108 protein-coding genes, 6 tRNA genes and 3 pseudogenes (2 of these 117 cut by a window edge) are annotated in these 114,043 nt (G+C 61.7%); 23 read left to right on the top strand and 94 right to left on the bottom strand.

Features of this window, described 5'->3' with window-relative positions; all coding sequences use genetic code 11:
* From QMK50_RS22480 to QMK50_RS22465, 4 genes are all read right to left on the bottom strand, one after another.
* Positions 1-83, bottom strand: partial view of a TonB-dependent siderophore receptor gene (locus QMK50_RS22480; protein WP_320333973.1) — the 5' portion only. It extends 2,368 nt beyond the left edge of the window; 83 of the gene's 2,451 nt are visible here — the first part of the coding sequence; it begins with the start codon at positions 81-83; its stop codon lies beyond the left edge, outside the window.
* Positions 84-180: 97 nt separating this feature from the next.
* Entirely contained in the window at positions 181-1,155 is a 975-nt protein-coding gene (locus QMK50_RS22475; protein ID WP_320333972.1) for a FecR family protein, read from the bottom strand.
* 40 nt (positions 1,156-1,195) lie between these two features.
* Positions 1,196-1,696, bottom strand: a complete 501-nt coding sequence (locus QMK50_RS22470; protein WP_095167737.1) for a sigma-70 family RNA polymerase sigma factor — start codon at positions 1,694-1,696, stop codon at positions 1,196-1,198.
* Between the two features lie 115 nt (positions 1,697-1,811).
* Positions 1,812-2,192 (bottom strand): type 1 fimbrial protein, encoded by a 381-nt coding sequence (locus QMK50_RS22465; protein WP_320333971.1) that lies wholly within the window; start codon positions 2,190-2,192, stop codon positions 1,812-1,814.
* Positions 2,193-2,381: 189 nt separating this feature from the next.
* Here QMK50_RS22465 and QMK50_RS22460 point away from each other — a divergent pair, with 189 nt between their 5' ends.
* The 5 genes from QMK50_RS22460 to QMK50_RS22440 all read left to right on the top strand — a co-directional run bounded on the left by QMK50_RS22460 (position 2,382) and on the right by QMK50_RS22440 (position 7,301).
* Entirely contained in the window at positions 2,382-2,897 is a 516-nt protein-coding gene (locus QMK50_RS22460; RefSeq protein ID WP_320333970.1) for a sigma-70 family RNA polymerase sigma factor, read from the top strand.
* On the top strand, positions 2,897-3,880 hold the full coding sequence (locus QMK50_RS22455) for a FecR domain-containing protein (protein ID WP_320333969.1): 984 nt from the start codon (positions 2,897-2,899) through the stop codon (positions 3,878-3,880). Before QMK50_RS22460 ends, QMK50_RS22455 begins: the two co-directional genes overlap by 1 nt.
* Positions 3,881-3,962: 82 nt before the next feature.
* Positions 3,963-6,401 (top strand): TonB-dependent siderophore receptor, encoded by a 2,439-nt coding sequence (locus QMK50_RS22450; RefSeq protein ID WP_413787306.1) that lies wholly within the window; start codon positions 3,963-3,965, stop codon positions 6,399-6,401.
* 87 nt (positions 6,402-6,488) lie between these two features.
* Complete coding sequence (locus QMK50_RS22445; protein ID WP_159998756.1) at positions 6,489-6,878, top strand: VOC family protein; 390 nt, start codon at positions 6,489-6,491, stop codon at positions 6,876-6,878.
* A gap of 27 nt (positions 6,879-6,905) precedes the next feature.
* Positions 6,906-7,301 (top strand): GFA family protein, encoded by a 396-nt coding sequence (locus QMK50_RS22440; RefSeq protein WP_320333968.1) that lies wholly within the window; start codon positions 6,906-6,908, stop codon positions 7,299-7,301.
* A gap of 8 nt (positions 7,302-7,309) precedes the next feature.
* Here the strand turns inward: QMK50_RS22440 and QMK50_RS22435 are convergent, their stop codons facing one another.
* The 4 genes from QMK50_RS22435 to QMK50_RS22420 all read right to left on the bottom strand — a co-directional run bounded on the left by QMK50_RS22435 (position 7,310) and on the right by QMK50_RS22420 (position 11,250).
* Positions 7,310-8,752, bottom strand: a complete 1,443-nt coding sequence (locus QMK50_RS22435) for a mechanosensitive ion channel domain-containing protein (protein WP_320333967.1) — start codon at positions 8,750-8,752, stop codon at positions 7,310-7,312.
* 170 nt (positions 8,753-8,922) lie between these two features.
* Entirely contained in the window at positions 8,923-9,549 is a 627-nt protein-coding gene (gene ycaC, locus QMK50_RS22430; RefSeq protein ID WP_095167725.1) for an isochorismate family cysteine hydrolase YcaC, read from the bottom strand.
* Between the two features lie 57 nt (positions 9,550-9,606).
* Positions 9,607-10,290, bottom strand: coding sequence for an isochorismatase family protein (locus tag QMK50_RS22425; RefSeq protein ID WP_095078858.1), 684 nt, complete (start codon positions 10,288-10,290; stop codon positions 9,607-9,609).
* A gap of 93 nt (positions 10,291-10,383) precedes the next feature.
* The gene (locus QMK50_RS22420) at positions 10,384-11,250 is read right to left on the bottom strand and encodes a pirin family protein (protein ID WP_320333966.1); all 867 of its coding nucleotides are present in this window, start codon (positions 11,248-11,250) and stop codon (positions 10,384-10,386) included.
* Between the two features lie 107 nt (positions 11,251-11,357).
* Here QMK50_RS22420 and QMK50_RS22415 point away from each other — a divergent pair.
* A pseudogene (locus tag QMK50_RS22415) lies at positions 11,358-12,262 on the top strand (LysR substrate-binding domain-containing protein).
* A gap of 52 nt (positions 12,263-12,314) precedes the next feature.
* Here the strand turns inward: QMK50_RS22415 and QMK50_RS22410 are convergent.
* The 10 genes from QMK50_RS22410 to QMK50_RS22365 form a co-directional block, all read right to left on the bottom strand.
* Entirely contained in the window at positions 12,315-15,551 is a 3,237-nt protein-coding gene (locus tag QMK50_RS22410; RefSeq protein ID WP_320333965.1) for a transporter substrate-binding domain-containing protein, read from the bottom strand.
* A gap of 12 nt (positions 15,552-15,563) precedes the next feature.
* Positions 15,564-16,211: a response regulator transcription factor gene (locus QMK50_RS22405; protein ID WP_320333964.1), complete on the bottom strand. Its 648-nt coding sequence runs from the start codon at positions 16,209-16,211 to the stop codon at positions 15,564-15,566.
* Between the two features lie 135 nt (positions 16,212-16,346).
* Positions 16,347-16,781 (bottom strand): response regulator, encoded by a 435-nt coding sequence (locus QMK50_RS22400; RefSeq protein WP_320333963.1) that lies wholly within the window; start codon positions 16,779-16,781, stop codon positions 16,347-16,349.
* Between the two features lie 125 nt (positions 16,782-16,906).
* Positions 16,907-18,109, bottom strand: a complete 1,203-nt coding sequence (locus tag QMK50_RS22395; RefSeq protein ID WP_320333962.1) for an EAL domain-containing response regulator — start codon at positions 18,107-18,109, stop codon at positions 16,907-16,909.
* 140 nt (positions 18,110-18,249) lie between these two features.
* A complete protein-coding gene (locus QMK50_RS22390; RefSeq protein ID WP_320333961.1) occupies positions 18,250-21,876 on the bottom strand; it encodes a transporter substrate-binding domain-containing protein in 3,627 nt (1,208 codons plus the stop codon).
* Positions 21,877-21,885: 9 nt separating this feature from the next.
* Positions 21,886-22,512 (bottom strand): response regulator transcription factor, encoded by a 627-nt coding sequence (locus QMK50_RS22385; protein WP_095167712.1) that lies wholly within the window; start codon positions 22,510-22,512, stop codon positions 21,886-21,888.
* An 82-nt stretch (positions 22,513-22,594) separates the two neighbouring features.
* Positions 22,595-23,311: an MgtC/SapB family protein gene (locus tag QMK50_RS22380; protein WP_095167711.1), complete on the bottom strand. Its 717-nt coding sequence runs from the start codon at positions 23,309-23,311 to the stop codon at positions 22,595-22,597.
* 489 nt (positions 23,312-23,800) lie between these two features.
* Positions 23,801-24,529, bottom strand: coding sequence for an amidotransferase (locus QMK50_RS22375; RefSeq protein WP_095167709.1), 729 nt, complete (start codon positions 24,527-24,529; stop codon positions 23,801-23,803).
* A 96-nt stretch (positions 24,530-24,625) separates the two neighbouring features.
* Positions 24,626-26,770, bottom strand: a complete 2,145-nt coding sequence (locus QMK50_RS22370; RefSeq protein WP_320333960.1) for a 3-hydroxyacyl-CoA dehydrogenase NAD-binding domain-containing protein — start codon at positions 26,768-26,770, stop codon at positions 24,626-24,628.
* A 27-nt stretch (positions 26,771-26,797) separates the two neighbouring features.
* A complete protein-coding gene (locus tag QMK50_RS22365; RefSeq protein ID WP_095167706.1) occupies positions 26,798-28,003 on the bottom strand; it encodes an acetyl-CoA C-acetyltransferase in 1,206 nt (401 codons plus the stop codon).
* Positions 28,004-28,586: 583 nt separating this feature from the next.
* On the opposite strand from QMK50_RS22365, the gene QMK50_RS22360 reads away from it, so the two are divergent.
* The gene (locus QMK50_RS22360) at positions 28,587-29,393 is read left to right on the top strand and encodes a c-type cytochrome (protein ID WP_095167704.1); all 807 of its coding nucleotides are present in this window, start codon (positions 28,587-28,589) and stop codon (positions 29,391-29,393) included.
* 113 nt (positions 29,394-29,506) lie between these two features.
* Here the strand turns inward: QMK50_RS22360 and QMK50_RS22355 are convergent, their stop codons facing one another.
* The 14 genes from QMK50_RS22355 to QMK50_RS22290 form a co-directional block, all read right to left on the bottom strand.
* Positions 29,507-30,316: a transglutaminase family protein gene (locus tag QMK50_RS22355; protein ID WP_320333959.1), complete on the bottom strand. Its 810-nt coding sequence runs from the start codon at positions 30,314-30,316 to the stop codon at positions 29,507-29,509.
* Positions 30,313-31,263 carry an alpha-E domain-containing protein gene (locus tag QMK50_RS22350; protein ID WP_095167700.1) on the bottom strand — a complete coding sequence of 317 codons (951 nt, stop codon included), beginning with the start codon at positions 31,261-31,263 and terminating at the stop codon, positions 30,313-30,315. The genes QMK50_RS22355 and QMK50_RS22350 overlap by 4 nt, the downstream gene beginning before the upstream one ends.
* 12 nt (positions 31,264-31,275) lie before the next feature.
* Entirely contained in the window at positions 31,276-32,685 is a 1,410-nt protein-coding gene (locus tag QMK50_RS22345; protein WP_095167698.1) for a circularly permuted type 2 ATP-grasp protein, read from the bottom strand.
* 389 nt (positions 32,686-33,074) lie between these two features.
* On the bottom strand, positions 33,075-33,416 hold the full coding sequence (locus QMK50_RS22340; RefSeq protein WP_095167696.1) for a ribonuclease E inhibitor RraB: 342 nt from the start codon (positions 33,414-33,416) through the stop codon (positions 33,075-33,077).
* A 203-nt stretch (positions 33,417-33,619) separates the two neighbouring features.
* Positions 33,620-33,856, bottom strand: coding sequence for a hypothetical protein (locus tag QMK50_RS22335; protein WP_095167695.1), 237 nt, complete (start codon positions 33,854-33,856; stop codon positions 33,620-33,622).
* 149 nt (positions 33,857-34,005) lie between these two features.
* Positions 34,006-34,611: an START domain-containing protein gene (locus tag QMK50_RS22330; RefSeq protein WP_159994529.1), complete on the bottom strand. Its 606-nt coding sequence runs from the start codon at positions 34,609-34,611 to the stop codon at positions 34,006-34,008.
* Between the two features lie 41 nt (positions 34,612-34,652).
* Entirely contained in the window at positions 34,653-34,907 is a 255-nt protein-coding gene (locus QMK50_RS22325; RefSeq protein ID WP_159994527.1) for a YkgJ family cysteine cluster protein, read from the bottom strand.
* A 158-nt stretch (positions 34,908-35,065) separates the two neighbouring features.
* Entirely contained in the window at positions 35,066-35,569 is a 504-nt protein-coding gene (locus QMK50_RS22320; RefSeq protein ID WP_320334539.1) for a translation initiation factor 2, read from the bottom strand.
* Positions 35,570-35,659: 90 nt separating this feature from the next.
* Positions 35,660-37,099, bottom strand: a complete 1,440-nt coding sequence (locus QMK50_RS22315) for a PLP-dependent aminotransferase family protein (protein WP_095167681.1) — start codon at positions 37,097-37,099, stop codon at positions 35,660-35,662.
* Between the two features lie 201 nt (positions 37,100-37,300).
* Entirely contained in the window at positions 37,301-38,104 is an 804-nt protein-coding gene (locus QMK50_RS22310) for an OmpA family protein (RefSeq protein WP_095167679.1), read from the bottom strand.
* Positions 38,101-38,457 carry a DUF4398 domain-containing protein gene (locus QMK50_RS22305; protein WP_095167678.1) on the bottom strand — a complete coding sequence of 119 codons (357 nt, stop codon included), beginning with the start codon at positions 38,455-38,457 and terminating at the stop codon, positions 38,101-38,103. The genes QMK50_RS22310 and QMK50_RS22305 overlap by 4 nt, the downstream gene beginning before the upstream one ends.
* A 9-nt stretch (positions 38,458-38,466) precedes the next feature.
* Positions 38,467-39,291 (bottom strand): substrate-binding periplasmic protein, encoded by an 825-nt coding sequence (locus QMK50_RS22300; protein ID WP_320333958.1) that lies wholly within the window; start codon positions 39,289-39,291, stop codon positions 38,467-38,469.
* Between the two features lie 81 nt (positions 39,292-39,372).
* The gene (locus QMK50_RS22295; protein WP_159994522.1) at positions 39,373-40,302 is read right to left on the bottom strand and encodes an electron transfer flavoprotein subunit alpha/FixB family protein; all 930 of its coding nucleotides are present in this window, start codon (positions 40,300-40,302) and stop codon (positions 39,373-39,375) included.
* A gap of 16 nt (positions 40,303-40,318) precedes the next feature.
* On the bottom strand, positions 40,319-41,068 hold the full coding sequence (locus tag QMK50_RS22290) for an electron transfer flavoprotein subunit beta/FixA family protein (RefSeq protein WP_159994520.1): 750 nt from the start codon (positions 41,066-41,068) through the stop codon (positions 40,319-40,321).
* Between the two features lie 547 nt (positions 41,069-41,615).
* Between QMK50_RS22290 and QMK50_RS22285 the strand changes: the two genes are divergently transcribed.
* Positions 41,616-43,280 carry an electron transfer flavoprotein-ubiquinone oxidoreductase gene (locus QMK50_RS22285; protein ID WP_320333957.1) on the top strand — a complete coding sequence of 555 codons (1,665 nt, stop codon included), beginning with the start codon at positions 41,616-41,618 and terminating at the stop codon, positions 43,278-43,280.
* Between the two features lie 269 nt (positions 43,281-43,549).
* Here the strand turns inward: QMK50_RS22285 and QMK50_RS22280 are convergent, their stop codons facing one another.
* Entirely contained in the window at positions 43,550-44,440 is an 891-nt protein-coding gene (locus QMK50_RS22280; RefSeq protein WP_095167670.1) for an AraC family transcriptional regulator, read from the bottom strand.
* A 179-nt stretch (positions 44,441-44,619) separates the two neighbouring features.
* Between QMK50_RS22280 and QMK50_RS22275 the strand changes: the two genes are divergently transcribed.
* On the top strand, positions 44,620-45,672 hold the full coding sequence (locus QMK50_RS22275) for an NAD(P)-dependent alcohol dehydrogenase (RefSeq protein ID WP_320333956.1): 1,053 nt from the start codon (positions 44,620-44,622) through the stop codon (positions 45,670-45,672).
* Positions 45,673-45,680: 8 nt separating this feature from the next.
* On the opposite strand, the gene QMK50_RS22270 is transcribed toward QMK50_RS22275, so the two are convergent.
* Positions 45,681-46,163: a GNAT family N-acetyltransferase gene (locus tag QMK50_RS22270; RefSeq protein ID WP_320333955.1), complete on the bottom strand. Its 483-nt coding sequence runs from the start codon at positions 46,161-46,163 to the stop codon at positions 45,681-45,683.
* Positions 46,164-46,393: 230 nt separating this feature from the next.
* On the opposite strand from QMK50_RS22270, the gene QMK50_RS22265 reads away from it, so the two are divergent.
* Positions 46,394-47,614 (top strand): MFS transporter, encoded by a 1,221-nt coding sequence (locus tag QMK50_RS22265; protein WP_320333954.1) that lies wholly within the window; start codon positions 46,394-46,396, stop codon positions 47,612-47,614.
* Between the two features lie 20 nt (positions 47,615-47,634).
* On the opposite strand, the gene QMK50_RS22260 is transcribed toward QMK50_RS22265, so the two are convergent.
* The 4 genes from QMK50_RS22260 to QMK50_RS22245 form a co-directional block, all read right to left on the bottom strand.
* A complete protein-coding gene (locus QMK50_RS22260; RefSeq protein ID WP_320333953.1) occupies positions 47,635-48,195 on the bottom strand; it encodes a DUF1285 domain-containing protein in 561 nt (186 codons plus the stop codon).
* 17 nt (positions 48,196-48,212) lie between these two features.
* Entirely contained in the window at positions 48,213-48,818 is a 606-nt protein-coding gene (locus QMK50_RS22255; protein WP_095167662.1) for a DUF4823 domain-containing protein, read from the bottom strand.
* Positions 48,819-48,885: 67 nt separating this feature from the next.
* Positions 48,886-49,854, bottom strand: coding sequence for a GTP 3',8-cyclase MoaA (locus QMK50_RS22250; protein WP_159994512.1), 969 nt, complete (start codon positions 49,852-49,854; stop codon positions 48,886-48,888).
* A gap of 139 nt (positions 49,855-49,993) precedes the next feature.
* Positions 49,994-50,632: a TetR/AcrR family transcriptional regulator gene (locus QMK50_RS22245; protein ID WP_095167659.1), complete on the bottom strand. Its 639-nt coding sequence runs from the start codon at positions 50,630-50,632 to the stop codon at positions 49,994-49,996.
* 80 nt (positions 50,633-50,712) lie between these two features.
* Between QMK50_RS22245 and QMK50_RS22240 the strand changes: the two genes are divergently transcribed.
* On the top strand, positions 50,713-51,846 hold the full coding sequence (locus QMK50_RS22240; protein ID WP_320333952.1) for an aminotransferase class V-fold PLP-dependent enzyme: 1,134 nt from the start codon (positions 50,713-50,715) through the stop codon (positions 51,844-51,846).
* 237 nt (positions 51,847-52,083) lie between these two features.
* Here QMK50_RS22240 and QMK50_RS22235 read toward each other — a convergent pair whose 3' ends face one another.
* From QMK50_RS22235 to QMK50_RS22180, 12 genes are all read right to left on the bottom strand, one after another.
* On the bottom strand, positions 52,084-52,872 hold the full coding sequence (locus QMK50_RS22235) for a TatD family hydrolase (RefSeq protein WP_095167655.1): 789 nt from the start codon (positions 52,870-52,872) through the stop codon (positions 52,084-52,086).
* 60 nt (positions 52,873-52,932) lie between these two features.
* Positions 52,933-53,919: a DNA polymerase III subunit delta' gene (locus QMK50_RS22230; RefSeq protein ID WP_095167653.1), complete on the bottom strand. Its 987-nt coding sequence runs from the start codon at positions 53,917-53,919 to the stop codon at positions 52,933-52,935.
* Complete coding sequence (gene tmk / locus QMK50_RS22225; RefSeq protein WP_320333951.1) at positions 53,912-54,544, bottom strand: dTMP kinase; 633 nt, start codon at positions 54,542-54,544, stop codon at positions 53,912-53,914. Before tmk ends, QMK50_RS22230 begins: the two co-directional genes overlap by 8 nt.
* 19 nt (positions 54,545-54,563) lie before the next feature.
* Positions 54,564-55,748 (bottom strand): endolytic transglycosylase MltG, encoded by a 1,185-nt coding sequence (gene mltG / locus QMK50_RS22220; RefSeq protein WP_320333950.1) that lies wholly within the window; start codon positions 55,746-55,748, stop codon positions 54,564-54,566.
* 3 nt (positions 55,749-55,751) lie between these two features.
* Positions 55,752-56,567, bottom strand: a complete 816-nt coding sequence (gene pabC, locus QMK50_RS22215; RefSeq protein WP_320333949.1) for an aminodeoxychorismate lyase — start codon at positions 56,565-56,567, stop codon at positions 55,752-55,754.
* Positions 56,567-57,811, bottom strand: a complete 1,245-nt coding sequence (fabF, locus tag QMK50_RS22210) for a beta-ketoacyl-ACP synthase II (RefSeq protein ID WP_095167644.1) — start codon at positions 57,809-57,811, stop codon at positions 56,567-56,569. Before fabF ends, pabC begins: the two co-directional genes overlap by 1 nt.
* A 109-nt stretch (positions 57,812-57,920) precedes the next feature.
* A complete protein-coding gene (gene acpP, locus QMK50_RS22205; RefSeq protein WP_003175607.1) occupies positions 57,921-58,157 on the bottom strand; it encodes an acyl carrier protein in 237 nt (78 codons plus the stop codon).
* 192 nt (positions 58,158-58,349) lie between these two features.
* On the bottom strand, positions 58,350-59,093 hold the full coding sequence (fabG, locus tag QMK50_RS22200; protein ID WP_095167642.1) for a 3-oxoacyl-ACP reductase FabG: 744 nt from the start codon (positions 59,091-59,093) through the stop codon (positions 58,350-58,352).
* A gap of 16 nt (positions 59,094-59,109) precedes the next feature.
* Entirely contained in the window at positions 59,110-60,048 is a 939-nt protein-coding gene (fabD, locus tag QMK50_RS22195; protein ID WP_095167640.1) for an ACP S-malonyltransferase, read from the bottom strand.
* Between the two features lie 125 nt (positions 60,049-60,173).
* Positions 60,174-61,184 carry a phosphate acyltransferase PlsX gene (plsX, locus tag QMK50_RS22190; RefSeq protein ID WP_320333948.1) on the bottom strand — a complete coding sequence of 337 codons (1,011 nt, stop codon included), beginning with the start codon at positions 61,182-61,184 and terminating at the stop codon, positions 60,174-60,176.
* A 3-nt stretch (positions 61,185-61,187) separates the two neighbouring features.
* Complete coding sequence (gene rpmF, locus QMK50_RS22185; RefSeq protein ID WP_003179396.1) at positions 61,188-61,370, bottom strand: 50S ribosomal protein L32; 183 nt, start codon at positions 61,368-61,370, stop codon at positions 61,188-61,190.
* A 13-nt stretch (positions 61,371-61,383) separates the two neighbouring features.
* Entirely contained in the window at positions 61,384-61,911 is a 528-nt protein-coding gene (locus tag QMK50_RS22180; RefSeq protein WP_008050439.1) for a YceD family protein, read from the bottom strand.
* A gap of 105 nt (positions 61,912-62,016) precedes the next feature.
* Here QMK50_RS22180 and QMK50_RS22175 point away from each other — a divergent pair, with 105 nt between their 5' ends.
* Positions 62,017-62,595, top strand: a complete 579-nt coding sequence (locus QMK50_RS22175; protein WP_159994504.1) for a Maf family protein — start codon at positions 62,017-62,019, stop codon at positions 62,593-62,595.
* A gap of 114 nt (positions 62,596-62,709) precedes the next feature.
* Here QMK50_RS22175 and sppA read toward each other — a convergent pair whose 3' ends face one another.
* The 3 genes from sppA to rluC are packed head-to-tail and all read right to left on the bottom strand — an operon-like array spanning position 62,710 to position 65,335.
* Complete coding sequence (gene sppA, locus QMK50_RS22170) at positions 62,710-63,699, bottom strand: signal peptide peptidase SppA (RefSeq protein WP_320333947.1); 990 nt, start codon at positions 63,697-63,699, stop codon at positions 62,710-62,712.
* Positions 63,700-63,720: 21 nt separating this feature from the next.
* Complete coding sequence (locus QMK50_RS22165; protein WP_320333946.1) at positions 63,721-64,386, bottom strand: HAD-IA family hydrolase; 666 nt, start codon at positions 64,384-64,386, stop codon at positions 63,721-63,723.
* A complete protein-coding gene (gene rluC, locus QMK50_RS22160) occupies positions 64,373-65,335 on the bottom strand; it encodes a 23S rRNA pseudouridine(955/2504/2580) synthase RluC (RefSeq protein WP_095167632.1) in 963 nt (320 codons plus the stop codon). Before rluC ends, QMK50_RS22165 begins: the two co-directional genes overlap by 14 nt.
* A gap of 740 nt (positions 65,336-66,075) precedes the next feature.
* Here rluC and rne point away from each other — a divergent pair.
* Complete coding sequence (gene rne, locus QMK50_RS22155) at positions 66,076-69,276, top strand: ribonuclease E (protein WP_320333945.1); 3,201 nt, start codon at positions 66,076-66,078, stop codon at positions 69,274-69,276.
* Positions 69,277-69,402: 126 nt separating this feature from the next.
* Here rne and QMK50_RS22150 read toward each other — a convergent pair whose 3' ends face one another.
* The 11 genes from QMK50_RS22150 to QMK50_RS22100 all read right to left on the bottom strand — a co-directional run bounded on the left by QMK50_RS22150 (position 69,403) and on the right by QMK50_RS22100 (position 79,891).
* Positions 69,403-70,002: a nucleotidyltransferase family protein gene (locus tag QMK50_RS22150; protein WP_413787305.1), complete on the bottom strand. Its 600-nt coding sequence runs from the start codon at positions 70,000-70,002 to the stop codon at positions 69,403-69,405.
* Positions 70,002-72,317: a xanthine dehydrogenase family protein molybdopterin-binding subunit gene (locus tag QMK50_RS22145; RefSeq protein WP_320333944.1), complete on the bottom strand. Its 2,316-nt coding sequence runs from the start codon at positions 72,315-72,317 to the stop codon at positions 70,002-70,004. The genes QMK50_RS22150 and QMK50_RS22145 overlap by 1 nt, the downstream gene beginning before the upstream one ends.
* Positions 72,314-72,784 carry a (2Fe-2S)-binding protein gene (locus tag QMK50_RS22140; RefSeq protein ID WP_320333943.1) on the bottom strand — a complete coding sequence of 157 codons (471 nt, stop codon included), beginning with the start codon at positions 72,782-72,784 and terminating at the stop codon, positions 72,314-72,316. The genes QMK50_RS22145 and QMK50_RS22140 overlap by 4 nt, the downstream gene beginning before the upstream one ends.
* Positions 72,785-73,023: 239 nt before the next feature.
* Positions 73,024-74,043 carry a UDP-N-acetylmuramate dehydrogenase gene (murB, locus tag QMK50_RS22135; protein ID WP_320333942.1) on the bottom strand — a complete coding sequence of 340 codons (1,020 nt, stop codon included), beginning with the start codon at positions 74,041-74,043 and terminating at the stop codon, positions 73,024-73,026.
* Positions 74,040-74,504, bottom strand: coding sequence for a low molecular weight protein-tyrosine-phosphatase (locus tag QMK50_RS22130; protein WP_159994492.1), 465 nt, complete (start codon positions 74,502-74,504; stop codon positions 74,040-74,042). Before QMK50_RS22130 ends, murB begins: the two co-directional genes overlap by 4 nt.
* Complete coding sequence (kdsB, locus tag QMK50_RS22125; protein WP_320333941.1) at positions 74,504-75,268, bottom strand: 3-deoxy-manno-octulosonate cytidylyltransferase; 765 nt, start codon at positions 75,266-75,268, stop codon at positions 74,504-74,506. The genes QMK50_RS22130 and kdsB overlap by 1 nt, the downstream gene beginning before the upstream one ends.
* Positions 75,265-75,450 carry a Trm112 family protein gene (locus tag QMK50_RS22120; protein WP_095167619.1) on the bottom strand — a complete coding sequence of 62 codons (186 nt, stop codon included), beginning with the start codon at positions 75,448-75,450 and terminating at the stop codon, positions 75,265-75,267. The genes kdsB and QMK50_RS22120 overlap by 4 nt, the downstream gene beginning before the upstream one ends.
* A gap of 24 nt (positions 75,451-75,474) precedes the next feature.
* Positions 75,475-76,485: a tetraacyldisaccharide 4'-kinase gene (lpxK, locus tag QMK50_RS22115; RefSeq protein ID WP_095167617.1), complete on the bottom strand. Its 1,011-nt coding sequence runs from the start codon at positions 76,483-76,485 to the stop codon at positions 75,475-75,477.
* Positions 76,485-76,913 carry a biopolymer transporter ExbD gene (locus tag QMK50_RS22110; protein WP_320333940.1) on the bottom strand — a complete coding sequence of 143 codons (429 nt, stop codon included), beginning with the start codon at positions 76,911-76,913 and terminating at the stop codon, positions 76,485-76,487. The genes lpxK and QMK50_RS22110 overlap by 1 nt, the downstream gene beginning before the upstream one ends.
* Positions 76,910-77,545 (bottom strand): MotA/TolQ/ExbB proton channel family protein, encoded by a 636-nt coding sequence (locus QMK50_RS22105; protein WP_162530197.1) that lies wholly within the window; start codon positions 77,543-77,545, stop codon positions 76,910-76,912. Before QMK50_RS22105 ends, QMK50_RS22110 begins: the two co-directional genes overlap by 4 nt.
* Before the next feature lie 105 nt (positions 77,546-77,650).
* Positions 77,651-79,891 carry a DNA internalization-related competence protein ComEC/Rec2 gene (locus tag QMK50_RS22100; protein ID WP_320333939.1) on the bottom strand — a complete coding sequence of 747 codons (2,241 nt, stop codon included), beginning with the start codon at positions 79,889-79,891 and terminating at the stop codon, positions 77,651-77,653.
* 135 nt (positions 79,892-80,026) lie between these two features.
* Between QMK50_RS22100 and QMK50_RS22095 the strand changes: the two genes are divergently transcribed.
* Complete coding sequence (locus QMK50_RS22095) at positions 80,027-80,548, top strand: DUF2062 domain-containing protein (protein WP_095167612.1); 522 nt, start codon at positions 80,027-80,029, stop codon at positions 80,546-80,548.
* A 49-nt stretch (positions 80,549-80,597) separates the two neighbouring features.
* Here QMK50_RS22095 and QMK50_RS22090 read toward each other — a convergent pair whose 3' ends face one another.
* From QMK50_RS22090 to QMK50_RS22075, 4 genes are all read right to left on the bottom strand, one after another.
* The gene (locus QMK50_RS22090; protein ID WP_095167610.1) at positions 80,598-81,377 is read right to left on the bottom strand and encodes an ABC transporter permease; all 780 of its coding nucleotides are present in this window, start codon (positions 81,375-81,377) and stop codon (positions 80,598-80,600) included.
* Positions 81,374-82,306: an ABC transporter ATP-binding protein gene (locus tag QMK50_RS22085; RefSeq protein ID WP_320333938.1), complete on the bottom strand. Its 933-nt coding sequence runs from the start codon at positions 82,304-82,306 to the stop codon at positions 81,374-81,376. Before QMK50_RS22085 ends, QMK50_RS22090 begins: the two co-directional genes overlap by 4 nt.
* Positions 82,307-82,439: 133 nt before the next feature.
* Positions 82,440-83,063: a glutathione S-transferase gene (locus QMK50_RS22080; RefSeq protein ID WP_320333937.1), complete on the bottom strand. Its 624-nt coding sequence runs from the start codon at positions 83,061-83,063 to the stop codon at positions 82,440-82,442.
* A gap of 43 nt (positions 83,064-83,106) precedes the next feature.
* Positions 83,107-83,766, bottom strand: coding sequence for a transglutaminase family protein (locus tag QMK50_RS22075; RefSeq protein ID WP_320333936.1), 660 nt, complete (start codon positions 83,764-83,766; stop codon positions 83,107-83,109).
* Positions 83,767-84,016: 250 nt separating this feature from the next.
* Between QMK50_RS22075 and QMK50_RS22070 the strand changes: the two genes are divergently transcribed.
* Together QMK50_RS22070 and QMK50_RS22065 are read left to right on the top strand one after the other, a co-directional pair.
* Positions 84,017-86,464: an acyl-CoA dehydrogenase gene (locus tag QMK50_RS22070; RefSeq protein ID WP_095167602.1), complete on the top strand. Its 2,448-nt coding sequence runs from the start codon at positions 84,017-84,019 to the stop codon at positions 86,462-86,464.
* 95 nt (positions 86,465-86,559) lie between these two features.
* Positions 86,560-86,958 carry a PA2817 family protein gene (locus QMK50_RS22065; RefSeq protein WP_095167600.1) on the top strand — a complete coding sequence of 133 codons (399 nt, stop codon included), beginning with the start codon at positions 86,560-86,562 and terminating at the stop codon, positions 86,956-86,958.
* A 190-nt stretch (positions 86,959-87,148) separates the two neighbouring features.
* On the opposite strand, the gene QMK50_RS22060 is transcribed toward QMK50_RS22065, so the two are convergent.
* Positions 87,149-88,147 (bottom strand): LysR family transcriptional regulator, encoded by a 999-nt coding sequence (locus QMK50_RS22060; RefSeq protein WP_095167599.1) that lies wholly within the window; start codon positions 88,145-88,147, stop codon positions 87,149-87,151.
* A 91-nt stretch (positions 88,148-88,238) separates the two neighbouring features.
* Here QMK50_RS22060 and QMK50_RS22055 point away from each other — a divergent pair, with 91 nt between their 5' ends.
* A complete protein-coding gene (locus QMK50_RS22055) occupies positions 88,239-88,865 on the top strand; it encodes a hypothetical protein (RefSeq protein ID WP_095167597.1) in 627 nt (208 codons plus the stop codon).
* Between the two features lie 83 nt (positions 88,866-88,948).
* Positions 88,949-89,587 carry a LysE family translocator gene (locus tag QMK50_RS22050; RefSeq protein ID WP_320333935.1) on the top strand — a complete coding sequence of 213 codons (639 nt, stop codon included), beginning with the start codon at positions 88,949-88,951 and terminating at the stop codon, positions 89,585-89,587.
* A 42-nt stretch (positions 89,588-89,629) separates the two neighbouring features.
* On the opposite strand, the gene QMK50_RS22045 is transcribed toward QMK50_RS22050, so the two are convergent.
* The 10 genes from QMK50_RS22045 to QMK50_RS22000 all read right to left on the bottom strand — a co-directional run bounded on the left by QMK50_RS22045 (position 89,630) and on the right by QMK50_RS22000 (position 93,868).
* Positions 89,630-90,394, bottom strand: coding sequence for an ABC transporter ATP-binding protein (locus QMK50_RS22045; protein ID WP_095167593.1), 765 nt, complete (start codon positions 90,392-90,394; stop codon positions 89,630-89,632).
* A 68-nt stretch (positions 90,395-90,462) separates the two neighbouring features.
* Positions 90,463-91,173, bottom strand: a complete 711-nt coding sequence (locus tag QMK50_RS22040) for an ABC transporter permease (RefSeq protein WP_095167591.1) — start codon at positions 91,171-91,173, stop codon at positions 90,463-90,465.
* On the bottom strand, positions 91,170-91,898 hold the full coding sequence (locus tag QMK50_RS22035) for an ABC transporter permease (RefSeq protein WP_095167590.1): 729 nt from the start codon (positions 91,896-91,898) through the stop codon (positions 91,170-91,172). The genes QMK50_RS22040 and QMK50_RS22035 overlap by 4 nt, the downstream gene beginning before the upstream one ends.
* 56 nt (positions 91,899-91,954) lie before the next feature.
* Positions 91,955-92,737, bottom strand: coding sequence for a transporter substrate-binding domain-containing protein (locus QMK50_RS22030; RefSeq protein ID WP_095167588.1), 783 nt, complete (start codon positions 92,735-92,737; stop codon positions 91,955-91,957).
* 480 nt (positions 92,738-93,217) lie between these two features.
* Positions 93,218-93,293 (bottom strand) — tRNA-Gly (locus QMK50_RS22025).
* A 2-nt stretch (positions 93,294-93,295) separates the two neighbouring features.
* Positions 93,296-93,371 (bottom strand) — tRNA-Glu (locus QMK50_RS22020).
* A gap of 84 nt (positions 93,372-93,455) precedes the next feature.
* Positions 93,456-93,531 (bottom strand) — tRNA-Gly (locus tag QMK50_RS22015).
* 3 nt (positions 93,532-93,534) lie between these two features.
* Positions 93,535-93,610 (bottom strand) — tRNA-Glu (locus QMK50_RS22010).
* A gap of 104 nt (positions 93,611-93,714) precedes the next feature.
* Positions 93,715-93,790 (bottom strand) — tRNA-Gly (locus QMK50_RS22005).
* Positions 93,791-93,792: 2 nt separating this feature from the next.
* Positions 93,793-93,868: transfer RNA gene (locus QMK50_RS22000), tRNA-Glu, on the bottom strand.
* A gap of 370 nt (positions 93,869-94,238) precedes the next feature.
* On the opposite strand from QMK50_RS22000, the gene QMK50_RS21995 reads away from it, so the two are divergent.
* Positions 94,239-94,997: a hypothetical protein gene (locus QMK50_RS21995; RefSeq protein WP_174244569.1), complete on the top strand. Its 759-nt coding sequence runs from the start codon at positions 94,239-94,241 to the stop codon at positions 94,995-94,997.
* A 61-nt stretch (positions 94,998-95,058) separates the two neighbouring features.
* Here QMK50_RS21995 and QMK50_RS27425 read toward each other — a convergent pair.
* From QMK50_RS27425 to QMK50_RS21980, 4 genes and pseudogenes are all read right to left on the bottom strand, one after another.
* Positions 95,059-95,655, bottom strand: a pseudogene (locus QMK50_RS27425) (methyl-accepting chemotaxis protein); the annotation flags it as partial.
* Positions 95,656-95,757: 102 nt separating this feature from the next.
* Positions 95,758-96,144 (bottom strand): annotated as a pseudogene (locus QMK50_RS27420) (HAMP domain-containing protein); the annotation flags it as partial.
* Positions 96,145-97,158: 1,014 nt separating this feature from the next.
* Entirely contained in the window at positions 97,159-98,523 is a 1,365-nt protein-coding gene (locus tag QMK50_RS21985; protein WP_320333933.1) for a PLP-dependent aminotransferase family protein, read from the bottom strand.
* Positions 98,524-98,734: 211 nt separating this feature from the next.
* Complete coding sequence (locus QMK50_RS21980) at positions 98,735-99,496, bottom strand: SDR family oxidoreductase (RefSeq protein WP_095167580.1); 762 nt, start codon at positions 99,494-99,496, stop codon at positions 98,735-98,737.
* Between the two features lie 232 nt (positions 99,497-99,728).
* On the opposite strand from QMK50_RS21980, the gene QMK50_RS21975 reads away from it, so the two are divergent.
* Complete coding sequence (locus QMK50_RS21975; protein WP_159994470.1) at positions 99,729-100,733, top strand: NADP-dependent oxidoreductase; 1,005 nt, start codon at positions 99,729-99,731, stop codon at positions 100,731-100,733.
* Positions 100,734-100,994: 261 nt separating this feature from the next.
* Here the strand turns inward: QMK50_RS21975 and pyrF are convergent, their stop codons facing one another.
* The 11 genes from pyrF to QMK50_RS21920 form a co-directional block, all read right to left on the bottom strand.
* The gene (pyrF, locus tag QMK50_RS21970) at positions 100,995-101,696 is read right to left on the bottom strand and encodes an orotidine-5'-phosphate decarboxylase (protein WP_162530196.1); all 702 of its coding nucleotides are present in this window, start codon (positions 101,694-101,696) and stop codon (positions 100,995-100,997) included.
* A 163-nt stretch (positions 101,697-101,859) separates the two neighbouring features.
* Positions 101,860-102,912, bottom strand: a complete 1,053-nt coding sequence (locus QMK50_RS21965) for an AI-2E family transporter (protein ID WP_095167576.1) — start codon at positions 102,910-102,912, stop codon at positions 101,860-101,862.
* Positions 102,913-102,984: 72 nt separating this feature from the next.
* The gene (locus QMK50_RS21960; RefSeq protein WP_095167574.1) at positions 102,985-103,791 is read right to left on the bottom strand and encodes a DUF4892 domain-containing protein; all 807 of its coding nucleotides are present in this window, start codon (positions 103,789-103,791) and stop codon (positions 102,985-102,987) included.
* A 23-nt stretch (positions 103,792-103,814) separates the two neighbouring features.
* On the bottom strand, positions 103,815-104,474 hold the full coding sequence (locus QMK50_RS21955; RefSeq protein ID WP_095167572.1) for a glutathione S-transferase family protein: 660 nt from the start codon (positions 104,472-104,474) through the stop codon (positions 103,815-103,817).
* Positions 104,475-104,524: 50 nt separating this feature from the next.
* Positions 104,525-105,382, bottom strand: a complete 858-nt coding sequence (locus tag QMK50_RS21950) for an alpha/beta hydrolase (RefSeq protein ID WP_159994466.1) — start codon at positions 105,380-105,382, stop codon at positions 104,525-104,527.
* Positions 105,373-106,179, bottom strand: coding sequence for an alpha/beta hydrolase (locus QMK50_RS21945; protein WP_320333932.1), 807 nt, complete (start codon positions 106,177-106,179; stop codon positions 105,373-105,375). The genes QMK50_RS21950 and QMK50_RS21945 overlap by 10 nt, the downstream gene beginning before the upstream one ends.
* Positions 106,180-106,313: 134 nt before the next feature.
* Positions 106,314-106,757 carry a hotdog fold thioesterase gene (locus QMK50_RS21940; protein WP_095167567.1) on the bottom strand — a complete coding sequence of 148 codons (444 nt, stop codon included), beginning with the start codon at positions 106,755-106,757 and terminating at the stop codon, positions 106,314-106,316.
* Positions 106,758-106,786: 29 nt separating this feature from the next.
* Complete coding sequence (locus tag QMK50_RS21935; RefSeq protein ID WP_095167565.1) at positions 106,787-108,454, bottom strand: AMP-binding protein; 1,668 nt, start codon at positions 108,452-108,454, stop codon at positions 106,787-106,789.
* Between the two features lie 107 nt (positions 108,455-108,561).
* Positions 108,562-109,014: a phosphohistidine phosphatase SixA gene (gene sixA / locus QMK50_RS21930; protein WP_095167564.1), complete on the bottom strand. Its 453-nt coding sequence runs from the start codon at positions 109,012-109,014 to the stop codon at positions 108,562-108,564.
* Positions 109,011-109,358 carry a DUF4389 domain-containing protein gene (locus tag QMK50_RS21925; RefSeq protein WP_095167563.1) on the bottom strand — a complete coding sequence of 116 codons (348 nt, stop codon included), beginning with the start codon at positions 109,356-109,358 and terminating at the stop codon, positions 109,011-109,013. Before QMK50_RS21925 ends, sixA begins: the two co-directional genes overlap by 4 nt.
* A gap of 31 nt (positions 109,359-109,389) precedes the next feature.
* Entirely contained in the window at positions 109,390-110,415 is a 1,026-nt protein-coding gene (locus QMK50_RS21920) for an NAD(P)H-dependent glycerol-3-phosphate dehydrogenase (RefSeq protein WP_159994460.1), read from the bottom strand.
* Between the two features lie 196 nt (positions 110,416-110,611).
* Between QMK50_RS21920 and QMK50_RS21915 the strand changes: the two genes are divergently transcribed.
* The 3 genes in view from QMK50_RS21915 to QMK50_RS21905 are tightly spaced (at most 1 nt apart) and all read left to right on the top strand, a layout consistent with a single transcriptional unit that may run on beyond the window.
* Entirely contained in the window at positions 110,612-112,735 is a 2,124-nt protein-coding gene (locus tag QMK50_RS21915) for a TonB-dependent receptor plug domain-containing protein (protein WP_320333931.1), read from the top strand.
* Between the two features lies 1 nt (position 112,736).
* Positions 112,737-113,666 (top strand): ABC transporter substrate-binding protein, encoded by a 930-nt coding sequence (locus QMK50_RS21910; protein ID WP_320333930.1) that lies wholly within the window; start codon positions 112,737-112,739, stop codon positions 113,664-113,666.
* Positions 113,663-114,043 carry the start of an ATP-binding protein gene (locus QMK50_RS21905; RefSeq protein WP_320333929.1) on the top strand. The gene runs 1,518 nt beyond the window's last position, so only the first 381 of its 1,899 coding nucleotides appear in the window; it begins with the start codon at positions 113,663-113,665; its stop codon lies off the right edge, out of view. The genes QMK50_RS21910 and QMK50_RS21905 overlap by 4 nt, the downstream gene beginning before the upstream one ends.

Genomic DNA, 114,043 nt, shown 5'->3' with positions numbered 1-114,043 from the left:
TTGACGGCCAGTGCCAGCGCCAGGGGCAGCCAACGGGAAGAAAGCGTGGCGGGTTTGTTGTTTTTCGCGCGGGGGTTTTTCACGTCGAACCTTGTCCTGTTGATCGCAAATAGGTGCGGATGTTAATGCAAACCAGTTGCAGTTGGACAAGAAGACGAAGAACTCGAAAAAAACCTGAATCTATCGCGCAATTATTTCCTGGCTGCCGTCATCGCGGGTCCGGATCGCCACCGGCAGGATGCTCGGCAAGGCCTTGAGCAAGGTCTCGGTGTTGTCAGTCTTGAACACGCTGCTCAGGCGTAGATTGCCCACCGCTACGCTGCCCACGGTCAACGGCCGCTGCCGATAGCGCGAGACTTCTGCTGCCACTTCACTGAGGCTGGCATCGTTGAACACCAGCTTGCCGCTGCGCCAGGCGGTCAGCGCCTGGGCATCGACCGCCCGGGCCGGGGCGACCCGACCCTGAGCGTCAACCCGGGTTGCCAGTCCCGCCGTGAGGCTGACGAATTCACTGTCGTGCCCCTGCACCTTGACCCTGCCCTGCTCCACCACCACCCGCGTTTCCTGAGCGTCGCGGCGTACATCAAAGCGAGTGCCCGTGACCGTCACCTGGCCCGTGCCCGCCGCCACCACAAAGGGCCGGCTGCTGTCGTGCGCGACGTTGAACATGGCCTCGCCCTGGGTCAGTTCGATGCGCCGCTGGTCGCCCTGGAAATTCACCCGGACCTGGCTGCGACTGTTCAGCTCGATCAGCGAGCCGTCCGGCAAGCTCACCTGGCGTCGCTCGCCCAAGACGGTGGAAAACTCTGCACGGTAACTGGCCGGACCACCCAGGCCATTGAACAGGCCGAAACCCACCGCCACCACCAGCACACTGGCTGCCACCGCATACTGCAGCAGTGGTCGGCGCTTGAGCTGCGTGGGTGGGGTTGCGCACAGGGCTTGCAAGCGCGCCTTGGGCACCAGCTCGGTGGCACGCCACAGGCCTTGCAGCAGTTGATATTCGTCGCGGTGCTGCGGGTGTTGCGCCAGCCAGGCGTTGAACCGTTGCTGGTCGCCTGGGTTCAGCGGTGCATCCTGCACACGGGAAAACCACAGCGCCGCCTCGTCGCGAACCGTGGTCTGTCCGCACGCGCAATCATGGTTATCCATCATGCAAGGTCCTGTCGGGCGGTGGCTGGAAATGGCTGGCTGTTCATGGCGCAGCCCCGTCGAGGCGCTCACGTAGATGCCGCAGGGTGCGGATCATATACTTTTCCACCATGTTTTTAGACAGTCCCAGGCGTTCGGCGATTTCCGCCTGGGTCAGCCCTTCGAGCTTCTGCCAGATGAACACCTTGCGACAGTTGGCGGGCAACTCGGACAGCGCCCGCTCGATGCAGTCTGCCAGCTGGATCGCGTGCATGTAGTGCTCCGGGTCATCGCTCGACGACCCACGAGGATCCAGCGCCTCGGACTCCATGGCGCCCCGCCGGTCCTCACGCCGATAACCATCCACCGCGATGTTGCGCGCAGTCTGGTGCAAATAGGCCCGCGGCTGCTGCACCTGGCTCGAGTCGGATTCCAGCACCCGCACGAAGGTGTCGTGGGCCAGGTCCTCGGCTTGCTGGCGATTTCTCAACCGGCGCGTCCAGGTTCCGACCAACTCTTCGTAGTGCTCGAAAAATCCGGGTCTGCGGGGCAGCTTGGGGGTCATCACGGCGTGCTGTGGTGGCGAGGGCGTGAATAGTAATGCTTCCTATTAATGCCGGCAATGCACCGCCCAGACCACTCATCCTCTCAACCCTTGCCTGCATTCGTTGTACCCGCTCTCAAGGCATGATCAGGGTGATCAGGTAATTACCCGAGCGTAGCGGCTTGCCGGTTTCGTCCACTAACTGATACTGCTGATCGAAATACCGACTGTCCCGCCCAGTATCGGACAGCAACTTGGCCTTGACCGCCGAAGCGTCACGCGCCGTGACATGACTCACCGGCATCACCCGTCGTGCCTCGATAGTCGTACCCCGGCTCTGCGCCGGGCACCCCGTCAGTGCCACTACGGCACCCGCGCCCGTGCTCGAGGTGCAGGCGGGTTCGACAATCGCACCCTGAAAGTGGATAACGCCCTGCAAAGGCGCGCTGGCCGCCACACACGAGCCATTGAATACAGCGTACAAACTGATTCCGAGCAATAGCTGCTTGCCGTTCATGGTCAACACTCCTTAGGGGGTTAAGGACTGCATCGGCAAGTCTGGCTCAAATCTTGAGTTTTAAAGCCACAGCGTTTTTTGTGGAGGGTCGGGGGGGAGGATTTCACGGTGCTTGCCAGCCAGGCCTACGGCAAATATGATAATCATTATCATTCGTGACCTTCCAGCCTCTCACGCCGTGCGAATCCCATGCCCTCGACCCCTTCCGCCAGCCATCACGGACTCGCCACCCTGTACCGCGAGCAGCATTCCTGGCTGCAACGCTGGTTGCGCTGTCGGCTCGACTGCTCCCACAGTGCCGCGGACCTGGCGCAGGATGTGTTCGTGCGCTTGCTGGCCAAGTCCGAGCTGATCGAGGTCCAGGCCCCACGCAGTTTCCTGGCGACGGTAGCGCAGAGTGTGTTGTCCAACCACTACCGCCGGCAGAAGCTCGAAAAGGCTTACCTGCAAGCCCTGGCCACCCTGCCTGAGGCGGTGGTACCGGATCTTGAAACTCGGGCCATCCTCCTGGAGACCCTGCTCGAACTGGATGCCGTGCTGGAACGTCTGGAGATGCCCGTGCGCCAGGCCTTCCTCTGGTCGCAACTGGACGGTTTGAGCCACGCTGAGATCGCCGAGCGCCTGCAGGTGTCGATTGCCACGGTCAAACGCTACATCGTCAAGGCGGGTGCGCAGTGCATCCTGCTCGATGGAGGCTGGAACTGATGGAGTCGCGCGCCGCGTCACCCACCCAGACGCCGATTCCCCTGGCCGTCGCCGAGCAGGCCATGCACTGGCTGCTGGAACTGCAGGAACCCCACGTCAGCGAACAAACCCGCGCACATTGGCTGCAATGGCGCCAGGCCGACGCCCTGCATGAAATGGCCTGGCAACGGGCCCAGGCGTTTTCTTCGCGCATGAGCAGCCTGCGTTCACCGGGGCAGCGCCCGCTCGCCAGCGCCGCGCTGGCGCCCATGCTGTCGCGGCGCAGCGCCCTGAAAAACCTAGCCCTGTTACTGGCCGCCGGCGGTACCGCGTGGAGCGCCCGCAACAGCGCGCTGGTACAGGACTGGCGCAGTGAATTCAGCAGTGCGGTCGGTGAGCGCCACACCTATCAATTGGCTGACCGGGTACAGGTCCAACTCAACACCGACAGCGCCATCGAAATGCACTTCGCTGCGCAACAACGGGTGATTCGTCTGTTGCGCGGCGAAATTCTGCTCAACGCGGCCACGGCCCTTCCCCTGTGGGTCGAAACCACCGAAGGTCGAGTGCAGATGCTCGGCCAGCAACTGGCCGTGCGCCAACGCCAGGGGTTCACCCAGGCCAGCAGCCAGAGCAGTGCCCTGGGCGTCTACCCGCAGGAGCGAGGCAGTCAGGCGATCAGTGTGGCACCCGGGCAACTAGTCAGTTTCGATCGGCGCAGCCTGCTCGCCCAGCGCCCCCAGAGCGCCAGCGAACTGGCCTGGAGCCACGGCATGATCGTCGCTCAGGGCCAGCGCCTGGCGGATTTTCTCGCGGAGTTGGCGCGCTATCGACGGGGCCATCTGGGCTGCGATCCAAGCCTGGGCGACTTACGGGTCTCGGGGACTTTTCCGCTGCACGACACCGACCAGGTGCTGCTCGCCCTGAGTGAAACCTTCAACCTCGACATACAGCACCTGACCCGCTACTGGGTCACCCTCAAAGCCAGGCCTAACCTGGCCTGAAGTTTTTTTGCGGACGGGTGAGCCGTTTTCGTTTCTCGCGAGACTCGTATCCCCAAAGATCACTTTTATTGGGGAATCACACATGCAGCACGCGCATCAACCACGCCACGGGCGGCCACACTTGATCAAGCAACAACTGGCCGCCGCCGTGCTGCAAGGCCTGGCCTGCATGAGCCTCGCCAGCCCGCTGCTGCTGGCCACGAGCGCAGTGCAGGCAGCGCAGCAGCAACTGGACTTTGCCATTCCCGCAGGTGCCCTGGGCAATGCCCTGGCGCAGTTTGGTGAAACCGCGCACTTGCTGCTCAGCTATCCCGCCGAGCTAACCGAGGGCCGCACCACCCAGGGCCTGAACGGTCGTTTCGAGGTCGACAACGGCCTCGCCGTCCTGTTGGCCGGCACCGACCTGGAGGCCCTGCGCAGCACCAACGGCGGTTACCAGATCGCCCGGCGGCAGAACACCGATGTTTTGCAACTGGATGCCCTGAGCATTTCCGGCAAGGCACCCGGCTCGACCACCGAAGGCAGCGGCTCCTACACCACGCTGTCGTCCAGCAGTTCGACACGACTGAACCTGACCCCCAAGGAAACCCCACAATCGCTGACCGTGATGACCCGTCAACGTCTGGATGACCAGCGCCTGACCACCCTCAGCGACACCATGGACGCGACCCCGGGCATCATCGTGCTGCGCGACGGCCTGGGTGCGGAAAGCGACAGTTTCTGGTCCCGGGGTTTCGAGATCCAGAACTTCGAGATCGACGGCGTACCGACCGTCACACGCATGGACAACTACGCCCAGAGCATGGCCCAGTACGACCGCGTAGAAGTGGTGCGGGGTGCCACCGGCCTGATCAGCGGCATGGGCAACCCTTCCGCCACCATCAACCTGATCCGCAAGCGCCCGACCGCCGAGGCCCAGGCCAGCGTGACGGGCGAAGCAGGTACCTGGGACCGTTACGGCAGCGGATTTGACGTGTCCGGTCCGCTGACCGAGAGCGGTAACGTGCGCGGTCGAGTGGTGGCTGACTACAAGACCGGCGGCGCCTGGGTCGACCGTTTCAAGCAGGACTCGCAACTGCTGTACGGCATCAGCGAATTCGACCTCACTGAGCAAACCTTGTTGACCCTGGGCTTCAGCTACTTGCGCACCGACGTCGATTCGCCGCTGCGCTCCGGCCTGCCAACACGTTTCCCCGATGGCCAGCGCACCGACCTCAGCCGCTCGACCAACGCCTCGCCGGACTGGTCGCACAATGACCACCAGCAGACCAGTTACTTCACGTCCATCGAGCAGCAACTGGGCAATGGCTGGAGCGGCAAGGTCGAGTTCACCCACACCGAGAACAAATTCGACGAGGTCTTCACGTACCTCAACGGCACCCTGCAGACCAATGGCAGCGGCACCAGCCTGTTGCCGGTCAAGTTCGCCGGCACACCGCGCCAGGACAACCTCGACCTGTACCTGACCGGCCCCTTGAGCCTGCTGGGCCGCGAACACGAAATCATCGGTGGCCTGACCCTGTCCAAGTACAACGAGAACGTCCCCAGCTACGGTGGCTGGCGCTATGACTACTCCGGCTCTCCGGCGGGCGCCATCGACAACCTGTTCGACTACCACGGCAACAACCCCAAGCCGGACTTCCCGGTCACCGGCAAATCTTCCATCGACGAGACCCAGTACGCCGCCTACCTCACCGGGCGCTTCCACGTCAGCGACGACCTGAGCCTGATCCTCGGCGGGCGCTTGGTGGACTGGAAACGCGACACCGAAGATCGCCCCTATGGCACGCAGGCCAGCGAAACCCAATCCCGCGAGACCGGGGTATTCATTCCGTACACGGGTGTGGTCTACGACCTGAACGAGGTCTGGTCGCTGTATGCCAGCTATACCAAGATCTTCAACCCGCAAGCCTCCTGGGTACGGGACGAAAACAACAAGCCGCTGGACCCGATGGAGGGCACCGGGTATGAGGTCGGGATCAAGGGCAGCCATTACGATGGCCAGTTGAACTCCAGCCTGGCGCTGTTCAAGCTGGAACAGGACAACCTCGCGGTGTGGCAAGCCGAATACCCCGGCAGCAACGTCTACAAGTCCGAGCAGGACACCACCTCCCAAGGCATGGAGATGCAACTGGATGGGCAATTGCTCGACGGCTGGCAGGTCGGTGCGGGCTACGCCTATACCGTCACCACCGATGCCGACGACCAGCGTATCAACACCACCCTGCCCCGCCACAGCCTCAAGACCTTCAGCACCTACCGCCTGGGCGGCGACCTCGACAAGCTGACCGTCGGCGGCGGCGTGAATTGGCAGAGCAAGGTCGGCAGCGACCTGCAAACCTTCACTCAGGGCAGCTACGCGATCACCAACCTGCTGGCGCGCTATGACATCAGCAAGAACCTCAGCGCGTCGCTCAATCTCAACAACCTCTTCGACCGCGAGTACTACAGTTATGCCGGCTACTACGGCAACTACGGCGCACCGCGCAACCTGATGACCAGCTTCAAGTACAACTTCTGAAGCCAGGCGCTGGCCTGCACGGTCGCAGGCCAGCGTTGTCTCGTGCTAGATTCGTCCGCCAACCGGCACAACAAGGAGTGTTCACCGATGAAGTTCGGCTACCTGATTATCTACGTCCCCGACGTTCGCGCGTCCCTCGAGTTCTTCTCCTCGGCCTTCGGCCTGGCCACACGATTCATCCATGAGTCGGGCACCTACGGCGAACTGGAAACCGGCGAGACCGCCCTGGCCTTCGCCGCCGATGAACTGGCCGGGATGAATTTCAGCGCTGGCCACGTCTCGGCCCACGCCAGCGCCAAACCACTGGGCATGGAAGTGGCCCTGGTCACCGACGACGTGCTGGCGGCCCATGCCCGTGCATTGCAGGCCGGCGCCCGGGAAATCGCCGTGCCGGTGCACAAACCCTGGGGACAAACCGTGTCCTACGTGCGCTGCCCGGACGGCACGCTGGTGGAACTCTGCTCGCCGATTGCCTGACGCCTACCCTCACCACGGAGCGTGCGCATGCCCAACATCAGTTATCAAGGCGGGTGCCTGTGTGGCTGGATTCGCTACGCGGCCATGGGTCCTGCGGACAATCCCCACACCTGTTCGTGCAGGAACTGCCAGCAGCACAGCGGAGCGCTGACCGCGACCTGGGTCGAGTTCCCCCGCGCCAATGTCACCTGGACGGGCCCCGGTGGCCTCCCCGCCACTTTCCGCTCATCGGACTATTCCAGCCGGGCATTCTGCGCCCGCTGCGGCAGCTCCATCGGCGCGCTCGACGACGCCCCGACTGTCGCCCTGTTACTCGGCGGTTTTGATCAGGCCGATCAGCCAGCGCTTGCCCCTACGGCTCACTCATTTACCGATGGCTGCCCTGCCTGGTGGAAGATCAACGACCCGACTCAAGGCCACTGACAAGGTGGCTACCCGCGACGACGCAACCACTGTAGAAAACCTTTCTTCGCCAGTACCTTGGGCACTTCCTGGCTCAGGGCCTGGGCGCTGTGCAGGCGGTAGTCGAGCAAGGCTTGGATTGCTTCGCTGATGTCATGACGGGCGTCGAGGCAGGGCTTGAGGTAGGCCTTCTCGATGCGGTACAGGGTGCAGAAGGTCTTGGCCGAAAAGTCCGCCGGCAGCGAGGCATCGGAGAGGATGCCGGCTTCGCCAATCACTTCCCCCGGCCCCATGCGCCCGGCTTCGAACGGGCTGCCGTCGCGAGTGAGGCTCACCGAGACCACGCCCGATTCGATGATGAACAAATGATCGCTGACCTCGCCCGCGGGCAGGATCATCTCGCCGGCACGCAAGGTTACGAGCTGCATGTTCTGGCTGAAGGTGTCTTTTTCGTCCGGGCGCAGGGTGGAGAATATGCTCGAGCTTTCCAGCAGTGCCCGCGGCCTCGAGTAGCCTTCTGGTGCCTGGTTTTCCGCGCTGGACAAAAGACTCACACCCGAAGCCTGCAAGTGCCGGAAGGCTAGGTCGAACAAGGCATTGCGCGCTTCACGCTTGTGCAGCATGGAGCTGACAAAAGCGCTGATCTCGTACTCCACGCCGCTGCTGCTGGCACTTTTCAAGGCCACGCTGGGGGCGGGTTTCGCGAGCAATTGCCGGCAGCCCTGCATCGCCCGCTCCAATGCTTCGATCACTGTTTGCGGGCGGGCATGGGGGCTGACCTGCACGCTGACCGCAATGCCGAAAATGTCGCTCGGGCGGCTGAAGTTGATGATCTTGGCCTTGGCCGCCAGGGAGTTGGGAATCACCGCCATGCTGCCCTGGGAGGTCTGCAGGCGCGTGGCACGCCAATCGATGTCGATGACCCGGCCTTCCATGCCGTCGATGGAGATCCAGTCATCAAGTTGATAGGGTTTGGTGGTGTTGAGCACGATCCCCGAGAACACATCACTGAGGGTACTTTGCAGCGCCAGGCCGACAATGATCGCCACCGCCCCGGAGGTGGCCAGCACGCCCTTGACCGGCAGGTCGAGGACATAGGCCAGCGCGGCAATCACCGCAATCAGGAAAATCACCGCGCCGAGCAGGTCCTGCAACAATCGCCCGGTATGCCCGACGCGCTGCATCATCAGCGCGCCGATCAGCACCGTCAGGGTTCTCGCAGCGAACAGCCACCAGCCGATCTGCAGGCCGGTCGCCGCCAGGTGCAACGGCACATTGTCCGGCCAGGGCGCGGTCTGCAGCGGGTTCAGGCCTTCGTTGAACAGCACCATGCTGAACAGCGAGAAAATCAGCACCCGCACCAACAGCTTCCAATAGCTGCTACTGGCGCTGAGCAACCGCCACAACAGCATGTCGAGAAGAATCAGGGCCAAGGCGCAGATCAGCGGATGATCAGTAAAAAAGGACAGCATCGAACCACTCCAGCCAAGCCAATGCCGTGACGACTGCACGGATTGGGCACAGTGTAGGAGCTATTGAGGGCAGGCAAAGAAGCGACCGCAGAAAAACCTGTAGGAGCAAGCGTGCTCCTACAGGGGGTGAGGGATGGCGTACGGAATCGGGGTACGCCACCCGGGCAAGGTTACTTGCTGTTGGTCAGAGTGTTGTAGCTGGTCATCAGGTTGCGGTAGTCCGGGATGTGGTTGGAGAACAAGGTGCCCAGCCCTTCCACATCGTTGCGCCAGTCGCGATGCAGCTCGCAGGCCAGGCCGAACCAGGTCATCAGTTGGGCGCCTGAGGACGACATGCGATCCCAGGCCGATTGCCGGGTCAATTCGTTGAAGGTGCCGGACGCGTCCGTCACCACGAACACCTCAAAACCTTCGGCCAGGGCCGAGAGAGCCGGGAACGCCACACAGACTTCAGTCACCACACCGGCGATGATCAGTTGCTTCTTGCCAGTGGCCTTGATTGCCTTGACGAAGTCTTCGTTGTCCCAGGCGTTGATCTGGCCAGGACGGGCAATGTACGGCGCATCCGGGAACAGTGCCTTGAGCTCGGGCACCAGCGGACCGTTGGGGCCGGTTTCAAAGCTGGTGGTCAGGATGGTCGGCAGCTTGAAGTACTTGGCCAGGTCGGCCAGGGCCAGTACGTTGTTCTTGAAACGATCGGGGTCGATGTCGCGTACCAGCGACAGCAGGCCTGCCTGGTGATCCACCAACAGAACGGCGGCGTTATCCTTGTCCAGACGCTTGTAAGAAGTAGTCATTGCAGTAGTCCTCGCGTGTTATCGATGCCGAGTGAATGTCGGCGTGGGGGTACCCGGTTAGCGCTGGGAGTCCAGCACTTCGTGTTCGTTCGCCACTTGTTGAGCCTTGATGTAGCTCTCGATCAGCAATTGATAATGCGGCATGGCCTGGGCGTAGACAGCCGCCCACTGCTCGGCATCTGGACGGTTCCACGAGCCTTGCAGCTCAGATAGCGTAGCCATGATGTCGATCGGCACCACCCCTGCTTGCGCCAAGCGAGCAATGGTCAGATCAGTGGCCAGTTTCGAGTGGTTACCGGAAGCGTCGACCACCGCAAACACCTTGTAGCCTTCATGCACCGCCGCGATCGACGGGAACGCCAGGCAGACGCTGGTCAAGGTGCCCGCGATGACCAGGGTTTTCTTGCCGGTAGCTTCGACCGCCGCGCGAAATTCAGGATTGTCCCAGGCGTTGATTTCACCTTTGCGCGCCACGTACCGGGCGTGCGGTGCCTCTTGATGAATTTCCGGAATCAGCGGCCCGTTCGGCCCCTGAGGTACCGAGGCAGTGGTGATCACCGGCATCTTCAACAAGGTCGCCGCCTTGGCCAGGGCAATGGCGTTGGCACGCAGTTGCGGCACGTCCATGTCCTTGACGATCTGGAACAGGCCACTTTGGTGGTCGATCAACAGCAGCGCGCTGTCGTTGGGGTCGATGGTCGGTTTCAGGCCGTTGAAGTTGGCCGCGTTGTGGGTGCTCATGTGCGTTTCCTCTTTCGTTTAGGCAATAGCCATCCCTGGCCCAGGAACCGGCCTACGCATCCTGTGTAGAGCGGGTGGTTGAACCGGTACTGCTTAACCCTGCATCTGGCCGAAGCGTCCGGACTGGAAGTCGGCGAACGCCTGGTGAATCTCCTGCTCGCTGTTCATTACGAACGGACCGTGACCGACGATCGGCTCGTCGATCGGCTCACCGCTGAGCAGCAGCACCACGGCATCGCCGTTGGCTTCCAGGCTAAGTTGGTCGCCATTGCGTTCGAACAGCGCCAACTGCCCTTGACGCACCAGTTCCTGGCCGTTGACCTGAACCGTGCCGCGCAGCACCACCAGGGCGGTGTTGCGACCTTCGTGCAGGTCCAGGTTGAGCACCTTGCCGGCATTCAGGCGGATGTCCCAGACGTCGATCGGGGTGAACGTGCGCGCCGACCCCTTGTGACCGTCGAACTCACCGGCAATCAGACGCAGGCTGCCGGCCTTGTTCTTCAGGGCGATGCTGGGGATGTCTGCATCGAGGATCGTCTGGTAGCCGGCCTCGGCCATTTTGTCCTTGGCGGGCAAGTTGACCCACAGCTGGACCATCTCCAGGGTGCCGCCCTTCTTGGCGAACGCCTCGGAGTGGTACTCCTCGTGCAGGATCCCGGAGGCCGCGGTCATCCATTGCACGTCGCCAGGTCCGATCTTGCCGCCGCTGCCGGTGGAGTCGCGGTGCTCCACTTCGCCGTCGTAGACGATGGTCACGGTTTCGAAACCGCGGTGCGGGTGCTGGCCAACGCCACGCCGGGCACTGGTGGGGGTGAATTGCGCAGGACCGGCATGGTCGAGCAACAGGAATGGGCTGATGTGCTTGCCCAGGTTGTCGTAGGAAAACAGTGTGCGAACCGGGAAACCATCGCCCACCCAGTGCGTTTTGGGGCTGGTGTAGATACCGATGATGTTTTTCATGGTGCCTCCGAATGGGTTGAGTCAGAACATGGACAAAGCTTAAATCCACCACCTTTGATGGGATAGACTGCAAAAATCGCTCTTAGCGTTCTATTTGAGGAACGATAGTGGAAGACCTGAACACCCTGTATTACTTCACCGAGGTGGTTGAACACGGCGGATTTGCCGCGGCCGGGCGTGCCTTGGACATGCCGAATCCAAGCTCAGCCGGCGTATCGCCCAGCTCGAAGAGCGCCTGGGCGTGCGCCTGATCCACCGCTCCAGCCGGCATTGCTCGCTCACCGAAATCGGCCAGGCCTATTACCAGCGCTGCCTGGCGATGCGCGTGGAAGCGGAAAGCGCCGCCGAACTGATCGAGCGCAATCGCTCCGAACCCCAGGGCCTGGTGCGCATCAGTTGCCCGACCGCGCTGCTCAACTCCTGGGTCGGGCCAATGCTGACGCGCTACATGCTCAAGTACCCGTTGGTGGAGTTGTTCATCGAGAGCACCAACCGCCGCGTCGACTTGATCCACGAGGGGTTTGATATCGCCCTGCGCGTGCGTTTTCCGCCCTTGGAAAACACCGACCTGGTGATGAAAGTGCTAGGCAACAGCACCCAGGTGCTGGTGGGCAGCCCGGCGTTTGCCCAGCGCTTGTCGGCGCCCGCCCTGCCCGCCGACCTGAGCGGACTGCCCAGCCTGCACTGGGGCGCGGCGCAACGGGAATACCAGTGGGAGCTGTTCGGCCCGGAAGGCGCCACTGCGCTGATCCGCCATCATCCGCGCCTGGTAACCGACGATTTGATCGCCCTGCGCACGGCCGTCCTGCAAGGCCTGGGAATTGCTCATCTGCCGGCCGTGGTGGTACGCGACGACCTGGCCGCCGGGCGCCTGATCGAACTGGTGCCGGGCTGGGCGCCCAAGTGCGGGATTGTCCATGCGATCTTCCCGTCGCGTCGCGGTTTGTTGCCGTCGGTGCGCGCCCTGATCGACTTCCTGGGAGAAGAATTCAGCCACAGCGACATCGCGTAGGAGCAAGGCTGGCCCAAAGGCATTGCTCCGGACTGGGATTAACTCGCGCGGCTCAGCCTTTGAGGGACTGGTCCAGACGCCGCATAGCCGACCCCAGATCTTGCACCGCCTGCTCCAGGGCCGCACTGCCGGCGGATTCCTGGCAGGCGGACTCGAGCAGCTCGCAACCGTGAATCAGTTGCCAAGCCCTGACCATGATTGCCCCGCCCTTGATGCGGTGAGCCAGCTCCAGCAAGCCCGGCACATTGCCTTGTGCATGCAGCTCCTGCAGCCGCGCCATGTCCTCGGCATTGCTGGCCGCCAATTGCACCAGCAGAGCGTCGATCATCGCTGGATCATCCCCGCTCATCAGCCGCAGCCCACTGAGGTCGATACCAGCCGCGGCATCACCGACTGACACAGGCGACAACGGCCCGTCGGTGTTGAGTGCGCCCCGCGCAAGGGCGGCACTGAGGTCGCGCAGGCCAATGGGCTTGAACAGGCAATCATCCATCCCGGCCTCCAGGCAACGGATCTTTTCCTCGGGTTGGGCGTTGGCGGTAAAGCCCAGGATCAGGCAGCAAGGCAAACCCAGGCGGTGCTCTTCGTCGCGGATCGCGGCGGCCAATTCATATCCGTTGAGCGCGGGCATGTGGCAGTCGCTGATGACCACGTCGAACGCCTGATCACGCCAGGCTTGCAGCCCTTGCGCGCCATCGTTGGCGACCTGCACCTGATGCCCCAGATGGCTCAGTTGTTGGGCGAGCAACTGGCGATTGGCCGGGTAGTCATCCACCACCAGCACCTTCAACGAGCGCCCTGGTTCCGCTGTCGGCACGTCGCTGCTGGGCGGCAACTCGCTCAAGGATGGCAGCGTCGGTAAGTCGAGGGTGACTTCGACCCGGGTACCACTGCCCAGTACACTGCTCAGGTGCAGTTGCCCCGCCATCATTTCGCACAAGGAGCGGCTGATCACCAGGCCCAGGCCCGAGCCACTGCGCCCGTGCTGCGAGCCCTGGGCTGCCTGCACGAAGGGGCTGAACAGGCGTTGTTGGTCAGTGGCGCTGATGCCGATTCCGCTGTCCTCGATCAGCACCTTGACCGCCACATGCCCGGCAATATTGCCTGGTACCACCCGCAACCTCAGGCGAATGTAGCCGGCGTGGGTAAACTTGATAGCGTTGCTCAACAGGTTGGACAGAACCTGTTTGAAACGCATCGGGTCGATCAACACATCACGCTGGCAGTGCACGTCCAGTTCCACCTGCCACTCCAGGTTTTTCTGCCGCGCCAGGCCTTCGAAAACTGCACTCAACGATGTCACCAGCAGCCGCAGGTTGGTCCGCTCCGGCACCAGGGTCAAATGCCCGGACTCGATCCGCGAGATGTCGAGAATGTCGCCAATCAGCTCCAGCAGGTGCTGCGCGGCATTCGATGCGACCTCGATCGCGACGCGGTCGGTCACCCCCTGTTCGGCACTTTTGCTCGCCAGCTCCAACATGCCGATCAGCGCATTCATCGGCGTGCGGATTTCATGGCTCATGGTTGCCAGGAAGGTGCTCTTGGCGCGGTTGGCGTCGTCGGCGTCGGCCCGGGCCTGCTGCACTTGATCCAGCAACAGTTGCCGCTTGCGGATCAACTGCCGCTGATAAGTGATCCAGCCCAGCGCCAGCAGCAACAACAGGCTGGCGGCCACAAAACCTTGGATGATCGGGGTGCGATAGCGCGCCCAATAGCTGTCGTTGACCGGCTGTCCAGTGCGCCAGCGGTTGGCCAACTCGTCCATTTCTTCCGGCGCAATACTGAGCAACGCCTTGTTCAGGATCGACTGCAACTCAACCGCCCCACGCTGCGTGGCAAAGCTGATGTGCACCGGTTCGGCGCCCACGGTACTGGCCACCTGAAGCTGGTCACGGTATTGCCGGGCAATGATGTAGCGCGCGCTGATCAAGGTATTCAACGCCGCCTCCGCCCCGCCGCTGGCCACCAGCGCCATCGCCTGGGCGGGACTGTCGACCTCGATGAAGCGCACGTTGGCGGCCTGGCTGCGGATCAGCTCGCGTTGCGGGTTGCGGCTGACCACCGCCACCCGCTTGCCCGCCAGATCCTTGAGCGTGACCGGGGGCTGGTTGCCGATCGCGCAGACCAGTACATAAGGGTTGATCAGATAGGGTCGAGTGAACCGCACCAAGGCCTGGCGTTCGAGGGTCGGGGTGATTCCGGCCAGTACGTCCAGCTCGCCGGCCTGGAGCCGGGCGATCTGGCCACCGAGGGAGTCACCCGCCAGCGCCTGGAATTTCAGCCCGGTGCGCAGGCTGATACGGTCCAGGACCTGGGCGCCGAGCCCGGCAAACTGTGCATTTTCGTCCTCATACGATAGCGGTGCGAAGTTGCGCAGGAAGCCAACCTTGACCTGGGGGTGTTGCTCCAGCCAACGCTGCTCGCTCGCGCTCAACTGCACCTGTTGGTTGTCGCCAAAACTGCTGCCGGCGCTCCAGCGGCGCAGGATGCTGGTGCGCTCCTGCTCGGGAATCGCCGCCAGCGCGGCGTCGATGATGCGCCGCAACCGCGGGTTGTCGACACTCAGGGCAAAGCCGAACGGGTTGACTTCCAGCCGCGCGAATTGAGCCAGTTGCACGTTGCTCAGGTAGTGGTTGTTGATCAGGTAGCTGGCGCTGATGGAGTCTCCCAGGTACACATCCGCTCCGCCAAACGCCACCGCGCCGACTGCGTTCAAGGTCGACTGATACAACTCCAGGTGCGCCTTGGGATAAGCGGCCCGGATAGTCTGCGGCGGCAGGTAATGGTCGAGCATCGCCACCCGCAGGTTCGCCAGATCGGGGGCCAGGCGCGCATTGTCGCCCCGGCGGGTCACCAGGATGGGCGCATCCTCGGCATAGGCGCGGGACATCACCAACTGCGGGTCGGCCGCTTCAAAACCATTGGCCGCCCCCAGCAGATCGACCTCGCCCCGTTTGAGCGCGGCAATCACGACCTGACGCGAATCGTAGCGTTGGACTTCCACCCGGATATGCAGCAACTGGCCGATCAACCCGGCAAAATCGGCGGTGATACCCTCGAAATTATCGCCATTGATCGTGTTTTCGAAAGGTGGGTAATCCGGCGCCGAAGCGCCCAACCGCAAACGGCCCTGGGTCCTCAGCCAGCGCCAGTCGGTTGCCGCGAGCTCGACCCGATAACCTTCGACACTCGAGCGCCCCAACAACTGCAAGGGTTGCGGTCCGGCGGCAGGGCTGTTCACCGACCAGCACAGGTTGAGCAACGTCAACAGCAGCAGCCAGGCGCGCATGTCGATGGCCCTTCAGATCAGATGATTGCGCTTGGCAAAATCCCTCAAGTGGACCAGGGATTTCACGTTGAGTTTATCGATCAGGCGGGTCTTGTAGGTGCTGACGGTCTTGTGGCTCAGGTGCAGGCGCTCGGCGATTTCCTTGTTGCTAACACCCCGGGCGAGCGCCTGGAAAATGCTCAGCTCGCGGTCCGAGAGCGTGTCGATCATCTTCTGCTCGTCGAGTTGCACGCTGCTGAGATTGACCGTGCTGGTATCCAGCTGAGGGAAATAGGTGTAGCCACTGAGCAGCGCTTGAACAGCTTTGCGCAGCTCCTGCAGGTCGTTGGTTTTTTCGACGAAGCCCATGGCACCGACCCGGGTGCAGCGCTCCATGTAAAACCGCGGTTCGTTGGCGGTGAACACCACCGCCCGCGTAGGGATCTGTTCACGCTGCAGGCGACTGAGAAAGTCCAGCCCGCTGAGCCCTGGCATATTGAGGTCGAGCACCAGCAGCGAGGGCGCGTGCTGATGAATCATCTGCAGGGCCTCAATCCCGCTGGAAGCCTCCAGGATGGTCGTGAAGACCGGCCGGTCGCGGGCGTCCTTGAGGGCTCCAAGCATCATTTTCAGAGCGGCACGAATTACCGGATGATCATCGATGATCAACAGTGAGCTCATGGATAGTTCCTGATGTACACGGCGTGCGCCAACGCAGGCGCTACGGCTGCGCCAAGACTATTGCACGGGGGATAACGCCCGGACTACCTGTCAGATCTGACAGTTCCGACGAACGGTAGTCCAGTTCAAGGCTATTCAGGCGCGCAAACTGTCACGCGGCCAGCCATGTCCACGCTCGGACAGTGGAATAGGTGTATCGACCCGCCGCATCAGGCTCTCCAGGGTTTCCTGGTCGGGTAGACGGGCCTGGTGGAGCCGCACCTTGCGCTGTGCAACGGCATACAGGGTGGGCAGCCCGGCCTGCTCGGCATCGTAGATCAAGGCATGACGGATCTGCAGGTTGTCCTGGCACAAACCCAGCGGGTCCAGCCCGCCGCTGGTGGTCAGGTTGGCATTGAGGATGACCAGGTCAAAGGGCTCGCAGCCGTACTCCACCACAATCAGCAGTTCTTCGAGCGAGTGCACGGGAGCAATCCGGTAGTAACCGAGCTGGTTCAGGCCACGTTCGATTTTCATGCGATGAAAATGCTGCTCATCGGCGATCAGGATGCGTAAGGCTTTATTTGGCATGGTGACTAACTCTGCAAAGACAATGCGACCGGTCTTTAACCAGCCCTTTCAAGAGGCTGCAAGACTAAGGGCAACATCGCGACGTTTCTGTAGGACTATTCCTAAAGAAACAGTTCCATTCTCGATCAGGTTTTTTGTTGCGCGAGCGCAGACGCCTGCAGCCAGCGCAACAGATCGGGTCCGCTCATGGGGCGGGCAAACAGATAGCCCTGGGCCTGGGTACAGCCCAAATCAAGCAACTGCTGGCGCTGCTGCTCGGTCTCGACCCCTTCGATCACCACCGACATGCCCAAGGCCTCCCCCAGGGCCAGGGTGCTGCTGATCACTGCCCGGCAACGCGGCTGATCTTCAAATGTGCGAACGAACTCGGCGTCCAGCTTGATCTCGTTGAACGGCAGTTGGCACAGGCGCTGCAACGAGGAAAAGCCGGCGCCGAAGTCATCGATCGACAGCTGGCAGCCCATCATGCGCAAGCGCACCAGACTCTCAAGGCTGGTAGCCGGGGCTTCCAGCAGGCCGCTTTCGGTCAGTTCGAAGGTCAGGCTCGAACCTGGCGTGCCCTGCAGCGCCAGAATGCCGCGGATGGTGGGGACCAGTTGCGGATTGGCCAATTGCTGGGCATGCAAGTTGAACGCAACGTTGACCGCAAAGCCCTGCTCGCGCGCCTGGCGTTGCAGGGTCAGGGCCTGGTCGATCTGGGTGAACAACAGCGAATCCAGCAAGCCGGCACGCTCAAGCTCCGGCAGGAACGCTACGGGCGACAGCAGCCCACGAAACGGGTGATTCCAGCGCACCAGCACTTCCACGCCACAGACTGCGCCGCTCAACAGGTCGACTTTAGGCTGGTAGTAGGGTTGGAACTGACCATCGTGCAGGGCGTGGCGCACTTCGTTGGCACAGACTGGCGGCGGTGCTGGCTGTGGCACTCGCTCTTCCCGGGGACTGATCAGGTGTTTTTCCAGCAACTGGCCCAGCGCCTGCGGATGCAAGGGTTTACCGACATCCCCCAGCAGCCTGAGCCCCGACAACGCCACGATCTGCCGCACCGCGCGGCGCAGGTCCGCCGACAGTGAACTACTGATGATGATCGAGCCGACTAACCCGGATTGCCCGACTTGGCGGAAGAACTCCAGGCCATCCATACCCTCCATGCACAGGTCACACAGGGCAATGTCCACGGCACCTACTTCATCCAGGACCGCCAGCGCCTGCTCGCCATCACTGGCCTGGAATACCGCCTCGCAGCCCAATTGCGTGAGCATCTTGACCGCTACAGCGCGGACAAAGGGGTGATCCTCAAGTACCAGAACCCTGATCGGCAGTATCATTTGGGCGGCCCGCTGCGTAAAAAAGACACCTGATTATCACCGCCCGCTTCCTGAACTTAATTAGGAAACGTCCTAAAACTTGTAGGAAATTTCCCAGAGTTACCCATTTGCCCTCGCAATCGCGCTGCCCCCCTTGCCGCTCAGCCCACCTGTTGCTCCAGGGTTTCGCCCAGGCGCTCCATGGCCTGCTGCAATGCATCTACTGCAGCCGTCAGTTGCGCTTCATCGAACTCCTCGCAGGCCGCCTCCAGACGCTCACAACAGTGAATCAGCCCTTGCGCCTTGATGATCCGCGCCCCGCCCTTTACCCGGTGCGCCAGGTCTGCCAAACCGTTGACATCATGACGGGTGAACAACTTCAGTAGCCGCGACATGTCCTCTTCGTTGCTGCTGGCCAGGTCCCCGAGCAGGTTGCGGATAACCGTGCGGTCACCGCGGGTCAGCTGTTCGAGGTTGTCCAGGTCGATGGCATCGGTGGGCTCGCGACGCTCCTCGAGGGTCGGGACCGGCAAGGTATCCGGGGCCACGGACGCCAGGCACGCACTCAAGTCCCGCAGGCTGATGGGCTTGAACAGGCAGCCATCCATCCCGGCCTCGCGGCAACGGACTTTTTCCTCCGGCTGCGCGTTGGCCGTGAAGCCCAGGATCAGACCGGGCTCAATGCCCCTGGCGCGCTCTTCGGCACGAATCGCCTGGGTCAGTTCATAGCCGTTCATCAGTGGCATGTTGCAGTCGGTGATGACCACATCGAAATGCTGACTGCGCCAGACACACAAGCCGTGGGCGCCGTCCTGCGCTTCCTTGACCCGATGCCCCAGGTAAGTCAGTTGCTGGGACAACAACAGGCGATTGGCCGGGTAGTCATCAATCACCAGGATATTCAGCTCCTGGCCCTGCGCCGCGGGCGCTTCCTTGTCCTCAAGGGCGGTAGCCAGGGGTTCGAGAACTGGCAAGTGCAGGCCCACCTCAATCTGCGTGCCTTGGCCCAGTACACTGGACAGTTGCAGCGTGCCGCCCATCATCTCGCACAGCGTGCGACTGATCATCAAGCCCAGGCCGGAGCCGCTGCGCGCCGACTGCAGGTTGTTGCTGGCCTGGCTGAAGGGACTGAACAGGCGTTGCTGGTCTGCCAGGCAAATCCCGCTGCCGGAATCTTCCACCCGTACGAGCACCGTCAGCCCCTGGCCGTCATCGCCCGGCGTGACCTGCACCCGCAGGCGCACCTGGCCCTTTTCAGTGAACTTGATGGCATTGCTCAGCAGGTTGGAAATGATTTGCTTGAAGCGCAGCGGGTCGACCAGCACATCCTGGTTGGCGGCGGCATCCACCTCCAGGTGCAGGTGCAACTGCTTCTGACGGGCCAGTCCTTCGAAAATCCGTGCACCCGACTCCACCAGGGCGCGCAGATTGGCGCGCTCGGGCGCCAGCGACAGGTGCCCGGACTCGATACGCGAGATGTCGAGGATGTCGCCGATCAACTCCAGCAGGCCTCGCGCCGCGCCTGAGGCCACCTCGACGGCAAAGCGGTCCATGATCCCTTGCTCAGCCTTTTTCATCGCCAGTTCGAGCATGCCGATCACCGCGTTCATCGGGGTGCGGATCTCGTGGCTCATGGTCGCCAGGAAGGTGGTCTTGGCCCGATTGGCCGCGTCGGCCTCGTCCTTGGCTTCGCGCAACTGTTCCAGCAACTGCTGGCGCTCGCTGACGTCGATCCAGCCACCGATAATGCCTTTGACCTGGCCGGTGCTGCCCCGGTAGGGCAGCATCCAGTGATAGATGGTGCGCACATCCGTGGCCGACAGGGTCAACTGCCGATCGAGCACTCGCGGCAACCCCTGCGCCATCACCTGCAGATACTCTTCGTGGAAAACCCTGGCTTCGACCACGCTCTTGAGCTTGCCGGTGATCACGGTCTTGCCGACGACCGACTCGCGCTCAACCCCGAACACCTGCAAATAGGCGTTGTTACAGACCATCAGGCAGCCCTGGCGATCGCGCACATAGATCGGGTGCGGCGTACCGTCGATCAACACGCGCATGAACTCCAGTTGATCGCCGAGCGCCTGTTCGGCCTGCTCGCGTTTGTGAATCAGGCGACGCAGGTAACCGATCCACACCAGCGCCACCACCAACAGCAGGCCGGCAATGGCAAAACCCTGGATGATCGTCGAACGGTAGCGCAGCCAGTAACTGTCATCGACCACCACCTCGCTGCGCCAGCGATTGGTCAGTTCGTCCATTTCTTCCGGGGGGATGCTGAACATGGTCTTGTCCAGGATCGAATGCAGCTCCCGCGCCTCGCGCCCGGTGGCAAAGGCCATATAAGCCGCAGACGTGCCGACGGTACTGGTGATCTGCAATTGGTCGCGGTACTGCCAGGAAATCATGTAGCGCGCGGTAATCAACGCACTGACCGCAGCATCCACTTCGCCGCTGGCCACCATCGCCATGGCCTTCAGGGCGTTGTCTGCCTCGAGCAGCTGAATGCCCGGATAACGCGCGGCGATCATGTCCTTGACGGCGCTGCCCTGGGTCAGGACCAAGCGCCGACCGTCCAGTTCATCCAGGGTCGCCGCCGCGTTGTCGGTCGCGCGGCTGACCAGCACGTAGGGGGTATTGAGATAAGGACGGGTGAAGCGCAGCTTGCCTTCTCGCTCGGCACTCGCGGTCAGGGACACCAGCAGATCGGCCTGGCCCGATTCGATCCGCTGGACCAGCTCAGGCACGGCAAAGCCTCGTTGAATGTCGAATTTCAAGCCGCTGCGCAGGCTGATCTTGGCCAGCAGATCAGCCGTTACCCCACGAAACTCACCCTCGCTGCTGTAGAACGACAGCGGTACAAAGCTACTGTCGACGGCCACCCGCACCCGGGGGTGAGCGTCCATCCAGCGCTGTTCGCTGGCCGTGAATTGCACGCGATTTTTCCCCGAGAGACTGGCGCTGCCGGCATTCCAACGCCGCAGGATGGTCTGCCGTTCTTCCGCGGGTATAGCGGCCAATGCGGCATTGATCAGGCGTAGCAAACGCGGGTTGTTCCGGGCCAGGGCGAAGGAAAAATCGTTGACCTCCATGCGCGAGAAATCGACCAACTGCACGTTGTTCAGGTAGTTTTTCAGAATCAGGTAGTTGGCGCCGATGGCGTCGCCGATGTAGACATCCGCCTGGCCAAACGCGACCGCGCCTATCGCACTCAGGGTCGAGGGGTACAGTTGCAACTGCGCGTTGGGGTAGAAGGCCTGCACCTGGTCGGGAGGCAGGTAGTAATAGACCATGGCCAGACGCTTGCCCGCCAGGTCTGGGGTGACTTCCCGGGGAGCATCGATCCGGCTGACCAGGGTCGGCTGGTCATCGGCATAGGCGTTGGACAGCACCACCTGCGGGTCGGCGACCTCGAAGCCGTTGGAGGTGCCAAGAAAATCGATCTGGCGCGCCTTGAGTGCCGCGATCACTTCGCCCCGCGAGCCGTAGCTGCGGACCTTGACCTCGACTCCCAGCAATTGCCCGAGCAGGTGCGCATAGTCGGCGGTGATGCCTTCATAATCGCGGCCATTGCTGGTGATTCCGAACGGTGGGTACTCAGGCTCCGATGCCCCGAGCACCAGCGTGCCCTGCTTGTGCAACCACTGCCGGTCGCTGTCGTCGAGTTCGACCTGGTAACCCTCGACCGTGGAGCGTCCCAGCAGTTTGTAGGTCAAGGGCTCGGCCGCCAGCAGACTGCTCGCGAGCGACAGGAGCACGACGCCGAGCGCGCCCAGGTACCTTCCCATGGACCTCATCTACAGCAGGTTGTTACGTTTGGCGAAGTCCGCCAGGTACACCACCGACTTGACGTTGAGCTTCTCGATCAGGCGGGTCTTGTAGGTGCTCACGGTCTTGCTGCTCAGCAGCATTGCCTCGGCGATCTGCTTGTTGCTCAAGCCGTTGGACAGTTGCTGGAGGATGCTCAGTTCCCGGTCGGTCAGGCTCTGGATCAGCTCCAGTTCGCTGGTCTGGCCGTCGCTGCGGCGTACCGAGCTGTCGGCCAGGTTGGGGAAAAACGTGTAGCCGTGCATCACCGCGGCGATGGCCTTGCGCAGTTCGCCGACGTCATCGGTCTTGCACAGGTAGCCGGCAGCACCGGCCTTCATGCAGCGCATGGCATAGAACTGCGGGGCCTGGGAGGTCAGCACCAGGATTCTGATCGGCAGGCGCAGGGCGCTGATCCGGCTGATGACCTCCAGGCCGTCCAGCTTGGGCATGGCGATGTCCAGCAACACCAGGTCGGGCACGTGCTCGCGCGCCAGTTGCACGGCATCGGCACCGTTGCCCGCCTCGGCCACCACGGCAAATTGTTCCTGCTCCAGCAGCACCCTCACTGAAGACCGAATGAACGGGTGATCGTCCACGATCAGTGCCTTGTACATGGGGACCCCTGCAGACCAAGCAAAACGCCATGATATCCCGTCTGGCCGCAACATTCCCCGCCCAGTGCACGCGGTGGCGCCATCACTCGGTGGTGCTCGGGCTCCAGAAGGCTTGTTGCACCAGCGGCGACAGGCTCAAGCGCGCCACCAGGGCGTCCAGTTCGTCGCCGTCCACCGAGGTGGTGGCCAGGGTCGCTTCGATCTCCACTTCATCGCTGCCAAAGGCGTGCACGTCGACGTCGCTGGCCGGGTAGTTGCTGCGTTCCAGCTCAGCTTCGAGCAGGGCCAACACGGCTTTTTGCCGAGAGCGTTGGGCGATGACATAGACGATATTGGTCACTTCGGCCGAGACCACATCCAGCGGCTGGCGGTTGATGTTATTGACGATCGGCCGTAGCAAAGTGTTCGCCGCCAACACGAACAAGGTGCCCAGCAGCGCCTCGAGCACCAGGTCAGCGCCGGCACAGGCGCCGACTGCCGCCGAGGCCCAGAGGGTAGCGGCGGTATTCAGGCCGCGGACATTGCCCTCCTCGCGCATGATCACCCCGGCGCCGAGAAAGCCGATCCCGGAAACCACATAGGCCACCACCCGCACGGCCCCCTCGGCGCCGGCCAGGCGGTTGGCCATGTCGACAAATATCGCCGCGCCAACGGCCACCAGTACGTTGGTGCGCAGGCCCGCCGTGCGTTGGCGGTACTGGCGCTCGAAGCCGATCAGCCCACCCAGGATGAAGGCGGCGCTGAGGCTGACCAAGGTGTCGACCAGTGAGTCGAGATTAATGTTGTTGAGTGCTTGCATAGGTAGATTTCCTGACTGGGTTGCCAAGTGCAGGAAGACCCTCAAGCCGGTACGACCGAGCGCTGCCCCGCAAACCAACCGGGACAGGGGTGACGCGCCGGGCAAAAGACTGGCGTGTCGACAGCGGGTCTGGTCCACCCAAGGTGGCCAACACAGGCTGTTCAGTGTCGATGAGAGGGGTGTCACACGTCGGCCAGGACTGGCCTTGACCGGAGGAAACCGCTGCTCGCTGTTTATCGGCGAGACAACGGCCCAAGCGGGTTGCGCGTTATCTTGCCGAGAAGGTGCCGGTTATCGTAACCGGCCGACGACTGTCGCTCGAACAAGTACCCACTGTGGGTCTCCGTAAAGGTTGAAAACGCGCGCAGCTTACGCCTCGCGTTGCGCAGGGTAAACCTTGATGGCCGATTATGCGGGGCGATTCCCCAGCCGTTCAGTACCGATTCAGGCTGAGGGTGGGACTAAACCACCCCCGCACTAACGTCGTACTCAGGACGCCTGGGCGTCAGGCTTGTGCGCGACAAACCGCATCATCCACTCGGCCACGGTGCTGCCATGGTGGTCCTGGTCGAGGCTGGCCACGCCTTGCTGGTAGATCTGTTCGCCGAGAAACTGCTGGCGAATGTCCAGCAACGCCCGCGAGTAGTCGTGGATGAACTCGGGATGGCCCTGGAAGCACAACACCTGATCGTTGATGTGATACGCCGCAAAGGGGCAGAAATCGCTGGAAGCAATCACCGTGGCGTTCTCCGGTAGCGCGGTGACCTGGTCCTGGTGGCTGATCAGCAGTGTCAGCTCCTCGCGCACCGGGCTCATCCAGGGGGCCTTGGCCGCCATTTTGTAGTTATGGATACCCACGCCCCAACCCTGGCTCGCACGCTCGCTCTTGCCACCCAGCAACAGTGCCAGCAGTTGATGGCCGAAGCACACGCCCAGCAGCTTGTCGCCGCGCTCATAGCGCGCCAGCAGATAAGTCCTGAGGGTTTCGATCCAGGGGTCGGTGCCGAACGAATCGGCCTTGCTGCCGGTGACAAGGTAGGCGTCGAATGTCAGGTCGTCGCTCGGATACTCGCCCTGCATTACGTTGTACACGGTGAACTCGGCGGCGATCGGTTGCTGGGAAAACAGGCGCTGGAACATCTGCCCGTAACCCTGGTATTGATCGACCAGTTCTGGACGCAGGATGTCGGTTTCCAGAATGCAGATGCGTAGCGACATAAAAAATACCTGACACGATGATGGGAATAATTGACACCCCAGAGCCTGCCTTGAAACACCCTGGCAAGGCAAGCCCCGAGATGCGCCCTCACCGCCTCAGAACAGCTCGCCCTTGGCTGCTTTTTCCAGCAACAGCGCCGGCGGCGCAAAGCGCTCACCGTACTGCTCGGCCAGGTAGCGGGCACGGGCGACAAAATCCTTGAGCCCATACTGGTTGATGAACTGCAGTGCCCCGCCCGTCCACGGGGCAAAGCCGATACCGAAGATCGAACCGATGTTGGCGTCGGCCGTCGACATCAACACGCCCTCTTCCACACAGCGCACGGTCTCGATGGCCTGCACGAACAACAGGCGATCGCGCACATCCTGTGGCGAAATCTGCCCATCCGTCTGCTCGAAGCGGGTTTTCAATTGCGCCCACAGATGTTTTGGCGCGCCGGCCGGGTAGTCGTAGAAACCACCGCCAGCAGCCTTGCCCGCCCGCTTGTACTCATTGAGCAACAGATCGATCACGGCAAACGCCGGATGCTCTGGCAATGGCTTGCCTTCGGCTTGCAGGTCCTTGGCGGTCTGCTGGCGAATGTGGCTCATCAGGCTCAGGGAGACCTCGTCGGAGATCGCCAGGGGGCCAATCGGCATCCCGGCCTTGCGGGCCTCGGTTTCGATCATGGGCGCGGCGATACCCTCGCCGAGCATGGCAATGCCTTCGTTGGTGAAGGTGCCAAATACCCGCGAAGTGAAGAACCCCCGGCTGTCGTTGACCACAATCGGGGTCTTGTTGATCTGCAGGACAAAATCGAAGCCCCGGGCCAGGGTTTCATCGCTGGTGTGAGCACCCTTGATGATTTCCACCAGGGGCATTTTTTCCACCGGGCTGAAGAAGTGCAGGCCAATGAATTTGCCCTGGTCCGGCACTGCCCGGGCCAGGCCGCCGATGGGCAGGGTCGAGGTGTTGGAGGCGATCACCGCGTCGGCACCGACCACCGCCTGGGCGGCCGCCGAAACTCGGGCCTTGAGTTCGCGGTCTTCGAACACCGCTTCGATTACCAGGTCGCAACCGGCCAGGTCGGCATCCTGCTCGGTGGGCGTGATCCGTGCCAGCGTGGCGTCGCGCTGCTCGGCGCTCAACTGGCCGCGGGCGACTTTCTGCTCGAGCAATGTCGCCGAATGAGCCTTGCCCTTCTCGGCTGCCGCCAGGTTGATGTCCTTGAGCACCACCTCGATGCCCGCCACCGCGCTGACGTAGGCAATGCCGGCGCCCATCATGCCCGCACCGAGCACCCCGACCTTGCGTGTCTGGTACGGCGCAAAACCCGCCGGCCGCGAACCGCCGGCATTGATCTGATTGAGCTGGAACCAGAAGGTACCAATCATGTTCTTCGCCACCTGGCCGGTGGTGAGCTCGGTGAAGTAACGGGTTTCGATCAACTGTGCCGTGGCGAAATCCACCTGGGCGCCCTCGACGGCCGCGCAGAGGATTTTCTCCGGGGCCGGCAGGCAACCCTGGGTCTTGCTGCGCAGGATCGACGGGGCGATGGCCAGCATCTGCGCGACCTTGGGATGGGCCGGCGTGCCACCAGGGATCTGGTAACCCTTGACGTCCCAGCGCTGCACCGCCGCCGGATTGGCCAGGATCCAGGCGCGGGCCTTGGCCAGCATGTCAGCGTGATCCAGCGCCAACTCATCGATCAGCCCGGCCTGCAATGCTTTCTGGGCGCGGACTTTCTTGCCTTCAAGCAGGTATGGCAGGGCTTTCTCCAGGCCCAGCAGGCGCACCATGCGCACCACTCCGCCACCGCCTGGCAACAGGCCGAGGGTCACTTCCGGCAGGCCGATCTGCACCGCACTGTGGTCCAAGGCGACCCGGTAATGGCAGGCCAGGCAGATTTCCCAGCCACCGCCCAGCGCCGCGCCATTGATCGCCGCGACCACTGGTTTACCCAGGGTCTCCAGGCTGCGCAGCTGGCTTTTGAGTTCCAGGACCATGGCGTAGAACGCCTTGGCCTCGGGTTTGCCGACCTTGATCAATTCATTGAGGTCGCCGCCGGCAAAAAAGGTCTTCTTGGCCGAGGTGATGATTACCCCGGCGATGCTGTCCTGCTCGGCGAGCAGCCGCGCGACACAGCCAGCCATGGCCTCGCGGTACAGCGCATTCATGGTGTTGGCGCTCTGGCCCGGCATATCGATGGTCAGGACCACGATCTGGTCCTGACCTTTTTCGTAACGAATGGCATCAGTCATGAACATGTTTCCTTGAAGTCAGGGGGCTCAGAGGCGTTCGATGATGGTGGCGATACCCATGCCGCCACCGACACAGAGCGTGGCCAGGCCATAACGCTGCTGGCGCGCTTCCAGCTCATCAAGCAAGGTGCCGAGAATCGCGCAGCCGGTAGCGCCCAGCGGATGCCCCATGGCAATCGAGCCGCCATTGACGTTGACCCTGCCCGGATCGATGGCCATGTCCTTGATGAACTTGAGCACCACCGAGGCAAACGCTTCGTTGACCTCGAACAGGTCGATGTCTTCGACCCGCAACCCGGCCTTGGCCAGGGCCTTGCGGGTCGCCGGTGCGGGGCCGGTGAGCATGATGGTCGGGTCGGTGCTGGTGACTGCGGTGGCGACGATCCGCGCCCGTGGCTGCAGGCCCAGCGCCTTGCCCTTGGCTTCGGAGCCGATCAGCATCAGCGCCGCCCCGTCGACGATTCCGGAACTGTTGCCCGGGGTGTGCACGTGACGGATCCGCTCGACATGGCTGTAGACCCGCAACGCAGTCGCGTCGAAGCCCATCTGCCCGATCATCTCGAAGCTCGGCTTGAGTTTGCCCAGGCCTTCAAGGGTGGTGTCGGCGCGGATGAATTCATCCTGCTCGAGCAGCACGATGCCATTCTGGTCCTGCACCGGTATCAGCGACTTGTTGAACGCCCCCGCTGCGCGCGCCCGGGCGGCCTTGAGTTGTGACTGCAAGGCGAACGTGTCGACATCCTCGCGACTGAAGCCTTCGAGCGTGGCAATCAGGTCGGCGCCCACGCCCTGTGGCGTGAAGTGAGTGTGCAGGTTGGTTTGCGGGTCCAGCGCCCAGGCGCCGCCATCGCTGCCCATCGGCACGCGCGACATCGACTCGACACCACCGACCACCACCAGGTCCTCGAACCCGGAGCGCACTTTCATGGCCCCCAGGTTCACCGCCTCCAGACCCGAGGCGCAGAAGCGATTGATCTGCACGCCAGCGACGCTGACATCCCAATCGGCTACCAGGGCGGCCGTCTTGGCGATGTCGGCGCCCTGGTCGCCGACCGGCGTCACACACCCGAGCACGATGTCATCAACCTGGCTGGTATCGAGCTGGCTACGTTGTTGCAGCGCCCCCAGCAGGCCCGCCAGCAGGTTCACCGGCTTGACGCTGTGCAAGGCACCATCGGCCTTGCCACGACCACGGGGCGTGCGTATCGCATCGAAAATCAAAGCTTGGGTCATGACATCCTCGTACTGGCGGGCAGGTAAAAGATCAATGAGTGTCCACCTTAGGCCGACGGGTGAGGGATTCAATGACCGATACGCTCAATGGCCTTGACGCTCATGCTCAGACGAACGGTCGTCAGCATTTGGGTTAACCGTTTCAGGTCAGCGAACTGTCTAGCAAAAGGGCGACCACGCAGATGGCAATAGGCCTCATGCCTTTTTAGCTGCCTTTTGCGCTTAGCTGATATGAAATGGATCTAAGCCACAGCCCGCGTGGCCCCTAAGGTAAAGCTTACGAGGTTGTCGTCGGGTTTTGCCGAGGCACCCGGTAGCTGGACCCTACAGCGCTTTGCCGATGGAGATTTGCAGGCAAGCATTCGACGCTCAGGAAATAACAAAAAAGGCGGTCAGCCATGTTCAAACAATCGAAAGTGCGTCAAGCCGGGCTCATTCTCTTCGCCACCACCCTGCTGTTGATTCTGCCGAACCTGACCAAGGTGATTGGCTGATCCAACGCCAAGTGTTGCGACACCTTGCTGTTCGCCCTCGTGTGCTTGTGCCAACCTTGGCGGCATGACCACGACCGGATGGCAATCACGTGAAAGCTTTGATTCTGCTTGCAGCCTTGCTCCTTGGCACGCCCTTGCATGCCGCACAACTGGTGCTCGACCTGGGTGCCGACAGCCGCACCTGGCAGACCGAGGAGCTGCTGCACCATCCGTTGGCACAGACCATCCGTGTTGCTGACGACGTTTCCTACAAACGCGACATGGACTACCGAGCGGTGCCACTGGCAGCGCTGCTGACGGGCGTCAAGGCCGACCATCACCTGCAGGCCGTGGCCCTGGATGGTTTCGCCGCAGAGCTGGCGGCGGCCCCCTTGCTCGCGACACAGGGCGCCCAGGCCTGGCTGGCCATTGAAGACCCGGCGCATCCGTGGCCGGCACTGGCGCCTGGCAAACCCAGCGCGGGTCCGTTCTACCTGGTCTGGACTCACCCCCAGGCCGCGGGGATCAGCCCTGAGCAATGGCCGTTCCAGGTCGCCAGCATCAAGCGCCTGGCCGCCGTCGCCGAGCGTTTCCCGGCCCTGCTGCCGGACCCTGCCCTCCCCACCCGTGACCCGATCAACCTGGGCTTTGCCCTGTTCCAGAAAAACTGCCTGGCCTGTCATCGCCTCAACGGCGCGGGTGACGCGCAGTTCGGACCGGACCTGAACATCCCCTACAGCCCTACCGAATATTTTGGCGCGCAGTTTCTCGAACGCTACATCCGCGACCCGCAAAGCCTGCGCCAATGGCCCCAGGCGAAGATGCCGGGGTTCTCCCAGGCGGTGTTGAAGGATGAAGAGTTGGCACAGTTGGTGGCGTACTTGCGGCATATGGCGGGGCGCAAGGTGAAGCCCTGACGGGTGGCCCCATCGCGAGCAAGCGGAGCGCGCGCGGATGTCTCCCACAAGGCCTGTTGATCACCGCAAGAGCCACTGTGGGAGCGAGCCTGCTCGCGATGCAGGCACGCCGCCTACTGCTGTTGCACCGACATCACCGGCGCCGGCAGCGGCGAGATGAAGACCTTGGCGTGCATCTGTTCAAAACCGCCACCGCGGCGCATGCCGCGTACCGGGCAGGCGTCGAGGTAGTCCAGGCCCACTGCCAGCTTCAGGTGGCGCTCGGGACGGGCCAGTTGGTTGGTCACGTCAAAGCTGTACCAGGCGTCTTCCAGCCAGGCTTCGGCCCAGGCATGGCTGGCCAGGTGTTCGCTGCTTTCGCTGTACAGGTAGCCCGACACATAACGCGCCGGGATCCCCAGGCTGCGGGCACAGGCGATGAAGGTGTGGGCATGGTCCTGACAGACCCCGGCACGGCCGGCGAAGGCTTGCGCGGCGCTGGTTTGCACTTCGGTGGCGCCTGGGGTGTAGGTGATGTACTGGTTCAGGCCATGCATCAGGTCGATCAACGCGCTGCGGTCGCGGCGTTGCCGACACTGTTGTGTCGCAAAGGCCTGCAGGGCCTCGTCGGCCTCGGTCAGGCGGGTGAAGCGCAGGAATGGCAGGGCCGATTGGCTCTCGTGTTCGGCCTCGCGCAACTCATCGATGTCCACCTGCCCGCGCGCCCCGATGATGATGGCTTCGTGGGGCTCGTCCAGGGTCAGCACATGCAGGATGTTGCCGAACGGGTCGAGCTGCGCACGCACCGGCCGCGGTAGCTCCAGCTGCCAGCTGAGTACGTGCTGGCGCTCGCTGTCGTGGGGGGTCAACCGCACATACTGGATGCTCGCCCGCACCTGGTCCTCGTAGTGATAGGTGGTCTCGTGGCTAATGGAAAGTCTCATGCAGCCTCCAGGTAGGAACTGTGTATGGCATTGCCCAACTGGCGTACCAGCGGGATGAACTCGGTCAACCAGGCATGCAGGCCTTCGTCGAGGATTTCCTGGATGCCGGTGTAGCGCAGGCGCGCGTCCATTTCCGCCGCCAGGCGCTGGGCTGGACGGCCGTTGGCGCCTGGTAACTGGGCAAGGATCTGGTCGATTTCCTCGGTGCAGGCACGCAACGAACGGGGGACATCGGCTCGCAGCAACAACAACTCGGCGACCTGCTGGGCGCCGGGCGCGTCACGATAGATTTCGGTGTAGGCCTCGAATGACGACAAGGCCCGCAGCAACGCACTCCACTGGTAGTAGGCGTGGGCGGTGCCATCGCTGACCGCCTCGCCCTGATCGCCGGCCATTTCGTAGCGCGCATCCAGCAGGCGCAGGGTGTTGTCGGCCCGCTCGATGAAGGTGCCCAGGCGAATGAAGCGAAACGCATCATTGCGCATGATGGTGCCGTAGGAAGCCCCGCGGAACAGGTGGGAACGTTCCTTGATCCACTCGCAGAACCGGCTCATGCCATAACGCCCAAGGCCCTGTTCGGCTATCCCGCGAATTTCCAGCCAGGTGGCGTTGATGTTTTCCCACATGTCGGCGGTAATCCGCCCACGCACCGCATGGGCGCTGGCCCGCGCGGCCCCGAGACAGCTATAGATGCTGGCCGGGTTGGCGGCGTCCAGGGCGAAGAAGTGCAGCAAACGCTCGGCGTGCAACGCGCCATGGCGCTCCAGGTAGTCGTCCAGCGTGCCGGTGATCAACAAGGGCATCGCCAGTTCGTGCAGGCCATCGCCGCGGCCGTCCTGCGGCATCAACGACAGCGAATAACTGATGTCGAGCATCCGTGCGAGGTTTTCCGCCCGCTCCAGGTAGCGCGACATCCAGTACAGATCCGAGGCAGTTCTACTCAACATGGCAAGCTTCCTTTAATCCTCGACAACCCAGGTGTCCTTGGTACCGCCACCCTGGGAGGAGTTGACCACCAAAGAGCCCTCGCGCAGGGCGACGCGGGTCAGGCCCCCAGGCACCACCCGGGTTTCACGGCCCGACAAGACGAACGGGCGCAGATCGATATGCCGCGGGGCGATGCCGTTCTCGACGAAGGTCGGACAGGTCGACAGGGACAACGTCGGCTGGGCGATATAGGCATGGGGCTTGGCCTTGATCCGTGCGCGGAACTGTTCGATCTCGGCCGCCGTCGCTGCCGGTCCGACCAACATGCCGTAGCCGCCGGAACCCTGGGTTTCCTTGACCACCAGCTCGGGCAGGTTGGCCAGCACGTGGGACAGTTCCGCCGGGTTGCGACACTGCCAGGTCGGCACGTTTTTCAGGATCGGCTCCTCATCGAGGTAGAAACGGATCATCTCGGTGACGAACGGATACACCGACTTGTCATCCGCCACACCCGTGCCGATGGCGTTGGCCAACACCACATTGCCGCTGCGATAGGACGCCAGCAGGCCGGGAACCCCGAGCATCGAGTCCGGGTTGAATGCCAGCGGATCGAGGAAGGCGTCGTCGAGCCGCCGGTAGATCACATCGACGGCCTTGGGGCCATCGGTGGTGCGCATGAAGACTTTGTCGTCACGCACGAACAGGTCCGCGCCTTCCACCAGTTCCACGCCCATTTCCCGGGCCAGGAAGGCGTGCTCGAAAAACGCACTGTTGAAGCGTCCCGGGGTCAGTACCACCACGCTCGGATTATCGATGGGGCTGGAGCTTTTCAGGGTGTCGAGCAGCAGGTTCGGGTAGTGGTCGATGGGCGCAATACGCTGGGCCGCGAACAGCTCAGGGAACAGGCGCATCATCATCTTGCGGTCTTCGAGCATGTAGCTCACGCCGCTGGGAGTGCGCAGGTTGTCTTCCAGCACGTAGTAGCTGCCGTCGCCATCGCGCACCAGGTCGACCCCGGAGATGTGCGAATAGATGTCGCGGTGCAGGTCCAGGCCCTGCATGGCCAGTTGGTACTGTTCGTTGGCCAGCACCTGCTCGGCCGGGATGATGCCTGCCTTGATAATGCGTTGTTCGTGATAGAGGTCGGCGAGGAACATGTTCAGCGCCTTGACCCGCTGGATGCAGCCACGCTCGACAATCCGCCACTCGCTGGCGGGGATGCTGCGCGGAATGGTGTCGAAGGGAATCAGGCGCTCGGTGCCCTGCTCGTCGCCATAGAGAGTGAAGGTAATCCCGGCGCGATGAAACAACAGATCGGCCTCGCGTCGGCGTTGAGCCAGCAGCTCGTCAGGCGTTTGGGCCAACCAACGGGCGAATTCTCGATAATGCGCGCGGACCTGGCCGCTGGCATCGTACATCTCATCAAAATAGGTGCGGATCATGCCGTACTCCTTGTCACCCGGACACCTTGGCATCGCAAGGCCCGTGCCAGCGGCATAAACCCTTTAGTATCAACCAGTTGGATTTTCACCCCGAAGGCTTCGCACCAATCCCGTGCAGCAAACGCCCCCACCTGATCGCCCGCGCTTCATTGCGAAGCAATGCTTATGGCTATTAGCAGCATAGCCATAGTTCATTTCACTGCCCGCCTAGGCACGCGGATAATTGGCCCATCACGCAGCAAGCGGCACCGCTCGCTTGCTGGCTACCCCTCTTCCCTTTTGGCCACCTGCTCAGGTGGCTTTTTTTTGCCTGGCGTTTGCCCCAGCCCAAATGAAAACGGCCGACCCAAAGGGTCAGCCGTCGCTGAGTGATGTCGCTATTCATAGTGTTATGCGAGTTGCCCTCGTACCTCCTGCTTGACGCCCCAACCTTCGATGATTCCCCCCAAAGGCTCGACCACCGCCTCGAAGTCCTGTTCAAAATCGCCAATGCCGCCGTAGGTGGCGTACATCACCTTGCTCAGTTCCAGGTACCAGGCACCGTCGTCGCGCACACTGATCTGTGCATTCAAGGATTCACCGCGAAATTGTCCTGCCGCCCTGCGTGCCCCCTCCTCGTCGGGGAAAATGGCGTAGAACTCGATGGGATGGAACCGTGAAAAATCAAAACCGCCTTCTTTCATGCGGCGCAGCACGCTGCTGCTGATGTCTTCTTGATAGGCTGTGCTCATGAAACGTCCTCCTACTTCCAATGGATAGACTTTCCGTACTCCACGCGCCGGCAACCGAATGGTGCAGGCGCTACGGCAATCAGATTGCCGCCGGGACACAAGCATGTAGCTGACAAGACCAGACCTTAGCGATCCATTCGCTGATCTCGCTTGCAGAGTAGCTCCAACTCGGAGCGCGTGCCAAGGCCTGGTTACAGAAGGGATTATGGAATCGGGGAGATGCTGAGGATTTGAATGCTGTTCTGATCTTTGAGGCTCTTGAGCGTCGGGTCGTCGGTGCGACCTTCCAGGTCATTGAGATCCAGCTCGGCCGGGACCGGGAGAAGTTTGGCGCGAATCAGTTGCGCGGCCTTTTCCATGTCAGGTTGGTGCTCGCAGTCGAAGCGTTCGACGCTTTGCACACCATGATCATCCACAAAGGTGATTTCCCACTTTTGCATCGGTGCCTCCTCGATAAAACCCGTAGATGGGCTTACTTCCATCTCGACCCGGGTCGCCGGGCATTCGTTCCCTGCCCCTCGAAGAACTGCCCTGGCAACAGGGTTGCTATCACCAACCCTGTTGTTCCGATGGCCTGGAACAGGCGTGCTTACTTCTCGGCACGTTCCTTGAGGGCCTTGAGGGTCTCGAAAGGTGCATCGACCACAAACTTGTTGGCGACCATCGCCGGCACGCTACCACCTGGCTCTGTGTGCACTTGATAGGTCACTTCGACCTGATCGCCCTTGGGCACGAACTTCCAGAAGCCCTTGACCTCGGTTACCCGGACAAAACCCTTTTCCTCCGGAATGTATTTCGGCACGCCTTCCAGGTTGCGGGTCAGGCTGCCATCGGCGCCATCGACGGTGGTGATATGCAGCACCGAGTCCCGCGCAGTCACCGGCCAAGGGGTATTGAACTGGGTGTAGGTCCAGCTCTGGTCACCTTCGTGCTTGAGCAGTTTCTGGCTCTTGCACTCGTGGATCCAGGCACAGGCCCCGGCCACGTCTTCCTGCAGCGCCCGCAGCTTGGCAACAGTGGTCTTCATCAGGGTAACGCCCTGATAGGACTTGTAGTCGGAGCCCGGCACTTCACTCAGGGAGATCTTGATCCCGTCTTCGTTCTTGGCAACTTTCCAGTCTTCGGCCTGAACCACGGTGGAGGCCAGAACAGCGCTCAACCCACACAGCACAGCGATACGATGCAGCGAACCCATAGTCTTGTTCCTTATTGTTGAAGTTCCGTTCGTTGAACACACTACGCCGCGGTCATTTGCTCCCACCAGCCGATCAGTGTGATGGCTTGTTCCTGGCTGCTGCCGCAGACCTCGATATCCGCCTGGAACGCGCCACAGACGGCAGGACGCTCGGGCTGGCCGAAGATTCTGCACAGATTATCGACAGACAGTTGCACACAACGTTCGCCCGCGGGCTTGCCATGGGGCATGCCGGGAATCGGTGTACTGATGGAAGGGGCAATGCAGCAGGCGCCACAGCCTTCTCGGCATTTCATGACGACAAGCTCCTCGGGAGTGTGGAATGACGGGGACTAGAGTACCCGCTTAAACAGCCGTTTGAAATTGGCCGCCCAGGGGTTTTCGCGCAAATACGCGTGACTGATCAGTCTTGCGACAAAGTGTCAGCTCGCCAGGTCACACCTGCCGTCGGGTTTTACTGATTGAACTGGAATTCCAGGGCCGCGCCTTCGATTTCCCGGCGCTCTTCGTTGCGCAGTTGCAATTGCATTTCGTTGGAAATCAGCCGGCCGTTAAGCTGGAACTTGCTTTCTTCCTTGGGTTTTTCCTCGAACAGTGGCGGCAGCAAAGGTGCGCGCTTGACGATCGGGACAGTGCCAATGGGTTGCAACTGGCGGACCATTTCCGGAGGCAGGCTCAGGTCGATATTGGTGGACGGTAACTCAGTGGTGCGCACCACTTCGCTGGCGGCCTTGGATTTCGAGGCAATCGGCGGGCGTGGCTTGTGCGCAACGGGTTTGTTCGCAACGTCCGCTTTTTTCACGGGCGCGACTTTTTTGACCGGCGTGGTGGGTGCCACCTTAGTCGTTGACGTACTGGAAACCGCTTTATCCGGGGTCGTCGCCGCTATCGCGCTCCCCCAATTAAACACACTCAGCAAGCAGACCAACACCAGACCAACAGGAAAAATCGCTTTCATAACCCCTACAGCACTAACGGCAGAGGGCCATATGCTCGCCTGTTGCAAGGGCGCTGACAAGCGCCCATCTCGATCAGCCCCGGCGATGCCTCAAAAACCGCTGGCGGTTTCCTGGCACAGCTGGGTCGCGAGCATGCCCAGTGTCATCAAGGCTCGCTCGGCTTCACGGTTCCAGGGGATGCCGCAGTTCAAGCGAATGCAGTGGTTGAACTGCTCGGTGTTACTGAAAATCAGTCCCGGGGCGATGCTGATCCCCTGCTGCAAAGCCCGCACGTGCAGTTCCTGGGTATTGACCCGTCCCGGCAAACTGACCCACAGGATGAAACCGCCAGTGGGTCGGGTCATCTGGGTGCCTTCGGGGAAATACTGCTGCACTGCCAGCTGGAACGCACTGAGGTTCTTGCGATACTCCTGGCGAATGTAGCGCAGGTGTCGATCGTAACCGCCGTTCTCCAGGTAGGCCGCGATGCCCATCTGCGTGACGCTGCAGGCCGAATGGGTACTGAAGGTCTGCAGCCGCTGGATTTCCTGCTGGTACTTGCCGGCGATCATCCAGCCGATGCGCACCCCGGGGGACAGAGTCTTGGAAAAGCTCGAGCAGTAGATCACCCGATCCAGGCGGTCATAGGCCTTGAGGGACTTGGTGCGCCCCTGTTCGAACATCAATTCGCCGTAGATATCGTCTTCGACCACCTGGATATCAAAGTCCGAGGCCAGGCGCAGCAGTTGTTTCTGCCGCTCTTCCGGCATGGTGCCACCCAGGGGGTTGCTCAGGCGGGTGGTCAGCACCAGAGCCTTGATCGACCACTGGTTGGCGGCCAGTTGCAGGGCTTCCAGGCTCATGCCGGTGGACGGATCACTGGGAATCTCGATGACTTTGAGGCCGAGCAGATCGGCCAGTTGCAACAGGCCGTAATAGGTCGGCGACTCTGCGGCAATCAGGTCACCGGGGCGGGTCAGCACGCGCAAGGACATCTGCAGGGCGTCGACACAACCGTGGGTGATCACTACTTCGGATGGGTCGACCACCACCCCGGCGTCGCGCATGCGAATCGCCACCTGGCGGCGCAAGGGCTCGAAACCGGGACTGAACATGTAGCTGAACGCCCGCGGACTGTGAAAGCGCGTGACCTTGGCCAGTTGCTGATGCAGCGCCCGCACCGGCAGATAGTCGACACTGGGCACGGCGGCGCCCAGTGGGAACACCCCTTCGCGGCGTGACTCCACCAGTACTTGCTGGATGATGCTGCTGCGGGTCACGAGGCCCGGGCGCTCGACCCGGGCGATATCCGGGGTCGGCGCGGTCAGGGCCGGGGTCTGGTGGACGTAGTAACCCGACTGCGGACGTGCGCGAATCAGGCCCTGGTCTTCCAGGTTGGCATAAGCCTGGAGCACCGTCGCATGGCTGACATTGAGCTGCGAGCTCATCTTGCGCACCGAAGGCACACGCTCGCCAGGCTGATACACGCCGCGCCGGATATCCTCAGCCAGCTGCTGAGCGATACGTTGATAGAGCAAAAGATTGGTCATGACGCAGCACTCGATTTCACGGGCATTTTATTTTTGTAGAGAACTATACCGGCACAGTTTAGAAGTGTACGGGGACAGTTGCCACAATAGTCGACCGTACAGCCCAGTGTCAGTAAAAACTGTACTGTTTTGTGCGCCGATTGGCAGGCCAAAAAAAACCCGGCACCTCTACAGGTGCCGGGCTTTCCAGTAACGCTGACCTTAGCGGGCAGCGCCGAGCTGGCCTTTTTCGTCGGAGAACACAATTTCCACCCGGCGATTCTGCGCCCGGCCCCGCTCGGAAGCGTTGGCCTCTACCGGGTATTCATCGCCATAACCTTCGACTTGAATACGTTTATCGTCAACACCCAGGTCCATCAGCATGTCGGCCACCGCCTGGGCGCGGTCCCGGGACAGTTTGCGGTTTTCCTGTTTGCCGCCCGTGCTGTCGGTGTAACCCTCGATGCGCACGACACGCTTGGGGTTGAGCTGCAGGAACTGGACAATTTTCAGCACCGTGCGATTGGCCGAACTCTTGAGCTCCGCCTCACCAGTGTCGAACAGCACATCGCCAAGGGTCATCACCAGCCCGCGATCGGTCTGGGTAGTTGCCAGGCTGATGATCTGCTCTTCCAGCCATTTGCCCTGCTGCTGCACGCTGAGCAACTTGGCCTCGCGCAATGCCAGTTGCAGGCGTTGGCGCTCCAGCTCGAGCTTGGCTGCGCGCTCTTCGTTGAGCACTTTCTCGCTATGTTGCCGGGCAATCTCACTGTAACGCTGGCTCAGGTAGGAATAGTGCTGCACATCGGCACCGCTGCCCCAATAGCTGGACAGGCGATCGGCCCGGGCCAGGGATTCACCGGCCCGGATCACGTCCTTGGGCGCGATGCGCAATACGTTGGAGTCTTCCTTGACCTTCTGGAAGTCGTTATAGGCTTGTTGCAATGCCACATCGCTGTGCTGGCCCGCACACCCGTACAGGCTGGCCAGCAGCAGGCCGCCGAGGACGCCATTCGCAAGCTTCATTGGGCGTCTCCCAACTGCTTGCGCAAGCGCGCGATGCGGGTGTTGAGAACGTTCAGTTGCTCCTGGCTTTTAAGCGTCAGGACCTTGGCCTCGGCCAGGCGTGCATCCAGTTCGGCCTGCTCGGCCTGCACCCGGGCATCCTTGAATGACTGGTCGGCCATATCGGCCTTGGCCTGGGTGTACTTACCTTCTGCCAGCTTCAGCTCCGGCACTTCCTCGGCGGTGGCCCCCACCGCGGTCGCCTGTTCCAGGGCCTGCCCGGTCAAACGCATTTGTTCATTCGGCGCCGGATCGGCTGCACAACCCGCCAGAGCCGTGACGGCCAGGGCAGCGAAAAGAGGTCGAATAGTCACTAAAAATCCCTACTGTTTTGGGGTGCTGACGGGCTGTTTCAATTGTGCTTTCCAGCGCTCCAGATTGCGCTGTAGCACGGCCTCAGTCAGACCGGACGCGGGCAATTCTGTCATCTTTTTGGCTAACTGTCCGCGCAACCATGGATCGTTGCACGCCGAGTTGTGGGAAATAGCCAGAAACAGCCCGGGTTTATCCACCGGTTGGGCGTAAGCCTGCACGTCGTTGGCGATACTCAGGGTCTGTGTCATGGCCATCCCGGCGTACCGCCCCGCCAACACAAACTCCACTTCGCCCAGCAGCAATTTCTGAAACGCCTGGGTCAGGTTCGGCGTACTGACCAGGGTCAGTTGCGATTGCGCGAACGCTGCGAAATCCTGGGTCAGCCGTGCCTGCTGCGACACCGCGCCAAGATGCCCACTCAAATCCTTGGCCTCGCTGTAGTCCAGCGTCGAACCATTGCGGGTCCATACCAGGTAGTCATTGCTGGCCAGCGCCGGGTGTATGTAGTCCAGCGCCTCCAGTTGCCCGGTCGCCAGCGGAGCGTCCGCCAGCATGTCGATGCGCCCGCTGCGCACCTCCTCCAGCGCCTGGGAGCGCTTGCCGGCATAACGCAACTCGACCTTGAGCCCCAACTCCGCCGCCACCTGCTGCAGCAAGTCGGCATTGGCGCCGATCAGGTGCACGGGGTCCTGCGGGTCTTGCCACAGATAGGGCGGCGCATCGGGGCTGCCGGTCACCACCAGGCGTTCGCATTTGCCGGCAGCGTTCGATACAAGGGGCAATAGGGTCAGGCCGAGGAACATCGACCAACCGCTCAAGCGACGCAAATCCATGGCGTATGTCTCCACTCTCAACTCGCGGACAATAAAAAGCCCGGCCAAAAGGCCGGGCTCTTTATAAGTGAAGCCGCTGGATTAGACCAGCTTCTCCAGCTCAGGGATGGCTTCGAACAAGTCCGCCACCAGGCCGTAATCAGCCACCTGGAAGATCGGCGCTTCTTCGTCCTTGTTGATCGCAACGATCACTTTGGAGTCTTTCATGCCGGCCAAGTGCTGGATCGCGCCGGAAATACCGACGGCGATGTACAGCTGTGGAGCAACGATCTTGCCGGTCTGGCCGACCTGCATGTCGTTGGGTACAAAACCTGCGTCAACCGCGGCACGGGAAGCGCCGACAGCAGCGCCCAGCTTATCGGCCAGGGCGTACAGGTGTTTGAAGTTGTCGCCGTTCTGCATGCCGCGACCGCCAGAAACGACGATCTTGGCAGCGGTCAGTTCCGGACGATCGGATTTGGCCAGCTCTTCGCCAACGAAGCTGGAGGTGCCAGCATCGTGAGCAGCAGCAACCGCTTCAACAGCAGCCGAACCACCTTCAGCTGCAACCGGGTCGAAACCGGTGGCACGCACGGTGATCACTTTTACGGCGGCGTTCGATTGCACGGTGGCGATCGCGTTACCGGCGTAGATCGGGCGCTTGAAGGTGTCAGCGCTTTCTACCGAGATGATCTCGGAGATCTGGTCAACGTCCAGCTGCGCGGCAACGCGCGGCAGGATGTTTTTGCCGTTGGAAGTGGCGGCAGCCAGGATGTGGCTGTAGCCAGCGCCCAGCTCGGCAACCAGTGGCGCAACGTTTTCCGGCAGTTGGTGAGCGTAGGCCGCGTTGTCGGCTACCAGAACTTTGCTCACGCCAGCGATTTTTGCAGCGGCTTCAGCCACCGCGCCAACGTTCTGGCCAGCGACCAGGACGTGGATGTCGCCACCGATTTTCGCAGCGGCAGCCACGGTGTTCAGGGTGGCCGGGGCCACAACCTTGTTGTCGTGTTCAGCGATTACCAAGATAGTCATGATTAGGCTCCTAAGCTCAAAGCACCTTCGCTTCGTTTTTCAGTTTCTCGACCAACTCAGCCACCGACTTGACCTTGATACCCGCGCTGCGTGCAGCCGGCGCTTCGACTTTCAGGGTCTTGTTGGTGGAGGCGGTGGAAACGCCCAAAGCATCCGGAGTCAGCACTTCAAGCGGCTTCTTCTTGGCTTTCATGATGTTTGGCAGGGACGCATAACGCGGCTCGTTCAAACGCAGGTCGGTGGTGACGATGGCTGGCAGTTTCAGGGAAACTGTCTGCGCGCCGCCGTCGATTTCACGAGTCACGGCAACGCTGTCGCCAGACACTTCGACTTTCGAAGCGAAGGTGCCCTGACCGTAGCCGCTCAATGCAGCGAGCATCTGGCCAGTCTGGTTGTTGTCGCTGTCGATCGCTTGTTTGCCGAGGATCACCAGTTGCGGCTGTTCCTTGTCGACAACAGCTTTCAACAACTTGGCAACGGCCAGGGAAGTCAGGTCTTCGGCGGATTCGACGAGGATGGCGCGGTCGGCACCCAGAGCCAGCGCGGTGCGCAGTTGCTCTTGAGCGGTGGACGGGCCGATGGAGACGACGACGATTTCAGTCGCAACACCTTTCTCTTTCAGGCGTACGGCTTCTTCCACTGCGATTTCGCAGAAAGGGTTCATCGACATCTTGACGTTAGCGAGATCGACGCCGGAGTTATCCGCTTTGACGCGGACCTTGACGTTATAGTCGACCACTCGTTTGACAGCTACAAGAACCTTCATGGATTCCTCGTTACTCTCCGGTGAAAAGAAAGTCGCCTAGGCGAACCTGGCGGTTGATGCTCATCGGGCACAAGGGCACCTCTAAAAACGCCGGGCTGTGTATCGGGTAATCCTGCTCAGGAGGCAAATGACCGTTCGTCAGTGGTGACTGACAAGTCATTCGTTTTCACAGCGTGTAGACTTCGCCGCGAACCCACATTGCGCATCACCTTGTACTGCCTTCGCCCTGTCTTTAGAGGTGCTCTTGAAACCAACAGTCAGCCTACGGCGAGCGCAAAACCGCCCGTATCTTGACCGGAACGCCTATTCCGGTCAATACGGCAAAATGGTCAGTTATAAGCCGCGCTTCTTTGATTTATCTGGCTTCCAGCAATTTCAAACAAACGTTTGTATTGGACGCTGAGAGTGGTGTAGATATAATGCGCCACCTAGAGAGAAAGGTGGGCCCTCGATTGTCCTCCTGCCCACAGGGCAGAGCAATTGATCGAGGCTACACCAAACCTCCAATTAGAAAAAAAACTGTTGAGCCTTGAGTAGGAGATAACCTGTGGAACGCGAATACATGGAATTCGACGTGGTCATCGTCGGTGCCGGCCCCGCTGGTCTTTCCGCCGCCTGCCGATTGAAGCAGAAGGCCGCCGAAGCCGGTAAGGAAATTAGCGTCTGCGTGGTCGAAAAAGGCTCCGAAGTCGGTGCGCATATCCTGTCCGGCGCGGTGTTCGAACCTCGAGCCCTGAACGAATTGTTCCCGGACTGGAAAGAGCTCGGCGCCCCGCTCAACACCCCGGTCGTGCGCGATGACATCTATGTGCTGCGCAACCCCGAGGCGTCCGTCAAGGTTCCTGACTTCTTTGTGCCCAAGACCATGCACAACGAAGGCAACTACATCATCTCCCTGGGCAACCTGTGCCGCTGGCTCGCCCAGCAGGCCGAGAACCTGGGCGTGGAAATCTACCCCGGCTTCGCCGCACAGGAAGCCCTGTTCGACGAAAATGGCGTGGTCCGCGGGATCATCACTGGTGACCTGGGCGTCGATCGCGAAGGTAATCCGAAAGAAGGCCTGTACACCCCCGGCATGGAACTGCGCGGCAAGTACACGCTGTTCGCCGAAGGTTGCCGCGGCCACATTGGCAAGCAACTGATCAAGCGCTTCAACCTGGACAGCGATGCCGACGCCCAGCACTACGGCATCGGCCTCAAGGAAATCTGGGAAATCGACCCGGCCAAGCACCAGCCTGGCCTGGTGGTCCACACCGCCGGCTGGCCGCTGGATATCATGGGCACCGAGAACACCGGCGGCTCGTTCCTCTATCACCTGGAAAACAACCAGGTGGTCGTGGGCCTGATCGTCGACCTGTCCTACAGCAACACCTACCTGTCGCCATTCGACGAGTTCCAGCGCCTCAAGCATCACCCGGTGCTCAAGCAATACCTGGAAGGCGGCAAGCGCATCAGCTACGGCGCCCGGGCAATCTGCAAAGGCGGCCTGAACTCGTTGCCGAAAATGGTCTTCAAGGGCGGCGCGCTGATCGGTTGCGACCTGGGCACCCTGAACTTCGCCAAGATCAAAGGCAGCCATACGGCGATGAAGTCCGGCATGCTCGCGGCTGAAGCGGTAGCTGATCGCCTGTTCGCCGAATCCGAAGGCGGCGACGAACTGACGACCTATGTCGACAGCTTCAAGAAAAGCTGGCTGTACGAAGAACTGTTCGCCAGCCGCAACTTCGGTCCAGCGATCCACAAGTTCGGCGCGATTGTCGGTGGTGGGGTCAACTGGCTCGACCAGAACATCTTCGGTGGCAAGCTGCCATTCACCCTGCACGACACCAAGCCAGACTACGCGTGCCTGAAGCTGGCGGCCGACTGCAAGAAGATCGACTACCCGAAACCCGACGGCAAACTCAGCTTCGACAAGCTCAGCTCGGTGTTCATCTCCGGTACCAACCACGAAGAAGAGCAGCCGTGCCACCTCAAGCTGGCCGACTCGAGCATCCCGATCAGCAAGAACCTGCCGCTCTACGACGAGCCTGCGCAGCGCTACTGCCCGGCCGGTGTGTATGAAGTGATCACCAAGGAAGACGGCGAGAAACGCTTCCAGATCAACGCCCAGAACTGCGTGCACTGCAAGACCTGTGACATCAAGGACCCTGCGCAGAACATCACCTGGGTGACGCCGGAAGGCGCGGGCGGACCGACTTACCCGAACATGTAAGCCGTATGCCTGAACATCAAGGCTCCCGAATGGGGCAATGCTGTTCAGTTAAGGGAACGTCACACTTTGTAGGAGCGAGCTTGCTCGCGAAGAACTCAAAGACGCCGCGTTTATACTGAACACACGCGTTATCGTTGACGTTTTTCGCGAGCAAGCTCGCTCCTACAAAAGCATCGCACTCCTTAACTGAACAGCATTGCCCGAATGGGGGCCTTTTTGTTGCCTGCAATAAAGCTCTGGTAGCAGCTGCCGAGCAGCGCACGGCTGGGTCAAGCGGCGCGCTCGTCCCCCGGGTTGCGCTCGAAGTAGCGCTTGTACTCGCGACTGAACTGCGACGTGCTCTGATAACCGACCCGGTGCGCCACCTGCGCCACGCCCAGGCCCTCGGCCACCAGCAAAGTCTGAGCCTTGAGCAGGCGCAGGCGCTTCAAGTACTGCACCGGCGACAACAGGGTGCTGCGCTTGAAGTGTTCATGGAAAGTCGAGGCGCTCATGTTGGCGCAGCTGGCCAGGGTCTCGACGTTCAACGGCTCGTTGTAGTGCGCATGCAGATGGCTGATCGACGCCGCGACGCGGGCGAACTGGCCCTGCTGCTCCACCAGCGCCCGCAGCACATCGGCCTGGGGCCCGCGCAGGGCGGTGAACAACAATTCACGCAGGCGCGCCGGCCCCATGATCCGAGCTTCCAGCGGATCGTGCAGGCACGACAACAACCGCTCGACACAACCGCGCATGCCGTCGTCGAGCACCACCGAGGTCATCGACTCGGGTGTCTGTGCGGCACCGGGCCGCCCTGGCGCCAGCCCCATGGCCAGCACCAACTCCCCCAGCAGCACCCGGTCAATCGCCACCGAGACCCCCAGCAAGGGGGCATTGGGCAAGGCATAGGTTTCGCATTCGAAGGGCACCGGCAATGCCTGGATCAGGTAATGCCCGGCCCCATACTCCATGGTCCGCGGCCCCAGGTACGCCAGTTTGCTGCCCTGGGCGATGATCATCAGGCTCGGCTCATAGATATGAGGGCCGCGGGCAACATCGCAACTGGCGCGCAGTACCTGCACGCCGGGCAACGCGGTCGGGGTGAAGCCATCACCGGTGGCCAGCGGCTCGATCAACGCCACCAGGCTGGCATTGGCGTCGAGATGACGGGTCAGCAACATAGGAAAAACTTCGCAAAAATGGGATGAAAGCATCATCGCAGGTCTGCTCGCCAATGCGAGCCTTGGCAGGCCGATGCCGGAGGATTAGGCATGACACCCGGAGGAATCGCCATGGCCGTTGACCGCCTTGGCGCCCAGAATGCGCCGCCTCTCCTGTCACTGTTTTTGCGAGGTTCATCATGTACACCGCCATCGGTTACGCCGCCCAGTCGGCCACCACTCCCCTCGCCCCCGTGCAATTCCAACGTCGTAGCCCACGAGCTGACGACGTCGCAATCGAGATCCTCTACTGCGGCGTCTGCCACTCCGACATTCACCAGGCACGCAACGAATGGGGGATTGCCGTTTACCCGCTGATGCCGGGCCACGAGATCGTCGGCAGGGTCACAGCCATCGGCGCCGACGTCAGCCAACATAAAGTCGGCGACCTGGTCGGCGTCGGCTGCATGGTCGACTCGTGCCGCCACTGCGAAGCCTGCCAGGCTGACCTGGAGCAGTACTGCCTCGAAGGCCCGACCATGACCTACGCCACCCCGGACCGGGTCGACGGCAGCAACACCATGGGCGGCTACTCCGACAGCATCGTGGTCAATCAACACTTTGTGGTGCGCATCCCGCCGCAACTGGACGCAGCCAGCGCCGCACCGATCCTCTGCGCCGGTATCACCACCTATTCGCCACTCAAGCACTACGGCGTGAAGGCTGGCGACAAGGTCGGCATTCTCGGCATGGGAGGCCTGGGCCACATGGGGATCAAGTTCGCCAAGGCCATGGGCGCCGAAGTGACGCTGTTCACTCGCTCGGCGAGCAAGGCTGAAGAAGGGCGTCGCCAGGGGGCCGACCACGTGATCGTCAGCACCGATGCCGCGCAGATGGCTGCGGCGGCCGGACAGTTCGATTTCCTGCTCGACACCATCCCGGTGCAGCACGACCTCAACCCCTACCTCGACACCCTGCGGTTTGACGGTGTGCACATCCTGGTGGGCTTGATTGAACCCGTCGATCCACCGGTCCACGCCGGCAAACTGGTGATGAGCCGCCGGGTCCTCGCTGGCTCGCTGATTGGCGGCATTGCCGAAACCCAGGAAGTGCTGGATTTCTGCGCTGCACACGGGATCACCTGTGACATCGAAATGCTCGATATCCGCCAGATCAACGAGGCTTACGCGCGCATGATCGCCGGTGATGTGAAGTATCGCTTTGTCATCGACATGGCGACCCTCAAGGCCTGAGCAACGCTTCAGCGCCCCTCGGCGAAATCACGCAGGACATTGCCGTCCATGCGATAGCGCACCCACTCTTCCTGGGGCTGGGCGCCGAGGGATTTGTAGAACTCGATGGCTGGGGTGTTCCACTCCAGCACACTCCACTCAAAACGCCCGCAGTCGTTGGCGCAAGCAATCTTCGCCAGGTGGCGCAGCAAGTATTTGCCTGCGCCACCGCCGCGCTGCTCGGGCGTGATGTACAGGTCTTCAAGGTACAGGCAGTTACTGCCCAGCCAGGTCGAATAGCTGAAGAAAAACACTGCAAACCCGATCGGCAGGCCATCGCGCAGACAGATCAGGCCGTGAGCGGTGGCACCTTCACTGAACAGGCTGCGTTCGATATCGGAGACACTGGCGATGACTTCGTGGCGGGCGCGCTCGTAATCCGCCAGCTCGGTGATGAAGGCGAGAATTTGCGGGGCATCGCTGGGTGTGGCCGGGCGGATCTCGATCGACATGGACGTCCCTTGAGAACGAATGAAAACGCCATACTATGTCGCCGATCGACGTTCGTCACATGGCACTGTCAAATTTTCTCCAGGCAACGCTGGTGCTGATCAAAGGACTCGCGCTGCCCAGGGGTTACTCCGCTATCCGCTAACCCTGAAACCGCCAACCACAGAACAAACACTCGGGCTGGCCGTGGTAGATAAGGGTTCGACAAACCTACCGGTCACGAGATATCGCCATGCCCCGTCGCTCTACTCCGGACTCCGCCGTTGCGGGAAAACTGTTTGGCCTGTTCTGCCTCGCCAGCTACCTGCTGTCGTTGTCCTACGGCTCGACCTTTTTACTGTCCCTGCTGATCAGCTCACGGGGCGGTAACGAGCACGATGCCGGCAGCGTGATTTCTGCGGCGATGCTCAGCACCTTCGCCGCGGTGCTGGTTTCCGGGCATTTGTCGGACCTGTTCGGTGCCGCGCGTTCGATTGCCCTGTTCGGCGGCCTGCTGGTGCTGGCCAGCCTGGGGTTTGCCCTGACGCCGGGCTTTGGCAGCGCCTTGCTGTTTTTTGGCCTGACCCTGGGCCTGGGCTGGGGCGTGTTCTACACCCTGGGGCCGATCATCGTGGCCATGCTGGTGCCCGCAGCACAACGGACCAGGTATTTCGCCCTGCTGTCGGGCAGCATGATGACCGGCATCGGGTCCGGGCCCTTGCTGGGGCGCGCCGCCAGCGCCCTGGGTTATCCACTGAGCAGCGCGTTTTTCCTTGCCGCCCTCGCCAGCCTGATCGGTGCGCTGCTGTTCTGGCGCCTGGGTGCGGTGCTTTCGCAACGACCCAATCAGCTGGGCAATGCCGCGCTTTCGCGCATTTCCTGGGCAGCGACGGTTCGGGTGATGTCCTCCAGGGCGCTGTTCCCGATCATCATGGTGGGTCTGGGTGGTTGCGTCTTCGGCGGGCTGTCGAGCTTTCAGACCAGCTACGCCGCCGCGCGTGCGCTGGATTACTCGCTGTTCTTTCTCGGGTTCATGAGCGCGGCGATTACCAGCCGCATGCTGATTGCCAGCTTCGTGGTCAAGCGCGACCCTTACTGGGCATCGTGCCTGCTGTCGGGGTTGATGGTGGTGTCGGTGCTGATGTTCGGCTTCGTCGTCGACGATGCCATCAGCTACCTGCTGGCAGCCGTGGTGCTGGGCATCGGCTACGGCCTGACCTACTCGGTGATCAATGGCCTGGCCGCCAACGAAGCGCCGCCCGGCAGCACCTCTCAAGCCCTGCTGCTGTTCAGCCTGGGCTATTTTGTCGGGGTTTTTGGCTTTCCCTGGCTGGCGGGCAGGATCATCGTCGAGCAAGGGCTGCCGGCGATGTTGCTGGTGGTGCTGGGCGTGGCGCTGTTGAACTGGCTGATCACGGTCGGGCGGTTGTTGTGGCGCTGGCTGGTCACGAGCAAGGCATTGCAGGAGGCGTAGGGTGCTCGTGTGAGTCGCGATCAGGGCTCGAGCCCGATGGGGAAAAACTCGCCACCGCTGTAAACCCCCAGCCAGCGCTGGCCGTCGAGTTCGCGGGTGACGGCGAGCTCGACCAGTTGGTAGAACACGTTGCGATGGATCAAGGCTTCGAGGTTGCTCCGTACGTGCACATAAGGGGCTGGTTCCTGGGTCTGCGGGTTGATGACCACTCGCAGAGGGTGCTCTGGCCCGGCTTCGGTGACTTCCTCGACGTTGGTGGTGAAACGCAGTACCTGGGCCTCGCCCTCGCCTTGCACCTCCAGGGTCACGGCCACGAAAGGCGCGTCATCCACTTTGATCCCGACCTTCTCCACCGGGGTGATCAGGAAATAATCGTCACCGTCGCGGCGCATGATGGTGGAGAACAGCTTGACCATCGGCTTGCGCCCGATGGGCGTGCCCAGGTAGTACCAGGTGCCGTCGCGGGCGATGCGCATGTCGATGTCGCCACAGAAGTCGGGGTTCCACAGATGAACCGGCGGCAAGCCTTTGGACTTGGGGATTTGCCCCAGCAGATCGTTAGCTTTTTGCGCACCACTCATGTTGTTCTCCCGTTGAACTACTGATCGCCCAGGCCCAGCAGGCTACGCGCATATTGCGCCAGCGGCGGGCCCAGCAGATCTTCTGGCCTGGTGTCGTGGAACGTCAGTAAACCGCCACGACTCTTGATCCGTGCAGTATCAATCAAATACTGGGTGCTGGTCTCGATCAACATCAGTTGAATCACCCCTTTGTCGATACCCAGGCGATCCACCGCCTCTTGATCGAGCCATTCATCCGAGTTGCCGATGCGGTCATCGGCGCTGGCAAAGCGGGTGTAGAGCAGATAATGGGCGCCTGCAGCCCGTGCCTCGCCCATGGCGGCATCCAGGCCCTCGGGCGCGCGGGCGCGACGGACCATCGGAAAATACTCGATAAAGCCGTTGAAAGCCTGTTCGGCAACCACGTTGGGGCGCGGCTCGGCACTGCCAGGCGGAGCAAACGGGCCCTGGGCAATGTAGATGAACGAGTCTGGCTGAATACGCAGGTTGTTCACCCGACGGCTGTCGCTGTGATCGAGAAAACCGGCGTCGCTCATCTGATCGCGAACCCCTTCACCCATGTCGCTGACAGTCATGCAGCCGCCAAGCGTGACAACCGCCAGCAGCAAAACCAGGCTACGCATCCTTACCCTCCAGAAGCCGGTGACGGAAAACCGGCGAATCCGGGCAAGATGCAGCTTCCGCGCCAGCTCAGCCGCCGATGATTTTCATCACGGTTGCGCCACCGGAAAATGCCACTTCCTGCTTGTCCCCCAGGGCCTTCACCAACAGCCGTTGCAACGCCGGCAAGGCCTGGTGACGGGGCTTGTCCAGCAGGTCGCCGACATAATGCCGATTGCTCGATGACAGGCAGCCATGCAACCAGCCCGTGGACGACAGGCGCAGGCGCGAGCAGGTCCGGCAGAACGGCACGCTTTCATTGGCGATCACGCCAAAATGGCCGAGCCCGGGGATTTCATAGCGCACCGCCGTGGCATCCACCGGCGCATCGGCTTGCAGGTATTCGTATTGCTCGCCAATCAGGCCGAGTAGCTGCTGGAGGCTGACGAACTGCTGCAGGAAGGCATTCGAGTCAGAGGCCAGGTGGCCCATGCGCATCAATTCGATAAAACGCAGTTCATAGCCGCGCTCCAGGCAGTATTCGAGCAAGGGCATCACCTGGTCCAGGTTCTGCCCGCGCAGCGGTACCATGTTGACCTTGATCTTGATGCCCGCGGCGCGGGCCTGCTGCATGCCATCGAGCACCGTCGGCAGATCGCCACCGCGAGCGATACCGCGAAAGGCCGCTGGGTCCAGGGTATCGAGGGAAACGTTGATCCGCCGAATGCCGGCATCCACCAGCAAAGGCAGCTTTTTGCCCAGCAACTGGCCGTTGGTGGTCAGGCTGATCTCATCCAGGCCCATCTGCCCGACCGCTCGCATGAAGGTTTCCAGCTTCGGGCTCACCAGCGGCTCACCGCCGGTAATGCGCAGCCGCTCGATGCCAGCCGCCTCGATCAGGTACGCAACCCCGCGCGCCATGGCTTCGGCCGACAGCTCGTCCTGCGCAGCCACCAGCCGCTTGCCGTTAGGCACGCAGTAGGTACAGGCATAGTTGCAGGCGGAGGTCAGGCTGACGCGCAAATTGCGGAAGCGCCTGCCTTGTCGGTCAACGATCATGGATTACTCCGGCGGAAGTCGGTGCGGAAAAGCTAAAACTTGACTCACAAATCAAGTTTTAGCAATACCTAAGCCTGAGTATATTCCTGGGGCACTGCGCCATACAGGGAAACATGGCGCAATAAGGCTGCTGAATGAATCAGCTGCCTGGGGTGTCGGTATCGCGCTTGCGCTTGTTACCCATGCGCACGCCGATATCCATCAGGAACTGGAAGAAACCTTCCTGGTCTTCCAGCACATTGCTCCAGAACGGCGAGTGATACAGCGCCACGGCGCCGTGCACCAGCGCCCAGGATGCGCAGTAGTGGAAATACGGCGGCACGTCTTCAAGCTTGCCTTCGCTGATCCGGCCCTTGATCAACAGGGTCAGGCGCTCGAAGTTGGAGGCGCGGATCTTGTGCAACTCCTCGACCATCTCTGGCACCTGGTTGCCCTTGACCACTTTCTCTTCCAGGCGATCGAACAACCGGTAGCGTTGCGGGTCGCGCATGCGAAATTCGAAGTAGGCCCGGGACAGGGCTTCCTTATCCTTGTCGACATCGGCAGAGTGCAGCAGCTCGTTCAGGTCACGCTCGTAATCGAGCATCAGGCGCAGATAGATCTCCGCCTTGGACTTGAAGTGCTTATAGATGGTGCCTTTGCCGATACCCACGGCATCAGCGATCATCTCGACGGTGACACTGTCTTCACCTTGTTCGAGGAACAGCTTGAGCGCGGTGTCGAGAATTTCTTGCTCGCGGCGACGAAACTCACGGACCTTACGAGGTTCTTTGTGCATAAGAAAAAGGTCTGTAGGGGTCAAAATTCGAAGCCGCGTATTATGCCTAACTTGCGCCAAATTGCACGGATCATCCGACCATGACTACGTTTCTTGATGAATTTGTACAGGCTCCAGGCCTTCGCTATTTGAATCATGCGGCCGTCGCGCCCTGGCCAAATCGGGCGGCCAGCGCCGTGGCGCGCTTCGCCCAAGAGAACGTTTTGCTGGGCGCGCGGGACTATTCGGACTGGATGTCACTGGAGCAGCGCCTGCGTGAACGCCTGATGCGCCTGCTAAACGCACCGTCGACGGACGACATCGCGCTGGTCAAAAATACTTCTGAAGCGCTGTCTTTTGTCGCCTTTGGACTGCCCTGGCAGAGCGGTGACCAGATCGTCATCAGCGATGAGGAGTTCCCATCCAACCGCATCGTCTGGGAAGCCCTGGCCGCGCAAGGCGTCGAAGTGATCCAAGCCAGCCTCAAGGGCGACGATCCGGAAGGCGCGCTGTTGGCTGCCTGCGGCCCCCGCACGCGCTTGATGTCGGTCAGCGCCATACAATTTGCCAACGGCCTGCGCCTGGACCTGCAGCGCCTCGGAGCCGGCTGCAAACAGCAAAACGTGCTGTTTTGCATCGACGCCATCCAGCAACTCGGCGCCCTGCCCTTCGACGTCCAGAGCTATCAATGCGACTTTGCCATGGCCGATGGCCACAAATGGTTGCTGGGCCCGGAGGGCCTGGGGGTGTTCTACGTGCGCAGCGAACTGCGCGAACAACTCAAGCTGCACGAATTCGGCTGGCACATGCTTGAACACATGGGCGACTACACCCGCACCACCTGGGAGCCGGCCAAGAGTGCCCGGCGTTTTGAGTGCGGCAGCCCGAACATGCTCGGCGCGATGGCCCTGGAGGCCAGTCTGTCGTTACTGGAAGAAGTCGGCATGCCGACCGTCGCCACACTCATCGCCGAACGCGTGCAGTGGCTGCAGGACGGTTTGGGCGCAATCGCCGGGATCACCCTGCACAGCCCGCTCAATCCGGCTCGGCGCGGGGGGATTTTTTCCTTCAGCATCGACGGCATGGAAAACCAGGTCGTGTACGAGGCTCTCAAGGCACAGCAGGTGGTGTGTATTCCGCGCGGCCCGGGCGTGCGGTTTTCCCCGCACTTCTATACCGAAAAACGCGTGATCGACGAAACTATCGCCATAGTCGCAGCCATCGCCAAGCAGTGAGAACTCAAGCGAAGCGCCGGTATTCCAAATATGTTTAAGAAACCCGGGGAGCAAACTGGACTCGGCGCAATACTGATCAATACTTGAAATGTCGGCGCGTCATCTCCCCCAAGTGGCGCGTGGATATAGGTACCAACGGACCGCGTACCTTTGTTTTACTCCTAATGGTCTTAACCCGGATTCACCCCCCAGAACCCGGGTTTTTTTTGCCTGCGATTTGCCTCCCCAGGCCGTCGCTCAAACCGATTTAACGTGGGCCAAGGGGAACAGTCGCTTGAAGTTTTCGGTGGTCTGCTCGGCAAACCGCTCGTAGGACTCACCGCGGAGCATCGCCAGGAACTCCGCCACTTCGCGTACGTATTGCGGCAGGTTAGGTTTGCCGCGGTAGGGAATCGGCGCCAGGTAGGGGGAATCGGTCTCCACCAGCAGGCGATCGGCCGGCACCTTGCTCGCGACATCACGCAAGGCATCGGCATTGCGGAAGGTGACGATGCCGGACAACGAGATGTAGAAGCCCAGGTCAAGCGCCGCCTTGGCCATGTCCCAGTCTTCGGTGAAGCAATGCAGCACACCCGCCTGGGGCAAGGCTGCCTCGCGCAGCAATGCCAGGGTATCGGCGCGTGCGCCACGGGTGTGGACGATCACCGGCTTGCCCGTTTGCTGGGCGGCTTGCAGGTGAAGGCGGAAGGATTGCTGCTGCAGCTCGGCCGCCTCTGGCTCGTAATGGTAGTCAAGGCCCGTCTCGCCAATGGCCACCACGCGCGGATGATTGAGCTCGTGCAACAGCCAGTCCAACGCCGGTGCCGCGCCCGGCTGGACGTCCAGCGGATGCACGCCCACCGAGCAGTCGACGTCGTCGTAGCGCTCGGCAAGCGCCTTGACGTCGGCCGCGTTGTCGACACTGACGCCGATACACAGGAAATGCCCAACCCCGCGCTGGCGCGCCGCCTCAAGGGCAGCGTCCAGGGAGCCGTCGTGGGCGGCGAGGTCGAGACGGTCGAGATGGCAATGGGAATCTACAAGCATAGTGAGGTTGCAACTAAATCGTATGGGTGGGGCGCCCGGACACAGTCCGGGCAGCGCGGATTAACGTTGAGCCGGCAACCCTGTCCACTGCACCAGCAGGGCCTCGAGCAGCAGCACACGGTTGAGGTTAGCCTTGCTCAGGACCTTCTGCCGCTGGGCCAGGATCCAGTCCTGGATGTTCAGCACCTTGTCCTGGGAAGACTTCTGCGCCAGGTACTGCACCACCTTGCGCATATCCACCAGGCCGAGGCCGGCTTCATCCTGGGTCAGTTGATAACGCAGGATCAGGCTCGACCAGTCGCAGAACCAGTCGAACAACAACAGCAGCGGGATCGCATTCCAGCCTTCGGCCAGTTGGGTGGGCGACTGCTGTTGCTTGAGTAGTTTCTTCACCCCATCGACCACCAGCGCCCGCTGTTCGCGTACGCCCTGGGCCTGCAGGGTGACCGCTGCCAGGGGCGAGCCGGCTGCCAGGGTCAGCAACTCGACCCGCTCCTCTTGCGTGCAATCGGGCAAGGCCTGGGCCAGCCATGCCAGGCTCATGGCCTCGCTGGGCAGCGGACAGGCTTGCTGTACACAGCGACTCTTGATGGTCGGCAACAGGCGACTGGTCTGGTGGCTGACCAGCAACAGCACGGTGTCACCAGACGGTTCTTCGAGGCTTTTGAGCAAGGCGTTGGCGGCGTTGATGTTCATCGACTCCACCGGCTCGATCAGCACCACCTTGCGCCCGCCCAACTGCGCGGTCTGGACCACGAAACTGACCAACTCACGGACCTGGTCGACCTTGATCGCCTTGTCCGCCTCCTCCGGCTCGAGAATGTAGTTGTCCGGATGGCTGCCGGCCTTGAGCAACAGGCAGGATTTGCATTGCCCACAAGCATCCAGGCCGTCTGGCCGCTGGCACAGCAGGCGCGCCATCAGACGCTCGGCCAGGGCGCGCTTGCCAATCCCCTTGGGGCCATGGAGCAGGTAGGCGTGGGCGTGCTGCCCGCGGCCGGCCAGTTGCTGCCAGAGGCTGTCCTGCCACGGATAGGCTTCAGCCACGGTGACGCTCCAGCAACTGTGGCAGCAAGCCGTCCAGCGCCTGCTGCACCTGCGCCAATGGCTGGGCGGCATCGACCAACAGGTAACGCTGCGGATCTGCCGCGGCACGCTGGAGGAATGCCGCGCGCACGGCCTCGAAGAACACCCGGCCTTCCAGCTCGAACCGATCCAGTCGGCCACGGGCACTGGCGCGGGCCATGCCGATCTCGATCGGCAAATCGAACACCAGGGTCAGGTCCGGGCGCAAATCGCCCTGGACGAAGGCCTCCAACGCCGCGATGCGCTCCAGCGACAACCCGCGGCCGGCGCCCTGATAGGCGTAGGTCGAATCGGTAAACCGGTCACAGAGCACCACCGCGCCGCGCGCCAGCGCCGGGCGGATGACCTCGGCCAGGTGCTGGGCGCGCGCGGCGAACACCAGCAACAGCTCGGTATCGGCATGCATGACTTCATCGACCGGCGCCAGCAGCACTTCGCGGATGCGCTCGGCCAAGGGGGTACCGCCAGGCTCGCGCGTCAGCACCACTTCGATACCGGCGTCACGCAGGCGTTCGGCAAGGTATTCGCGATTGGTGCTTTTGCCGGCGCCTTCGGGGCCTTCCAGGGTAATAAACAAGCCAGTCACAGGCAGTCCTTAGTCAGAGTCATTGCGAGCTTTGCGGTGCCTGGGCGTCAGGCGTTGGCGGCGCAGGCGGTAGATCCTGCGGGACCGCCTCGGGCGCTTCGGGCACTGCTGGCACCTCCGGCACCTGCGGCACCACCGGCGCCGGCTCCTCGGGCGTCACCGCACCGTTGGCGGGCGCAGGGCTGGAACGATAGTCGGCGCGGCGCTTGAGTTGATACTCGCGCACGGCGTTGTTGTGGGCATCCAGGTCATCGGAAAATACATGGCTGCCGTCGCCGCGAGCGACGAAGTACAGGCTGCTGCCCGACACCGGGTTGAGGGCCGCGTGAATCGCTTCACGGCCGACCATGGCAATCGGGGTCGGCGGCAGGCCGAAAATCACATAGGTGTTGTAGGGCGTCGGCTCGCGCAGGGACGCGCGGGTCAGCTTTCCGTTGTAGCGCTCACCCATGCCATAGATCACGGTCGGATCGGTCTGCAGCATCATGCCGATCTGCATGCGCCGTACAAACACTCCGGCAATCTGTCCGCGCTCCTGTGGCACCCCGGTTTCCTTCTCCACCAGAGACGCCATGATCAGCGCCTGGTAGGGCTCGTTGTACGGCACATCCGGGGAGCGCTTGCTCCATTCCTTGGCCAGCACTTCTTCCAGCCGATCGTAGGCCTTTTCCAGGACTTCGGCATCGGTCATGCCGCGGACGAAACGGTAGGTGTCCGGAAAGAACCGACCCTCGGGAAATACGCCGCCATGCCCGAGTTTTTCCATCAGCTCGCTGTCGCTGAGGCCGGCCAGGGTCTGTTCGAGCTTATCGTTTTTCGCCAGCGCTGCACGCACCTGGCGGAAGTTCCAGCCTTCCACCAGCGTCAGGCTGTACTGGACCACTTCGCCGCGCTGCCACAGGCCGATCAGGCCTTGTGCGCTCATGCCCGGCAGCATGCGGTATTCGCCGCTGTGCAGGGGTTGGGTGGCCAGGTTGAAGCGCCAGTACAGGCGCAGCCAGAAAGCGTCCTCGAGCACACCGTCGGCTTCCAGGCGATTGAAGGTCCCGGACGGCGTCGAGCCAGTGGGTACGTCGAGTAACTCTTCCTGAGTAATGTTGAGTGGCTGTTCCAGCGCCGAATTGATTTTCCAGGCCGAAGCGCCCAGCAGCAGCCCCGCCAGAACCAATCCGGTTTCCAGCAGCAGCAAGAGTTTACGTCTCACGAATCAAGCATCCAGTAGCGCGCGGGCAATTCCCTGCAGTTTACGGGTGAGCGGCCCAACCGGCCAGCTCAGCGCAGCATATGCGTTTACCGGCCAGATGCCGTAGACGCTGTTGCAGACAAAGACTTCATCGGCCTGTTGCAGTTGTTCGAGGCTGATGTCGGTGATTTCAGTGGGGATCCCCAGTGACTTGGCTTGAAACAATAATTCGCCCCGCATCACCCCGGCGACACCACATCGGCGCAAATCAGCGGTCAGCAGCACGCCATCACGCACGATGAACAAATTACTGAACACACCCTCGATGACTCGGGCATCTACGTCCAACATCAACCCTTCTGCGCACTCAGGCCCCTGCCACTCGGCGCGGGCAAGGACTTGCTCAAGACGATTGAGGTGCTTGAGGCCCGCCAGCAGCGGCTGGCTGGCCAAACGCGTGGCACAGGGGAACAGGCGCACGCCGTGCTCGGCATGAACGCCGGGGTAATGTGCAGGGGGATTGCCTTGCAGGATACGCCGCGGCGCAGTTGCAGGGTCGAAGGCATAACCGCGTTGACTGTCGCCTCGGGTCAGGATCAGCTTGAGCACGCCGTCGCCGAGTTCGGCGGCATACGCCACCAGTTCGGCGCGAATCAGCCTGTGATCCGCCGCCAGTGCCAGGCGTGAGCAGCCCTCGGCCAGGCGTTGCAGGTGGCGTTCCAGCAATACCGGCTGGCCGCCCCTGACGGCGATGGTCTCGAACAAGCCATCGCCGTAGGCCAGGCCGCGGTCTTTTAGCGACAGTGCGTCAGCCGGCTGACCGTCGACCCAGCTTTCCATCAGTCGACGAACCGACGGAACACCAGGGAGCCGTTGGTGCCACCAAACCCGAAGGAGTTGGACAGCACTACGTCGATATCCATGTTACGCGCAGTGTGCGGCACAAAATCGAGATCGCAGCCTTCGTCCGGCTCGTCCAGGTTGATGGTTGGCGGCGCGACCTGGCCGTTGATCGCCAGCACGCTGAAGATCGCCTCGACGGCGCCCGCGGCACCCAGCAGGTGGCCGGTCATGGACTTGGTCGAGCTGATGGCCAGCTTGTAGGCGTGATCGCCGAACACGGTCTTGATCGCCTGGGCTTCGGCGAGGTCGCCGGCCGAGGTCGAGGTGCCGTGGGCATTGATGTACTGCACCTGGTCGCCATTGATCCGCGCATCACGCAGGGCGTTGGCGATGCAGCGAGCAGCACCGGCACCGTCCGCCGGAGGCGAGGTCATGTGATAGGCATCGCCGCTGGTACCAAAGCCAATCAGCTCGGCGTAGATGGTCGCCCCGCGTGCCTTGGCGTGCTCCAGCTCTTCGAGAACCAGGGCCCCGGCACCGTCGGACAGTACAAAACCATCACGGCCCTTGTCCCATGGACGGCTGGCGCGGGTCGGCTCGTCATTGCGCGTGGAGAGTGCACGGGCAGCACCAAAGCCACCCATGCCCAGGCCACAGGCGGCCATCTCGGCACCACCGGCAATCATCACGTCGGCTTCGCCGTAGGCAATGTTGCGCGCAGCCATGCCGATACAGTGAGTACCGGTGGTGCAGGCAGTGGCAATGGCGTAGTTAGGTCCCTGTATACCCAGGTGGATCGACAGGAAACCGGAAATCATATTGATGATCGAGCCCGGCACGAAAAACGGCGAAATCCGTCGCGGCCCGGAATCATGCAGCGTGCGGCTGGTCTCTTCGATATTGGTCAGTCCGCCAATACCCGAGCCCATAGCCACGCCGATACGCTCACGGTTGGCATCGGTGACTTCCAGGCCGGCATTACGCACCGCCTGAAACCCGGCCGCCAGACCGTATTGAATGAACAGGTCGAGTTTGCGAGCTTCCTTGACCGACAGGTACTCCTCGACATTGAAGCCCTTTACCGAGCCGCCAAAACGAGTGGAATAGGCAGAAAGGTCAGTGTGTTCGATCAGACCAATGCCACTGCGGCCAGCCAGAATGCCCTGCCAGCTGCTCGGCACATCCGTGCCCAGTGGCGACAACATACCCATACCGGTGACTACGACGCGTCTACGCGACACAGCACTCTCCTTTTTTCAAATGACGACTTTGCATCAGACCTAAAGAAAAAACCGCACGCCATGATGGCAGTGCGGTTTTTCCATGACAGCTAACAACGATTACAAACTATTACGCCTGGTGGCTAGTAACGTAATCGATGGCAGCTTGTACAGTAGTGATCTTCTCAGCTTCTTCGTCAGGGATTTCGGTCTCGAATTCCTCTTCCAGAGCCATCACCAGCTCAACGGTGTCAAGGGAGTCGGCACCCAGGTCTTCAACGAAGGAAGCAGTGTTCACCACTTCTTCTTCTTTAACGCCCAGTTGCTCAGCAACGATTTTCTTGACGCGCTCTTCGATGGTGCTCATACCTTGTTTTCACTCCTAATGGACAAATTCAGGCAGCTGGCCAGTGGGTAAGTGTATAGAAAGGCTTTTCAGTTTTTCAACTGAAAGCTTCACTCCTCAAACCCTGACGACCGGCTGCCTATAAATAGATTGCAGCTTTATAACGGATTTTAGACAGCTCGTATGACATTTTTTTGAAGCGATCCGTCACATTTAACTCATGTACATCCCGCCGTTCACCGGGATTGTAGCCCCAGTAACGTAAGCCGCACCGTCCGACGCAAGAAAAGCGACCACAGACGCGATCTCTTGAGCTTGCCCCAGACGACCCAGCGGAATTTGTGTCTGCAGGGCTTCACGCTGCGCTTCAGGCAGTTCGCGGGTCATATCGGTGTCGATGAACCCAGGAGCCACCGAGTTGACCGTAATCGAGCGCGAGCCCACTTCACGGGCCAAAGCGCGACTGAAACCTTCCAGACCTGCCTTGGCGGCTGCATAGTTTACTTGGCCTGCGTTGCCCATGGCACCCACAACCGAACCAATACTGATAATTCGACCCCAACGCGCCTTGGTCATGCCGCGCAAAACACCCTTGGACAGGCGGAACAGACTGTTCAGGTTGGTATCGACGACGTCATGCCATTCGTCATCTTTCATCCGCATCATCAGGTTATCGCGGGTGATACCGGCGTTATTGACCAGGATCGCCGGCGCACCGAATTGCTCCTGGATGCTCGCCAGAACACTGGCCACGGACTCGTCGCTAGTGACGTTGAGCTCCAGGCCCGTGCCTTGAATACCATTTTCCTTCAGGGTGGCGGCAATGCGCTCGGCACCCGCGGCGGAAGTAGCGGTACCCACCACGATGGCACCCTGACGACCCAATTCCAGGGCGATAGCCTGGCCGATGCCACGGCTCGCACCGGTGACCAGTGCAACTTTACCTTGCAGACTCATGCAAGCTTCTCCTGATTCAGGCCAACGCTGCACGGGTGGCAGCGAAAGCGTCTGGGGTATTGAGGTTGGATGTCGACACGCCTTCGGCGCAACGCTTGTTCAGGCCGGCCAGGACTTTGCCCGGGCCGCACTCGACCAGGTTGGTCGCGCCCTTGGCCGCCAGCGCCTGTACGGACTCGACCCAGCGTACTGGCTTGAACAGTTGCTCGAGCAGATCACGCTTGAGGGTCTGTAGATCGGCCGGCACTTGTGCGCTGACGTTCTGCACCACTGGAATCTGCGGGGCCTGCCAGTCAATCGCGGCGACGGACTCGGCAAACTGCTCGGCCGCAGGACGCATCAGCTCACAGTGCGACGGCACGCTGACCGGCAACGGCATGGCGCGCTTGGCACCCCGCGCCTTGCAGCCTTCGATGGCACGCTCGACGGCCGCCTTGGCACCGGCGATCACCACCTGGCCCGGGGAGTTGAAGTTGACCGCGCTGACCACCTCGCCTTGCGCCGCTTCGGCACAGGCCGCCAGCACGTCAGCGTCGTCCAGGCCGAGAATCGCCGCCATGGCACCCTGCCCGGCCGGAACGGCTTGCTGCATCAGTTGACCACGACGTTCGACCAGCTTCACGGCGTCGCCCAGACTCAGGCTGCCTGCCGCGACCAGGGCACTGTATTCGCCCAGGCTGTGACCGGCCACATAAGCCGGACGCGCACCGCCTTCAGCCAGCCACAGGCGCCACAGGGCGATCGAGGCAGTGAGGATGGCCGGCTGGGTCTTGTCGGTTTGATTGAGCTGCTCTTCCGGCCCTTGCTGGGTCAGTGCCCACAGGTCGTAACCCAGAGCATCGGAAGCTTCTTTGAATGTTTCGAGGATCAGCGGATATTGCGCGCCCAGCTCGGCCAGCATGCCGAGGGACTGCGAACCCTGTCCTGGAAAGACGAATGCGAGGGAAGCAGACATGTAACAAGCCCCTAATGATCTTGTCGTCGGAGAGTTGACGCCCCGCTGTGGGGACGCAAGAAACTGACAGTTGGATGGCCAATTGAACTGAGCGGTCACATTTAAGCATTGTCCGACGAAAATGCCTAAAGCAGCAAATCCTCGAGACGCCCATGGAGTCGCTGCGGCAGATTCTCCTGGATCTCGATCAAGGCTCGCTGGATCGCACTCTGAAAGCCCTGCACGCCAACTGAACCGTGGCTCTTGACCACGATCCCCTGCAACCCGAGGAAGCTCGCGCCGTTGTGCCGGGCGGGCGCCAGGTCAGCCTGCAAACGCTTCATCAAGGGCAAGGCCAGGGCCCCGACCATCCTTGATGCAAGATTCTGCTTGAACAAGGCCTCGATACGCCCGGCAATCATGGTCGCCAGGCCTTCGCTGGACTTGAGCAGGATGTTGCCGACAAAACCATCACAGACCACCACATCCGCCTCACCCCGATACAGGCCGTCACCCTCGACAAAACCGATGTAGTTCAGGCCCCGGGCACCTTGCAACAGGGTCGCCGCAAGCTTGACCTGCTGATTGCCCTTGATGTCCTCGGTGCCGATATTCAACAACGCCACCCGGGGCCGGGCGATCCCCAGCGTCTCGGCCGCCACCGAACCCATCACCGCGAACTGGAACAGGTGCTCGGCACTGCAATCGACGTTAGCCCCCAGGTCCAGTAACTGACAGTAACCCTTTTGTGTCGGGATCGCCGCGACCATCGCTGGCCGATCGATACCCGGCAACGTCTTGAGCACGAACCGCGACAACGCCATCAGCGCGCCGGTGTTGCCGGCACTGACACAGGCCTGGGCCTTGCCTTCACGCAGCAACTCCAACGCCACGCGCATCGACGAATCGGGCTTGCCACGCAGGGCCTGGGCAGGCTTTTCGTCCATGGTGATGACTTCAGACGCCGGAGCAATCGACAGGCGCGCGCGATCCACAGCCGATTGGCCAGCGATCAGTTCTTCAAGAAGGGAGGGTTGACCGACGAGGGTCAGGTGTAGCGAGGGCGTAGCAGACAGGCAAGCAAGGCTGGCCTGAACAATGCTGCGGGGACCGAAGTCCCCGCCCATTGCGTCAATCGCGATGACTTGAGCGGACAAGGATTACTCGTCAGCGCCCTTGTCGATCACTTTACGGCCACGGTATACGCCTTCTGGCGATACGTGGTGACGCAGGTGAACTTCACCAGTGGTCTTTTCTACGGACAGAGTGCTTGCCTCGAGAGCGTCGTGCGAACGACGCATGTCACGGGCGGAGCGGGATTTTTTGTTCTGCTGAACAGCCATAATTGATTAACTCCTAAACGTTTGGGTCACGCTTTAACTGCGCCAATACACTGAACGGGTTGGACCGCGTTACCTCGTCCTCGCTCGGTTCGGGCTCATCGAGACCCGCCGGCTGCTGGCATTCTTCCGGATGATGAGCAGGCACAATGGGCAAGGCGAGCAAAAGCTCCTCCTCGATCAGTGACTGCAGATCCAAAGGATCTTCGCCCAGTTCCAGCACGTCATAACCTTTCGGCAACGACTGGGTATTCGCACCCTCCTTTACCACAGCATAACTGCATTCGCTGTGAATCGGCAGGGTGACCAGCTCAAGACAACGCTGGCAAACCATTTTGACCTCGGTGTCGATAAAGCTGTGGATCACCACAGATTTACGTTCATCTCGTTCAAAAACGAATTTAGCCTGCACCGTACCGACATTGTCGGAAAGCGGGTCGCAGAGTCTCTCCAAATCGGCCAGCAGCATTTCACCTTGAAGGGTGGTGCCACGATCAGCCAATTTGCGCGGGTCAACGTGAGGTGGAATCGGGTCATTCAACATAGGCGCAGCATTATAGGGATGCACCCGCCCTTGTCAAAGGAAATTCAGTCCTGTCCGTCACTTGCAGGCCCCGCTAGAATTTGCGACTGACTTCTGGAGAGCCCTATGTTGCCTTTATTACTCGCTTCAAGCTCGGTTTATCGCCGCGAATTACTGGCTCGCCTGCAGTTGCCTTTTACCTGCAGCTCCCCGGATATCGACGAAAGCCCACTGGCGGGCGAGTCCGCCACCGAGCTGGTCAGGCGCCTGGCACAAGCCAAGGCCCAGGCACTGGCCGCCAGCCATCCGGGGCATCTGATCATCGGCTCGGACCAGGTCGCGGTACTCGACGGCAAGATCATCGGCAAGCCCCACACCTTCGACAAGGCCCGCGAACAACTGCTGGCCGCCAGCGGTGCCAGCGTGACCTTCCTCACCGGCCTGGCCCTGCTCAACAGCCAGAGCGGCCACTGCCAGCTCGACTGCATCCCCTTTACCGTCCACATGCGCACGCTCGACCCAGCAAGCGTGGAGCGCTACCTGCGCGCAGAGCAGCCCTACGACTGCGCTGGCAGCTTCAAGGCCGAAGGATTGGGGGTAATCCTGTTCCAACGCACCGAAGGCCCGGACGCCACCAGCCTGATCGGCCTGCCGCTGATTCGCCTGGTAGACATGCTACTGGCCGAAGGCGTGCAGATCCCGTAGCAGCTCGCACCCGGCGAGGACTGCGTCCTCGAACGCAGCCTCGCGGGCTCGGCAGCTGCTACAGACCATAAAAAAACCGGCCACGCAGGCCGGTTTTTTTATCTCATACAGCAATCAGCGCAAGGCGGGGCCCTGAAAACCCATCCACATGGCCAACTGCTCGGCCACACTGGCGCCGAGCTTTTTCGAGAAGCGATCGAACGGCGATTCCTGGATGGTGAAGTCCACCAGCTCTTTCTCACCGATCACGTCCCGCGCCACCGAACTGGCACTGCCCAGGCCATCGATCAAGCCCAGCGGCAATGCCTGCTCGCCCGACCAGACCAACCCGGAAAACAGCTCCGGATGATCTTTGTCCTTGAGCCGATCACCACGCCCCTTCTTCACGCTGGCGATGAACTGCTGATGGGTGGTATCCAGCACGCTCTGCCAGAATTTGGTTTCTTCCGGTTTTTGCGGCTGGAACGGATCGAGGAACGACTTGTGCTCACCCGAGGTGTAGGTACGCCGCTCGACACCCAGCTTCTCCATGGTACCTACAAAGCCATAGCCGGCCGCTGTGACACCAATGGAACCCACCAGACTGGCCTTGTCGGCATAGATCTGGTCCGCAGCGCTGGCAATGTAGTAGGCACCCGAGGCGCCCAGGTCGGAAATCACCGCATAAACCTTGATTTGCGGGTGCAAGGCGCGCAAGCGCACAATTTCGTCATAGACGTAGCCGGACTGCACCGGACTGCCCCCAGGGCTGTTGATCCGCAGCACGACACCCTTGACCTTGGCATCCTCGAACGCCGCACGCAGGCTGCCGACGATATTGTCGGCACTGGCCGGCTCTTTATCGGCAATCACCCCAGTGATCTCGATCAATGCGGTGTAGCCCGAGCCGCGCGTCGCGCTCTTTTCAATGTCCATCAGCGGCGTGAACAGGATCAACGCGACAATCAGGTACACAAAGGTCAACAGCTTGAAGAAGATCCCCCAACGCCGCGAGCGACGCTGCTCCTGCACACCGGCCAGCAGGGTTTTTTCCAGCAGTTTCCAGCTCTTGTCTTCGCCGTCTTCAGCACTGGCTTTGACAGGCGCCTTCCATTCGTCAGTCATTGCATCTACCCCAACCCAAACTTAATTGGCCTGCTGACCCAGCCAGGCATGCAATTGCGAAAAATGATCAATGGCCAGGCACGGCTCGTACGCACGCAGCGCCTCTATGGATTGCGCGCCATAGCTGACTGCCACAGACGCCATCCCGGCATTGCGAGCCATCTGCAGATCGAACGACGAATCCCCCACCATCAGCGCCTGCCCAGGCCCGACCGCGCAATGCGCCAGGATCTGCTCGAGCATCAAGGGGTGCGGCTTGCTAGCGGTTTCGTCGGCGGCGCGGGTGATATCAAAATAATCTTCCCAGCCATGGGACTTCAGCACCCGATCCAGGCCACGACGCGCCTTGCCAGTGGCTACGGCCAACTGATAGCCCTCGGCGCGGAACGCCTCAAGCGACTCGAGCACGCCCTCGAACAACGGCGAAGGCTCGGCCTCCAGCGCTATGTAGTGATCGGCATAATGCTGACGAAACGCCAACAGCTCGGCATCACCGATTTGCGGATACAAGGTGCGAATCGCCTCTGGCAAACCCAGCCCGATAATGCCCTTGACCGCCAGATCGCTGCACAGCGCAAAACCCGAGCGTTCAGACGCGACGTGCATCGCCTCGACGATCCGACCAATGGAATCGGCCAGTGTCCCGTCCCAATCGAAAATCAGTAGCTTGCAATCAGAGGGGTGCACTCAGGCGCTCCACGGTCTTGGCCCACATTTCGTCCACTGGCGCCTGCAACTTCAACTCACCGCCATCGGGCAGCGGCACGGTCAGCATGTAGGCATGGAGGAACAATCGCTTGCCGCCCAGATCGCGAATCTCCTTGGAGAAACCTTCCTCGCCGTACTTGGTATCGCCAGCAATGCAGTGCCCGGCGTGCAAGGTGTGGACGCGGATCTGGTGAGTCCGGCCGGTAATCGGCTTGGCTTCGATCAGGGTGGCAAAGTCGCCAAAACGACGCAGGACCTTGAACACGGTCACCGACTCCTTGCCCTCCTCCTCGTCGACTTCGACCATGCGCTCGCCGGAGCGCAGATTGCTCTTGCCGAGCGGCGCCCGGACTTGCTTGATCGAGCTCGCCCAGTTGCCGCGAACCAGCGCCATGTAGCGCTTGTCGACACCATCGCCGCGCAATGCCGTGTGCAAGTGACGCAGCATGCTGCGTTTCTTGGCGATCATCAGCAGGCCGGAGGTATCACGGTCGAGACGGTGCACCAGCTCGAGCTCCTTGCAATCGGGACGCAACTGACGAAAGGCCTCAATCACCCCAAAGGTCAAGCCGCTGCCACCGTGGACCGCAATGCCGCAAGGCTTGTTGATCACGATCAGCGCCTTGTCTTCAAAGACAATCGAGGCTTCCAGGCGTTGCAACAACCCCTGGGCCAGGGGCACTGGCTCGTCACGCTCCGGCACACGCACCGGCGGCACGCGCACGATGTCGCCCGCCTGCAGCTTGTACTCGGGCTTGATCCGACCTTTGTTCACGCGCACTTCGCCTTTACGCAAAATGCGGTAAATCAAGGTCTTGGGCACACCTTTGAGCCGAGCAAGAAGGAAGTTGTCAATTCGTTGGCCGGCATATTCCGGCGAGACCTCCAGCAGTTGTACGGCTGGGGTCGGGGGGGCAGTAGTCGTCATGCCGCGAATGATAACAATTTTTTATGGAATTGAAGCACTTAATCATTGCTGCTATAGTCGCGAACGCCGCCAAAAGCGGCTGGACAGAGGACAAACGGCAAGTTGCCGGCCCTGACCAACGCAATTCATCAGGACGCGAGGCCGTCCTACGGGGCTTTCGCATCTTCTGGAAGGTTCGTGATTGTAACAAGCGCAGGTGACATGAGGCCTGAAGCGAGTGCAACAAACAGAGTACCACTCGTCTGTTGCGCCGATATTTACGGCCAGTTCACAAAGTGCAGTCAGTCCCGAATCACACCTGGGTCGAGAGTTTCGGAAACAACGCCTGTTACAAGCTGGGAGCCAGCCAAACAGCTTTCACCCAGTCTTGTGTAGCCATGAGCGTGGACTCCCCATTGGAGAACACGGTAAATGCCAACCCGCTGCGGATTCTGCGCGCGGCAGCACCCGAATTATCAGGGATACGTGTAGGGTGGAGATGCACAACCGTCGGACCGTGTAGCACTAGGCTTATATTTAGACGCTTCATCTCGTCCACAGTCGCCGGTTGATTCCTCCTCCTGACTGAGTGCTTAAGTAGCCACAGCAAGCAGGACGCGTACGTCGCGATGAAGGCCCACATTGGCCGGACTTCGCTAGACACGGGAATGGCCAACCACTCCCGACGCACCTGACACCGACCGTGAGAAGTCGTGTGTGCCGAACGCCGTTTCCGGCAGCCCGGAAACCGACGGTACTACATGAAAAGAATGCTGATTAACGCAACTCAACCCGAAGAGTTGCGTGTTGCACTGGTAGATGGCCAGCGCCTCTACGACCTGGACATCGAATCCGGTGCACGCGAGCAGAAGAAGGCCAACATCTATAAAGGCCGGATTACTCGCATCGAACCAAGCCTTGAGGCTGCCTTTGTCGATTTCGGCTCTGAGCGCCACGGCTTCCTGCCCCTCAAAGAAATCTCCCGCGAATACTTCAAGAAAGCGCCTGAAGGCCGCGTCAATATCAAGGACGTCCTGAGCGAAGGCCAGGAAGTCATTGTTCAGGTCGAAAAAGAAGAACGTGGCAACAAGGGCGCAGCCCTGACCACCTTCATCAGCCTGGCCGGTCGTTACCTGGTGCTGATGCCGAACAACCCACGTGCCGGCGGTATCTCCCGTCGCATCGAAGGTGAAGAGCGCAACGAACTGCGTGAAGCCCTGAACGGCCTGGTTGCCCCGGCTGACATGGGTCTGATCGTGCGCACTGCCGGCCTTGGCCGCAGCAGCGAAGAAATGCAGTGGGACCTCGACTACCTGCTGCAACTCTGGACCGCCATCAAAGAAGCTTCGCTGGACCGTTCCGCGCCGTTCCTGATCTACCAGGAAAGCAACGTGATCATCCGCGCGATCCGCGACTACCTGCGCCAGGACATCGGCGAAGTGCTGATCGACAGCGTTGAAGCCCAGGACGAAGCCCTGACCTTCATCCGCCAGGTGATGCCGCAGTACGCCAGCAAGATCAAGCTGTACGAAGACAGCGTGCCGCTGTTCAACCGTTTCCAGATCGAAAGCCAGATCGAAACCGCATTCCAGCGCGTTGTCGAACTGCCTTCCGGCGGCTCCATCGTCATCGATCCGACCGAAGCCCTGGTGTCCATCGACATCAACTCGGCGCGCGCCACCAAAGGCAGCGACATCGAAGAAACCGCTCTGCAGACCAACCTTGAAGCCGCTGAAGAAATCGCCCGTCAGTTGCGCCTGCGCGACATCGGCGGCCTGATCGTCATCGACTTCATCGACATGACCCCTGCCAAGAACCAGCGCGCCGTGGAAGAGAAAGTCCGCGAATGCCTGGAAGCCGACCGCGCTCGCGTACAAGTCGGTCGCATCTCGCGCTTCGGCCTGCTGGAAATGTCCCGTCAGCGCCTGCGTCCGTCTCTCGGCGAAAGCAGCGGCATCGTCTGCCCGCGTTGCAACGGCACCGGCATCATCCGTGACGTTGAATCGCTGTCGCTGGCGATCCTGCGCCTGATCGAAGAAGAAGCCCTGAAAGACCGCACCGCCGAAGTTCGCGCCCAGGTGCCGATCCCGGTGGCAGCGTTCCTGCTCAACGAAAAACGCAACTCGATCACCAAGATCGAACTGCGCACCCGTGCCCGCATCGTCATCCTGCCGAACGATCACCTCGAGACGCCGCACTTCGAAGTGCAGCGCCTGCGCGATGACAGCCCGGAAGCCCACACCAACCAGTCCAGCTACGAAATCGCAGCTGCCGCGGCTGAAGTGGAAGAAGTGCAACCGGCCGCCGCCACCCGCACCCTGGTTCGCCAGGAAGCTGCCGTGAAGACTGCACCCGCCCGTGCCAACGCACCGGTGCCGGTTGAAGTCGCAGCTGCTCCGGTAGTCGCTCCGGTTGCGGTACCAGAGCCAAGCCTGTTCAAGGGCCTGGTGAAGTCGCTGGTCAGCCTGTTCGCCACCAAGGAAGAGCCAGCCGCTCCGGTAGTGGTTGAAAAACCTGCCGCCGAGCGTCCAGCCCGCAACGAAGAACGTCGCAACGGTCGTCAGCAGAGCCGCAACCGTAACGGTCGCCGCGATGAAGAACGCAAGCCACGCGAAGAACGTGCACCGCGTGAAGAGCGCGCTCCACGTGAGCCGCGCGAAGAGCGTCAACCACGCGAAGCCCGTGAAGAGACCCCGACCGTCGCTCGCGAAGAACGCGCACCTCGCGCCCCACGCGAAGAGCGTGCTCCACGTCCACCACGTGAAGAGCGCAAGCCACGTGGCGATCGTGAAGACCGCCCAGTGCGCGAACTGCGTGAACCTCTGGATGCCGCACCCGCTGCCGCCGTTGCTGTTGCTGCTAGCGCCGTCGCTGAAGAGCGCCCGGCTCGCCAGCCGCGCGAAGAGCGTGCACCGCGTCCGCCGCGCGAAGAGCGTCAACCACGTGCCGAACAAGCTGCTGCCCCGGTTGCCGAAGAAGAAGAACTGGTAACCAGCGAAGAGCAACTGCCGGAAGATGGCCAGGACAACGCCGAAGGCGATCGTCCACGCCGCCGCTCCCGTGGCCAGCGTCGCCGCAGCAACCGTCGTGAGCGTCAACGTGATGCCAATGGCAATGTGATCGAAGGCTCGGAAGAGTCCGAAGGCAGCGAAGAGCCTACGGGCGCAGAACTGGCTGCCGGCCTGGCCGTGACCGCCGCTGTTGCCAGCACCGTGATCAGTGCTCCAGCCGAAGCCGAGGCTCATCAGCAAGCTGAACGTGCAACCGCCGCCGTGACTGAAGAAGTTGTTCAGCCAACCGCCCAGGTTGAAGCGCCAGTCGTGGAAGCCACCACTCCAGTCGAAGCGCCAGCCGCTTCTGCTGTAGAAGTGGCTCCGGCGGTTGAAGCCCAGACTGTTGAAGCACAACCGCAAGTAGTGGCTGAAGCCGAAGCCGCGGTTGAAGCACCTGTCGCTGTAGAGACCGTTGTCGAAGCCCCTGCGGTGGTTGAAGCACCTGCTTTCGAAGCACCAGTCGCCGAACAGGCGCCTGAAGCCCGCGAAGAGCAGACTGCCTTTAACTGGGTAGCTGAGCCAGCCGTGGTCGAAGCCGTGGCTGCCGAGGTTGTGGCACCGGTTGCCGAAGTGGTTGCCGAGCCAGCCCCCGTGGCTGCCGAACCTGCGCCAGTCGAAGCCCCGGTAGTGGCTGAAGCTGCCGCCCCGGTGGTCGAAGCTGCGCCAGCTGCGGTCCTGACCGAAAACGGTCGTGCGCCGAACGACCCACGTGAAGTGCGTCGCCGCAAGCGCGAAGCCGAGCGCCTGCAGAAGGAAGCCGAACTGGCTGCCACTGCTGCACCGGTCGCTGAAGTTGCTGCCGAGCCTGCTGCCCCTGCCATCGACGAAAACCTGCGTTCCGTTGAAGAAGTGGTAGAGCAACACCCTGAGGCCCTGGAAAAAGAGCACGAGCCTAAACCCCTCGCCTGATTCCATCCGCCACTAAAAAGCCCCGTCTGAGCAATCAGGCGGGGCTTTTTTTATCGTGGGAACCGGCGCCCGCTCCCAGGTTGGTACGTCCATCGCTGGCAAGCCACAAAGGCATCACCCGGCTGATTAACCAAAAACCAGCGCCTGCGGCACATCCACATCCCACAGAACCCCCCCATCCTTCACCACCACCTCGACCACCTTGGCCGTGGCAAACAACGGCTTGGCCCCACGATCACCGGACAGAGCCATCAACGCCGGGCCAAACGATGCGCCAAACCCCACGGGGTGGCCAAACTCGCCCGCCTGCACCGGCACACTGATGGTATCGGCCGCCACTTGGGCAACCACCTCATCAATACTCGTCGGCAAGATAAACGGCATATCTCCCAGCACCACCAGCCATCCCTCCAACCCTGGGCAGGCCGCCACCGCCGCGGCGATGCTGTCGCCCATGCCCGCCGATGCCAGCCACAGCACTTCGCAGCCGTAGACACGGGCCAGCCGGGCGACCTCGGGGCGGTCCGGCGTGGTCACCAGCCAGCGCGGCTGGACGCTGTCCGGCAAGTTGCGCAGGCTATGCTCGAGCACCGGCCGGACAACCCCATCGCGGCCTTTGCACAGCGCCAGCAGCTTGTCCTGGTCGGCGCCGGCCACTTGTCGATAACGACTGCCCTGCCCTGCCGCGAGAATGATCGCGCCGACATTGCGCTGCACACGCGCCATCAGGCCTTTTCCTGCTGCCAGCCTTGCAGCTGATAACGCACGGGCAAACTGCGGATACGCTTGCCAGTCGCGGCAAAGATCGCATTGCACAGGGCCGGTGCAATCGGTGGCACGCCCGGCTCGCCGACCCCGCCCAACGGCACATTGCCCGGTGGCGTGACCAGATGCACCGCCAGCACCTTTGGCGCCAGGGACATGCGTGCCACCTCGTACATATGGAAGTTGTCTTGCTGGACCTTGCCGTCCTTGAAGCTGATCTCCCCCAGCACCGCGTTGCCCAGGCCCATCACGCAGGCCCCCTCGAACTGCGAGCGAATACGCTCGGGATTGATCTGCGGACCACAATCGACGGCGATATCCGCCTTGTGCACCACCAGCGTCCCGTCATCCCCGACCTCAACTTCGATGACTGCCGCCACATAGGTGACGAAGCTGTAGTGCACTGCCAGCCCCAGGCCACGGCCCTTGGGCAACTCGCGACCCCAGCCGGCTGCCTCGGCAGCAGTTTCCAGCACCGCACGCAGACGCGCAGTGTCGATCGGGTAACGTTCGGGGGATTCGCCGTAGTTCCACTCCTCGCTCAAGGTCCGCGGGTCGATCTGCCTATCAGGCCCCAATAGCTTGATCTGGTACTTCAGCGGATCCTGGCCGGCCTTGTGCGCCAGCTCGTCGACAAAGCTCTGGATGGCGAAACCATGGGGAATGTTCGACACCGAACGATACCAGCCGACCCGGGTATGGGCAGCGGCTGCGGGATTTTCCAAGCGCACGTTGGGAATCGCATAGGCCATGTTGGTGAAGCCCATGCCCAGCTCAAAAGCGGCTTCGTGATCCATACCCGGCGCGAACAACGCGGTGATGCTCGGCGCCACGGTGCGGTGCAGCCAACCGGATGGCATGCCGTCCTGATTGAGACTGGCCTTGAGGTATTCGGCCGAAACCGTATGGAAGTAGGAGTTGTGGATATCGTCTTCACGGGTCCACTGCACCCGCACCGCCTTGCCGGGATACGCCTGGGCCAGGATCGCCGCCTCGAGGATGAAGTCCGGCTTGGACTTGCGCCCGAAACCACCACCGAGCAAGGTGACGTTCACCCTGACCTTGTCGAAGGGTATACCCAGGCGTTCGGCGATGCGCTCACGGGTGACCTGGGGGGCCTGGCTCGGCGCCCAGGCTTCGCACTGGCCATCCTTGAAGCGCGCTACGGCAACCATCGGCTCCATTGGTGCCTGTGCCAGGTGAGGCAAGTAATAGGACGCTTCCAGGCTGCTGTCGGCACTGTTCAGCGCCTCGTCGATATTGCCGGTGCTGCGCACTACCTTGCCCGGCTTGAGCGCAGCAGCCTCCAGTTCCTTGCGGTAGGCAAGCGAGTCATATGCGGCATTGGCGCCGTCGGCCCAGACAATTTTCAGCGCCTCGCGCCCCTTGATCGCCGCCCAGGTATTGCTCGCAATCACTGCCACACCGCCCAGCGGCTGGAACTCGGAGGGAATCGGCCGGCTGTCGATCTGCATCACCTTGACCACCCCCGGCACCTTCAGCGCCGCACTGGCATCAAAGGACTTGACCGTGCCGCCATACACCGCCGGCCGCGCTACGGTGGCAAAGAGCATGCCTTCGAAGTGCACATCGGCGCCGTAGACCGCCCGCCCGGTAACAATGTCTTCGCCGTCAATGGCACGCACCGACTCCTTGCCGATGTAACGAAACTCCGACGGCTGCTTCAGCCGCAGGCTTTCTCGCGCCGGTACCGGCAAGGCAGCGGCCGCCTCGGCCAGCGTGCCGTAACCTAATTGACGACCACTGGGCTGATGGCGGACGGTATGCAATTGCGCCCGGCATTCGTCGACCGGCACTTGCCATTGATTGGCCGCCGCCTGCTCCAGCATGCTCCGCGCCGCAGCCCCACACCGGCGCATCGGCTCGTACCAGTGGCGCATGCTGCGCGAACCGTCGGTGTCCTGGTTGCCGAAACGTACTTCATCGCCCGGCGCTTGGCGGACCTTGACCATGGCCCAGTCGGCGTCCAGTTCATCGGCCACCACCATGCTCAAGCTGGTGCGCACGCCCTGGCCCATTTCCGAGCGGTTGCACAGCACCGTCACCGTGCCATCGACGGCTATGCTGACGTACACCTTGGGGTCATCGATCCAGCCATTGGGCATGCCCTCGGCACCAAACTTTTTGTCCTCGGCGAACGCCTCCTGCCACCCCCAACTGGCTGCCAGCACCAGCGCACCGGTGGCGCCTACCCCCTTGAGAAAGCCGCGTCGACTGAGGTTGCTCAGGACAAAATCACTGGGTAAGCGGCTCATGCCTTGGCCTCCTGCAGATGAGTCGCCACCTGGCGGATTGCAGTCTTGATCCGGTTATAGGTGCCACAGCGGCAGATATTGCCGACCATCGCGGTCTCGATCTGCTCATCGCTGGGGTTGGGATGGGTCTTGAGCAATGCCGTGGCCGACATGATCTGACCACCCTGGCAGAACCCGCACTGCGCCACGGCCGTATCAAGCCAGGCTTGCTGGACCAGTTGGCCGAGCGGATCGCGGTGCAGGTTGTCGATAGTGCTGACGTCCTGGCCGACCACCGAGCCGATCGGGGTGATGCAACTGCGCGCCGGGGCACCGTCGATATGGATGGTGCACGCACCACACAGGCCCATGCCACAGCCAAACTTGGTGCCGCTGTAACCGGCAACGTCGCGGATCGCCCAGAGCAGCGGCATGTCCTCGGTGACGTCCAGTTGATGGTCTTGACCATTGAGCTTCAGGGTAATCATGGGCACGCCCGCATATGCATGAGGTTATGGGGCCGAGTTATCTGCCGCGCTGTAGCGAGGGTTCGGAACACGCAGATCGACTCAGGCTAATGGGCTCTCTTGTGAAGATGGGTCTTCACCGGGCCTTCGGTGGAGCAAAATGAAAACATCGTCAGAAGCTCACGTTAACTGATCATTAACAAAAAAGCCCTGCAACCATTAGGGTGTGCAGGGCTCTGGGTTCAGCGTTCAAGCGTAGCTCAATAGCGGTTCGGTTCCATTTCCAACTCGACATTAAAACGCTCGAATATGTCTTTCTGGATCCGCTGCGCCAGCGCGAGCAACTCAAGCCCGGTGGCACCGCCATAGTTGACCAGCACCAGCGATTGCAAGCGGTGTACTCCGGCGTCACCTTCGCGAAAACCTTTCCAGCCCGCCTGCTCGATCAACCAGCCGGCCGCCAGTTTGACCTGGCCATCGGCTTGTGGATAACCGACCAGGCCCGGGTGCGCGAGGCGGATTTGCGCGGCCAACTGGGCGCCGACCAGCGGATTCTTGAAAAAGCTGCCGGCGTTGCCGAGCACGGCCGGGTCAGGCAGCTTCTCACTGCGAATGCTGCAAATCGCCTGGCTGACATCGCTGGCGCTCGGCCGCTCGATGCCCTGCTCGGTCAGGCGCTGGCGCACCGGACCGTATTCCAGGTGCAAATGCTCGACCCGGTCCAGGGCAAAACGTACCCGCAGGATCAACCAGCGGCCAACCTGTTGCTTGAACAGGCTGTCGCGGTAGGCGAAGTTACATTCGGCCAGGGTGAAATCCCGCAGCTCGCCGGTCTGGCGATCGAGGGCCGTCAACCCGGCGAACACGTCCTTGATCTCCACCCCGTAGGCCCCGATGTTCTGCATCGGCGCCGCGCCTACCGTGCCGGGAATCAGGCTGAGGTTCTCAAGACCCGACAAGCCCTGCGCCAGCGTCCACAGCACAAAGGGGTGCCAGGCTTCGCCCGCCTCGGCTTCGATCACTACACGCGTGCCATCGTCGCTCAACTGGCGAATCCCGCGAGTGGCCATGCGTAGCACCAACGCCGGGATGTCCGCCGTCAGCAGCAGGTTGCTGCCCGCGCCAATCACCAGCAATGGCAGCCCGTGGTCGCCGGCATACGCCAGCGCCTGGCGAACGTCGGCATCGCTTTGGGCCTCGGCGAACAGCTGCGCGCGCACATCCACGCCAAAGCTGTTGAACGGCTTGAGCGAAACCTGCGACTGCAGGTGCAAAGTCATAAGCGTCCCTTCAATTCAATCACCAGCAAATCGCAGGCCTGCTCGATCAGGTCCAGCACCTGTTCGAAGCCATGCTCACCGTCGTAGTAAGGATCCGGCACGTCATCGACACTCGACTCATATCGACGCAGGAACAGGTCCAGCTCAGCCTTGCCCTGGGTGGGCTGCAGGGTCTTGAGGTGGCGCAGGTTGCTCTGGTCCATGGCCAGGATCAGGTCGTAGCTGGAGAAGTCGGCACGCGTTACCTGTTGCGCCCGTTGCGCCGACAGGTCGTAGCCACGGCGCAGGGCTGCGGCCTGGCTGCGCTTGTCGGGCGGATTGCCGACATGCCAGTCGCCGGTACCTGCAGAAGCCACGTCGACCTGCCCGGTCAGCCCGGCTGCACGCAGCTTATGCCGCAGTACGCCTTCGGCCGTCGGCGACCGGCAGATATTGCCCAGGCAGACAAACAGAACCCGCATCAGGCCTCCAGCAGGCGACGGACGCGCTCGAGGTCTTCAAGGGTGTCGACCCCCGCTGGCGGGGCAATAAGGGCATCGGCGACATGGATCCGCACACCGTGCCAGAGCGCGCGCAGCTGTTCCAGGCACTCGGTGTCTTCCAGCCAGCACGGGCCCCAGCTGACGAAGTCATGCAGGAAGCCGGCACGGTAGGCGTAGATCCCGATATGACGGCGGTACGGCACGCCTTCAGGCATTTGCGTCTGGCTCTTGGCGAACTGGTCGCGCGCCCACGGCAGGGTCGCCCGGCTGAAGGTCAACGCCAGGCCATTGAGGTCGCTGTCGACCTTGACCACATTGGTGTTGAACAGGGTTTCAAGGTCTTCGATCGGTTCGGCCAGGGTCGCCATGCCCGCTTCGGCATGGGCTGCCAGGTTGGCGGCGACCTGGTCGATCACGCTCGGCGGAATCAACGGCTCGTCACCCTGGACGTTGACCACGATGGCATCTGGCGCCAGGCCCAACTGGGTGGCCACCTCGGCCAGGCGGTCAGTGCCGGAGTTGTGGTCGACCCGGGTCATCACCACTTCGCCACCAAAGGCCTGGCAGGCCTCGACAATGCGCGCGTCGTCAGTGGCGATTACCACTCGTTGGGCGGCACTTTTACGCGCCTGTTCCCAGACATGCTGGACCATCGGCTTGCCGGCAATCATCTGCAGGGGCTTGCCCGGCAGGCGCGTGGAGGCAAATCGCGCCGGAATCACCACGGTGAACGCGTTGCTCATTTGTCCAGGCGCTCTTCGGTGGTCAGGGTACGGGCTTCGGTTTCCAGCATGACCGGAATGCCATCACGAATCGGAAATGCCAGGCCAGCACCCTTGCTGATCAGTTCGGTCTTGTCGGCGCTGAGCTTGAGTGGACCTTTGCAGATCGGGCAGGCGAGGATGTCGAGCAATTTGGTGTCCATGAAAAACTCCCTGGAAAAAAGCGTTTAAGGCAAAAGACGTGCGGGCAACAGCCGCATCAGCTGCGTATCGAACCAGGCCACGAAAGCCGGTGAAGGCGCAGCATCGACCGCCAGGTACCACCAGTCGGGGGCAGCAAAGGCTCGGCATTTCACCGCATCCTTTTCCGTCATGACCAGCGGTAGCGATGGCGTGAAATTCAAGGCCGCCGCGCTGTATTGCGCGTGGTCGGCAAACGCATGTGGCACAGGCTGCCAGTGTAGCGTTTCAAGGGTAGTGAAGAAACGTTGCGGATTGCCGATCCCGGCCACTGCGTGCAACGCCTGCCCCGCTGGAAAATGCTCGAGGCCGCGGCGCTCGCCGGTTAACAGGTTGACCAGAGCCGTGGGTTGCAAGCGGAATGCAAAACCATCGTCGGCATCAGCCAGGGCGCCGTTGTACAGCACCGCATCAACGCTTTGCAGGCGCTCCACCGGCTCGCGCAACGGCCCAGCCGGCAGGCAACGACGATTGCCCAGGCCGCGCGCGGCATCGATCAGCACCAGTTCGAGGTCGCGCGCCAGGCGGTAATGCTGCATGCCGTCGTCGGAAAGGATCAGGTCCAGCGGCTCGGCGGCCAACAACGCACGGACGGCGCGACTGCGGTCCGGATCGATCATCAAGGGCACGCCAGTGCGCTGGACGATCAGCAGCGGCTCATCGCCGGCCATCGCGGCTGTTTGTTGCGCCTCGACCCGCCAGGGCAACTGCGGCGGCGTCGCCCCGTAGCCACGACTGACCACCCCGACCCGCAGGCCGGCGCGCTGGCAGTGTTCGATCATCCACAGAATCAACGGCGTCTTGCCGGTGCCCCCGACCGTGATGTTGCCGACCACGATCAACGGCACCGGGGGCTGGTAGATCTCGCCCTCGCCCGCCAGGAACCGCCGGCGCTTGGCCGTGACCACGCGCCGGTACAACCACTCCAGTGGCCACAAGACTTTAAGCGCCGGATGACCGGCGTACCACGCGGCGAGCAATCGATCGGACATGGCCATCAGGGTGCCGGAGCCGCCTCGACAGTGGTCATGCGCAAATGGGTGAATCCCAGCTTGCCGGCGGCGTCCATGGCGGTGATGACCGCCTGGTGCTGGGTCTTGCCATCGGCGCTGATGGACAGCGGCAGGTTGGTGTCGCCATTGGACTGTTTTTTCAACGCATCGATCACGCTAGCCAGGTCGTTCTTGGGCAGCACCTGGTTGTTCACCGAGAACGTCCCGTCGGCGCTGATGGCGATGTCCAGTTGCTTGGCCTGCTGATCTTCGGCCGGCGAGCCGCTGACCGCTTCCGGCAAATCGACACGCAGCTGGGTTTCCCGGGTGAAGGTAGTGGTCACGACGAAAAACAGCAGCAGGATAAACACCACGTCGATCAGCGACGCCAGGTTGATGTCCACATTCTCCCGTGGCTTGCGGCGGAATTTCACGCTTTGCCCTCGGTCAGGTCGACGTCACGGTCGCCCTGCACCACTTCAACCAGCTTGATCGCCTCCTGCTCCATGCCGACCACCAGTTCATCGATACGACGCTGCAGGAACCGGTGGAAGAACACTGACGGAATCCCCACCATCAGGCCCGCGGCCGTGGTGATCAGGGCCTTGGAAATCCCCCCGGCCAGCACCGCGGCGTTGGTGGTCATGCCCGAGCCCATGAACGAACTGAAAATATCGATCATGCCCAGCACCGTACCCAGCAACCCCAGCAATGGCGCCATGGCCGCAATGGTACCGAGCGCATTGATATAGCGCTCCAGCTCATGAATGACCCGGGCGGCAGCCTCTTCGATGCACTCCTTCATGATCTCGCGACCATGCTTGGAGTTGGCCAGGCCCGCGGCGAGGATTTCCCCCAGCGGCGAGTTGGCGCGCAATTCCTTGAGTTTTTCTTTATTGAGTTGCTTGTCCTTGATCCACACCCAGACCTGCCCGAGCAAGTGCTCCGGGGTCACACGGCTGGCCCGCAGGGTCCACAGGCGCTCGGCAACAATGCCCAATGCAGCGATCGAACTCAAAATGATCGGCAACATCATCCAGCCGCCGGATTTGACCAATTCCCACACAGTGACAGTCCCCTCGAAAAAGTGCGCCACTTTAGCATACCGACAGGCCATAGAGGCCGGGCCCGCCGACGACCGTGCCCGGCAAAGGCACCAGGCCGCGCCGCCTCAGGGTGCGGGGCTGACGGACGGTGCTCTGTGCCAGAAACGTGCTCCACGACGCATCGCCTGCGGCGCCGCGAAGTCCCCCAGAAGCAGGCGCACCGCGCCGTGCTCGGCACTGTCATAGATCTGCACTCCCAGGCGTTGATAACGCTCGACCACCTGCGGATGGGGATGACCGAAGCTGTTGCCATGCCCCCGGGAAATCAGTACCCCCTGGGGCGCCAGCGCGCGGACAAAAGCCTCGGATGAAGAACTGCGGCTACCGTGGTGTGGCGCTTGCAACCAATGGCTGTGGACCGCCAGCGACGAACCGAGCAACACCCGCTCGGCACGGGCGTCAATATCACCGGTCAGCAGCAGGCGCTCACCATTGGCCTCGATCTGCAACACACAGGAATTCTGATTGCTGTCAGTCGCCCCAGGCCAATGCCACAGGGTAAACCGCACACCGTCCCACTCCCACTGCTTGCCACTGGTACAGGGCAAAGCGCGCAATTCATCCGGCAGGTCCGGCGGTTCGCCGCTGATCACCTGCGTGACCGGTAGGCCACGCCAGATCGAGCGAGCGCCCCCGGCATGATCGGCATGGGCGTGACTGATCAGCATCAGGTCCAGGTGGCGGACACCGAACTTGCGCAACGCCGGCAGGACCACCTGCGCTCCGAGGTCAGAGTCGCGAAAACCCGGGCCGGTGTCATAGAGCAAGGTGTGCTGCCGGGTGCGCACCACAATCGCCAGGCCCTGGCCGACATCCAGTTGCCAGACTTCGGCCCGGCCTTCGGGCAGCTCCCGGAGCGGCGCGAACACCAGGAGCAGCAACATCGGCCAGCCGAGCAACCGCAGCGGCAAGCCCTTGGGCAGCAACAGCAATACCGCGCCCAGCACGGCGATCGCCCAGGCCCACAGAGGTACTGCCGGCGCCACCCAGGCCGGCAGTTTACCCGCCACCCAGGCCAGCGCGCCGAACAGCCCCTCGAGCAAACCGCCAGCCAACCACAACAGGCCCTCCCCGACATAGGGCACCGGCAGCAATAACGTGCCCAACAAGGCTGGGGGCAGGACCAACAAGCTGATCCAGGGCACGGCCAACAGATTGACCAAGGGGCCGGTGAGGCTGATGGGCAGGTTGAGGATCAACAGCACCGGACATAAGCCCAGCGCAATCAGCCACTGGGCACGGGTCCAGGTTTGCCACCAGCGCCACGGCCCCAGTCGCCCGCCAAAGGTGAAAATCAACACCGCCACCGCAGCAAACGACAGCCAGAACCCCGGGCGCAAGCTGGCCATGGGGTCCAACAGCAGCACTGCATTGAGCGCCAGCAGCCATGACCACCAGGCCCCAAGATGGCGAAAGCGCAGGCGCCATAACAACACCAGGCCAATCATCACGCAGGCCCTGCGCACGGGCACCTCGAATCCCGCCAGCAGCCCATAGCCCAGTGCCGCGGCGAACGCCAGGCCACAGGCCCAGGGCAACCACGCCAGGCGCTGCGGCCACAGGCCATACCGGGCGAGACCCGCAATCAGCAGATAGACCATCCCCGCCAGCAAACCCACGTGCTGTCCGGAAATCACCAGCAAGTGCACGGTGCCGGTGTCCTGCAGGACTTGCCAGTCGGCACGGCTCAACCCAGAGCTGTCGCCCAGCACCAACGCCGCCAGTGCCCCTTCTCGGCCCTGGGCGTCGACGGCCAGCAAACGCTGGCGAACCGCGTCGCGCCAGGCCCATTGCGCAGGCTGCAGGCGCTGTCCGTCCTTGACGGTGGCCGTGGCACCGATGCGTTGCGCCAACAGCCAGGCCTCGTAATCAAAGGCATGGGGGTTGAGCAGGCCCACGGGACGCTTGAGCTTCACGGCCAGCCGCCAGCGTTCGCCGCTGTTGACCCGCGGCCCGTCATACCAGGCCAGCCGGAGCAACTTCGGCACCTCGGTGCGCCGCGCCTGGGCATCGGCCAACTCAAAGCGCACCACGCCGGGTGTGTACTGCGGCAAGCCCACGACCCGACCTTCGATCCAGCGGGTCTGGCCGTCGAGCTCCGGCGCCAGGCGATTATCGAGCGCCCACTGCGCACTGCTACAGGCCCACACCAGGCCCAATAGAAACAACGCCAGCGGGTAGGTGCGAAACGGCAGCAGCATCAGCGCCAGCAAGACCATCGCCAGCAACATCCCGACCGGTGGTAAGGCCGGCAAAAAAACCAGGGTCAACAGACCCAGTGCAAGCGCCAACATCCCTGTGCGCATAAGCCCGTCCTTGAGAGTGCCCTCTCTTGGATTAGCCGAGTCACGGCGCCGCGCATTTATTAATTGTCACAAAGTCTGAATGGGCGTTTCCTTGAATCCGGGCATACTTGCCGCCTGAACTGACCGAGAAGCCCTATGCCCCGGCGCTTATTCAAACGTTACATGCCAGACCCGAGCAGCATCAGGGAACACAAGTCCTTACGCTTTCTCGGCACCCTGCTGCATGACCCGAACCTCTGGCACCTCAACCGCCACTCGGTAGCCCGGGCCATGGCGGTGGGCCTGTTTGCCGCCTTTTTGCCGATCCCCATGCAGATGCTGGTAGCGGCGGCACTGGCGATTTCGGTGCGTGGCAATATTCCGATCGCGGTGAGCCTGGTCTGGCTGACCAACCCGATTACCATGCCAGTGGTGTTTTTCTGCACCTACCAGACCGGCGCCTGGCTGATGAATGTGCCTGCCCGCAGCCTGCCGGAGGAACTGACCTGGGAATGGATCAGCGGTGAACTGTCGACGCTGTGGCAACCGTTCCTGCTAGGGTCGGTGGTGGCCGGCCTGGTGCTCGGTGCCCTGGCTTACTGCATGACCATGACCTACTGGCGCTGGTGGGTCGGCCGGCAATGGACGCGCCGCAAAAAAGCTCGGCGAACCAAATAAAAAACGGCACCTCGCAGGGTGCCGTTTTTATTGTCGCAGGGTGCCTGTATCAGGTGCGCATCCCGCGACCACTGACCAGCAACCGTGCACAGCCGACGTACAGCACCACGGTGGCCACCAGCATGAAGGTGATGGCGATGCTGATCTTGATGTCCGACACGCCAAGAATGCCGTAGCGGAAGGCATTGACCATGTGCAACACCGGGTTGGCCAGCGACACCGTCTGCCAGAACGGCGGCAGCAGGCTGATGGAGTAGAACACCCCGCCCAGGTAAGTCAGGGGGGTCAGCACAAAGGTCGGGATAATCGAGATATCGTCGAAGTTACGCGCAAACACCGCATTGATGAACCCCAACAACGAGAAGATGGTGGCCGTCAGCACCACCACCAGGATAGTCACGCCCAGGTGATGCACCTGCAAGTCAGTGAAGAACATCGACAGCAAGGTCACGATCACCCCAACCATCAAGCCGCGCAGCACACCGCCCAGGGTGTAGCCGATCAGAATGGTATGCGGTGAAACCGGCGACACCATCAGCTCTTCGATGGAGCGCTGGAATTTGCTGCCGAAGAAACTCGACACTACGTTGCCGTAGGAGTTGGTGATCACCGACATCATGATCAACCCCGGCACGATGTACTCCATGTAGGTGAAGCCACCCATGTCACCGATCTGCCGGCCGATCAGATTACCGAAAATCACGAAGTACAAAACCATGGTGATCGCCGGCGGCAGCAAGGTCTGCGGCCAGATCCGGGTAAACCGGCGCACTTCACGGTAAACGATGGTGTTGAGGGCAACGAGGTTGGGTTGCAGTTCGGAACTCATATGGCCACCTTCGCCAGGTTTTTCTCCACCAGGGACACGAACAACTCCTCGAGGCGATTGGTTTTATTGCGCAGGCTCAACACTTCGATGTTCTGCGTCGCCAATTGAGCGAACAACGCCGTGATGCCCACCGCTTTATCCACCTGGACTTCCAGGGTATGGCTGTCGATCAGCCGGCTCGGGTAGCCGATCAACTGCGGCGCCACCTGCATGTCGTGCTTGAGGTCGAGCAGGAACGTCTCGACATGCAACTGACCGAGCAGGTTACGCATGCTGGTGTTTTCGACAATGGTGCCGTGGTCGATGATGCCGATGTTGCGGCACAGCTGCTCAGCCTCTTCCAGGTAGTGGGTGGTGAGGATGATGGTGATGCCCTTCTGGTTCAGCTCGGTGAGAAAGCTCCACATCGAGCGCCGCAGTTCGATATCGACGCCGGCAGTAGGTTCGTCGAGGATCAGCAGGCGCGGCTCGTGCACCAGCGCGCGGGCGATCATCAAGCGGCGCTTCATGCCGCCGGACAGTGAGCGCGACGGAACATCGCGCTTGTCCCACAGGCCAAGCTGGGTCAGGTACTGTTCGGCCCGCTCCTTGGCAACCTTGGGGGGAATGCCGTAGTAGCCCGCCTGGGTCACTACGATGTCGAAGGTCTTTTCGAACTGGTTGAAGTTGAACTCCTGGGGCACCACGCCGATGCTGCGCTTGAGCGCGGCCGGGTTGCGGTCCAGGTCGTGACCGAAGATATTCACGCTGCCACTGGTCTTGTTGACCAGGGTCGAGAGAATGCCGATGGTGGTGGATTTGCCAGCCCCGTTGGGGCCGAGCAAGGCGAAGAAGTCACCTTCAGCGACATCCAGATCGATACCACTCAGGGCCTGGAAACCGTTGCCGTAGGTTTTGGTTAGCTGCCGGATGGACAGAGCAGAACTCATATCGGATTTACGCACCAAGAAGGGAAGTGAGAAATACGTTGCGGCTCGCGGCGAGTAAAACCACCGCGGCGCATGAGCGTTATGGTGCTTGGCGAAGTCGCACAAGTACAGTCACGCGTATTGATAGTCAGTATTAAGTCAACGCGGTCATGACCGCTTTCTGATAGGCCGGGCGCTGTTTCAGGCGCGCGTACCAGGCTTGCAGATGGGGTTGCGGAGTGCGCTCGATGGGCATCTCGAACCAGGCATAGATGAAACTGCCCAGGGGAATGTCGCCCATGCCGATCTCGGCACCGGACAGATAGGGTTGGCTGGCCAACGCCTGGTCCGCCATCGCCAGCAAGGCTTCGCACTCCTTGATCGCGGCGTTGATCGCCGACCAGTCTTGCTGCGGGGGCGGGGTGCGCAACACACCCCAGAACACAGTACGGAAGGGGCCGGCGAAACTTGAGGTGGTCCAGTCCATCCATTTTTCGGCACTGGCGCGGGCCTGGACATCGGCTGGGTACCAATGGGTCGCATTGGCGTGACGAGCCATCAGGTATCGCACGATGGTGTTGGATTCCCACAGCACAAAGTCGTCATCTTCGATCACCGGCACCCGGCCGTTGGGGTTCATGGCACGGTACTCGGGCGTATCGACAACCCCAAACGCGCCGCCGGCGTCGATGGCCTCATAGGCCAGGCCAAGTTCCTGCGCCGCCCACAGTGGTTTTCTGACGTTCGACGAGTTTTTCCGACCCCAGATCTTCAGCATGACCTTCCCTCAATGGATGAATGCCGGGGCAGTCTACGCCGGATCAAGCGTCAGACAAATCGCTCTGCATGTCCCCCAGCAGGGCCGGCATCCGCTCACTGAACAAATGCGGATAGCACTGTTGCAGATGCTCGAAAAAGAACGTCTCGGGCACATCGGCAAACTGCCCGTGATCCACCAGGTACTCCATGGACTGCAGCCCCTGGCGGTTGAAGGCATGAAACACACTGTCGTTGACCCCGTCGAACTCCAACGCCGGCACATCGAACACTTCACACAGGCGCGCATTGAACGCCGGCGTCGCCTTGACCCAGCGCCCCTGCAGATACAGCTCGGTGTACCCGTGCATGGCGAACACATCGCTCTTGAGCAAGGCGATCAGGCGCGGGGTCGACAGGTGATTACGCACATCCGCCAGGCCGATGCGTGCCGCTATGCCGCAATGCCGGGCACAGCCGGCCAGCAAAGTGGCCTTGGGCACGCAGTAGCTTTCACCGGTGGCCAGGGCAAAGCTGCCGCGCAGCGTCTCGGGATCACGACTGAAGGTATAGGGGTTGTAGCGCACGGCCTCGCGCACGGCGTAATAGAGATTGACCGCCTGCGTGACCGGGTCTGGACTGCTACCCCGATGTTTTTCGGCGAACTCCACCACCGACAGGTGGTCACTATCGATGAAGCGGCCGGGACTCAGATACTCGTGCATGAGAACAATCTCCTGGGGAAGCCCCGAGTCTAGCGACACCCTCAGCACAGAGATAACGACATATCGGCCAAACATGAGAGCTTGTCACACACCCCACGCAGCTTTTGTTCGGCTTGCCGCCCGGTTTCACAAGCGAAATACACCCCCCTATTTCCTACACATTCAAACACATAGTGCCAACCGCCCCCTTTGGCAGATGCCGACTAAGCTCTTGGGGTGGTTTTGACCCTGGTTTCACGGAGGATTGAATATGTTGCTGTTGTGGATACTGGTTCTAGTGGTCGCAATTGCCTATCTGGCTCACCGCCGCACCGCGCCCCTGCCCGCCCTGGGTATCGTCGCCGCCTACCTGCTGGCGATGGGCATCCTGAGTCACGCACCCGGCTGGTTGCTGCTGATTTTCTGGATCGCGCTGGCGGCCGTGGCCGCGCCCCTGCTCCTGCCAGATCTGCGGCGCAAGTTCTTCAGCGCCCCGCTGTTCAGCTGGTTCCAGAAAACCTTGCCGCCCATGTCGCAGACCGAACGCGACGCCATCGATGCGGGCACCGTCTGGTGGGATGGTGAACTGTTCAGCGGTCGCCCGGACTGGAACAAGCTGCTGGCCTATCCCAAGGCGCAGTTGAGCGAAGAGGAGCAGGCCTTCCTCGACGGCCCGACCGAAGAGCTCTGCGCCATGGTCAGCGACTGGCAGATCGGCCAGACCATGGACCTGCCAGCCGAAGCCTGGGCACATATCAAGGCCAACGGCTTTTTTGCCCTGATCATTCCCCGGGAATACGGCGGCAAGGGGTTCTCCTCCTACGCCAACTCGCAAGTGGCGATGAAACTGGCGACCCGCAGTGGCGACCTCGCCTCGACCGTCATGGTCCCCAACTCACTGGGGCCGGCCGAACTGCTGCTGCACTATGGCACCGAAGAACAACGCAACCACTACCTGCCGCGCCTGGCCCGTGGCGATGACATCCCGTGCTTCGCCCTGACCGGCCCGCTGGCAGGTTCCGACGCCGGCGCGATGCCTGACACCGGGATTATCTGCAAAGGCCAATGGCAAGGCGAGGAAACCCTGGGCCTGCGCCTGAACTGGGAAAAGCGCTACATCACCCTGGGCCCCGTGGCCACGCTGCTCGGCCTGGCGTTCAAGGCCTATGATCCGGACCATCTGCTGGGCGACGAGGAAGACCTGGGCATCAGCCTGGCCTTGATTCCCACCGATACCGATGGCGTGGAAATCGGGCGCCGCCACCTGCCTCTCGGCGCGTCGTTCATGAACGGGCCCAACTCCGGCAAGGACGTTTTCGTGCCCCTGGAATTCCTCATTGGCGGCCAGGAGATGCTCGGCAAGGGCTGGATGATGCTGATGAACTGCCTGTCGGTGGGACGCTCGATTTCGTTGCCAGCCGTAGGCACGGGCGCCGCCAAGTTCACCAGCCTGGTCACCGGCCAATATGCCCAGGTGCGCGAACAGTTCAACGTGCCGCTCTCGGCCTTCGAAGGTATTCAGGAAGCCATGGCGCGCATCGGCGGCAATGCCTGGATGATGGACGCGGCCCGCATGCTCACCGCCAGCGCCCTGGACCTTGGCGAAAAACCCTCGGTGCTCTCGGCAGTGCTCAAGTATCACCTCACCGAACGGGGTCGCGAGTGCATCAGCCACGCAATGGATGTGCACGGCGGCAAGGCGATCATCATGGGCCCGAACAACTACCTGGGACGTAGCTGGCAAGGTGCGCCGATCTTCATCACCGTGGAGGGCGCGAACATTCTCTCGCGCAACCTGATGATCTTCGGCCAGGGCGCGATCCGCTGCCACCCGTTCGTTCTCAAGGAAATGGCCCTCGCCGGCCGCGAAGACAAGGACCAGGCACTGAAAGAGTTCGACGGTTTGCTGCTCAAGCATATCGGCTTTGCCGTGAGCAACGCGGCCAGCACCCTGGTCCTCAACCTCGGCTTTGGTCATCTGGAACACAGTCCCGGCGACAAACTCAGCCAGGGTTACTTCCGCGCGCTCAACCGCCAGGCGGCTGCCTTCGCCATGCTCGCCGACCTGAGCATGATGTTGCTGGGCGGCGAACTGAAACGCCGTGAACGCCTGTCAGCCCGCCTGGGCGATGTACTGAGCAACATGTACCTGGCCTCTGCCGCGCTCAAGCGTTATCACGACCTCGACTCGCCCGAACACATGCGGCCGCTGTTCACCTGGGCGATGGAGGAAAGCCTGGGGCAGTCCGAACGGGCGCTGGACGAGCTGTTGAGCAACTTCCCGAGCAAGGTGCTGGGCTGCCTGCTGCGGGTCATCGTGTTTCCGTTCGGGCGCCGACACAAAGGCCCGGACGACCGACTCGGTGCCGAAGTGGCAGGCGTGATCGGCCGGGCCAAGGGCGACCCGACCCTCGAGGAGCTGCTGGGCGGCTGCTACCGTCCGCAAGCTGTCGAAGATCCGGTGGGCGCCCTGCAACATGCCTGCAATCTGCTGAATGCGGTCCATCCGCTGCAGAAAAAACTCCACCTGGCCCTCAAGAACGGGCAGTTCAAGCCCGCTGCCGGGGAAAACCTCATCGACGCGGCCCTTGAGGCCGGGGTGCTGCAAGCCGTGGAGGCGCAGAGCCTGCGCGAAGCCGAAGCGGCGCGTCGCAAAGTGATCGACGTCGATGACTTTTCCAAGGAGCAACTGCAACTGGCCGAGGGCAAAGTCCGCTAGGCCCCTGGCCCGTCCAGCGCGGCGGAGATGAAAAACGGGCGCCAGAGCTATATACTCCGGCGCCCGTTTTGCTTTAGTTCTAGAGGACTCCCGTTATGCTCGACCAAACTCTCGTCCAGCTCGACCTCCTGCGCAGTATCCTGGTCGCTGTCGGTGAAGCCGAGCAGGTCCCGGAAGAAAGCCATGCGCTGTTCCTGGAACGCTTCGATGAACTGCGTGCCGCCCTGCCGATCGATCCGATCGAAAGCCAGTACCTGGGCCAGGACCTGATGTGCCAGATCATCCAACGCTACCCGCAAATCGCCCATATGGTCCCACGCGACCTGCTGTGGTACTTCGCCGGTGACTGCCTGCACTACATGCCCGACGATGAGATCGACCTGTACCAAGCCCTGGAAGAACGTCGCTTCGAAGCCGAACAGAACGACGAACCTTTCGACTGGAACCAGGAAAAACAACTGCTGGCCCTGTCGAATCAGGACAGCAAGCACTGATCAACAGCAGGAAGCGAACCTCCTACAGCACAGCCAAGCAGGCCGACCGCTAGGTCGGCTCATTGAAGGGCGGCGAGGACTGTGTCCTCGAACGCAGCCTCGCGGGCTCGGTAGCTGCTACGGGGGATTGGCGGAAATCGCCGTCGCGGGCAAGCCCGCTCCCACAGAAATGCCCCCCTCCCGCACTACCTCAGAACAACCCCTCACTCTCCGGCAACTCATAGTGCGCAACAAACGTACCCACCCCAGCCGATTTCCCGGGCTTACTCAGCGTCGGCTCTTTCTCCAGACACTCCACCAGATAGTCAATGAACACCCTCAGCTTGGGCGGCAAGTAACGCGTCGGCGAATGCAGCAACCAGGCGCCACCACTGTAGGAAGCGAGAAAGCTCCAGTCCGCTAGCACCTGCACGATCAACCCCTGCTCAAGGGCATGCCGGGCGGTGAAGTACGGCAGGCTGCCAATGCCGATATGCTGCAACACGGCCCCCAGGCGCACCCCGGTGTGATTGGCCGCATATCGCCCGCGCACGCCGACGGTCACCGCCTTGCTGCCTCGCTTGAACTTCCAGCGCGCATCGCTCGGCGTTTCGCCCAGGTAGATGCAACTGTGATTCAGCAGGTCGTGAGGATGGCTCGGCGTGCCGTGCTCCGCCAGGTACTGCGGCGTCGCACACAGCAGGTGGTCGATGGTCAGCAACTGACGCCCCACCAGTCCCACCGGTGGGCGGTCGGTGATGCGGATCGCCAGGTCGACATGGTCGTCGATCAGGTCGACCTCGCGGTCCTCCAGGAGCAACTCGACATCGACCTTGGGATAGCGCCGCAGAAACTCTGGCATATGCGGATGGATCACAAACCGCCCCACAGCCTTGGGCACGCTGACCCGCACCAACCCTTCAGCCTCCTGGGTAAACTGGCCACTGATTTCCATGACCGAACGGGCGGCGCTGACCATCTCCTGGCAGCGTTTGAACACCTCTTCGCCGCCATCGCTCAGGCGCAACTTGCGCGTGGTGCGTTGCAGCAGCCGGGTGGCCAGGGCCTTTTCCAGGCGCGAGATGCTCCGGCTCACCGCCGAGGGAGAAGAACCCAGCTGGCGCGCCGCTTCCGAGAAGCTGCCGGTCTCGACCACCTTGACGAAAATCGCCATTTCACCTAACAGCGGTAACGGTAGATTTATGCTCACAGCGCAACAGTCCTTTGATGTTTGAACGGATTATCACGCTATTGCGCCATCCATATAATAAAAAACGGAAATTTTGATAAGAGCCTGGAATATGACGCTTCGCCTGTTCTTCCACAGCGATGAACACAGTGCCAACGTGGAAGTCCTGGAGTGCACGCCCTACGAGAACGAATTTGCCGTCGTACTGCGTGCCACGCTGTTCCATCCCCAAGGTGGTGGTCAACTCTGCGACACCGGCTGGATCGGTGAAAGCCAGGTCCTGCGGGTGGTTCAGGAGCCCGAGCGCATCGTGCACTACGTCGATCGGCCCATCAGCCCCGGCATGACCCGCATCCGCCTCGACGAGCAACGTCGCCAACTCAATACCCGGCTGCATACGGCCGGGCACTTGATCGGGCACTTTGCCGAAACCCTCGGCTGGATTCCGATCAAGGGTCATCACTGGCCAGGTGAGGGACGGGTGACGTTCAAGCCGGGCGAGACACCCACAGAGTTCGATGCCAGTGCCCTGCAAGACGCCCTGGCCCAGTGGATTGAAGACGACCTGCCGCGCCTGACCTCGCTGCGCGAAGGCGCGCGGGAAATCAGTTTTGGTGAACTACCGGCCTACGGTTGCGGCGGCACCCATGTGCGGCGCCTGCAGGAACTCGGCACGGTGACCATCGCCAGCCTCTCGCAAAAGAAAGGCACGCTGTCGGTGCGCTACGACGTCAGTTGAGCCCCGACCTGCCCCTCCCCTGAAAGCACACGTTCCCGGCATGCTCGCCAGAGCATGCTCCCCCCCTACCTGCTGGAGTTGAGATGCTTTCGAATTATCTGGGTGAGTTCCTGGCGTTGGCGACCATCCACTTTCTCGCCGTGGTGGCCCCGGGGCCGGATTTTGCGGTGACGATCCGCCAGAGCGTGAGGTTTGGCCGCTGGGTGGGGATCTGCACTGCGCTGGGTATTGGCGCGGGCATTTCAGTGCATGTGCTGTACACCGTGCTCGGCGTCGGCGCACTGATGCACACCACGCCCTGGTTGCTGACGGTGGCCAAGGTGCTGGGGGGTGGCTACATCGTTTATCTGGGCGTGAGCCTGCTGCGCAGCAAACCCAAGTCGACGCTTGACAGCGAACCGGCCACCGCCACAGCCGAAGCCCCGCAGAGCCTGGGCAAAGCCTTTACCACCGGCTTCCTGACCAACGCCACCAATCCCAAGGCAACGCTGTTCTTTCTGGCGATCTTCACCACACTCATCAGCGCCACCACGCCGCTGGGGGTGCAGGCGCTGTACGGACTGTGGATGTGTTTGGTCAACGCCCTGTGGTTTGTCCTGGTGGCACTGTTCTTTTCCAGCAACCGGGTGCGCCAGCAGTTCATGCGCATGGGCCACTGGTTCGAACGGACCATGGGCGTGATCCTGATTCTGTTTGCCGGACGCCTGCTGCTCTCGCTGTAGCAAACTGCGCGCGCCCAGCCCCGCGGTCGGACGCGCAAGCAGTCACTTCAGATTACCGCTGAGAAACTGTTGCAGGCGCTCGCTCTTCGGATTACCCAGCACTTCCTCCGGCGCCCCCTGCTCTTCGACTCGCCCTTGATGCAGGAACAGCACCTGGTTGGAGACCTTGCGCGCAAAGCTCATTTCATGGGTGACCATGATCATCGTCCGACCCTCTTCGGCCAACCCCTGGATCACCTTGAGCACCTCCCCCACCAACTCCGGGTCCAGGGCCGAAGTGGGCTCGTCGAACAGCATGACTTCCGGCTCCATTGCCAGCGCACGGGCGATCGCCACCCGCTGCTGCTGTCCACCGGAGAGGAACGCCGGATACTGCTCTGCCACACGAGCCGGCAGGCCGACCTTTTCCAGATAACGGCGAGCCCGCTCTTCAGCCTCTTTCTTGCTGACACCCAGCACCCGGCGCGGCGCCATGCTGATGTTTTCCAGCACCGTCATGTGGCCCCACAGGTTGAAGTGCTGAAACACCATCGCCAGGCGCGTGCGCAGGCGTTGCAACTCGGCGTCGTCGGCCACGCGCATGCCATGGTGATCCTTGACCATGCGAATCGACTTGCCGTCCAGGCTCATGGCACCGTCGTTGGGGGTTTCGAGAAAGTTGATGCAACGCAAAAAGGTGCTCTTGCCCGATCCACTGGCGCCGATCAGGCTGATCACATCCCCGGTCTTGGCTTTGAGGGAAACCCCCTTGAGCACTTCGTGGCTACCGTAACTCTTGTGCAACTCTTCAATGGTCAGTTTGTACATGGGCGCAAACATCCAGAAAGAAAAAAGGTACGTCGCGGCGCATCGGTCGCAGACGGTGACTGCCGCCCTTAATGGGCTGGACCGAGAAATGCCAGCCAGCGGCGTTCGGCAACCCGGAACAGACCGACCAGGGCAAAGGTTACGGCCAGGTAGATCAACGCGGCGATGCCGAACGACTGGAACGTCAGGAAGGTTGCCGAGTTGGCGTCCCGCGCGACTTTCAGGATGTCCGGGATGGTCGCGGTGAAGGCCACGGTGGTGGAGTGCAGCATCAGGATCACTTCGTTGCTGTAGTAGGGCAACGAACGGCGCAGGGCCGAAGGCATGATCACGTAGGCATACAGCTTCCAGCCCGTCAGGCCATAGGCCTTGGCAGCCTCGACTTCGCCGTGGTTCATGCTGCGAATCGCCCCGGCGAAAATCTCCGTGGTGTAGGCACAGGTGTTCAGGGCGAAGGCCAGGATCGTGCAGTTCATCGCGTCGCGAAAGAACGCATCGAGCACCGGTTGCGCGCGGATCGCGGCGAGGCTGTAGATCCCCGTGTAGCAGATCAGCAACTGGATATACAGCGGCGTGCCACGGAACAGGTAGGTGTAGAACTGCACCGGCCAGCGGATGTAGAAATGCGGTGAAACCCGGGCAATCGCCAGCGGGATCGACACCAGGAAGCCGATGCAGATCGAGGCGCTGAGCAGCCACATCGTCATCGCCAGGCCGGTGATGTGGTAGCCGTCGCTGTAGAAGAACGGCTTCCAGTACTCCTGCAAGAGCTCAATCATCGCACTGCCTCCCGGGAACCTGCCGCGTAGTGCTGCTCAAGCCAGCGCAGGACGACATTCGACGCACTGGTGATCAGCAGGTAGATCAGCGCCGCCAACACCAGGAAAAAGAACAACTGATAAGTACTCTTGCCGGCGTCCTGGGCGGCCTTGACCAAGTCGGCCAGGCCGATGATCGACACCAGCGCGGTGGCCTTGAGAATCACCATCCAGTTGTTGCCGATACCCGGCAAAGCGAAACGCATCATCTGCGGGAAGACCACGAAGCGAAAGCGCTGCGCACGACTCAGGCCGTAGGCGGTAGCAGCTTCCATCTGGCCACGGGGCACGGCGAGGATCGCGCCACGGAAGGTCTCGGTGAAATAGGCGCCATAGATAAAGCCCAGGGTGATGACCCCGGCGCCAAATGGATTGATCTCGATGTATTCCCACTCCATGGCCACCGTGAAACTGGTCAACCAGGTTTGCAGGCTGTAGAAAATCAACAGCATCAGCACCAGGTCCGGCACCCCACGAATCAAGGTGGTGTAGAGCTGGGCGGGAATTCGCAACAGTTTGAGGCTGGACAGCTTGGCGCTGGCGCCGAGCAGTCCGAGCAGCACACTCAGCAGTAGGGACAAAATCGATAACTTGACGGTCATCCAGCTGCCTTCCAGCAACAGAGGGCCAAAACCCTGCAAGCTGAATGCGGAAAGCCCGAGCGTCTGTAAGAGAGCTTCGAACATAATTCACAGGACCTATAGCGATAAAGAAGCGCCCTCCCCGAGAAGGGCGCGGGACGTTATTTGCCGCTGTAGAGATTCAGATCACCGAAGTGTTTTTTCTGGATCGCCGCGTAGGTGCCGTCATCGTGCAGCGCCTGGATGCCTTTATTGATCAGGGCCTTGAGTTCGGTGTTGCCCTTGGCAATACCCACCGCGGTCTTGGCCGGTAACAGCGGACTGTCAACGGGCGGGCTGACTTCGTAGTCGACACCTTGTGGCGACTTCAAGAAGCCCAGCTCGGCTTGCAGCATGTCCTGGATCGAGGCGTCGAGACGGCCGGAAATCAGGTCGGCGTAAACCTGGTCCTGGTTGGCGTAGGCCTGGGTTTCCACGCCAGCCTTGTCCAGTACTTGCTTGGCATAGGCCTCTTGAATGGTGCCCTGCTCGTAGCCGACTTTTTTGCCCTTAAGCGAAGCCAGGTCGATACCTACAGTGGAACCCTTCTTGTAGACCAGGGCAGTTGGCCCGGAGAACAGCTCACTGGAAAAATCGATGACTTTTTCCCGAGCCGGGGTAACGGTCATCGAGGAAATCACACCGTCGAACTTGTTGGCCTTGAGTCCAGGAATCGTGCCGTCAAAATCACTTTCTACCCACCGGCACTTGACCTTCAACTCGGCGCAGATCGCGTTACCCAGATCGATATCGAAGCCCACCAGGCTGCCATCGGCGGCCTTGGATTCGAAGGGTGCATAAGAAGGATCGACGCCAAAACGCAGCTCCTTGTAGTCCTTGGCCAGGGCAGCACCGGCAGCCAGGCAGAGGGTCAGCGCAGAAAGGGTCAGCAATGTTCTTTTCATTATTATCAATTCCTAAAACCATGACGGGCGCTTGTGACCCATGGATACGGTCAGGGACTGCGCGCAAGACGCTAAACCTGATCCCGAACCTCAAGCGCTAGCTTCAAAAGCAATCCAGTGCGCCGAGCTTCGACCTCAACACTTACGCACATAGACTTACTTGTACGTACAAGCATATGCAATCACTCAGCCAACTCCCCCGCGCAAGGCCAAACCGCCCCAGGCGAAAGGCACGCAAGCCCACAGGCACGGGGGTTTCGCCGTACATAAACAGTGTATTGAGGATCAGGCCGTTCAAGGTTCAGACTGTTACCCGGTGCGCACTTCGCCCGGTATTGGTGCGTCCGGTAACAATTTGAGAGGTTTAATGGCGAGGGGAAACACCCGGTGGGCAGCAGGTATTGCCACTTGAATGGCGAGGCAACAAAAAAACCCACGCACACAAAAACGCCGCTCGATGAGCGGCGTTTTTGATGAATATGGAGCGGGAAACGAGACTCGAACTCGCGACCCCGACCTTGGCAAGGTCGTGCTCTACCAACTGAGCTATTCCCGCAATGGCGTCCCCTAGGGGACTCGAACCCCTGTTACCGCCGTGAAAGGGCGGTGTCCTAGGCCACTAGACGAAGGGGACACAGCAACTACTACCCGCAACACATGGCGTGTGCTGCGGTGACCAACAAAAACGCCACTCACTGAGTGGCGCTCTCGTTAAATTTGGAGCGGGAAACGAGACTCGAACTCGCGACCCCGACCTTGGCAAGGTCGTGCTCTACCAACTGAGCTATTCCCGCAAATGGCGTCCCCTAGGGGACTCGAACCCCTGTTACCGCCGTGAAAGGGCGGTGTCCTAGGCCACTAGACGAAGGGGACACGCTACCCGGAACACATGGTGTGTGTTTCGGTGTCCAGATCCGCATCCGAAGACTTGGTTCTGGTTTCACTCAGCACCGCCCGAAAGCACTGCTGTTTAAAATTGGAGCGGGAAACGAGACTCGAACTCGCGACCCCGACCTTGGCAAGGTCGTGCTCTACCAACTGAGCTATTCCCGCATTGGCGTCCCCTAGGGGACTCGAACCCCTGTTACCGCCGTGAAAGGGCGGTGTCCTAGGCCACTAGACGAAGGGGACACAGCTACAACTTCACTCCCTACCGCGTTTTGCTGTTCGCTTTACGCTGTAAGTGGCGCGCATTCTATGGATGGATTGAGGGGTCGTCAACCCCCCGATATAAATTTATTTAAATCAATGACTTCGCTGTCCTTTGTGGGACGTTTCGGGGTTTTCGGCCGACCGGTGTTTGACGCCTATATTCTGGCACTCGCCAAGGCGCTATAGTCCTTGGCACACCGATAGTGGCATTGTGCATCCATCGACCACCTACCCCTATCGACCGCTGCAGGGCCCGTTTCAACTCGTCGCACCGCCCTATCCGCCCCCAGGCTTAGCCACTACACTCGCACCCAAACCCAATAAAGAGGTCTTCACGGTGACACCACTCATGATCACCCTGCTAGTAATAGTCGGGATCGCACTACTGATCGCTATTGGCTACATGAACAATGTGGTGGAAAACAACAAGCTGCAAAAGGCCCGCACCAAGGTTGAACTCAATGACCGCTTGCGCCGCTGCGGCGAAATCACCGAGACCTTCCCCGGCCAGTTGATGACACCGGCCCTCAAGTTGCTGCTGGCTCGCCTGGAACTGAACGTCTGCCAGCGCATGCTCAATCTGGAGAAATCCAGCACCCCCTTGAAAAGCCGCATCGAAGAGTTGAAGGCCTTGATTGCCCAGGGCGAATCGATTCCGGTGAACAACCCGCCGGCGCCGATCCTGACCGAGGCCAAGGCCAAGGACGTACGTTTCCTGCTCGAAGCCTTGCATGGACAGGTCACTCGCGCCGCCCACGATGGTTTCCTGCCCACCAACGAGGCAAAAAGCTGGATTCGTGAAATCCGCCACATCCTGGTGCTGCTGCACATCGAGTTTTTCAGCAATCTGGGCCAGCACGCCCTGCAACAGGAGCAACCTGGCCAGGCGCGCCTGGCATTCGAGCGTGGCGTGCAGTACTTGCGCAAACAACCCGATCCGCAGGCCTACAGTGAACAGTTGAAGTTCCTGGAAAAACTCCTGGCCCGCGCCAACTCCATGGTGCTGACCAACATTGCCCCGGTTGAAGGTGACGTGAATGAGTTGACCGAGGGCCTCAAGGAAGTCGAGGCCGATGCAGACTGGAAGAAGAAAGTCATCTACGACTGATATCACCTTCGAGGATCGCAGGTCAGTACTGGCCTGCGATCCTCCTGCTACGCCCCCCGCCTTACAGCCTGAAATGCCCGACCATTCCCTTCAGCTCCACACCCAACTGCGCCAGCTCAATGCTCGACGCGGCATTGCCCTGCATGGCCAGCGAGGATTGATCGGCACTGGCACGGATGCTGGTGACGCTGCGATTGATCTCTTCGGCCACCGAGCTCTGCTGCTCGGCCGCGGCGGCGATCTGCTGGTTCATCTGCTGAATCAGCGAAACGGCCGCAGCGATACTACCCAGTGCGCTCTCGGTCTGCAGCGCATCACTGACCGCCAGCTTGACCAACTCACCACTGCTCTGGATCTGCTGCACTGAAGACTGTGCGGCGCCGCGCAGGGAAGTCACCAGGCGCTCGATCTCCTCGGTCGACTGCTGGGTGCGCTTGGCCAGCGCGCGGACCTCATCGGCCACCACGGCAAAGCCCCTGCCCTGCTCGCCTGCCCGCGCCGCCTCAATGGCGGCGTTGAGGGCCAGTAGATTGGTTTGCTCGGCCACGCTCTTGATCACGCTGAGGACACTGCCAATGTTCTGGATCTCGGCGCTCAAGCTCTCAATGCTGGAGCTGGCCGACGTCGCCGAGTCTGCCAGTTGTTCGATCCGCTGCATGCTCTGACGCACCACCTGCTGGCCGGACTCCACCTTGCTGTCAGCGGTTTGGGCAGCCTGCGCCGCTTCCTCGGCATTGCGCGCCACGTCGTGCACCGTGGCCGTCATCTGATTCATGGCGGTGGCAACTTGGTCGGTTTCTTCTTTCTGGCTGCTGACTTCAAGATTGGTCTGCTCGGTCCCTGTCGACAGCGACTGCGCGGAGCTGGCCAGTTGCTCGATGCCCGCCTGCAGGCCACTGACGATCCGGCTCAATCCCGCGCCCATCTGCTGCATGGCCTGCATCAGCTGGCCGATTTCATCACGCCGGGTCACCACTACACTGGCACTCAAGTCGCCAGCGGCAATTTGCTCGGCCAGTCGGATTACGCTGCGCAAAGGGCTAACGATCAGTCGAGTGATCAGCCACGCGGCGATCAGTCCGACCACCAAGGCCAAGGCCGACGACACAATGATCAGCAGCGAGTTTTGCTGCAACTCTGCCTGCATCGCCTGGTCTTGTGCGGCGTAAGCCTGATCGACCCGCTGCACCACTTCGCCAGCACGTGCATGTAACTGTTGATACACCTGTTGTTCGCGAGCCAGGAGCTCGGTGTACTCCGCCAGTTTTTCGGTGAAACTGGCGATGTGCCCGGCCACCTCGCCGAGTACAGTCTGGTAACCAGCATCCTTGACCACCTGCATCAGCGCTTGCGCCTGGCTCAACGCCTGGTCAGCCTGCTCGATCTTGCCCTGCTCGCTATCCTGCGTGGTGGCCTTGCGGCTCTGGTCCAGGCGGACCCGCGCCTCGTTCATTGCCTGCAGCATCAACTTCGAGACCTGACTGACCTGGCTGGCTTGCTCGATAAATTCACCGCCCTCTTTGCCGGCCGACTCCTTGAGTGTGTAGGCGCCATCGTCAGCCAGCCCCGCCTGCAATACATCCAGGTTGTTGGCCACGCTTGCGACCGACCAACTGGCCATTTCCAGCGCCAGGTCCTTGGCCGAAGTCAGCTCGACAAATTCATCGAAGGCCTTGCGATAGGCGCCCAGGGAATGCTCGACCTCATTCATCACCGGGGCATTGACCGCCGACCGCGCCTTGAGCTCGGCGGTCAGGTTGAGCAAGCCGTCAAGGCCCTGGCGCAAGGCCTCGGCGGTTTTGTCATCGGCGTGCAAGGCATACTCCTGCTCCAGCAGACGCACCTTGAGCAGGCCACTGTTGAGCGCCGACATTTGCTTGAGCCCGTCGAAACGCTGGCTAATGGTGTGCAGCGACCAGACCCCGATAGCCGCTACCAGGGCAGTCAACAGCAACACCAGGATAAAACCCAGTCCCAGTTTTTTCGCCATGCCGAGGTTGGCGAAATATCCTTGCGCGCCTGAAATCATTGCTCGTCACCTTCTTCCAGTGGCCAATGGCAATGGGGGCCATTTTCTCTCCCGGCAGGGTCGCAACCGGGGCCCCTCAAGCACAAGTCTCGGCTGCCGCAATCATGGCAAAAAGCTATGCACGCGTCGCTTTCAGAACGCTTGAGGTCGATCCGCCGATGCGCAGGCCTGAAAGAACGCCAATGCTTGTGAGTCGCCGGCATAGGCCACATTGATGCGCAACCAATCGCCGGCCTCGCCGCTGGGGCTGAATTCAGCGCTGCCAGCCAGGGCAATACCGTATCGCTGCGCGAGGGCGCGTACGTGCTTCGCGGCACAAACCCTGGGCCTGGCCCAGATATACAGCCCCCCCGAAGGTCTGCCAAAGACTTCCCAGTCCGCGTCCTCCAGCACCTGCAGTGACGCGTTCAGCTCGCGCTTCAAACGCAGCCGCTGGCGCTGCACCAGCTTGCGATATGCCCCGTTGGCCAGCAGGGTATTGAGCACCGCTTCACTGAAACAGGAGACGCCCAGACTGGTGATCCGCTTGACCTGCGCCAGGCGCGCCACCAGCGCCTGATTGGCCACGACATAACCGACCCGCAGCGAGCTGCTGAGGGTCTTGGAAAAACTGCCGAGGTAGATCACACAGCCAGCGTTATCCAGCGCGGCCAGACGAGTCGCACTGCGCCCGTGAAAATCGCCATAGACGTCATCTTCGACAATGCACAGCCCATATTGAGCGGCCAGCTCCAGCAGGCGTTGCGCCACAGCGAGGACCAGGCAACTGCCGGTAGGATTGTGAAACTGGCTGTTGATGAACAGTGCGCGCGGCTGATGGACCGCCAAGAGCGACTCAAGCACCTGGATGTCCGGCCCACGCGGGGTACGCGGCACCTCGAGCATCCGCACACCCGACAACCGCAATTGCTCGAACAGATTCGAATGACCGGGCGTTTCCACCACCACACAATCACCGGGCTTGAGCAGGGTGCGGATGATCAGGTCCAGCCCATGGGTGGCGCCGGCAGTGGTGAGCACCTGGGACTGCTCGGCGACGATCGAAATCTGTTTCAGGCGCTTGAGAATCTGCAGGCGCAGGGCCGGCAAGCCATACACCGAGCTGTAGCTGAACAACCCCTGCATATCGGTGCGTGACATCTGCCGGATCGCATACCCGAGGTCATCACTTTCGCGCCAGCTTTGCGGCATGCCGGCACATCCCAGGGGCAACGGGCTTGCCCCGGCAGTGAGCACTTCTTCAGAGCTGCACGGGAGCAGCGGCGTGACAACGAAATAGCTTGAACCATGACGCGATGCAAGCACGCCCTGCGCCACCATGCGCTCGTAGGCTTCTATCACGCAGGATTGGCTGAGCAGGTTGTCCCGGGCCAGTTGGCGAACAGAGGGTAACCGCGTGCCAGGCTCGATGGCACCCTGGCGAATTCTGCCGGCAAGCGCATCAACCACCTGCTGCACGACGGGGACCAGCGCCTGACGATCGATTCTCAACTCCATGAGAAATCAGCTCCAAATGTTTTAGATTATTTCCTCGATCAGTTAAGCACAGCCTGCCTGTCCGCTTGATGCGGCACCCGGTCAAAACCCCCTCGCCCTAACCCCTTGAAACACATTCGCCAAAGACACAAAAAAGCCCACAGGAATGCGGGCTTGCTCTTACATAAGTTCCAGTGGTTGCACTGCAGAAAACTCGGCTTTCCTCAGTCCATCAAAAAGCCGTCACCCCACCATCCACGGCCAACGAATGGCCTGTGGTAAACGCCGCGCCATCGCTGCACAGGTACAGCACCGCACTGGCAATTTCTTCCACCTTGCCTATACGTCCCACCGGGTGCATGGCGGCAGCGAAGTCGGCCTTTTTCGGATCGGCCTCGTAGGCCCGACGGAACATGTCGGTATCAATCACCGCAGGACACACCGCATTGACCCGGATCTTTTTCTTCGCATATTCGATGGCGGCCGACTTGGTCAGGCCGATCACCGCGTGCTTGGACGCAGCGTAGATGCTCATCTTAGGTGCCGCCCCCAGGCCGGCCACCGAGGCGGTATTGACGATGGCGCCACCGCCCTGGGCCAGCATCAAAGGCAGTTGATGTTTCATGCACAGCCAGACACCTTTGACATTGACCCCCATGATCGCGTCGAACTCATCGAGCGTGCCCTCGGCCAGCTTGCCCTTTTCGATCTCGATCCCGGCGTTGTTGAAGGCGTAATCAATTCGGCCATAAGTACTCACGGCTTGCGCCATCAGGTTTTGCACGTCGCTTTCCTGGGTCACGTTGCAACGCACAAACACCGCCTCGCCACCGGCCGCACGAATCAGTTCGACCGTGCCCTCTCCCCCCGCCACATCGAGATCCGCCACCACCACTTGCAAGCCTTCGGCGGCAAATGCCTGGGCAGTCGCACGGCCGATACCGGCGGCCGCACCGGTCACCAACGCTACCCGGCCAGAAAACGTCATGCTCATTGTTGTGTCCTCGAATAATGGGAGTGAACGCGTTTTGCCAGTCTAGCCACCCGGCCCTGTCGCACGTCAGCACTATCAGAAGGCCGGTTGATCGCTCATGAGTAGCAGTGATGAATAGGCCCACCGAACTATCACTGCGTTGGATCGAGCCGTATTCGCTGGATCAGCAAACCTTGCGACATCGGCCATGAGGGTCTATCAATCAGACTTCCTTCCCCCTTGAGTACCCGCCATGACTGCCCAGACCAACCGTCAATTCCTGCTCGCCAAACGCCCGGTGGGGGCGGCAAACCGCGAAACCTTTACCTATCAGCAAGTACCGGTGGGCGAGCCGGCGGCGGGCCAGATCCTGGTCAAGAACGAGTACCTGTCGCTGGACCCGGCCATGCGCGGCTGGATGAACGAAGGCAAGTCCTACATCGCGCCAGTGGGCATTGGCGAAGTCATGCGCGCCCTGGGCGTGGGCCAGGTCATTGCCTCCAACAACCCGGGGTTTGCCGTGGGTGATTACGTCAACGGCGCACTAGGGGTGCAGGACTACTTCCTCGGTGAGCCGCGCGGTTTCTACAAGGTCGATCCGAAACTGGCGCCACTGCCACGTTACCTGTCAGCGCTGGGCATGACCGGCATGACCGCTTATTTCGCCCTGCTGGACGTCGGCGCCCCCAAGGCCGGTGAAACCGTGGTGCTGTCTGGCGCCGCCGGAGCGGTCGGCAGCATCGCCGGGCAGATTGCCAAACTCAAAGGTTGCCGCGTGGTGGGTATTGCCGGAGGGGCCGACAAGTGCCGGTTCCTGATCGACGAACTGGGTTTCGACGGGGCTATCGACTACAAGAGTGAGGACGTGGTGGCCGGTCTCAAGCGCGAATGCCCGAAAGGCGTGGACGTGTACTTCGACAACGTCGGCGGCGACATCCTCGACGCTGTACTGAGCCGCCTGAACGTCAAGGCCCGCGTGGTCATCTGCGGCGCCATCAGCCAGTACAACAACAAGGAAGCGATCAAGGGGCCGGCCAACTACCTCTCGCTGCTGGTCAACCGGGCACGCATGGAAGGATTCGTGGTGATGGACTACGCCGCACAATTCGCTGCCGCCGGGCAGGAAATGGCCGGCTGGATGGCCAAGGGTCAGCTCAAGAGCAAGGAGGATATCGTTGACGGACTGGAGACGTTCCCGGAAACCCTGATGAAATTGTTCAGCGGCGAAAACTTCGGGAAACTGGTGTTGAAGGTTTAACCCAAGCCAGCACTGCTGGCTTGTCGCACCCTCACCGGCAAGCCAGCCCCTACAGAAGCCACCACCACTCAACAGGCCGAGCGTTGGCTCGCCTGCAGCTCTTGATCTTGAGATAGCCGGGGCGTGGACTGCGTCCTCGAACGCAGCCTCGTGGGCTCGGCAGCTGCTACAGGGGATTGGGGTATTGCCGAGATCTACGTTGTGGCGCAGGCCGCTATCGCGAGCAAGCTCGCTCCCACAGAAGAGAAATGCGCGCCCCCCCTACAAAGCCAACTCAGCCACAACCGCAGCCAACGCCTTGGCTGGATCAGCCGCCTGACTGATCGGACGCCCGATCACCAGATAGTCAGACCCCGCATCCAGAGCCTGGCGCGGAGTAAGGATCCGGCGCTGATCGTCCTGCGCACTGCCCGCCGGACGAATCCCCGGGGTCACCAGTTGCAGCGACGGATGTGCCGCCTTCAAGGCCTGGGCTTCCAGCGCCGAACACACCAGGCCATCCATCCCGGCTTTCTGCGCCAGTGCCGCCAGACGCAAGACCTGCTCCTGCGGCTCGATGTCCAGGCCGATCCCGGCCAGGTCCTCACGCTCCATGCTGGTCAGCACCGTAACGCCAATCAGCAGCGGCTTGGGACCACTGCGCTGGTCGAGCACTTCACGGCAGGCCGCCATCATGCGCAAGCCACCGGAGCAATGCACGTTGACCATCCACACACCCATCTCCGCCGCCGCCTTGACGGCCATCGCGGTGGTGTTGGGAATGTCGTGGAACTTGAGGTCGAGAAATACTTCAAAACCCTTGTCGCGCAGGGTCCCGACGATTTCCGCAGCACAGCTGGTGAACAGCTCTTTACCGACCTTGACCCGGCACAGCTTGGGGTCCAACTGGTCAGCCAGCTTCAGTGCGGCGTCACGGGTAGGGAAATCCAGGGCGACGATGATAGGAGTCTGGCAGGCGGACATGAGTGGGCTCTCAGGCAAGTCGAAATCGGCGCGCATTGTAGCGGAACGCGAGCCCGTCCGGGACCCGATGATCGGTAAATCATCATCAACGGTGCCCATGACTGAAAAAAAGCCTCAAAGAGCTGACGCGCTCGTTGCCACCCGCGTCAGCCCGCCCTCCCTTTCAGCGCTTGTCTTCAACCCGTGCCTGGCTGTTGCTCCAGTCGATCAGCAGACTATAGGCAACCGCCAGCAAGGTCGGGCCGATGAACAGACCGATAAAGCCGAAGGCAATCAAACCGCCAAAGACCCCGAGCAAGACGATCACCAACGGCAGATTACCGCCACGGCTGATCAGGTAGGGTTTGAGCACGTTGTCGACGCCACTGATGATGAACATCCCCCAGACACCGAGGAACACCGCAAACCCGTAGTCGCCCTTCCACACCAGCCAGGCCGTGGCCGGAATCCACACCAGGGGGGGGCCCATGGGAATCAGGCTGAGCAGGAAGGTGACGATGCCCAGCACCAGCGCCCCCGGCACACCGGCGATCAGGAAACCGATCAGGGCCAGCACTGCCTGCGCCGCCGCCGTGCCAATGACCCCGTTGACCACCCGCTGCACGGTGCCGGCCACCAACTCGATGTAGTAACCGGCCCGCTCGCCGATCAGGCGTTCCAGCAGACGGTGGACAAAACCCGCCAGCCGCGGGCCATCGCGGTAGAAAAAGAACACGAAGACGATGCTCAGTGTCAGCTCCAGGATACCGCCACCGATCTGCGCACTGCGTGCCAGCAACCAGTTGCCGACCTGCCCCAGATAGGGTTTGACCGTCACCATCAGTGCCGCGCCCTGCTGGTCGACGCTGTTCCAGATACCCACCAGCCGTCCCCCGACCAGGGGAATGGAGCCGAGCCAGACGGGCGCTTCGGGCAGGCCATCGACCTGGACATCCTTGATGAAGACCGTGGCATCGCGCACATGGTCGGCCAGGTTGAAACCCAGCCATACCAGTGGCGCCGCCACCAGCACCATCCAGCCCAGGGTCAGCACGGCGGCGGCCAGGGATTCGCGACCGTTGAGCCAACGGGTCAGCAGGCGCATCAACGGCCAACTGGCGAACGCCAGCACCGCGCCCCAGAACAGCGCCGACCAGAACGGCGCCATCACCCAGAAACTGGCACCGAATAACACCAGGAGCAGGATCTGCACCAACAGGCGATCGTTATTGAGCATGAAAAATCTCGAACAGGGTTAATCGACAAAAGTGCAAGCGAACGGCCCAAGGCACGTTCGCTTGCACAGAGCTTAACGCAAGAGTTCGAAATGCAGGCCAGGGTCTTTCACCTCACCCAGGTCCAACCGCGCACTGCGCACGCCCTGTGCCACCAGCGCCTGACGCCAGGCATCGGCTTGGGCCCCGGAAACACTGACCCGCAACGTGGTATCGAGGTTCAGGCCACGGGACAGCAACGTCACCCACGAGGCCTGGGGTTCCCCGGTCAAGCGTGGCAGGTCCAGCGTGCCTGTGTCCTTGAGTTGCCGTAACAACGTGGCAGAGGTAGGCAACAGTTCGCCCAAGGGGGCACCGGCGTCGAATTGCTCGACATGCAGGTACGCCCGGCGATTGCCTCGCGTGATGCTGTACAGCGCCACCAATGAGTTGTCCTGGGGTGCAGCCAGGCGTAGCAGCAGATAGGCCTGGCCGTTATCGGCACCATAGAGCTTGGCGTTGCCGAAGACTTCGTTGGCCCACAGGCTGCTTTCGCCACAATCACGCGCCTGGCACCAGAACAACAACTCGGCGCCCTGCTTCTGCAAGGCTTCGCGGGCTGCGGTGAAGGCAGCGGTGGCGGAATGTTCCGGTGGCAACTCATAGGTCACCGAGGTCATCTGGCCCCGCGCAGTGACTTGCCCGTCAAACCGCAACTGGCCGCTGATCTTGCGGATCGCACCCATGGGGTAGATCCGCTCCAGCTCGGCGGGCGGACGATAATCGACGATTTGCGCATCGGCCATGCGTGGCACCAGCGGCAAATCCTGGCTGCCCGGCACGTCGGCAGCCGACGCCAACGAACTGCAACAGGCAAGTACGAACAAACTGAAAAAACGCATGCGCTTCAACCTTGAAGAGACTCTCATCGGATCAGCATGGCCTGGGCGCCCTTGATGACACTGGCGTCGTCGATGCGTTGTGGCACCAACAACCCGCGCTGCACTGCCGGGCGCTCGGCCATGGCAGCCATCCAGCGCTGCAAGGCCGGCAAGCCATCAACCGAGACCCCGGACCACTCGTGGCCACGCACCCACGGATAGGTCGCAATGTCGGCAATGCTGTAGGTGTCGGCGAGGTATTCGACGGTTTCCAGACGGCTGTCGAGCACCTCGTACAGGCGGCGGGTTTCGTGCTGGTAACGGTCGATGGCGCCCTGCAGTTTTTCCGCAAAGTAGCGGAAAAACACATTCGCCTGGCCCTGCATCGGGCCGATGCCGCCCATCTGGAACATCAACCACTGGATTACCCGCGAACGCCCTTGTGGGTCGGTGGGCAGCAATTGCCCGCTCAGTTCAGCGAGGTAGAGCAGGATCGCGCCGGATTCGAACACGGCAAAATCGCCGTTGGCGCGGTCGACAATCGCCGGAATCCGGCCATTGGGATTGATCTTGAGAAACGCGGGTGCCTTTTGTTCCTTCTTGTCGAAACTCAGGGCATGCACCGTGTAGGGCATGCCGAGTTCCTCGAGCACGATAGAGACCTTGTGGCCATTAGGGGTCGCAGCGGTGTAGAGATCTATCATGGTTGTCTCCCATTTCAACCCGCCCAGCCTCGACAGTTGCCCGCTGCAAGTCAAGGAATGGCGAAAAAGCGATTGAAACAGTCTGCAACAAGGGTTGCCCCCTCCTCGTCGTTCAAGTGCAAGTGATGCCCGCCTGGCAGCTGTTCGTGGCTAAAGGGTAGACGCTCCAACAGCTCGGGATGCTTGCCGAGCATGCCGTCGGCCGCGACCACCAGGTGCGCCGGACAACTGACGCGCCGGGCAAAGGACAGCGCCTGCTCACTGGACAGGCGCAGGGGTGAAGGCAGTGTCAGGCGACTGTCAGTGCGCCAGGTGTAGCCGCCCGGCACCGGCATCAGCCCGCGCTCGGCGAGCAACTCAGCCGCTTCACGACTGACCGCCACCAGGCCTTTCATCCTCACTTGCACAGCCTGGTCAATGCTGCTGTAGACCGGTTTGCGCTTGCCTTGCAGGTCCAGTTGCGCCTGCAACGCCATGCCCATGCGCTCGGCAGCATTGTCATGTTCCGCCGTGGGGGGAATCACCCCGTCGATCAACGCCAGGTGCGTCACGCGCTCGGGCATGGCACCCGCCAGCACCACCGAGACAATCGCCCCCATGGAATGGCCAAGCAGGGCAAATCGGTGCCAGCCCATCTGTTCGGCAACGTGCAGCACGTCGTGGGCGTAATCCCACAGGGCATAACCGGCCCCCAGGGGGCGATGCCCGGAATGGCCATGCCCGGCCATGTCCAGGGCCAACACGCGCAAGCCCTTGAGCCGGGGGGCCAGCCTGGCGAAGCTGTTGGCGTTGTCGAGCCAGCCATGCAGAGCGATCACTGGCAGGCCGTCTTCAGGCCCGAACAGGTGGGCCGCCAATTCGATGTGCGGCAGGTTCAGGCGCACCTCGGTGACGCTGCTCACGCGCATTCCCGGTCGCTGCGACCGGCCCAGCGCTGGAACAGCTCCTTGAGCAATCCGGCGGTGTCTTGTGGCCGCTCGAGGGGGAACATGTGGCCGCCGGGCACAGTCAGGGACTCGCCCTGGGGCATGCGGGCCACCGCGCTGGCGTGATGACGCATGACCACCCGGCTCTGCCGCCCACGCACCACCGCCAGCGGCACCTGCAACTGACGCGTACGACCAGGACTGGTGTGCGGCACCCCCCGGTAGATACTGATCTCGGTGGCCGGGTCAAAACGCAACCGCAAACGATCGCCGACCTTGTGCAAACCATGTTGCAGGTAGGCGTCGAAACACTCCGGGTCGAAACCGCGGAACAGGCTCTTGCCGGCAAAGTAATGCCGGGCGGCCTCGAGGTCGGCAAACTCTTCCCGGCGCCCCAGGGTGCGCCCGGCGGGGGTCAGGCGGTCGATAAAACCAAAACGCTTGGCCGCGCGGATCACCCACTGATCGGTACGGGTCAGCACGGGCGAATCAAGCATCACCACCCCGCGGTACAACTGCGGGCAACGCAATGCGGCGTGCAGGTGCAGGACGCCGCCGAAGGAATGCCCCACCCCCCACACCGGGCCTGGTTGCTGCTCCAGGTGATGGATCAACTCGTCCACCAGGTTGAACCAGTTGTCGTCCGCCGGAAACCGTGGGTCATGGGCGTGCTGCTGCAGATGCGCGACTTGATACTCCGGCGCAAGTGCGGCAAACAACTTGCCGTAGGTGCCTGAAGGAAAGCCATTGGCATGGGCGAAAAAAATCTGCTGCGGCATAACGACATATCCATAAACAAAATCAAGGGTTGATTGTCCGCAAGACCCAGGTCCGGGGCAATGACCGTAACTGCCAGGAAGGGTGACAGTCAGGCCATGGTTATGTAGATCGCCCACGCCCCAGCAGCAGCGGATCAGCGTGCTGGAGGTGCCTCACCCAGCGGCACCACCGCCATGGTCAGGCGCGACACGCAACTGGCCTTGCCTTCATCGCTGCTCAGGCGAATGTCCCAGACGTGGGTGGTACGCCCGATGTGGATCGGCCTGGCCACCGCCGTGACCCGCCCGCTGCGTAGCCCTCGCAGGTGGTTGGCATTGATTTCCAGGCCAACGCAATAGAACTTGCTCGCATCGATGCACAGGTAACTGGCCATCGAGCCAACCGACTCGGCCAGCACCACGGAGGCGCCGCCATGCAACAAGCCGTAGGGCTGATGGGTGCGGTGATCGATCACCATGCTGGCGGTCAGCGATTGCTCGTCAAACGACTCAAAACGAATATCCAGCACTTCGCCAATGGTGTTTTTCTGAATCGCATTCAGTTGTTCAATGTTTGGAGCAGTACGCCACAGACTCATCTCTTGGTCCCTTATTGCTGTTGTTTGCCTCAATCCTGCCACAGCACCGCTTCGCTGCGCGCGCTCCATTCCTCGAAGCGCGCACCGTAGGTGGCCTCGATCACGTTGCGCTTGATCTTCAGGGTCGGGGTCAGAAAGCCGTTCTCCACCGCCCAGCTGTCCTTGACCACCACCAACTGGCGTAGGCGCTCATGTTTGTCGAGGGCGCCATTGACCTCTTCGAGCAGGCTTTCCAGGCTCGCATGCAGGGCATTTCGCGCCGCGCTGGCGGCATCCTGCAGTCCCACCGCCGACAGCACGCACAGGCCCAACGGCGCACTCAGGCCGTCGCCAACCACACACACTTGCTCGATGCGCGAGTGCACCGCGAGGCGGTTCTCGATCGGTGCCGGGGCCACGTACTTGCCCTTGCTGGTCTTGAAGATTTCCTTGAGCCGTCCGGTCAGGCGCAAATAACCCTCGGCGTCCTGCTCGCCCTTATCGCCAGTGCGCAGAAATCCATCTTCGGTAATGGTCTCGGCGGTTTTCTGCGGCTCCTTGAAATAGCCCTGCATGGTGGCGCCGCTGCGCACCTGCACCTCGCCCGTTGTGTCGATGCGCACTTGCACCTCAGGGCACGGTTTGCCGATCCAGCCGGGGCGTTGCTGGCCCGGCAGGGAGATATGCGAATAACCGCAGCTTTCGGTCATCCCGTAGACCTCCAGCACATCCAGTCCCAGGCGCTTGTACCAATGCAGCAGGGCCAAGGGCACCGGTGCAGCGCCGGACAGGGCAATGCGCAAGGCATCCAGGCCCAGGCCGGCCAGCACCTTGTGCCCGACCCGCTTGCCGATGATCGGCAGACCCAGCAAAAAATCCAGGCGTCGGGCCGGGATCTTGCTGTAGACCCCCATCTGGAACTTGGTCCAGATCCGCGGCACGCCAAACAACGCCGTGGGCCGGGCGCGCTGCAAATCGACCAGGAAGGTGTCGAGGCTCTCGGCAAAAAACACTGTTTGCCCGGTATAAATCGATGCCATTTCGACAAACATGCGTTCGGCGACATGGCACAGCGGCAGGTACGACAACAGTCGATCCGACTCAGTGAGGTTGAACAACTGGGTGCCATGGGTGGCGGCAAAGCCGAGGTTGGCAAAGCTGTGCATCACCCCTTTGGGCAGGCCCGTGGTGCCGGAGGTATAGATGATGGTCGCCAACTCGTCGGCATCCGGCGTCGGGTTGTCCTGGATCGGTGAACTGCGCTGCAGGTCGGCCCAACTGTAGTCAAACGTCGCCGCGGGGCACAGTGGCAGGCTGATGGTGGGCAGGTCGGCGCTGACGCCCTTGGACATGCCTGGCCAGTCATCCAGCTTGCCGATGAATGCCAGGGCCGCCTGCGAGTGCTCCAGCACCTGGGCCACCGACTCGGCCGTCAGGTTGGGGTACAGCGGCACCGACACATGCCCGGCCATCCAGATCGCCAGGTCAGCGATGATCCAGTGCGCACAGTTTTTCGAGATCAGAGCAATGTGGCTGCCCTGGGGCAATTCCCGGGCGCGCAGCCAGTGCGCAGCGCAACGAGCCTGGTGACCGACATCGGCCCAGGTCAGCGTTTCGACCTGGCCGCGCCCAGTCGGCTGGACCATGAACCGCTGGCGCGGGTGGCGGGCTTCACGCTCGTAGAACACTTGCAGCGGCAAACGAAAAGCGGCGGGCATGGAATGCGCTCCTGTTTTTGTTCGGTGTCGCCGCAAGCGTAGACCAACCAAGCGATTGCTTGGTTGTCTATTTCAAACAAAAAAACCCGCCCCTGAGCGCCGGGGTATTACGGGTGTTTGAGGCTGTTGAGCTTCATCAGCCCGGCCAGCGGCCACTCGCCTTCGAGTTCCGCCAGGCCTGCCGTGCGCACGGCCACAGGCTCCTGCACATGACCGTGCTGCAAAAACCCCAGCAGATTGCCCACCAACGGGTTGTGGCTGACCAGCAGCACGTTGTCCACCGAGGCCAGTTGCTCGGCCACGGCTTGCGGGCGGCTGTCGGGGGTCAGCCATTCGACGGTGCGAATGTCTGGCACGAAACCCAGGGCCTCGCGCACCAGTTGTGCCGTTTGCTGGGCGCGCAGATAGGGGCTGGCGTAGATCGCGGTCAGCGGTTCGCCGATCAACCGGGCGGCACTGCGCAAGGCTTCCTCGCAGCCGTGGGGCGTCAATGCCCGCTCCGAGTCCGGACGCGAACCATAGGGCTGGGCTTCACCATGGCGCAACACCCAGACTTTCATAGTTTTGGCTCCTCATCACGGACCGGATGTGGTGCTGGCGCCACTGTGTGCGGGGCCTCGCCTTCCGGGGTGCGCGGGGTTGGCCAGTCGGCAAACGGCCAGGGTTTCTGGTCGCTGTGGAAGCTGCCGAAACGGCCGATCTGCGCGAGGAACTGGCTGAGGCTGTCACCGAAGTTCATCAGCCCGGCACTCGGGGCACCATAAATCAGGCGGTAGACCAGTTGCACCAGCACCACGGCGCCGAGAATGAATTGCGCCACCTGCCACACCAGCACAAACACCAGCATCCACAGCACCCGCAGGAGGATCGACTCGTACCTGGCTTCTACTTTGGGTTCGTTCATGTCTTGCTCCCTGCCCCCGTCAATCGAGGGCTCAGTTGAAACCGCTGGTGGAGATAAAATCGACATCGGTTTTCGGCTCGCCACGCATCAGCAGTTCAATCACCTGCTCCAGCGTGCGCCCTTCAAACAGAATGGCGTGCAGGCCGGCGACCAACGGCATATAGACTCCGACTTCCTGGGACTTGGCCTTGAGCACCTTGAGGGTGTTGACGCCCTCGGCGACCTCGCCCAGGCGGTTCACCGCATCCTCCAGGCTCAAGCCCTGGCCCAGGGCAAAACCCACCTGATAGTTGCGGCTCTTGGGTGAAGAGCAGGTGACAATCAAGTCGCCGACCCCGGCCAGACCGAGGAACGTCATCGGGTTGGCACCACGATTCACCGCAAAACGGGTCATCTCCGCCAGCGCCCGGGTGATCAACATGCTCTTGGTGTTTTCCCCCATGCCCAGCGCCACGGCCATGCCGGCGATGATCGCGTAGACGTTTTTCAGCGCGCCACCCAACTCGACCCCAAAACGGTCGGCACTGGCGTAGACGCGGAAGGTCCGGCCGTGCAGCGCGGCTTGTACGCGCTGGCACAGCTCTTCGTCCTCACTGGCCACCACCGTGGCCGTCAGGGCGTGCTCGGCGACTTCACGGGCCAGGTTCGGCCCGGAGAGCACCCCGATGCGCGCTTGCGGAGCGATTTCCTCGAGGATCTCACTCATCAGCATGAAGCTTTGCGCCTCAATACCTTTGGTCAGGCTCACCAGGAACTTGCCACTCAGGCGCTCGGCATGGGGTGCCAGCACCGAGCGCAGGGCGCTGGACGGCAGTGCGACAAAACTCAGATCACAATCGTCGAGGGTGGCCTGCAGATCGGTGACCGGCTCCACGGCCGGATGCACCTTGATACCTTTGAGGTAGCGTGGGTTCTCGCGGTTGACTCGAATGGCCTCGGCCTGCTCGGGGTCGCGCATCCATTGGCGAACCGCATGACCGTTCTCAGCCAGCAGATTTGCCACAGCGGTACCAAAACTCCCGCCCCCCAGGACCGCAATCGGGCGCTGTTCATTCATATGTAGTCCATTAATCCATTGCAATGGCGATGACAGCATTATACGGGGCGGCCGTGCATCGACCAGCCCCCCGAACAATTACCGACATCAGTAGGACGCTAGACAACAAAACGAAGGAAAACGCTGACATCGTGACTGGAAAACTCGACCAGCTCGGTTAACATGCGCCCCATCCAAACGGTATCAAGGCTGTTCCGTGGTTGCTGGTCCCTCCCCCCTCCATTCTTCGCTGGCCCTGGCGTTGCTGTTCAGCGACACCTTGCTGGCCGATGACCTGTTCCTGGAAAACCTGCCGCTGCCACAAGTGCTGACCGCCACCCGACTCAAACAGTCGCCCGCCGCCGTGCCGGGCAGCATGAGCGTGCTCGACAGCGAACTGATCAAGGCCAGCGGCGCGCGGGACATCAGCGAGCTGTTGCGGCTGGTACCGGGGATGATGGTGGGCAACATCAACGGCAACCAGGCGGTGGTCAACTACCACGGCAGCAATGCCAGTCAGGCGCGGCGCATGCAAGTACTGATCGATGGGCGCTCGGTGTACCGCGCCGGCCTGGCAACGGTGGACTGGAGCGATATCGCGGTAGCGCTGGAAGACGTTGAGCGCATCGAGGTGTTTCGCGGGCCCAACACCGTCAGCTACGGCGCCAATGCCCTGATGGCCGTGGTCAACATCATTACCCGCGCCCCGGCCAACAGCCATGGCACACGGGTCAAAGTCACCCGCGGCCAGCGCGGGATCAATGACTGGTACGCCAGCCACGGCACCGGCTGGGGCAGTGGCGACCTGCGCCTGTCGTTGTCGGGCCAGGAAGACGACGGCTTCGACTCCGACCAGCGGGGTGCGGACTACCACGACAGCCGGCGCCTGGACCGGGTCAACCTGGCCATCAGCCAGACACTCGACGAACAGCACAGCCTCGACTGGCAGCTCAACGCCAAGGACGGCAGCAATCAGCGGCCCTATACCTACCGTCCGGTATTCCCCGGGATTACCGCCGCCGGAAACAATTCTGACGTGAGCGCCAAGAATTATTCCACCTCCCTGCGCTGGAACCTCGACCTGAACCCCGAGCACAGCCTCTATGTCCAGGGCACAGCACAGCACTGGGATCGCCAGCAAACCTGGCGCGCCTGTGATGCCGAAATATCGTTCAGCCCGCAACTGGCGGAGCTCTGGCAACTGGACCCGAACTACACCGAGCGCCTGGCCCGCAACATGGACAGCTTCACCGCCAGCGGTGCCCCCAGCTCGACGCCAGAGCAGGAGGCACTGGCCAACCAGGCCCTGGCGCAGTGGCGAGGCGGCGCCAACCGGACCGTCTGCGGCAACATCGACCAAAGCACCCGGGAATCGCGCTACGACCTGGAACTGCAGGACACCCTGAGCCTGTCCGATAGTCTGCGCCTGGTCAGCGGCTTGAACTATCGTTACGACCGGGCCGACTCCGAGACCTACTTCAATGGCACCCTCGATGACACCACCTCGCGCCTGTTCGGCCAGTTGGAGTGGCGTGCCACCGAGCACTGGCTACTGCAGGGCGGTGCAATGTACGAAAAAACCCGTTTGATCGGTGACTCGCTGACCCCGCGCTTCGCGATCAACTACCTGATCAACCCGCGCCATGGCCTGCGCGCGGTGTACTCCGAAGCCGTGCGCTCGCCCGACATGTTCGAGAACAACGTCAACTGGAGCTATCGGGTGACCGGGCTCAACCCCACGGCCTACGGCAGGCCCAACGCCCGTTATTTCGTCAAGACCCGCGGCCCCGGCGATCTCGAGCAGGAACACATGCGCTCGCGCGAACTCGGCTACAACGGCTATTTCGCCCAGTTGGGCCTGAATCTCGACGTCAAGCTGTTCCACGACGAGATCACCGGGATGATCAGCGAGTCGCTGCGCAACAATCAGTTCATTGCCAGCAATTCCAACACCGCTCGCTTTCAAGGTACGGAAACCCAGCTCGACTGGCGCCTGAGTGCTGTCGACCGATTGCGCCTGACCTACGCCTATGTCGACGCCGAGGCCAGCAGCCCCCAGGACCAGCAATTGACCGCGCGCAACAGTGGCTCCGCCGGCTGGCTGCGCGATTGGGGCAACGGCTGGAACAGCGCGCTGCTCTACTACGGCGACGACGCCCTCAATGGCTACCGTTTCGAACGGCTCGACTCGCGCCTGGCCAAACGCATCGCCCTGGGCAAGGCCAGCCTGGAGCTGGCCGGCACCCTGCAACAACGCCTGGACAATCAGCCCAACACCTTCGCCGACAATTACTACGACTCACGCCACGTGCTGTACTTCAGCGCCGAGCTGGTGTTCTGAGATGGTTCTTGCGCGTATGTCGACCCGCCTGCTGAACCACCTGCTTCGTTGCCTGGGGCTGCTGCTGCTCGGCTGCCTGGCCGCCCTCCCCGTGCGGGCAGCCGATATCCTCCTGACGGGGGCCGAAGACAGTCCCGGCGTGCAGGCCTTTACCCAGGCCCTGGCCCAGCAGCGGCCCAAAGACACTGTGCGCTTCATGCCATTGCGCGAGTTGCCGCCGCCCGCCCGCATCCCCTGTACCACCCGCCTGATTCTGCTCGACCTGGCCAGCCTCGACTGGCGCCTGCAAGACCATCAAGGCCCTCCCACCCTGGTGCTGCGGATCAGCCGCCTGCAAGCCAATCAACGCGTGGGCGACACCCGTCCTCTGCACCTGAGCCTGCTGTGGAGTGATCCACCGCTCAGCCGCCAGTTGCGCCTGACCCGTAGCCTGCTGCCGCAAGCCAGGCGCATTGGCGTGTTGTTCGGCAAGGACAGCGAGTTCCTGCTCAAGGAGCTGCACGGCGCCGCCCATCGCCTGGGCATGGAAGTCGTCGCCGAGCGCTGGGACAACACCAGTGACAGCCGGCCCCTGCAAACGCTACTGAAAAACAGCGACGTGCTGCTGGGTCTCGACGACCCCGAACTGTACAACCCGAAAACCGCAAAAAACCTGTTGCTCAGTAGCTATGGCCAGCAACGGGCGCTGATCGGACCGAATGCCGGGTTCGTCAAGGCCGGCAGCCTGGCCAGCAGCTACAGCGACCAGAGTGACTGGCTGGCGATCCTCGACGAGTTGCTCGACCGTCCGCCGGCCAGTTGGCCCCGCAGCCTCTACCCCACGCGCTTCAAGGTCGCCAGCAACCCGCAAGTCGCGCGCTCCCTGGGCCTTGAACAGATCGACCCCGTGGCGGTGGCTATCCAGTTGGCCGAAGGAGACACCTGGCCATGACCTTCCGCCGCCACTGGGGCATCAATACTCGCACCCAGGTCATCAGCCTCGGCCCGGCCCTGCTGCTGACCCTGCTGCTGATCAGCTTCTTTACCTTCGTGCGCATCCAGGACTTGCGCCAGGAACTCAATCACACCGGCCAACTGGTGGCCAATCAACTGGCCCCGGCCACCGAATATGGGGTGATTTCCGGCAACAAGGAGGTGCTCGAGAGCCTGATGAAGGCCACGCTGGCCACCCCTCACGTGCGTTTCCTGCAGGTCCAGGACAGTGCCAACAACGTTCTGGTGTACGTCGAGCAACCGTCGCTTTCCCGCGGACAGCCACAGCAGATCGAGGTATTCCAGGCACCGGTGCGCCTGCAACGCATCCAGCTC

The organism is Pseudomonas sp. P5_152, assembly GCF_033989915.1.
In the GTDB taxonomy this organism is placed as follows: Bacteria; Pseudomonadota; Gammaproteobacteria; order Pseudomonadales; family Pseudomonadaceae; genus Aquipseudomonas.
This window is presented reverse-complemented; position numbering and strand designations above follow the sequence as displayed.

Coding starts and splice junctions, on each gene's coding strand:
- QMK50_RS22475 (WP_320333972.1), bottom strand. CDS start 1,155: ATGATGGATAACCATGATTGCGCGTGCGGACAGACCACGGTTCGCGAC.
- QMK50_RS22470 (WP_095167737.1), bottom strand. CDS start 1,696: ATGACCCCCAAGCTGCCCCGCAGACCCGGATTTTTCGAGCACTACGAA.
- QMK50_RS22465 (WP_320333971.1), bottom strand. CDS start 2,192: ATGAACGGCAAGCAGCTATTGCTCGGAATCAGTTTGTACGCTGTATTC.
- QMK50_RS22460 (WP_320333970.1), top strand. CDS start 2,382: ATGCCCTCGACCCCTTCCGCCAGCCATCACGGACTCGCCACCCTGTAC.
- QMK50_RS22455 (WP_320333969.1), top strand. CDS start 2,897: ATGGAGTCGCGCGCCGCGTCACCCACCCAGACGCCGATTCCCCTGGCC.
- QMK50_RS22450 (WP_413787306.1), top strand. CDS start 3,963: ATGCAGCACGCGCATCAACCACGCCACGGGCGGCCACACTTGATCAAG.
- QMK50_RS22445 (WP_159998756.1), top strand. CDS start 6,489: ATGAAGTTCGGCTACCTGATTATCTACGTCCCCGACGTTCGCGCGTCC.
- QMK50_RS22440 (WP_320333968.1), top strand. CDS start 6,906: ATGCCCAACATCAGTTATCAAGGCGGGTGCCTGTGTGGCTGGATTCGC.
- QMK50_RS22435 (WP_320333967.1), bottom strand. CDS start 8,752: ATGCTGTCCTTTTTTACTGATCATCCGCTGATCTGCGCCTTGGCCCTG.
- ycaC (WP_095167725.1), bottom strand. CDS start 9,549: ATGACTACTTCTTACAAGCGTCTGGACAAGGATAACGCCGCCGTTCTG.
- QMK50_RS22425 (WP_095078858.1), bottom strand. CDS start 10,290: ATGAGCACCCACAACGCGGCCAACTTCAACGGCCTGAAACCGACCATC.
- QMK50_RS22420 (WP_320333966.1), bottom strand. CDS start 11,250: ATGAAAAACATCATCGGTATCTACACCAGCCCCAAAACGCACTGGGTG.
- QMK50_RS22410 (WP_320333965.1), bottom strand. CDS start 15,551: ATGCGCGCCTGGCTGCTGCTGTTGACGTTGCTCAACCTGTGCTGGTCG.
- QMK50_RS22405 (WP_320333964.1), bottom strand. CDS start 16,211: ATGAGCTCACTGTTGATCATCGATGATCATCCGGTAATTCGTGCCGCT.
- QMK50_RS22400 (WP_320333963.1), bottom strand. CDS start 16,781: ATGCCAAATAAAGCCTTACGCATCCTGATCGCCGATGAGCAGCATTTT.
- QMK50_RS22395 (WP_320333962.1), bottom strand. CDS start 18,109: ATGATACTGCCGATCAGGGTTCTGGTACTTGAGGATCACCCCTTTGTC.
- QMK50_RS22390 (WP_320333961.1), bottom strand. CDS start 21,876: ATGGGAAGGTACCTGGGCGCGCTCGGCGTCGTGCTCCTGTCGCTCGCG.
- QMK50_RS22385 (WP_095167712.1), bottom strand. CDS start 22,512: ATGTACAAGGCACTGATCGTGGACGATCACCCGTTCATTCGGTCTTCA.
- QMK50_RS22380 (WP_095167711.1), bottom strand. CDS start 23,311: ATGCAAGCACTCAACAACATTAATCTCGACTCACTGGTCGACACCTTG.
- QMK50_RS22375 (WP_095167709.1), bottom strand. CDS start 24,529: ATGTCGCTACGCATCTGCATTCTGGAAACCGACATCCTGCGTCCAGAA.
- QMK50_RS22370 (WP_320333960.1), bottom strand. CDS start 26,770: ATGACTGATGCCATTCGTTACGAAAAAGGTCAGGACCAGATCGTGGTC.
- QMK50_RS22365 (WP_095167706.1), bottom strand. CDS start 28,003: ATGACCCAAGCTTTGATTTTCGATGCGATACGCACGCCCCGTGGTCGT.
- QMK50_RS22355 (WP_320333959.1), bottom strand. CDS start 30,316: ATGAGACTTTCCATTAGCCACGAGACCACCTATCACTACGAGGACCAG.
- QMK50_RS22350 (WP_095167700.1), bottom strand. CDS start 31,263: ATGTTGAGTAGAACTGCCTCGGATCTGTACTGGATGTCGCGCTACCTG.
- QMK50_RS22345 (WP_095167698.1), bottom strand. CDS start 32,685: ATGATCCGCACCTATTTTGATGAGATGTACGATGCCAGCGGCCAGGTC.
- QMK50_RS22340 (WP_095167696.1), bottom strand. CDS start 33,416: ATGAGCACAGCCTATCAAGAAGACATCAGCAGCAGCGTGCTGCGCCGC.
- QMK50_RS22335 (WP_095167695.1), bottom strand. CDS start 33,856: ATGCAAAAGTGGGAAATCACCTTTGTGGATGATCATGGTGTGCAAAGC.
- QMK50_RS22330 (WP_159994529.1), bottom strand. CDS start 34,611: ATGGGTTCGCTGCATCGTATCGCTGTGCTGTGTGGGTTGAGCGCTGTT.
- QMK50_RS22325 (WP_159994527.1), bottom strand. CDS start 34,907: ATGAAATGCCGAGAAGGCTGTGGCGCCTGCTGCATTGCCCCTTCCATC.
- QMK50_RS22320 (WP_320334539.1), bottom strand. CDS start 35,569: ATGAAAGCGATTTTTCCTGTTGGTCTGGTGTTGGTCTGCTTGCTGAGT.
- QMK50_RS22315 (WP_095167681.1), bottom strand. CDS start 37,099: ATGACCAATCTTTTGCTCTATCAACGTATCGCTCAGCAGCTGGCTGAG.
- QMK50_RS22310 (WP_095167679.1), bottom strand. CDS start 38,104: ATGAAGCTTGCGAATGGCGTCCTCGGCGGCCTGCTGCTGGCCAGCCTG.
- QMK50_RS22300 (WP_320333958.1), bottom strand. CDS start 39,291: ATGGATTTGCGTCGCTTGAGCGGTTGGTCGATGTTCCTCGGCCTGACC.
- QMK50_RS22295 (WP_159994522.1), bottom strand. CDS start 40,302: ATGACTATCTTGGTAATCGCTGAACACGACAACAAGGTTGTGGCCCCG.
- QMK50_RS22290 (WP_159994520.1), bottom strand. CDS start 41,068: ATGAAGGTTCTTGTAGCTGTCAAACGAGTGGTCGACTATAACGTCAAG.
- QMK50_RS22280 (WP_095167670.1), bottom strand. CDS start 44,440: ATGTTGCTGACCCGTCATCTCGACGCCAATGCCAGCCTGGTGGCGTTG.
- QMK50_RS22275 (WP_320333956.1), top strand. CDS start 44,620: ATGTACACCGCCATCGGTTACGCCGCCCAGTCGGCCACCACTCCCCTC.
- QMK50_RS22270 (WP_320333955.1), bottom strand. CDS start 46,163: ATGTCGATCGAGATCCGCCCGGCCACACCCAGCGATGCCCCGCAAATT.
- QMK50_RS22265 (WP_320333954.1), top strand. CDS start 46,394: ATGCCCCGTCGCTCTACTCCGGACTCCGCCGTTGCGGGAAAACTGTTT.
- QMK50_RS22260 (WP_320333953.1), bottom strand. CDS start 48,195: ATGAGTGGTGCGCAAAAAGCTAACGATCTGCTGGGGCAAATCCCCAAG.
- QMK50_RS22255 (WP_095167662.1), bottom strand. CDS start 48,818: ATGCGTAGCCTGGTTTTGCTGCTGGCGGTTGTCACGCTTGGCGGCTGC.
- QMK50_RS22250 (WP_159994512.1), bottom strand. CDS start 49,854: ATGATCGTTGACCGACAAGGCAGGCGCTTCCGCAATTTGCGCGTCAGC.
- QMK50_RS22245 (WP_095167659.1), bottom strand. CDS start 50,632: ATGCACAAAGAACCTCGTAAGGTCCGTGAGTTTCGTCGCCGCGAGCAA.
- QMK50_RS22240 (WP_320333952.1), top strand. CDS start 50,713: ATGACTACGTTTCTTGATGAATTTGTACAGGCTCCAGGCCTTCGCTAT.
- QMK50_RS22235 (WP_095167655.1), bottom strand. CDS start 52,872: ATGCTTGTAGATTCCCATTGCCATCTCGACCGTCTCGACCTCGCCGCC.
- pabC (WP_320333949.1), bottom strand. CDS start 56,567: ATGGAAAGCTGGGTCGACGGTCAGCCGGCTGACGCACTGTCGCTAAAA.
- acpP (WP_003175607.1), bottom strand. CDS start 58,157: ATGAGCACCATCGAAGAGCGCGTCAAGAAAATCGTTGCTGAGCAACTG.
- fabG (WP_095167642.1), bottom strand. CDS start 59,093: ATGAGTCTGCAAGGTAAAGTTGCACTGGTCACCGGTGCGAGCCGTGGC.
- fabD (WP_095167640.1), bottom strand. CDS start 60,048: ATGTCTGCTTCCCTCGCATTCGTCTTTCCAGGACAGGGTTCGCAGTCC.
- rpmF (WP_003179396.1), bottom strand. CDS start 61,370: ATGGCTGTTCAGCAGAACAAAAAATCCCGCTCCGCCCGTGACATGCGT.
- QMK50_RS22180 (WP_008050439.1), bottom strand. CDS start 61,911: ATGTTGAATGACCCGATTCCACCTCACGTTGACCCGCGCAAATTGGCT.
- QMK50_RS22175 (WP_159994504.1), top strand. CDS start 62,017: ATGTTGCCTTTATTACTCGCTTCAAGCTCGGTTTATCGCCGCGAATTA.
- sppA (WP_320333947.1), bottom strand. CDS start 63,699: ATGACTGACGAATGGAAGGCGCCTGTCAAAGCCAGTGCTGAAGACGGC.
- rluC (WP_095167632.1), bottom strand. CDS start 65,335: ATGACGACTACTGCCCCCCCGACCCCAGCCGTACAACTGCTGGAGGTC.
- rne (WP_320333945.1), top strand. CDS start 66,076: ATGAAAAGAATGCTGATTAACGCAACTCAACCCGAAGAGTTGCGTGTT.
- QMK50_RS22150 (WP_413787305.1), bottom strand. CDS start 70,002: ATGGCGCGTGTGCAGCGCAATGTCGGCGCGATCATTCTCGCGGCAGGG.
- QMK50_RS22145 (WP_320333944.1), bottom strand. CDS start 72,317: ATGAGCCGCTTACCCAGTGATTTTGTCCTGAGCAACCTCAGTCGACGC.
- QMK50_RS22140 (WP_320333943.1), bottom strand. CDS start 72,784: ATGATTACCCTGAAGCTCAATGGTCAAGACCATCAACTGGACGTCACC.
- murB (WP_320333942.1), bottom strand. CDS start 74,043: ATGACTTTGCACCTGCAGTCGCAGGTTTCGCTCAAGCCGTTCAACAGC.
- QMK50_RS22130 (WP_159994492.1), bottom strand. CDS start 74,504: ATGCGGGTTCTGTTTGTCTGCCTGGGCAATATCTGCCGGTCGCCGACG.
- kdsB (WP_320333941.1), bottom strand. CDS start 75,268: ATGAGCAACGCGTTCACCGTGGTGATTCCGGCGCGATTTGCCTCCACG.
- QMK50_RS22120 (WP_095167619.1), bottom strand. CDS start 75,450: ATGGACACCAAATTGCTCGACATCCTCGCCTGCCCGATCTGCAAAGGT.
- lpxK (WP_095167617.1), bottom strand. CDS start 76,485: ATGGCCATGTCCGATCGATTGCTCGCCGCGTGGTACGCCGGTCATCCG.
- QMK50_RS22100 (WP_320333939.1), bottom strand. CDS start 79,891: ATGCGCACAGGGATGTTGGCGCTTGCACTGGGTCTGTTGACCCTGGTT.
- QMK50_RS22095 (WP_095167612.1), top strand. CDS start 80,027: ATGCCCCGGCGCTTATTCAAACGTTACATGCCAGACCCGAGCAGCATC.
- QMK50_RS22090 (WP_095167610.1), bottom strand. CDS start 81,377: ATGAGTTCCGAACTGCAACCCAACCTCGTTGCCCTCAACACCATCGTT.
- QMK50_RS22085 (WP_320333938.1), bottom strand. CDS start 82,306: ATGAGTTCTGCTCTGTCCATCCGGCAGCTAACCAAAACCTACGGCAAC.
- QMK50_RS22080 (WP_320333937.1), bottom strand. CDS start 83,063: ATGCTGAAGATCTGGGGTCGGAAAAACTCGTCGAACGTCAGAAAACCA.
- QMK50_RS22075 (WP_320333936.1), bottom strand. CDS start 83,766: ATGCACGAGTATCTGAGTCCCGGCCGCTTCATCGATAGTGACCACCTG.
- QMK50_RS22070 (WP_095167602.1), top strand. CDS start 84,017: ATGTTGCTGTTGTGGATACTGGTTCTAGTGGTCGCAATTGCCTATCTG.
- QMK50_RS22065 (WP_095167600.1), top strand. CDS start 86,560: ATGCTCGACCAAACTCTCGTCCAGCTCGACCTCCTGCGCAGTATCCTG.
- QMK50_RS22055 (WP_095167597.1), top strand. CDS start 88,239: ATGACGCTTCGCCTGTTCTTCCACAGCGATGAACACAGTGCCAACGTG.
- QMK50_RS22050 (WP_320333935.1), top strand. CDS start 88,949: ATGCTTTCGAATTATCTGGGTGAGTTCCTGGCGTTGGCGACCATCCAC.
- QMK50_RS22045 (WP_095167593.1), bottom strand. CDS start 90,394: ATGTACAAACTGACCATTGAAGAGTTGCACAAGAGTTACGGTAGCCAC.
- QMK50_RS22040 (WP_095167591.1), bottom strand. CDS start 91,173: ATGATTGAGCTCTTGCAGGAGTACTGGAAGCCGTTCTTCTACAGCGAC.
- QMK50_RS22035 (WP_095167590.1), bottom strand. CDS start 91,898: ATGTTCGAAGCTCTCTTACAGACGCTCGGGCTTTCCGCATTCAGCTTG.
- QMK50_RS22030 (WP_095167588.1), bottom strand. CDS start 92,737: ATGAAAAGAACATTGCTGACCCTTTCTGCGCTGACCCTCTGCCTGGCT.
- QMK50_RS21995 (WP_174244569.1), top strand. CDS start 94,239: ATGATCACCCTGCTAGTAATAGTCGGGATCGCACTACTGATCGCTATT.
- QMK50_RS21985 (WP_320333933.1), bottom strand. CDS start 98,523: ATGGAGTTGAGAATCGATCGTCAGGCGCTGGTCCCCGTCGTGCAGCAG.
- QMK50_RS21980 (WP_095167580.1), bottom strand. CDS start 99,496: ATGAGCATGACGTTTTCTGGCCGGGTAGCGTTGGTGACCGGTGCGGCC.
- QMK50_RS21975 (WP_159994470.1), top strand. CDS start 99,729: ATGACTGCCCAGACCAACCGTCAATTCCTGCTCGCCAAACGCCCGGTG.
- pyrF (WP_162530196.1), bottom strand. CDS start 101,696: ATGTCCGCCTGCCAGACTCCTATCATCGTCGCCCTGGATTTCCCTACC.
- QMK50_RS21965 (WP_095167576.1), bottom strand. CDS start 102,912: ATGCTCAATAACGATCGCCTGTTGGTGCAGATCCTGCTCCTGGTGTTA.
- QMK50_RS21960 (WP_095167574.1), bottom strand. CDS start 103,791: ATGCGTTTTTTCAGTTTGTTCGTACTTGCCTGTTGCAGTTCGTTGGCG.
- QMK50_RS21955 (WP_095167572.1), bottom strand. CDS start 104,474: ATGATAGATCTCTACACCGCTGCGACCCCTAATGGCCACAAGGTCTCT.
- QMK50_RS21950 (WP_159994466.1), bottom strand. CDS start 105,382: ATGCGCGTGAGCAGCGTCACCGAGGTGCGCCTGAACCTGCCGCACATC.
- QMK50_RS21945 (WP_320333932.1), bottom strand. CDS start 106,179: ATGCCGCAGCAGATTTTTTTCGCCCATGCCAATGGCTTTCCTTCAGGC.
- QMK50_RS21940 (WP_095167567.1), bottom strand. CDS start 106,757: ATGAGTCTGTGGCGTACTGCTCCAAACATTGAACAACTGAATGCGATT.
- QMK50_RS21935 (WP_095167565.1), bottom strand. CDS start 108,454: ATGCCCGCCGCTTTTCGTTTGCCGCTGCAAGTGTTCTACGAGCGTGAA.
- sixA (WP_095167564.1), bottom strand. CDS start 109,014: ATGAAAGTCTGGGTGTTGCGCCATGGTGAAGCCCAGCCCTATGGTTCG.
- QMK50_RS21925 (WP_095167563.1), bottom strand. CDS start 109,358: ATGAACGAACCCAAAGTAGAAGCCAGGTACGAGTCGATCCTCCTGCGG.
- QMK50_RS21920 (WP_159994460.1), bottom strand. CDS start 110,415: ATGAATGAACAGCGCCCGATTGCGGTCCTGGGGGGCGGGAGTTTTGGT.
- QMK50_RS21910 (WP_320333930.1), top strand. CDS start 112,737: ATGGTTCTTGCGCGTATGTCGACCCGCCTGCTGAACCACCTGCTTCGT.